The following is a 115,343-nucleotide window of genomic DNA, read 5'->3' on the forward strand; positions in this document are numbered from 1 at the left end:
TCGAACACAGAAGTTAAGCTTTTTAGCGCCGATCGTAGTGAGGGGTTGCCCCTTGTGAGAGTAGGACGTCGCCACGCAACTGACCATCTATTTATAGGTGGTTTTTTTATTTTCTAAAGTGTATATAAAAAATCGTCAAGTTTGTAGCTATTACACTATAGACTTGACGATTTTTTTAAATTGAGTTGTACATAAAATGAATTGTTTCAATTGTTTTTTGCCATTTCTGTTTTTCTAATGTATTTAAAGAAAGATCAAAGTCTTTTACAATACCACTACTTGAAATTTGTGCTGGATGGCCAACGTAAGCTTGATTAGTGTCATTATAGTTGCTAACTGGTGCAATCAATTGGCTATCATTTAAGATAGCTTCTACAATAGTTGAGGCAGCGTTCGCAATACCAAACGATGTGTAGCCTTTTCCACTGAAAGTAATCCAACCGCCTTTACGGGCCGCTACTTCTAATTCATCTAATTCTGTTTGGGAAAAACTTTCTTCAATTGGAATACCAGCTATTCGCACACTTGACCAGGCAACAAATTGCGATTCTCCATGTTCGCCGAGAACATACCCTTCGATTGAGGAAGGATGTACATTTAATTTTTGACTGACCGCATGACGCATTCTTGAAGTATCTAAAGTAGTTCCAGTGCCGAAGACTTGATTTTTAGGTAAACCAGTTATTTGTTGAAGATATTGAGTAATCACATCACAAGGATTAGTGATATTGACTAAGATACCTTTGAATCCTGATTCCTTAATTTTTTGTCCCCATTCTTTTGCTACTTTTTTGGTAAAATTAAGTTCGATAAAACGATCTGAGGTACCTTGTAATAAACTAATATCGCCAGCTGAAAAAATAATTATATCGCAATCAGTTAATTCTGCTAAAGAGGGTTCTATTAGTTTTGTTTGACTGGAGCGACCGATTTGCCCGTCAATTAAATCATTTATTTCTGCAAAAACAATTTTTTTATGTTGATCGAATAAAACCAACTCATCTACTAAATTTCTTTCAATTAAAGTATGTGCAGTAGTACTGCCAACATTTCCCACACCGATAATAGCTATTTTTCTCAAAAAAATCACTCCTCTATTAACTATTAAGGATGCCTTTTTTATGAGAAAATGTCAATAATATTATGAGGGAAAATCTAATTTTTTCTTTTGTTATTTAGTATAGTGTAGATTCTGGCTAAATCATCATTTGTACCGCGTAATTCGAAATCAGCTATAAATGGAAAATTAAATGCTTCACTATACTGTTTAGCAGTTAAACAATATTGATAGTTAAAGTTTTTATTGCCGCTACCGACTATTCCTAAGCAATAGCGACAATTATCACTATATTCTAAGTAGTCTCTTAAGTTTTCTGTCAGAATTTCTTGATCACCATTATCGAGACCGTTACCTCCCTCAAGGTAAGTTGGTACAAAGGCGAAAAATTCTGTATTTTCACTTTCATAAGGAGTGTTATCTGAGATTTCTTTTATTTCTTCAATTAAGAGATTGTCCTGTGAAATTTTGTTTTGTTCGCGGCTATAAGCCATTAATCTTTTTACAAATGAGCGTGTGTTACCAGATATTGATATATATATAATGCGCATAATTGCTTATCCTCCTTTATGTTGATAAGTATAACATTGTTTAAAAAAAAGATCTGTCAACTTTTATGATAGCGCTTGCAAAAACTTCGTAAATATGGTATAAAATAAGTGTAAGGGGTAGCATCCCTAAGAATTGCGAAGTTGGCAATTGTACAGTGTAACGTCTAAGATTTTGACAAATGCCGAGGGGCAGAAAGGACGTAGGGATATTTTGAGAACTCCTTACTCAAGAGTCAAAGTCTAACGAGGAAAGAGGCAAGTGGACAATAAAGAACCAACGACCTCTCACCAAATGGCTAAACTTAAACAAGAGACGGCAGAAAGATGGTTTAAGTTTGTAGAAAATGATTTCGTAAAGAAGGAATCGAAAGTTATCAGCCATTTAACTCGTTAGACTATTTTTGTGTCTAAAATTAGTAAAGAGGAGTAATCGTTAACTACGATTACTCCTCTTTTTAGTTATTGTAAATTCTAATATCGTGATCAATTCCACGAATTGCAAAGTGTGACTTATCATCAAAAAGATATTGTTTTCCATCAGTTGGAATTTTTTTGCTGAACATCTCTTCATACTCTGGTATAGATAGTTGTGTACGTTTGTCTAATAAGGCAGAATGTTCTTTTTTGACTAAGTGATTTTCAAAACCAGGCATTACTTCTGCAGAAAAGAATTCACTCACTGATCCCGAGCCATAGCTAAAAAGTCCTACTTGATCACCAGCTGTTAATGAACTATTTTCTAGTAGAGAGATAAGTCCCAAATATAAGGATCCGGTATATAAATTCCCTACTCGTCGACTGTAGGTAATCGCCTCATCATATTTTTGCTCCAAACGTTTGGCTTCTTCTTCAGAAATAGTCGGATAAAGCCCCCTTAAAGCTTTACGTCCCATCTTTGTATATGGTAAATGAAAGGTTAAGGCGGCGTAATCTTGGCTATTCTTTTTATTGACTTTTTTATTTTCTTCCCAAACTTTTAAAAAGGAGTCAATATAAATCTCATTAGATAAGTGTCCATCTACTAATGGATAGTCATGTCCAGATGGTCGCCAAAAGTCATAAACATCTTCAGAATAAAAGACGCTATCATTGTTTAATGCTAATATTTTAGGTTGGCTACTAACTAACATAGCTACTGCACCACAACCTTGTGTCGGTTCACCACCAGAGTTTAAGCCGTATTTTGCAATATCTGCAGCAATGACTAGCACTTTACGATCTGGATGTGCAGCTATATAATCTCTTGCCTGTTGTAAGGCTACCGTACCACTGTAGCAAGCCTGTTTAATCTCAAATGATCGTGCATAAGGTTGAATATTGAGTAAATGATGAATGATTACTGCTGCCGATTTAGAGAAATCATTACTTGATTCAGTTCCAACTATTACCATATCAATTTTGTTTTTATCTTCATCAGTAAGAATTTTCTCAGCAGCACAAGCACCTAATGTAATAATATCTTGAGTAAAAGGAAGCATTGCCATTTGATCTTGCCCCAGGCCAATATGAAATTTATTCGGATCAACACCTCTAGCCAGAGCTAAGTCAGTCATATCTAAATAGTAATTCGGTACATGAAAAGCTATTTTATCAATTCCAATTTTCATGATTTCCTCCTTGAAAAATAATACTATGTAATCTATATCCATTAGCCAATATAACATAGAAAAGGTAGTTTTCACCATCAATCATTCTTAAGAATAATTAAAGCTCTATGTGTTATACTGTTTCTGGTAAAAAGACAATTTATTTGGAGGTGCAACCTTGGAAGAAGTAGTGATTTTAAGTGCTGTACGGACACCAATTGGAAAATATAAAGGAACTTTAGCAACTGTTTCGTCTGTTGATTTAGCAGCTATTACAATTTCAGAAGCAGTCAAACGCAGCAATGTTAAAAATCAAGTGGATCAAGTAATTTTAGGCAATGTCTTACAAGCTGGCAGTGGGCAGAATGTTGCTCGGCAAGCAAGTATAAAAGCTGGATTAGGTAACCAAGTTCCAGCAATGACGATTAATGAAGTTTGCGGTTCGGGTCTGAAGTCAATTATTTTAGCGATGCAGCAAATACAATTGGGGAGAGCTCAGTTAGTTGTTGCAGGTGGTACAGAAAATATGTCACAAGCACCAAAGCTAACAAAATTCGACTTTGAGACTGAATCATATCAAGAACCTATTTCAAGTATGATTTACGATGGTTTAACGGATGCTTTTAGTGGTGAACATATGGGATTGACTGCTGAAAAGGTTTCTGAACGGTTTGGTGTTACAAGTCAGATGCAAGATAAATTTGCCTATGACTCTCAGAAAAAAGCCCATACAGCAAATATTTCTGGTAAATTTTCTGAAGAAATTGTACCTGTTCATTTAGCGGATGGAACCGTTATTGAAAAAGACGAAGGTATTAGAGAGAATGCTACACTAGAAAAAATGAGCAGTTTAAAACCGGCTTTTAAAGAAGAGGGGACGGTTACTGCAGCGAATGCGTCGACTTTGAATGATGGTGCATCTGCTTTAGTATTGGCAGCAAAAAGTTATGCGATTGCGAATCAATTGCCCTTTTTAGCAGAAATTGAAGATTATGCTGAAGTGGGCATTGATCCAAGTATTATGGGAGTTGCACCGATTGATGCGATAAACAAATTATTACAACAACGTCAAATGACAACAAAGCAAGTTGATTTATTTGAAATTAATGAAGCTTTTGCGGCTTCTTCAGTGGCTGTCGAAAGAGAGTTGGCGCTTCCTAGAAATAAAGTAAATATTTATGGCGGCGGAATTGCTTTAGGTCACCCGATTGGCGCTAGTGGTGCGCGGATCGTGACAACTTTATTATCAGCACTTAAAGACGAAAATAAAGAACGAGGAATTGCTAGCTTGTGTATTGGTGGTGGTTTAGGTTTAGCAATAATGTTAAAAAAAAAATCCCTTGTAAAAGAAGATAAGTTTTATCGCCTATCAACTGACGAAAGAATTAACCAGTTATTAACTGATAAAAAAATTCAAGCTAACGATGTTGCTGAACTAAAAAAAATGACCTTATCAGAAAAGATAGCCGATAATTTAATTGAGAACCAAATTAGCGAAGTTGAACTACCATTAGGCGTGGCTCAAAATTTTGTTGTGAATGGTGAAAAAAAACTTATTCCGATGGCGACTGAAGAACCATCAGTAATTGCTGCTGCTAGTAATGCTGCTAAGTTAGTCAGTCAAGCAGGCGGTTTCAAGACAAAAGTATTGAGTCGTAAAATGATTGGACAAATTGTCTTTAATCAATTAAGTGATTTTACAATTGTTGAAAAATGGCTTACTGAAAATCGATTAAAGATTTTTGATCTAGCTAATCAAGCTTATCCTTCAATTGTCACTCGAGGTGGCGGCTTAACTGATTTAAAATCACGTAGATTTAAAGAAAAATTTTTTTCAATTGATTTAACGGTAGATGTAAAAGATGCAATGGGTGCTAACATGGTTAATACGGTATTGGAGGCTGTAGCTAACGAGATTCAACAGGCTTTTCCTCAAGAAGAACTTTTGTTTAGCATTTTAAGCAACTATGGAACAGAAGCACTAGTTGAAGCAACCTGTCAAATTCCTTTTGAGGTAGTTTCAGAAGTAACTGCGAAAAAAATTGCTGCAGCAGGTCGTTTTGCGAAGTTAGATCCTTATCGGGCTGCAACCCATAACAAAGGAATAATGAACGGAATTGATGCTGTTGTTTTAGCGACTGGAAATGACACTCGGGCTGTAGCTGCAGCTTGTCATGCTTATGCTAGTCGAAATGGAAGTTATCAAGGATTGACTGATTGGTGGATTGAAGATGACACCCTCAATGGTCGATTGATTGTGCCAATGAATGTTGGCATTGTCGGAGGAGCGACCAAAGTATTGCCTAAAGCTGCTTTAAGCTTGAAATTGCTAGCTGTGGACAGTGCTCAGAACTTGTCAGAAAATATTGTGGCCGTTGGTTTAGCCCAAAATTTAGCTGCAGTTAAAGCTCTAGTAACTGATGGGATTCAAAAAGGCCATATGGCTTTACACAGTCGGACTTTGGCCATCAATGCGGGAGCAAAAGATCATGAAATTGATCGAGTAGTTCAGTTATTAAAGCAAACAAAAGTAAAAAATTTAGAACAAGCAAAAGCTATCCTTGCGAAATTGCGTGAATAAGCTTTTTAAAGTTAGAAGATTTGGTCAGTAATATTTTTAGGAGGTGAAATCAGTGATAAAAGATGAACGATATAAAGAAATTATGCAATTGTTGAGAAAAACTGGAACGGTGAAAGTCAATGATATCATGGATAAACTAGATGTTTCTGATATGACAGTCCGCAGAGATTTAGCCAGTTTGGAAAAGCAAGGATTGCTTAAAAGAGTCCATGGTGGTGCGAAAGTGAATACTTTCAATGAAGAACTGTCCCATAAAGAAAAACGGATTATTCACATTGACGAAAAACGAGCAATCGTTAAAAAAGCGATTGAGTACATTCAAACAGGGGATACAATATTTTTAGGACCTGGAACAACGATTGAATTATTGGCACAATTAATCGATGTAGCTGATGTTAGAATCGTAACCAATTGTTTACCGGTATTTGAAATATTAAATCAAAAAAAAGAGCATCAGAAAATCTATTTAGTTGGCGGAGAAATGCGAAACAATACTCAGTCTTTTTTTGGCGATTTAACCAATAAAATTATTACTGATTTAAAATTTAATAAAGCCTTTTTCAGCTGCAATGCTTTAGTTGGTCAGGAAATTATGACTAGTACATTAGAAGAAGGTCAGACCCAAACATTGGCGCTAAATAATAGTCAAGAACGTTTTTTATTAGCTGATAGTTCGAAGATTGGTAAGACTGATTTTTGTGTTTATTATCGTTTAGATGAAGTAACAGAACTGATAACTAACCAAGATGAAACACACAAATATAAGCAATTAGACAGTTCATCAATCATTTTAGTATAGAAAAATCCCGAAGTGCATCGTGTGCATTTCGGGATTTTTTTTTGATTAATTTTTGGCTGCTAAGTAAGCGGCATTTCTTTTTTTCATTTGACGAGCGTACCAGATGAAGATGAGTAAATAGGCAATTAATGCGATAGCTGCATATAAAACAAATTGAATTTGTCCTTGCGATGCATTACCGACCAAATAACCTAAGAATTTTTCAATCGGACCTTCCATTGTTGTATGAGAAATAAGTGCATTCGAGCTCAAACCAGCAGGAAAGGCTCCAACTTTTTTCGCTGTTTCAGTAACAAATGGCGCAATTAGTGTACCTGACCATAAGAATAATGGTAATTCAATCGCGCCAATAACAATCATTCGAATTAATTTACCGCGAGTGACAACTAATAAAGCTGGTGTAACACCCATGGCAATAATTCCGCCTAACGGTAATAATTTATTTCCTGGAAGTACCATAGCTTCTAATAACATGATTGGTGCTAGCACGTTTGCAGCTGCCCAAATTTCGGCACGACCTGCTAGGAAAGGCCAATCTAAACCAATGTTAATCGTACGACCTTTTAATTTAGCTGAAGCGAAATCAGTGATCCCTTGAGATAAAGGTTCAACCGCCGCAATAAACCATGCACCAATTAAAGAGAACAGTTCCAAACAGGTTGCAGCTGTAAAGGCTAAAGCAAAGATCTCAGTTGGGTTTTGTCCAGCCAATAAACCAACAAAAATTCCTAAATAAATACCAATGGCAAATTTTGATCCCCAAAAGCCAATTTTACTATTCAATTTGGCTGCATCGAAATCATATTTGTCCAACCACGGGAAGATCTTGTCAAAAATTTTATCAAAGACCATAATGATTGGATTCATCATATAGTTCATATGAGTTGTTGTCATTGGATTTGAATCTGGTGCATCTAATAAATCATTAAAGGTTGGTTTCATTAAATCAGAATTGATAATTTTTAAAATACCGATGAAAATAACTAATAATGTGGCAATAAATAAGTTTGCGCCACAGAAAATGGCAAATAAACCAACGATAGAAAGATGCCAGATATCGAAAATATCAACATCTAAAGTATCTGTCTTTTTCAAGATCAGCATTGCGACATTGACAATCACCATAATTAATAAGAAGTAAAGTGTATAAGGTGATCCCCAAGTAATTGTTGCTAAAGGTGCCCAACCAACATCAGTGATGTTTAAGCTTAGTCCTGTTCGTTCAACAAAGTCGGCCATCGCACCTGAAAAAGCGTTAGTTAAAATTCCAATAATTGCTCCGATCCCGGTTAAAGCAATCCCTAATTTTAAACCGCCTTCTAAAGCACGGCTAGGTTTTACTTTGAAGAAAAGTGCGATGATGGTTAAGACAATTGTCATCAATGGGGCAGCCCCTAAATTAATTAGAGGCTGAAATATGCTGTTGGCTAAATCAATAATTGTACTCATGATATCCGTCCTTTTCTATTTAACTGATTGATTTGATGGCTTCTTCCATTTGATCATAGACTGGTTGAGCCATAGCTGGAATACGATATAGAATTGCGCCTGCATCTACAACGGGAATATCAATTTTGAAGCCTAAGTTGGTATTGGCAATTTGGGCGAAAATATCATAATGTGATAACATATCTTCATTTACATCTTTGATCATGACAGCATCACAAGAAACTTGATATCCTCTAGCTTTCATTTCTTTTTCTAATGCATCTTTGATTTGGTGGCTTGAATTTACTCCGGCTCCACACGCTGCTAAAATTTTAATCATTTAAATTCTCTCCTTTGAAATTTTTTTTTAAAAATTGATAAATCATTTTTGGGTCTTCCTCATTAAAGAACTGAATTAATTCTGTTTGTTCAACTGAATTAATAAAATCCATGATATCCGCTAGCAATCCTGACTGTTCTTCGCCATTTTGATTCAAAATCATAAAAAGAAACCGTACATTCATTACTTCATCTGGTTGAATCATATTATGAAATGGAATATCTTTCTTTAATTTGATAGGAACGATTCGAGTCGTATTGACAAATTCACTCTCAGTATGAGGAATGGCAATATTTGGTAGCTCTTGACTGATTGGCGCAAGATCTAAACCTGTTGGATAATTTACTTCTCTTTCTATTAAATTATCTAGGAAATTTTCAGATACCAATTTTTTTGCTAATAAACTTTGATAGATTTCTTCAAAAACTGCTGTTTGAGAATTTTTTTCTGATACATAAATGGTATCCTCTGAAAAAAGTGACATTTCATAAGTACCTCCTTTTTTTGTTCGAAATAGTTTGTTTGTTGTTTATGACATAATAATAAGCGCTTTCTTAGGATAAGTCAACCAGAAATCGAAAAAAAATAAACTTATTGTTGTTGAAAAATGTTTGTTTTTGGTTTATGATGAATTTGTATCAAGGAAAGTGAACAAGGAGGTGAGCACAATTTGTTGAAAAATGAACGACAGAAAATCATTTTGGATTTATGCGAACGAGACGGGATTGTTACTGTAAAAACAATCCAAGCGACTATTCATGTTTCTGATATGACAATCAGACGGGATTTAACTGAAATGGATCATGAAAAAAAATTGATCCGTATTCATGGTGGGGCCCAAAGTATTGCGTTCAATCAAGAAGATTCAACGGTTGAAAAATCTAGCATAGAAACACCAAAAGAACTTTCACATTTTGAAAAGAAAATGATTAGTACCGATGAAAAAAAATATATTGCAAAAAATGCAGCACAATTAATTAATGATGAACGAGAAACAATTTTTTTGGGACCAGGTACTACTATTGAATTAATGACTGAACATATTACATTAGAACACGTTCGAATCGTAACCAATAGTTTGCCAGTCTTTAACTTATTGAAAGATAAAGGAAAGTACGATCTTTATTTAGTGGGTGGTTCTTATAGGGAACATACCGGAGCATTTGTTGGTTCGGTTGCTGATGAAGTGATTCAAAAAATAGGGATTACAAAAGCTTTTGTCGGTGTTAATGGAATTCAAGATGGTTGGGTGTCAACCTTTAATGTAGAAGAAGGCAAAATTCAACAATTGGCATTGGATAAAGCCAGCGAAAAATATCTGGTAGCTGATGCTCACAAGTTCAATCATCGTGATTTTTATAATTTTTATAATTTAAAAAAAATCGATGGTTTGTTCACAGACTATACAATTTCCAAGAGTGTAAAAGAGCAGTATGAACAATACACAAAAATTTTTAATTAAGAGGAGGATTTACAATGCGGGTAGTAATTGGATCAGATCTTGAAGGAATGACATTAAAAGAAACAATCAAAACTTATTTAATAGAAGAAGGTTTTGAGGTAGTTGATAAAAGTGAAGAAGCGGCTGTTGATTTTGTAGAATCAACTTTGGCTGTTGCTCAAGATGTAGTTGCTAATGAAGGCAGTTTAGGAATCACTTTTGATGGTTATGGCGCAGGCAGCTTTATGACAGCTACTAAAGTAAAAGGCATGGTAGCAGCTGAAGTTTCTGATGAACGTTCAGCTTATATGACGCGCGAACATAATAATTCACGGATGATTACTTTAGGGGCAAAAATCGTTGGTGATGAATTAGCTAAAAATATTGTCAAAGAATTTTTAAGTGCCAACTATGATGGTGGCAGACATCAAGTCAGAGTCGATATGTTAAATAAAATGGCCTAAGCAAATAGAAGGGAAGAAAGAACATGAAAATAGCAATTGGATGCGATCATATTGTAACAGATACTAAAATGGCGGTCTCAGATTTTTTGAAATCAAAAGGATATGAAGTATTAGATGTAGGAACGTATGATTTTACGCGCACACATTATCCAATTTTTGGGAAAAAAGTTGGTGAAGCTGTTGTTAGTGGTGAAGCAGATCTGGGTATCTGTCTTTGCGGTACAGGCGTCGGAATCAATAATGCGGTCAACAAGGTTCCAGGTGTGCGTAGTGCATTAGTACGAGACATGACGACTGCTGTTTATGCGAAAGAACAATTAAATGCGAATGTTGTTGGTTTTGGTGCACGAATTACAGGCGAGTTCTTGATTTGTGATATTGCAGAGGCTTTCATTGAAGCGCAATATCAACCAACAGAAGAAAACAAAAAATTAATTGCAAAGATTGATCATGTTGAAAAAAATCATCCTGAACAAATGGATCCTCACTTCTTTGATGAATTTATTGAAAAATGGGATCGGGGAGAATATCACGACTAAAAGGAGCGAATAATGCTTTTAACTATTACAATGAATCCTTCAATTGATATTTCTTATCCGCTAGAGAAATTTCAGTTGGATACAGTTAATCGGGTAACAGATACACGAAAAACTGCTGGTGGCAAAGGTTTAAATGTCACGAGAGTGTTGAAACAGTTGTCAACAGAGGTGACTGCTAGTGGATTGATCGGTGGTTTTTTAGGAAGACAAATCCAGAGTCAATTAGAAGCTGAAAAAATCAACCACGCTTTCTCTCAAATTGAAGGAGAAACTCGAAATTGTATTGCCATTTTACATGAAGGCAAACAAACAGAAATCTTAGAAAGCGGACCGACTATTTCTCAAGGAGAAGCCCAAAATTTTTTAAATAATTTTACTGAATTGGTTAAACGAAGTAGTATGATTTCATTTTCCGGTAGTTTGCCAGCTGGTTTGCCGACTGATTTTTATCATCAAATGCTGGAAATCTGTCAACAAAAAAATAAAAAAGTCGTTTTGGACTGTTCCGGAAAAGCTTTGGAAGCCGTTTTAGCTGGTTCTGCTAAACCATTTGTCATTAAACCAAATTTAGAAGAACTTGCTGCAATTTTAAATTGTTCAGTTGAAATAGATGATTTAAAAGAAGTTTTGCAAACTGAAAAGTTCTCAGGTGTCGAATGGATTGTTGTTTCATTAGGTAGCCAAGGGGCTTTTGCAAAACACGATGAAAAATTTTATCGAGTAAATATTCCAAAGATTGAAGTCGTTAATCCAGTTGGTTCTGGCGATGCTACGGTAGCCGGATTGCTTTACGCCTTGGATCAAGAAAAAGAGGATCAAGAAGTTTTAAAAATAGCCAATACTTTAGGGATGTTGAATGCACAAGAAAACCTAACAGGTCACGTAAATATGGATAACTTTGAAATGATTAAAAATCAAATAAATGTGGCACCAGTTTAAAACGAAGGGAAGAATTCAACTGATGGAATTAACAGAAAATAAAAGAAATTATTTAAAACAAATAACCAATGAAAAAGGAATCATTGGTGCTTTAGCGATTGATCAACGAGGAGCTTTAAAAAAGATGATCAATAAGTATCAGGAGACTGAAGCAACCGCTGAACAAATTGAACAGTTCAAAGAAATTGTTTCAACTGAATTAACACCATTTGCTTCAGCAATTTTATTAGATCCAGAATATGGTTTGCCTGCTGCTGCAGCGCGGGATAAATCAGCTGGTTTATTATTAGCTTACGAAAAAACTGGGTATGATGCTTCTACTCCAGGACGCTTGCCAGATTTACTATCGATTTGGTCAGTCAAACGCTTAAAAGAAGCTGGTGCAGATGCTTGTAAATTTTTACTATACTATGATGTTGATGAATCAGCAGAAATTAATCTACAAAAACAAGCCTTTATCGAACGAATTGGTTCTGAATGCCAAGCGGAAGATTTGCCATTCTTTTTAGAATTGGTTTCTTATGATGCAAATGATGCTGACAATAGTACAGCAGCTTATGCCAAAGAAAAACCTCATAAAGTAAATGATATGATGAAGGAATTTTCAAATAAACGTTATGGTGTAGATGTGTTGAAAGTAGAAGTTCCTGTTAATATGAAATTTGTGGAAGGCTTTAGTGAAGACGAAGTTGTTTATACGAAAGCTGAGGCAGCAAAATTCTTTAAAGAACAGTCAGAATCAACTGATTTACCATTTATATTTTTAAGTGCTGGTGTTTCGGCGGAGATGTTCCAAACGACTTTACATTTTGCAAAAGAAGCCGGATCAACTTTTAATGGTGTTCTTTGTGGTAGAGCTACTTGGGCAAACGGGGTGGAACCTTTCATTACTAAAGGCGAAAATTCAGCTGCCGAATGGTTAAAAACTGAAGGACGTAAAAACATTCAAGAACTGAATCAAGTCCTAAATGAAACTGCAACGTCAATTAAACTTTAAAAATAAAAAAATGACCCTATGAAAAATTGATTTCATAGGGTCATTTTTATGTTTAAAAGTTCAATTATTTTTTCGTAGTTTATATGAAACTAGGACAATGAATGACGCATGAAAAAATAAGTCAATTTTAATTATTTGTAACGACTTTTATTATAATATATGAAAAAATTATAATCAATTTAAACATAATAAAAATTTCAATTTTTTCAACAAAAAAGTTTTATTAAATAAGCGTTGGTAAATTAGGATTTTTTCCTATTGTTTTTTCAGCCGTCAAATGAGCCGTCAGAAATGGGGAGAACAAATTGAAACTTGGGGAAAATATTTACTTAAGAAAAGATGGGCGTTGGGAAGGTCGGTATCAAAAAGGACGAAACAAAAATAATAAAATTAAATATGGATATATTTATGGAAAAACTAAACAAGAAGTTCGCCAAAAACTATATCCTTTAAAAGAAAAGTATACTCAATTGCGTATGATTTATGGGGAAGCCACTATGATATTTAAAGACTGGGTAGAATTATGGTTAGCAAATATAAAAGGGAAAATTAAACCTGCAACTTTTGATAGTTATTCTTATAAGTTGAAGCGTTATGCTTTTCAAGTATTAGGAAATCTCGCATTAAATGAGCTAGACCATATTAAGATTCAAGAATTTATCAATCAAATGATGGATAAATTAAGCAGCGGTACGGTAAAGGTCATTTGTCAAATTATAAAAAGTTGTTTATCACAAGCAATTTTTGAGGGCTTAATTCAAACAAATCCGTTTGATAAAATAAAGATGCCTAAAAATCAGCGAAAAGTGCGGGCATTACAACAATCGGAGCAAAAAAAACTTGAAGCTGTTGCTAAATCTGAAAAGAAAAAAGGCTTACCAATCATGTTAGCTTTGTATGCGGGATTACGCATTGGAGAATTGTCTGCGCTTAAATGGTCAGATATAAATTTTATCGATAATTTAATGCACGTGGGAAATACACTACAGCGGGTTGCTTCTTATCAAGATGATTCAAAAACGCAAGTAATCAAGCATCAATCAAAGACACATTCTTCTATTAGGATCATTCCTTTTGGGGATAAAATTAAACAGTTATTGCTTCAACATCAACAAGAAGCCACAGGAGAATATGTGTTTTCAACAGGTGAGAAACCTAGTGAACCAAGATTATTAACCTATCATTTCCATAAAATTCGGGAAAAAGCAGATTTAAAAAATATCCATTTCCATCAACTAAGACACACTTTTGCTACTAGATGTTTAGAAAAACGAGCAGATATTTCATCTGTCAGTGCACTATTGGGGCATTCGTCAACTCAAATGACACTAGATATTTATGCCGATAATTTACTTGAACAACGTTGTAAAGTTATGGAAGTTTTAGATAGCTGTATTTAGTTTTTAAAAATTAATATTTTTAAACCAATAAATTTTTCAAGGAAATGTAAGCGAATTCTCAAAGTCTGAAAATAATTGTTCATTAAAATTAATAATTTTTCTAAAAATATCTTTAGCCGTCAAAAGCCGTCAATCCTTATCGTAAAGACTGATATCAAGCTATTATTTAGTACTTTTCATAGTTTCATATAGAACAAGAAAAAATTATAGCAAAAAAATCAGCTTTTTTCTATTTTAAAAATAATTTTTTTATAAACGAAAAATAAATACTAGAAAAGGTATGAGAGGTGATTCGGTGTTTTGTATTTTGATATTAACTAATAACATTTCCAACGAAAAAAATTTTTGTGAAAAAATTCAGCAATTAAACTATGAGGTTTTTTGTTCGACACTTATTCTAAATTATTGGCGAGAAAATAATTCTTTGGGAAAATGGGAGGATTATTTTCCAATAGTCATGCTGAGTGAAACAGTGTCTGATTTAGAAGCCAGTGAGTTAGTAAAATCGGTTGCTAGCAAAAGGACTGCTGTTTTCAGAATTGTGGATACATCAGTAGATGAACAAAAAGCCGAAATTTTAAAAAATGAAGGGTTTCAAGAATGGATTACTAAAAATGAATCCTTTAATGAGTTACGGGAATTATTGTTTATATATAGTGCAAAACAAATTAATCAAGAGAAAGAAAATAAAGAAAACAAATCTCCATCAATTTCATCTTGGAAATTATTAAAAATTAAGTTGTCGCCAGTGGAAGAGCGAATCTTAGATGTTTTAATTGAAGCTAAAGCTGCAACAGTTTCAAGAGAAGATTTAGTAAAAATAATCTGGAGGGAGGATCCTAATAATTCTAATTTAAGTCAAGTATCTTATCGAATCAAACGAATTAAGCATAGTATAGAAGAAGTTTTTGACATTCCTGATGGTGTAGTCACTGATTGGAGGAAAGGATATCGTTTAAATGACGAGTTTTATCAAAAAATTTATGAATCTTATGAATTAGCATAAATCTTGAGAATAAACATCCAATGGGATGTTTATTTTTTTGCTGAAAAAAAGTCAACTTACCAAAAAATATTTCGTATATATATTCACTTTTTAAGAAAATCTTTTGTTTGTTTTGAACAAAACTTAATGCACCCTTTAGCAAATTGCAACAATGTAAATTGTGTTAAAACCGCTTACAATTGTCTCAACAAGTAATTCAGATATAATTATTGGATTTTGTAATGACTAGTTGCCATGGCTGAGCATTTTAAGCATTCAATTTTTTTATACAGGAACGAATATTTTTACTACGAAAAGGAGAGTTAAAAACGTGAGTAATAATGACATTCAGTATTCTGAAGAAGAAGTAGCAAAGTTTAAAGCACGTGGGTATAATGATGATTTACTACCCAAGGGTCCTGACAAGAGAAATATGGGCATCAGTAATTATTTTACTTTATGGATGGGATCAATTCACAACATTCCTAATTATACTGCAGTAGGCGGATTTATTTTTCTCGGTCTATCACCTATTAATGTGATGTTGGCGGTTGCTATTAGCGCACTTTTCGTAGCAGCTTTTATGGTTTTCAATGGAATTGCCGGATCAAAATATGGGATTCCCTTCGCAATGCATTTGCGTTCGACTTACGGTGATCTGGGCGCAAAACTACCTGGATTTCTAAGAGGGTGTGTGGCGGCAATAGCGTGGTTTGGTTTACAAACTTATACAGGTGCATTGGCGTTAGTCATTTTAATTGGCAAGTTTTGGCCAGGATTTTTAGAAATTGGTGGTTCAACTCAAATTTTAGGTATTGGGATTCCCCAATTAATTGCATTCACTTTATTTTGGGTATTAAATGTGTTGATTGGATTTGGTGGCGGAGGTATCTTAAATAAATTTACTGGTATTCTAAGCCCGATGATTTATATAGTGATTATTGGTTTAACGATTTGGGCAATCAATGCTGCAGGTGGGATGGGCCCAATTCTTTCTTACAGTATTTCTGGCGCAACGCGTAATTTGAATCCGATTTTCGCTTACTTTTTAATTATTAATTCGGTCATCGCCGTTTGGGCAGCGCCAGGATCTAGTGTTTCTGACTTTACCCAAAATGCTAAATCCACTAAAGACCAAATGGTCGGACAAACTTTGAGCTTGGTTATTGGATATGCTATTTTTGCTTTTTCAAGTGTGGTTATCTTGATTGGTGGTTCAATTCACTTTGGTATTCAAGAATGGAATGTTTTGAATATTATAGACCGGCTAGATAGTCTACCAGTTGTCATCTTTTCAATGGCTGTTTTCTTATTAACAACGATTTCGACAAATGCCACTGGTAATATTATTCCGGCAGGATATCAATTGACTGCGTTATTTCCGAAGAAAATTAACTATCGACGAGGCGTTTTAATTGCTAGTATTATTAGTTTCTTGATTATGCCTTGGCGTTTAATGGCAAACTCAGATAGTATTTTTATGTTCTTAAATTCGATTGGGGCAGTTTTAGGACCAGTTGCTGGGGTCATGATTGCCAATTACTACTTTATTCGTAAACAAAATATTGATTTAAATGAGTTGTATATGGATAATACCCGTGATAATAAAAACAATATTTATCATGGTTTGAATCGTCAGGCTTATATTGCAACAATTATTGCCTTAATTATATCTTTAAGTGGTCAATTTATTCCGGCGCTAAGAATGATTTCTGATGTTTCTTGGTTCGTTGGGTTTATTACAGCATTTCTGATTTATCTTGTGTTAAAAAAAGCATCAATCAAAAACGAAGTAACACCAACTTATGAGGAGGAAGCGTAAATGAGTCACGAATTAGTTATTAAAAATGGTTTGGTTATTTTGGAAGATGGAGAAGTGAATACAGATGTTGCCGTTGATAAAGGTAAGATTACTGCGATTGGCAATGATTTAACTGGTGAAAAAGTAATTGATGCAGCAGGTTTAATTGTTAGTCCAGGAATGGTCGATGCTCATGTGCATATTACAGATCCTGGTGGTGGCTATCGTGATAATTGGGAAGGTTATGTGACTGGAACGGCTTCATGTGCCAAAGGTGGCGTAACTTCATTCATGGAAATGCCTTTGAACCAAGTTCCTGCTACAGTGGATAAAAAATCATTAGATATTAAATATGCAGCTGGTGAAGATAAATTAAAAGTTGACGTAGCTTCTTTTGGCGGCTTGGTACCATTTAATTTAGAAGGTGGTATTCAAGAATTAAATGATGGCGGCGTAGCAGCTTACAAATGTTTCTTAGGAACTTGTGGCGACCGTACTATTGATGGCGATTTTGAAAACGTTGATGATTACTCTTTATATGAAGGCATGAAACAAATTGCGAAAACTGGAAAAGTTTTAGCAATTCATGCGGAAAATGCAGAAATTACTGACCGTTTAGGTGAAATTGCCTATGCAAATGGCGAAACAACTTTAGAAGCTTACGTAAATACACGTCCGGTTTTCACCGAAGTTGAAGCGATCGAAAAAGCAATTCTAATGGCTAAAGAAACTGGCTGTCGGATTCATATTTGTCACGTTGCTTGTCAAGAAGGTGTCGAAGCAGTTATTAAAGCCCAACAAGAAGGTGTCGATGTAACTTGTGAGACTTGTACCCATTATTTATATTTTACAACTGATGAATTAGATGCGATTGGGCCAGTCGTGAAATGTTCACCACCAATTCGTGACAAAGCACAAAAAGCAGGTTTATGGGAGCATACTTTAGGCGAAGGCATTAGTTTCGTAACCAGTGACCATTCACCATGTACACCAGATTTGAAAGATAAAGAAAATGCTTTTGAAGCTTGGGGCGGTATCTCAGGTGTACAAAATAATGTAGATGTTTTGTTTGATGAAGGTGTCCAAAAACGTGGCATGTCATTGAAACATTTTGCTGATTTAATTGCGGCAAATCCAGCAGACCGCTACAACTTAGACCAAAAAGGTCGGATTACAATTGGAAAAGACGCTGACTTTGTTTTAATCAAACCAAATGCGCCATACACTTTAAAAGCTGAAGATTTAGAATACAAAAATCAAATCAGTCCTTATATTGGCCGTGAAATTGGTGCTCAAGTAGCTCAAACAATTTTACGCGGGCAAACAATTTATAGTCAAGCAGAGGGTGTAACAAGCGAATTTCCTGGAACATTTATCAAAAAATAAGCACGTGGCTAGAGCCAAAATAAGGGAACTTATTTTTGTTCTAGCCTTTTTAAAAGAAAAAAATCTTCAATTTACATAACGTAGCAATAGAATACGAAGAATCAGATGAATTTTGTCTTGCAAAATTGACTTGATATGAAAAGGAGTAGAGTGATGGAAACAAACGAAAATACTACCCAGTTTCCCTATTGGAAAAAAATTATTTTTATTCTAACTGCGGGATGGATTGTCATCTGGATTTACCGAACAGTATTGACCCCAATCTATCCAATTATCAGTGATTTTTTTGGTGGTGCGACTGATGCACAATTAGGAAATATTTCTAGTTTTTATTTTTTAGGTTATGTAATTATGCAAATTCCCTCGGGTTTATTGGTGGATCGTTTCGGAAAGAAAACTATCTTAATTCCCGGTTTCTTAATGTTTGGGGTAGGAACTTTGCTGGTTGCGACTGCACCAACTTTGAGTTTCCTGTTTGCTGGTAGTGTCTTAGCAGGTCTCGGTTGTGGAACTTTCTACGGAGTGGCTTACTCACTGACGACCGAATATGTACCTGCCGGGAAAAGAAGCTTAGCAACAGCAATTGTAAATAGCGGGACTGCGATTGGTAGTGGCTTAGGTTTGGTTTCTTCTAGCTATCTAGTAGGTGAAGGGATTTTACCTTGGCAAACATTGCTATTTGTCACAACTGTTTTAGTCATTTTAATGGTTTTCGTGTTTGCAAAATATATAAAAAAAGAACAACCAAAAGTCGTGACAGTTGAAAAAGTTCAACCAAAAGAAAAAGGCGGCGGTTTAAAAGCTTTATTTAAACCACAAATGATTGCCGCTTATGTGTTGTATTTCTCAACGTTATATACGTATTATTTAATTGATACTTGGTTACCTAATTTTTTGGAAACAGAAAGAGGGTTTCAAGGGACGGCAGTAGGTTTGGCTTCATCTTTAGTATTTTTTGCGGCAATTCCTGGAGCATTGTTTTTTAGTCGGATCGCCGATAAAATTCCTCATCGAAAAGTCGGGATTATCATTGCCTTAGAAATTGTTGCAGCAGGTATGTTGTTGTTTACTGTTCAAACTACGAATCAAATGTTTCTAGTCTTTGGGGTAGTTGGTTATGGCTTCTTTGGTAAATTAGCGGTTGAACCAATCATTATTTCTTGGTTAGGTCAGTTTGCACCTAAGAAAAGTATTGCAACTACCTATGGTGTATTTAACTTCTTCGGAATGTCTGCTTCAGTGATTGTTCCTTCGCTGACAGGTTTAATTTCTGATGCTATGGGTTCCAAAGTTTATGCGTTTTATTTAGCGATTGGAATTATTTTAATCGGTACTACTGTATTCTTTGTGATTAACAAGGTAACTTCTGCGAAAGAATATGCGTCAAAGTTAAAAAGTGAATCAACTCTCTCATAGAAAAAAAGCCGTTGGAATTTTCCAGCGGCTTTTTATATGGCATTGATGATTTGTTGATAAATCTCAAGGTTTCTTTTGGTTACACTGCGATCAAAGTCATGCTCATTTGCTTCAATCGTTATCAATTGATTATTCAAAATTTGTTGACTGGCTTCAACCGAAGACTGATAAGGAACATCAGGATCTTCTGAACAATGAACTAAAATTGTTTTTGGAAATCTTTCCAAGTCCGTTTTTGTTAATGAAAACTGATTTGCTTCTTGGTGATTATTAAGCAACATAGTCTGCCAAGTACCAAATTGGCGAGCTGATAGATAGATAGGAAAACGTTTATCCATTTGGCCAGAAGTTAAAGGTTGTTTTTCTAAGAGATTTTCTACATCTAAAGGTAAAACTCGCGGATATTTATTATAAAAAGCATTAGGATAGTGAAATTCTTGCCAGTCCAAACGATTGTAGCCATAAAAACTGATAAAGGCTTTTGGTTGTTCACCCGATTTTAAAAGAAGTGATGCAAGATAAGCGCCAGCAGATCTTCCTAGCAAAATATAATCGTTTCCTAGTTTTAAGGTTTGAATTGTCTCCTTTAAAGTACGAAATATTTGATCTAACTTTGTTTCCGGTGCTAATAGGTAATCAATAGTAATAAAGGAATGGCCAGCTTCAAGGAATAAATCAATGTAAGCTTTTGGTAAATCTTCTCGTTCACCAAACACCAAACCACCACCATGAAGATAAACAATTGGTTCTTTGATGGGTTTCTTTGCTTCGTAGATGGTACCTTTTATCAGTAAGTGATCAAAACTATTTAAAGTGATTGTTTTCGGCATAAGTTTCCTCCTTAGTGATTTTATTTTATAGTAATTGAATTATCTCAAGACATTATGTCATTTACGCACAAAATATGCACGGGTTTTGTCTAAAGTCACCAATGATTGCAAGTTGGCAATCGCTTACAATAAAGATGTAAAATTAGACAGGAGGATTTTAAACATGAACTTAGCTGACGTATTGAAAAAAAGAATTGATGATTTATCTTCGATTGGGAATGATCCAACTGGTGGTATGACTAGACTTTTATACACAGATAGTTGGTTACAAGCGCAAAAATACGTTGAACAACAAGCCAAAGATTTTGATTTAAAGACACATTTTGATGAAGTTGGGAATTTATTCGGTCGCGTAGAAGGATCAGAACTACCCGCTGAAACAATTATGTCAGGTTCTCATATTGATACAGTTGTTAATGGTGGGAATTTAGATGGACAATATGGTGTGATTGCAGCAATGACCGCGATTGAATATTTGTTAGCTGAACACGGACAACCAAAACGTAGTTTGGAATTTATTTCAATGGCGGAAGAAGAAGGTAGTCGTTTTCCAACCGTCTTTTGGGGGAGTAAAAATTTCGTAGGTGAAGCAGATGTGGATGCAGTAAAAGATATCGCTGATTCTGAAGGCGCAAAATTTGTTGATGAAATGCACCGTCAAGGTTTTGACTTTAAAAAAGAACAAACGCGTCGGGACGATATTAAAGCCTTTGTAGAAATTCATATTGAACAAGGAAATGTTTTAGAAAACCAAAAATTACAAGTAGGTGTGGTCAATAATATTGCTGGACAACGCCGTTACAATATTAATTTAAAAGGTGAGGCCAATCATGCTGGAACAACACCGATGAGCTATCGCCATGATACCGTTTATGCTTTTTCTAAAATTTGTTCAGAAGCGATTGATCGGGCGAATGAAGTGGGTGATCCACTAGTATTGACTTTTGGTAAAGTAATTCCAAAACCAAATACAGTCAATGTTGTCCCAGGGGAAGTAGATTTCACAATGGATTGTCGTCATACAGATGCCGAATTCTTAAAAAAATTCACTGGTGAATTAGAAGAACGAATGACTGAAATTGCTAAGAGCATGGGCATCGAAATTACTATTGATCGTTGGATGGATGAAGCACCAGTACCAATGAATACAGCGATTGTAGAAACGATTGAGAAAAAAGCTGATGAAGGCAATTATAAATATCGCGTAATGCACAGTGGCGCTGGTCACGATTCGCAAGTGATTGCGCCACATTATCCAACAGCAATGATTTTCGTACCAAGCATTAATGGTATTAGTCACAATCCGGCTGAAAAAACAGAATTTCCAGATTTATTAGAAGGCGTAAAACTATTAGCTGATACATTATACGAATTGGCTTACAAATAAAAAAGAAGAGGCGATTAATCAATGGGTTACAAAAACGAACGAATGGGCTATCAAAAAGACTTATTAAGCTCACGAGCTGTCATTAAAAAAAATAATTATGCGTTAATTCCACATGATGGATTAGTCAATAATGTTCTTCCAGGCTTTGAAAATTGTGACATGTCTATTTTGGGATCACCAAAATTAGGTGCCGGTTTTGTTGATTACATCATCACTTTCCAAAAAGATGGAAAAAACTTAGCTGGTGTTGGTGGCGATGGTATCCAAACGTTAGCTTATGTCATTGAAGGGGCATTGAAAGTTTCTGATGGAGAAAAAGAATATGAATTGACTGCTGGTGGTTATGCTTATTTTACATCCGACCAAAAAATGTATCTAGAAAACAACCAAGAGACTGCAACAGAAGTATTTTTATATAAAAAACGTTATGAAGCTATTGATGGTTACGCAGCACATACAGTTGTTGGTAATACAAAAGACATTACACCAATTGAGTACGAAGGAATGAAAGATGTTTTGCTGTGGGATTTATTACCAAAAGATTTAGGCTTTGACATGAATATGCACATTCTTTCTTTTGAACCTGGTGCTAGCCATGCGTATATTGAAACTCATTATCAAGAACACGGGGCCTATCTGATTAGTGGACAAGGCATGTATAACTTAGATAATAATTGGTACCCAGTTGAAAAAGGCGATTATATTTTTATGAGTGCATATGTACAACAAGCAGCTTATGCAGTGGGACGTAAAGATCCTTTAGCATATGTATATTCAAAAGATTGCAATCGTGAACCTAGAATTTAAGGATGAAAATGATGGAAGAAACTATAAAATTAAAAACTCCAGAATTATTTGTATTAATTGAAAGAAAATTTAAACAAGCTGGTTTACCAGATGAACAAGCTAAAGAAGCAGCGAACCAGTTAGTTTTTGCCGATGCCTGTGGGATTCATTCCCACGGGGTCGTGCGATTAGATTATTATGCTGAACAAATTGCCAAAGGCGGAATTACGTTACATCCCGAAACAAAATTTGAACAGACCGGCCCATCCACAGCAATTTTTCATGGCGACAATGGCATGGGACAATTTATTTGTCGGCAAGCTTTAGAACATGGTTTTAAAATGGTTGCTGAATCTGGATTAGCTTTAGTCGGCGTTTCAAAAATGAGTCATAGCGGTGCTTTAGGATATTACTTGAAAAAAGCTGCCGAAAAAGGCTACATTGCTTTATCTATGTGCCAATCAGATCCAATGGTAGTTCCTTTTGGTGGGAGCGAAATTTATTTTGGCACCAACCCAATTGGTATTGGCGCACCTTGTGCTGATCGGCCACCAGTCGTTTTTGATATGGCAACTTCCGTTCAAGCTTGGGGGAAAATTTTAGACGCTCGTTCTAAAAAGCAAAAAATTCCAACTACTTGGGCAGTCGATAAAGATGGTAAACCAACAGATGATCCAATGAAAGTTCAAGGTCTATTACCAATCGCTGGTCCTAAAGGTTACGGCTTGATGATGATGGTGGATATTTTGGCAGGTGTATTGTTAGGATTGCCTTTTGGAAAACATGTGTCATCGATGTACGATGATTTAACGACTGGCAGAAATCTGGGACAAATTTTCCTATTAATCGATCCTAAAAGATTTACTGATCCACATGAATTCAAAATAAAAATCAAACAAATGGTCGATGAATTACACGAAAATAAACCGGCTGATGGTTTTGATCAAGTGTATTACCCAGGCGAATTAAGTCAAATAAAATATGAAACAAGTATTGAAGGCGGTATCGAAATTCCAACTTCAATTTATGAATATTTACAAAGTGAAACTGTCCATTTCAATCAATACAATGGAAAAGATGCTTTTGCGGAATAAAATTTGAAAGAGAGTGATTAATCACATGCTCCATACAATTATTGAAAAAAATAGCTACCAAGATTCCATCGTATTAATGCTATTAACCAATCATTTAGAAGCCATTGACGGTGTTAACAGTGTCTCAGTAATGATGGGTACACCTGCTAATAAAGATATTTTTAAAACAGCGGGACTTTATACTGATGAAGTTGAAACAGCAACACCAAATGACATGGTAGTTGTTGTTGATTTAGAAGATGCCTCAAAAATTGATGAATTATTAGAAACAGCTAAAGACTATCTTGAGGAACAAGGGAAAAAATCTCAAAACGATACCTCTGAAGAACATGTAAAAACGTGGGACAAAGCATTAGAAGTTGGAGCGGATACATCAGTTGCCATCATTTCTGTTCCAGGTGTTCATGCAGCTGGTGAAATTAAAAAAGCATTAGAAGCTGACAAACATGTATTTTGTTTCAGTGATAATGTGGCGATTGAAGATGAAAAAAGACTAAAAGACCTAGCTCATGAAAAAGGATTACTATTGATGGGACCTGACTGTGGTACAGGGATTATCAACGGTATTCCGATTGCTTTTGCCAATGTTATTCGTAAGGGAAATATTGGTGTAGTTGGTGCGTCAGGTACTGGAATTCAAGAAGTAACGACAATTATTCATAAATTAGGTGCTGGTGTGACACAAGCCATCGGTACTGGCGGTCGTGACTTAAAATCAGCAATTGATGGTGTTACCTTTAAAGATAGCGTGGCATTGATGGAAAAAGATCCTGATGTAAAAGTAATTGTCGCCATTTCCAAACCACCAGCAAAAGAAGTGCGAGATGATGTTTTAGATTTATTACGGGCAACATCAAAACCAGTTGTTGCAATTTTCTTAGGTGAAAAACCGGAAGCTCATGAAGAAGGTTTGTATCGTGCCCATACCTTAGAAGAAACGGCAGAACTCGCTGTTGAATTATTAAAGGGGAACGAAATTCCAACTTATGAAAAAACAGTGGATGTACCAGAAATTAAATTAACTGATCAACAAAAATATATTAAAGGCTATTATTCTGGTGGTACTTTAGCTTATGAAGCAGCTATGTTAATCAATGAAAGCTTAGAATTAGGCGCTGAAAGTGGTGCTGAAGGTTTTATCATGAAAAAAGATGGCTATGAAGTCATTGATTTAGGTGATGATATCTATACACAAGGTCGTCCTCATCCAATGATTGATGCTACAAAACGCAAAGAATTAATGGTTGAAGCCGGTCAAGATGCTGAAACAGCAGCAATCTTATTAGATATTGTTTTAGGCTACGGATCTCATGATGATATGGCTTCAGAATTAGCGCCAGGAATTAAAAAAGTTTTGGCTGATGCGAAAGCGGACAATCGTGAAATCGCAGTGATTGGCACGATTGTTGGAACTAATGAAGATCCTCAAGATATTGAAAAACAAAAAGAAATTTTAACAGAAGCTGGAGCAATCATTTGTGATAGTAATGCCCAAGCTGTACGGACAGCCTTAGCATTAGTTGGCAAACCTGTTTCTGAAGAAGTGAAACCAGTTAAAGCCAAAGCTGATACAGCAAGAACAGTACCAGAAATTCCAAAACAACTAAGAGATTTATTGTCAGCTAGACAGTTCTTAAATATTGGTTTGGCAAGCTTTACTAAAGCAATTATGACTCATGGTGGAAAAGCAGTTCAATTTGACTGGCGTCCAGTTGCGGGTGGTAATCCTGAATTGCAAAAGGCATTAGACTTTTTACAAAAAGTTTCATTGAAAGTTGAGGTATAAAAATGGTTTACAAAAATATTGATGAAGCAAATCAAGCAGTTGTTACAAAAATTATCGCAGGAGCACCTTTTTTATTAGATGTTGTACCTGCTAAAAGTGTCATCGATGAATTTAACCATGGCAAAGTTTTATTACATGCTGGACCACCGATTACTTACGATAAAATGGTTGATCCAATTCAAGGTGCTTGTGTTGGAGCGGTTTTATTTGAAGGCTGGGTAGACAATGAAGAAGATGCCCGCAAATTAATGGAAAGCGGCGAAGTGAAATTAATTCCTTGTCATCATGTGGATGCTGTTGGACCAATGGGGGGAATTACTTCAGCAAACATGGCAGTTTTAGTAGTAGAAAATAAAACTGACGGTAATCGCGCCTACTGTACAATGAACGAAGGAATTGGTGCCGTTCTACGTTTTGGCGCTTATTCTAAAGAAGTTATCGATCGTTTGACTTGGATGAAAGATGTCTTGGCGCCAACTTTAAGTAAAGCATTAAAAGTTCGTGAACCATTAAATGTTAATGTTCTTGTCGCAAAAGCGATTGCTATGGGAGATGAATTTCATCAAAGAAACATTGCTGCTTCATTGGCTTTCTTAAAAGAAGTTGCTCCAAGTATTGTTTCTCTAACAAATGTTGATCAAAAAGAAAAAGAAGAAGTTATTCAGTTCTTAGCAGATACCGATCAATTTTTCTTGAATATAATGATGGCTTCCGCAAAATCTGTGATGGATGGCGCTCGAATGATCCAAGAAGGAACAGTCGTTACTGCAATGTGTCGAAATGGATATGAATTTGGTATTCGAATTGCCGGCATGGGAGACGAATGGTTTACTGGACCGGTGAATACGCCGCAAGGATTATATTTCTCTGGTTTTTCAGAAGCAGATGCAGCGCCTGATATGGGCGATAGCGCCATTACCGAAACTTTTGGTGTCGGTGGTATGGCGATGATTGCAGCACCAGCTGTGACGCGTTTTGTTGGCTCAGGTGGATTTGAAGATGCATTGAAAACTAGTGAAGAAATGACTGAAATTACTTTAGATCATAATCCTAACTTTGCAATCCCAACATGGGATTTTCAAGGAATTACTATCGGAATTGATGCTAGAAAAGTTGTTGAAACTGGAATTTTACCAGTGATTAATACTGGGATTGCCAATAAAAAAGCTGGAAAAGGACAAATTGGTGCCGGAACAGTAACACCGCCAATTGATTGTTTTGAAAAAGCAGTCTTGGCTTATGCAAAAAAATTAGGATTTGAGGCTTAAAAAATGAAACGGATAGCTGCAACCAGTGACCAAAGTTTTCCAAGGAAAGCAACAGACTGGGTAGTTCATAGTACTTTTGATAAAACTTTTAATTTAACGGATTTAAAGCAGCCAAAAATGTTGGCTTTAATGGCAACTGGTGAAAAAATTGTGCCTGGTGGTATCTATTTATCGCAAAAAGATTTCCGCGAAATTCGACAAGCTTTGCCAAAAGTTGAATCCATTAAAAGTACAGAAAATCAATTATTTATTGAAACAGTCGGTGCCGATTGGGAAATTGCTATTTCTCCGAGTGAACAAACCATCTTATCGGTGAAGGGAATAAAATCTGTGCAAGCTGAAAAATTGCTGGCAGCAGGTCAAAAAATTTCTGCAGTAACTGGCTTCAGTTATCCTTTAGCTTCATTTGGCGATCCACAAAACAATCCATATTTTCAAATGATGCGAGAATTTAATCAAGGAAATGAGCTTCAAAAAGTTGTAGATTATTTAATCGGTAGAGGTCGTGGACTAACACCGGCAGGCGATGATTTTTTATTGGGCTGGCTTTTTGTTGATTGGTTGAATAATCAATCAACTACCTTGACTAAAGCAGTTTATAACAGAGTAGAAAATAATCAATTTACCACAGATGTGAGCCGCAATTTTTTAACTAGAGCAATTAATGGTGAATTTAGTCAACCTTTGTTGGCGGTCGCTGATTTTTTAACAGAAACGGAAAATACATATGATCTTGCAGAACTTATTCAAGCGGTCGTCGACTATGGCAGCACGTCTGGTCTCGATACTTTAGCAGGAATATTATCAGGATTATTACTAATAAGAGGAGTGAAATAATGGCAAAAAGAGTCGTAATGGCAATTGGCGGAAATGCAATTTTACAGCCAGGTCAAACCCCAACTTTCGATAATCAATTAAAAAATACTCAAACTTGTGCCAATCAAATTGCACGAGTAGAATCTTTAGACTATGAAGTAGTTTTAACTCATGGAAATGGTCCACAAGTAGGAAATATCTTACGTCAAAATGAATTGGCTGAAGAAGTTGTCCCAGCAGCACCATTAGATGCTTGTAATGCTGAATCACAAGGATTTATCGGTTACATGCTAGAACAAAGCATTAAAAATGCTTTAGAACAAAAACATTCCACAGCTAATGTGGTGACTTTGTTGACACAAACAGAAGTTGATAAAAATGATGCAGCTTTTAAAGCACCAGATAAACCAATTGGTATTTTTTATTCTGAAGAAGATGCTAAAAAAATGACTGAAACAAAAGGCTGGGAAATGGTGGAAGATGCTGGCCGTGGTTATCGTCGAGTTGTACCTTCACCTTATCCACAATCAATTCATGGTGTAGAATCGATTACTCATTTGTTAAATCAAAATATCATCGTGATTGCTGGCGGTGGTGGGGGCATTCCTGTTCACCGAAATAATGCTGGCTTATTAGAGGGCATTGAAGCGGTTATTGATAAAGATCGTACTGGTAAAAAATTAGCGGAGCAGTTAGATGCGGATATCTTTATGATGTTAACTGACGTAAGCAACGTGTATATCAATTATGGTAAAGAAAATCAGCAAAAATTAACGGATATCAGTGTTTCAGAGGTTGAAAAACACATCGCTGATGGACAATTCGCCGCTGGTAGTATGGGGCCGAAAATTGAAGCTGCTGTAGATTTTGCTAAATCTGGACGAACAGCGATTATTTGTGCTTTAGATGAAGCTGATTTAGCGTTGCAAGGGAAAGCTGGAACAAGAATTTCTCTAGCAGCTGTTCCACAAGGCGCAGTTAGTTAATAAAAAGGAGTGCTGAAATTCAGCACTCCTTTTTTTAGTTCTCAGATAACTCTAAAGCAACTCGTAAAATAAGATTGCTTTCAGGATCGGTAATTGATAAATCTAATAATTCTTCACATTGATTGATGCGATATTTAATCGTATTACGGTGTAGAAACAAGACTTTGGCGGTTTTAGTGATTTCGCAGTTGAAATCCAAAAAGGTTTTTAAGGTTTTACGCAATTCTTGGAAAGTTGGTTCGACTGGATAAGCCAATTCTTTCAGATTTTTTTCACAGAAGTAATGAACATCCTTATCACCAATTTTTTTCAATAATCCTGCTAAGCCTTTTGGTTGAAAGTGCTGAACCAAAGGTGCATCGACTAACTGGTCACAGTTTTCCAAAGTTTGGGATGCTTCGATATAGGAATTGGTCAGCTCATCTAAAGTCTGGTAAGCATTTCCTAAAGCAAATTTAATTTGAATAGGTAAAAGTGTGTGTAATTCTTGTGAGAGATCCTCTAAGACTTGCGTGATGCCTTCATGTTCATTTTGAAAAATCAAGACACTTTCGTTACGGTTTTTTAATTTGAAAAGTGCGACATCCCGCATTTTTAGGGGAAGATTTTCTTTTAACCAATTTAAAATGATTTGAGCTTCTTCTTGTTGATAACGTTCACGAGTTTGAGTTGTTTGGTCAGTTGTAAAATAAACGATGGCAATCTGATAGTAATTATTGCCCACTAATCCATAGTTCTTACCTAAATCCAACCAGTTTTGTTGTTCGGTAGAGGTTCGTTGATAAGCATCCAACATTTGATTAAGAAAGTCGGTCTTGAGATTATCATAAGACTCCTCAACTTTTTGATTTTTATAGAGAATAAAAGTTAAGACTAACAAGGCTTGTTCTATAGCAAATTCAGAGATTGGATAGGGCATTTTTTCTGGCTCAAGAATGATTAAATAATAAGGAAAATAATTGTTAACATGAATCGGCATAGCCGAGATTTGCAACGGTTTGCCGTCAATGTCCTGAATGACTAGCGCCTGTTCTTCTTGATCAATTCGCTTGAAATTTTTTTGTGATAATTGGTCGACATAAAAGGATGCTGGTTTTTGTGTGCCGGAAAAATGTTTAGAATGAGCAATTACTTTGTGCCAAGGGTTCAGTAAAATAATGGGTGTATTTAAAATTTTACCGAACTCAGCGATAAAACGAGCATTATTAACATCATGGGTCAATAAGTAAGAAAATCTTTTTTGAACATCAAAGGCGAAGGCCATCTGCTGAGTTTTTGAATCCCATAAATAACTCAGCATTTGGTGAAGTAAGCCACCTAAAGGCTGTGTACTAGGAATCTTAATCAAAGGTAAATTGACTTCAGAAGCATAGGCAATAACTTCAGGATGAATTTCCTCAATAAAGCGACCGACTTTAATTCCTAAAGCAACACATTTAATTGGAATTAAAGAGTCGATTAATTTTTTTATTTTTAACTGATCATCACGATAGATCATGGCAGTTGTTAAAACAATGGCATTTTCAGGAATAAAATTGGCAACGTCTGGTGTTTCCGTAATTTCAACAGTTTCCAATGGACGATTCAAATCTTTATGGGTGGATAAAACTTCTAAATCTGAAAATCTAGGCAAAGTTAACAGATCATTAAGCGTTTTCAAAATAATAACCTCCATTCTATCTACTATTATATAGAATAATTCATCTTGACACAAAAATTATTTATACAAAACAGATAAAAAAAGCGTTTGAATAGTGCAAAGTGACTAATGAAAGTAAAACGATTTCATTGGATAATAAAGATGAAAAAAACGAAATGAGGGATATTAATATGTATCAACAACCAGTATTTACTAAAAGAACAATCATGACGCCTGGACCGGTCGAAGCACATCCGTCAGTTTTAAGACAAATGGGACAAACAATCTTAGGTCAATTTGATCCAGAATTTTTACAAATCATGGACGAAGTCAAAGAAATGCTAAGAGTACCTTTCCAAACGAAAAATGAACAAGCTTTCGCTATCGATGGAACTTCTCGTTCTGGATTAGAAACAGGCTTGTTTGCCTTAATCGAACCAGGAGACAAAGTATTGGTTCCTTGTTATGGTCGTTTTGCTTATCTATTAGGCGAAATTTGCGAACGGGCACATGCCGATGTTGTTTACTTAGAAAAAGATTGGGAAGCGCCTTTTGCTGAAGCAGATGTGATTGCTGCAATCAAAGAACATCAACCCAAAATTGTTGCCATGGTCCATGGAGAAACAGCCAATGCCCAAATGCAACCATTAGCTGAAATCGGTCAATTTTGCCGTGAAAATGATATTTTCTTCGTTGTTGATATGGTGGCAACATTCGGTGGTACTGAAACAAAAGTTGATGAATGGCAAATTGATTTAGCTGTAGCAGGCACACAAAAATGTTTGAGTGTTCCTTCTGGTTTATCTTTAATTACTTACAATGATCGTGTACAAAAATATGTAGCTGGCCGTTACCAAAAAGAATTGGGTTTAGGTGCTGATGCTAGAAATGACCGCCATATCCAAAGTAATTATTTAGATCTATCACAATTGGAAAAATATTGGGGACCTGAACGTTTAAACCATCATACAGAAGCAACTACTATGATTTATGGTTTACATGAAGGTTTACGTTTATTGTTACAAGAAGGTATCGAAAATGCTTATGCTCGCCATCAAGAAAATAACCGAATCTTAACTGAAGGTATGCAAAAAATGGGCTTGAAAATGTTTGGGAACGAAGGAACAAAAACACCAACTGTTATCCCAGTATTAATTCCTGAAGGTATTGATGGCGAAAAAGTTCGTGCTTTATTGTTAGATCACTATAAGATTGAAATTGCTTCATCTTTTGGTGATTTAAAAGGAAAAATCTGGCGTGTTGGTAACATGGGTTATAGCAGCCGTAAAGAAAACGTATTGTCATTCTTAAGTGCTTTTGAAACAGTTTTAAAAAATCAAGGTTATCAATTTGAAGTTGGGGCTGGCAGTAGCTATGCCTTGTCAGAATACGCAAAATAAATTTTTAAAGGATTGTTTCGTAAAAAAAAATTATGAGACAGTCCTGATTTTTAGGAAATGATTTATCCAAAATGAATGGTTTAAGTGTTGGATAATAATTTTCTTGCAGTGAAATTAGGAGGAAAAAGGAAATGGAAGAAAAGGCGACAACGAGTACGACTTTTGCTTATTGGAAAAAGATTGTTATTCTATTATGTTTAGGCTGGGTCACTATTTGGATTTACCGGTCAGCATTATCACCTGTTTACCCACAAATTCGTGAATCTTTAGGTGGAAATGTTTCAGATACAGCATTAGGCTCAATCTCAAGTTTTTATTTTTTAGGCTATGTCATTATGCAAATTCCCGCTGGTTTTTTAGTTGATAAAATTGGTAAGAAAAAAGTGTTACTGCCCGGCTTTATTGTTTTTGGGTTAGCGGCGTTATTAATTTCACAAGCCAGTTCAATTGCAGTTATTTATGCAGGTAGTTTGCTTGCTGGTTTAGGTTGTGGTTCATTTTACGGATCGGCCTATTCATTGACTTCTCAAAATATTCCAAAAGACAAAAAAAGTTTTTCTACGGCAATTGTTAACAGCGGATCAGCTGTAGGGTCTGGTTTAGGTTTAATTCTTTCTAGTTATTTAGTTGCGCAAAAAGGATTGCCTTGGCAAACAATGATGTATATTACAGCCTTTATGGTAGTTTGTATGCTGGTTGCTTTTACAGTTATCGTGCGGAACCATAAAGATGATATGCGGGCTCTTCAAATCGCTGAAGAAGCTGAAGCTAAAGCAGAAAAAGTTGAAAGTGAACCAGTTACTAAACAAAAAGTTTCATTTTCAAAATTATTCTCTTTAAAAATGATTAGTGTTTATATTTTATATTTTGCAACTTGTTATGGCTATTATATGACAGTTACTTGGTTACCAAATTTCTTAGGAACTGAACGTGGTTTCCAAGGTGCAGCAATTGGTTTTTCTGCTTCATTAGTAGCGTTTGCATCTATTCCAGGAGCATTATTCTTTAGCCGTTTAGCGGATAAATTTATGCACCGTAAAGTTCAGTTTATTATCGTATTAGAAGTTTTAGCTGCTTTAATGCTGTTATTTACAGTTCAAGCAACCAATGCGACTTTCCTATTGATTGCATTAATTTTATACGGATTTTTAGGGAAACTAGCTGTTGAACCAATTATCATTGCGTGGCTTGGGGAAAATGCGCCGCAAATTGGTATCGGTACAACCTTAGGCGTATTTAATTTCTTTGGCATGATGTCTTCAGTAATTGCTCCAGCATTGACTGGTGGGATTTCTGATGTCACTGGTTCAAAAGTAATGGGCTTTTACATCGCGGTCATTTTATTAGTCGTAGGGGCTGTTGCCTTCATGCTAGTGAACATTAAAAATAAAGCAAAAGCTTAAAATCTAAGAAATATGGAGTGCTTATTTGAGAAAAATTCTCGGATAAGCATTCTTTTTTTCATTCTAAAAATGATATTGTGATATTTATCACATTTGTACAAAAAGAAAAAGAGAATTGTTTAGTAGAGCTAAAGTAATCGTTTTCTTTATTGGTTATTCTATAGTCAAGCAATCAGTAATTAAAGGAGATGGATAAAAATGTCACAAGCAAAGCTAGAGGGAAGAATTTTTAAATTAGATGAAATTGCTCAGTTTGATGAAGCGGCTGCTAAAAAGAATTTTTTCTATGAGACAGAAAGGACAGCCGGAGCCATTTGGTGTTTACATCCGGGTCAAGAATTAGTTGAACATTCCCACAAGGCAGCTGATGATTTATGGATTTGTTTAAGAGGAAAAGGCACTTTTTATCCTGGTGATGATGCTGAAGTTGAGATTTCAGCCGGAGACATGATTATTTCAAAACCAGGTGATCATCATGGGGTGAAAAATACTGGTGATGAACCTTTTATGTTTATCGGCGTTGCAGGACCAAATCCTTTAGATTTTATCCCAAATAAACCACAATAATAAAATAATTGGAGGCATAAAAATGGAAAAAGATGTATTAGTAATGATCCCAGGACCAACACCGGTGGTTCGTTCAATTCAAAATGAAATGGCTAGAGATGTCCAAGCTTTTGGTGATCCTCGCTTTGTAAAAGACTATAAAGAATTAATTGATGATTTAGGTGAATTATTTAATTGCTCTGGTCAAACATTCCCCCTAGCAGGTACAGGGACTTTAGGAATGGAAATGGCGATTGCTAATGTAACGAAACCCGGTGATAATGTTTTAGTTGTTTCCAATGGATTCTTCGGAGATCGCTTTATTGAAATTTGCCAACGTCGCCAGTTAAATGTTGATGTATTAGCAGCTGATTGGGGCACTGTGATTACACCAGAACAAATTGATGCGCAATTAGCTAAAAAAGATTACACGGCTATCACTGTTAGTCATGTGGATACGTCAACTGCTGTGGTAGCACCAATTGCTGAAATCGGAGAAGTCCTAAAAAAATATCCAGAAACAATTTATATCGTTGATGGTGTGGCTGCAACAGGTGCAGAATATGCTGATGTAGATGGCATGAATATTGATATTATGTTTACTGGTTCGCAAAAAGCTTTTGGTGTTAGTCCTGGAATGTTTGTTTTATGGGCGAGTCAAAAAGCTTTAGTTAAACGTCAATCTTTAGGAACGATTCCAGATTATTATATTGATTTTGAAAAATGGTTGCCAATCATGCAAGACCCAGGAAAATACTTCGCAACTCCTGCTGTAAATTTAGTTTGGGCAATGAAAGAAGCGACGGCGATTATCAAAGAAGAAGGTGTCTTAGCACGCAGTAAACGTCACGAACAAAATGCTGCCGCTGTTCGAGCTGCGCTGACTTCGATTGGTTGTAGAATTTTAGCTACTGAAGGTCGCCAAGCTTCTAGTTTAAGTAATGTCATCTATCCTGAAGGAATGAATGATCTTGAATTTAGAAATACAATGTATGACAATGGCGTTATTGTAGCAGGTGCATTAGGTGCTTATGCTGGTAAAGCTTTTAGATTAGGTCATATGGGAAATATTACGGAGCAAGATATGGTGAAAGTTTTAGGCGTTTTAGAAAAATCTTTCAATGCTTGCGGCTTAAAGGTTCAACCAGGAGCAGCAGTTGGAAAATATATGGCAGAAATGTCTCACGCAGTTGTAGCTGTCTAAAAAAATAATTATCAAGAGAGGTAGAAAATAATTTCTATCTCTCTTTCTTTGCATTTTTCATTGAGAACGGTATCATAAATATATTAGAAAACAAAGGAGAATTGCGATGAAAAGCTTAAACAATGTGCGGGTTGAAACAAAGTATTTAGAAAATGCTGGCTTTACTTATGGGACGGCAACGGAATTAATGGATATAAAAATTGATGATGGGAAAATTATTGCCTTTGAAAAAGCAAAGAATCAACCTATCTCTGCAGAAGACATCGATGGTAACGGGCAATTATTGTTACCGAGTATACGTGAAATGCATTGTCATTTTGATAAAAGTAAACTAGGCGTCCCTTGGGAACCCATCAAGTCAGCAAATTCAATTGTTGAACGGTTTACGCAAGAATTGATTGATTTAGAAAATTTGGAGTTGTCGTTTGCTGAACGAATGGATAATTTAATCAAATTAGAATTAGCGAACGGGGTGACTTTTTTCCGTTCTCACATTGATGTCCATCCTAAAATTGGTCAAAAATATTTACAGCAGACACTAGAATCATTGGAAAAATATCATGGTAAGTTCGGTTATGAGTTGGTAGCTTTTCCGCAACATGGTCTATTATTATCTAATGCCTATGAAGAAATGAAGACAGCTTTACAAAACGGCGCTACAATCGTCGGCGGGGTCGACCCAGCTTCATTAGATGGAAATTTTGAAAAATCATTGCACCAGACTTTTGAATTGGCAACTCGTTTTGATGTGCCAATTGATATTCATATTCATGATCGTAATCAAGCAGGATATGATACCTTTAAAGAATTGTTGCGACTAACAAAACAAAGTGGTTGGCAAAATCGTGTGACAATCTCTCATGGTTTTGGTTTGCGAGATATACCAAAAGATCAAAAAACAGCATTTTTTACTGAACTTGCACAGACAGGTATTTCTGTTTTTTCTAGTGTACCTTTAGATGGTGTCATTCCACCATTAGCAGAATTACGGCAAGCAGGGGTCAATATTGCATTAGGCTGTGATAATGTTTACGACTCATGGTCTCCTTTTGGTGATGGCAATGTTTTAGAAAAATTGAATCGCTACAATGAAATCTTTAAACAAACGAGCCAACAACAATTAAGCGATAGTTTAGAATTAGTGACTGGCAAACAAACATTTGGTGAAAATAGTTGGTTAAAAGTTGGAGCCCCAGCAGATTTCGTATTAACTGATAGTAGCTGTAGTGCTGAATTTGTCGCTAGAAAAATACCGGTTAATTTGAGCTTGTATCGTGGAAATGTTACATTTAGCAAAGAATAGTTTTGTTTCGAGGGGGAAATCAAGTGGAAAAATACGTCATGGCAATCGACCAAGGAACCACCAGTTCGCGGGCAATTATTTTTAATCAACAAGGTAAGAATGTGGCTTCTTCTCAAAAAGAATTTACTCAATATTTTCCCGAAGATGGTTGGGTAGAGCACGATGCAAATGAAATTTGGAATTCAGTACAATCGGTGATTGCTGGCGCTTTTATCGAATCAGATATTAAACCTTTTCAGATTGTTAGTATTGGTATCACGAATCAGCGCGAGACGACAGTTGTATGGGAAAAAGACACTGGTCGTCCAATTTATAATGCGGTAGTTTGGCAGTCTCGACAGTCAGCAGAAATAGCCGATCAATTAAAAGTTGCAGGCTACGAAAAATATTTTCATCAAAAAACGGGGTTAGTGATTGATGCTTATTTTTCAGCGACAAAAATTCGTTGGATTTTAGATCATGTTCCTGGCGCCCAAGAAAGAGCTGAAAACGGAGATTTGTTGTTTGGTACAATCGATACTTGGTTGTTGTGGAAATTAACTGGCGGACAAGCCCATGTGACTGATTATTCAAATGCAAGCCGAACGATGTTGTTTAACATTAATCAATTACAATGGGACCAAGAAATTTTAGAATTGTTGAACATTCCTCAAATTATGCTACCTAGAGTGGCAACTAATTCAGAAGTATATGGAATGACTCAAAGTTATCATTTTTATGGTGGTGAAGTACCAATTGCTGGCATGGCAGGTGACCAGCAAGCCGCTTTATTTGGTCAATTAGCTTTTGATGCTGGTATGGTAAAAAATACTTACGGTACAGGCTCATTTATTGTCATGAATACTGGTGAAACACCACAGCTATCTAAAAATAATTTACTGACTACTATCGGTTACGGTATTAATGGAAAAGTCTATTATGCATTAGAAGGAAGTATTTTTGTGGCGGGTTCTTCCATCCAATGGCTGCGTGATGGTCTAAAAATGTTAGAAAAGGCCAGTGATTCAGAAAAATTTGCAGAGGCTTCCACGAATGACAATGAAGTGTATGTTGTTCCGGCCTTTGTAGGATTGGGTGCGCCTTATTGGGATCAAGAAGCTAGAGGTGCGATGTTTGGCTTAACCCGCAGTACAACCCGAGAAGATATTGTGAAAGCCACTTTACAATCCATTGCCTACCAAGTTCGAGATATCATAGACACGATGGAAGAAGATACGGGAATTGAAATTCCTGTATTAAAGGTTGATGGTGGAGCGGCTGATAATAAATATTTAATGCAATTTCAATCTGATATTTTAAATCTACCTATACGGCGGGCAAATAATTTAGAGACCACTGCTTTAGGTGCTGCATTATTAGCGGGATTAGCTGTTGGTTTTTGGCGGGATTTGAATGAAATTAAAAAATTGGATCAAGGTGGTAACATGTTTGAACCAAAGATGGCTGAGGTTACAAGAGAGAAACTTTATCTCGGCTGGAAAAAAGCCGTTTCAGCAACACAAGCCTTTGACTAATCCATTCAGCAAAAAAAGCGAATATTTTAACGATTTATGCTCCTCTTTGCTATAATTAAGTGAAAGGGGAGTTTTTAATGGGAAAAGAATTTAAGCTGTTTGAAAAAATAGTTAGCACGATTATTGATGTTGTGCTGGCAATATTAGTTCTCGTTGTCCTAGTAGTCATGGTGGAGGCAGTTTATACGATTGTGCGCCATGTTATTCCTTTAGAGTCTATTTCTGAATTATCAATCTTAATTGAAGAAGTAGCGACTTTATTTATTTTGTTAGAAATTATTTTAATGCTGATGCGTTACGTTAAAGAAGGACATCATATTCCAGTGCGCTATTTAATTTTAATTAGTATTACAGCAATTTTACGGGAATTATTATTAGCTCACGGTAGTGGTGTGGAAACTTTATTCTTATCCATGGCCATTTTAGTTTTAGTTTTAGTATTATTTGTTTTAGAAAAAGTCAAAGCTTTCCATTCTGCAGCAGACGATGGAGATACTTTTGACTAAAAATTTGGAGGTAAAAAATGTTATTACGATTAATTGTTGGAGCAATCATCGGTGCAATTGGTGGTGCAATTGCTGGTAGAGAAAATAAAGCTGGTTGTGTTTTTAATATTATTGCTGGCTTAGCTGGCTCTTATATTGGTGAAATGATTTTTGGCCATTGGGGTCCGCATATAGCTGGGATGGCTTTAGTTCCTTCCATTTTAGGAGCAGTAATTATTGTGGCAGTTGTATCATTTATAACGAGTCGTTACTGATAACAAATAAGTTATCAGTTTTTTTGTGAACTCTTAAGATTGTTTCCAATAACTTTGGTATAATGGTGAATGGGTGATGAAGATGATTAAAAGAACAGAAAAGCTAAGAGAATTAATGAAAAAAGAAGTCGTTGATAGTTATTTAGTAACCAGTCCAGCAAATCTTAGATATTTAACTAACTTTACTGGGACAGCTGGGATGGCATTAATTACTTTGGAAGAAGCTTATTTTATTACTGATTTTCGTTACATGGAACAAGCGGCTGAGCAAGTGGCAGATTTCACTATTTTACAGCATAGTGGAAATATTGTTGAGACAATTATAGACATTATTGAAAAAAATCAATTGCAAGTCCTAGCTTTTGAAGATACCCAAATGACCTTTGCTGATTACACCGTTTTTGAAGAAAGTTTAGCGATTGAATTATCTCCAGCTAGCGGTCTGATTGAAAGTTTGAGAGAAATTAAAGATGATGACGAAGTAGCTATTATAAAAAAAGCGTGCACGATTGCTGATGCAGCGTATGAATATATTTTAAAAACAATTCGACCTGGTATGACGGAGATTGAAGTTGCTAATCAAATAGATTTTTATATGCGGTCTTTAGGTGCAACAGGTGTTTCTTTTGATACAATCGTGGCTAGTGGCATTCGTTCTGCATTACCTCATGGTGTAGCGAGTGAAAAAGTTATTACGCCGGGAGATATGATTACTTTAGATTTTGGTTGTGTTTATCAAGGCTATGTTTCTGATATTACTCGCACTTTTGCAATTGATGATCCTGGTGAAGAACTAAGGAAAATTTATCAAATTGTACTTGATGCTCAGTTGGCGGTTTTAGATGCTGCACAGGCTGGTGTAAGTGGTGCACAATTAGATGGTGTAGCACGAGATATCATTACAACTGCTGGTTATGGTGAAAATTTTGGACATTCGACCGGTCACGGTATTGGACTAGAAATTCATGAAGGACCACTCTTATCTCGCCGAAATGACCAACTAGTAAAAGTGGGAAATGTTGTAACTAATGAACCAGGCATTTATATTCCAAATCTTGGTGGCGTTCGGATTGAAGATGACTTATTAATTCTGGCAGAAGGCAATCAAATTTTAACTGAGAGTTCAAAAGAGTTAATCATTCTCTAGTAGTAGCAAGAAAATAAAAGAAATGATAAACTAGGAAGATAGCAACACAGGGAGGAAACACGAAGAATGATTTCAGTAAATGATTTTAAAACAGGCTTAACAATTGAATTTGATGGAGATATATGGCGTGTCGTTGATTTTCAACACGTGAAACCTGGTAAAGGTGCGGCTTTTGTTCGTTCAAAATTAAAGAATTTACGCACTGGTGGGGTACAAGAAAAAACCTTTCGTGCCGGGGAAAAAGTTGCGAAAGCACAAATCGATAATCGTAAGATGCAATATCTTTATGACGATGGGACCAACCATGTGTTTATGGACGTAAATAGTTACGATCAAATTGAAATTCCTCATCAACAAATTGAAGCAGAAATGCAGTATGTTTTGGAAAACACTGAAGTCAATGTGATTATGTATGGTTCAGAAATTTTAGGTGTGGATTTACCAAACACCGTGATATTAACAGTTGCAGAAACAGAACCGAACATTAAAGGGGATACCTCATCAGGCGGTGGAAAACCAGCTGTTTTAGAAACTGGACTAACTGTAAACGTCCCATTTTTTATTAACCAAGGAGACAAATTAGTGATTAATACCACTGATGGCAGTTACGTCTCACGAGCTTAAAAATTTTGACAGATTATAGGAGCGATAAATATGGCAGAAGAAGAAAAATTAATTTTAGGTCAACCACAAGAACTTGGTGAAATTATTATTGCCCCAGAAGTGATTGAAGTAATCATAGGGATTGCTGCTGCAAAAGTTGAGGGTGTTTATGCAATGCGGGGCACTTTAGCTAGCAATGTGAATCAATTATTAGGTAAAAACACTCACGGTAAAGGCGTTTATTTAACTAATGATGAAGATGGCTTAAAAGTTGATTTATATACTTATTTAGAATATGGGACTTCTGTTCCTAAAGTTGCAATGGCTATGCAAGAACGAGTGAAACAACAAGTTTTATTCATGACTGATGTAGCTTTACAAGAAGTCAATATCCATGTTGTTGGCGTAGTTGCTGAAAAAATGGAGCAACCGACGTTACAAGAATTATTTAATGATGAAGAGGAAGAAAATGAGTAAAGAACTATCTCGCCACGAGATTCGGGAAAAAGCATTACAAGCTTTATTTCCTTTAGATTTTAATCAAGAACTAACTAAAAAAGATGCGATTAACCATGCTTTGAGTTTGGATCAAATGGATTTTGTTGCTGAGGATGAAGAAGATTTTATCCCAGTATATTTAGATGAATTAGTGGGTGGTGTTGTGGCCCATCAAACTGAAATTGATGAAATCATCAAAAAGCATTTACGTACCAACTGGTCAATCAATCGAATTGCCAAGATGGATTTAATTATTTTACGGTTGGCGATCTATGAGATGCTTTATAATGAGGCGGTTCCTAATAAAGTCGTACTAAATGAAGCGATTGAACTAGCAAAAACTTTCAGTGATGAGACTTCACGAAAATTTGTGAATGGTACATTATCAAAAATTATGAACGAGCTAGACAAATAAGCAATTACTGGAGCTGAGATGAGTCTTTTTTAAGAATTTATCTGAGCTCCATTGCTATAATTATGAGGAAGTGAAGGTATGTCAGTGTTAATTAACGGGAAAGAATTAGCAGATAAATTACAAGAACAAACAAAAAGAGAAGTACGTGAGCTGGAAAAACAAAAAATACGTCCAGGATTGGTTGTTTTAATTGTAGGGGACAATCCAGCAAGTCAAATTTACGTAAAAAATAAATCATTGGCAGCCGAACGAATTGGGATTTATTCAAAAGAGCAGCATTATTCAGCTGACATTACTGAAGATGAATTAATTAAAGAAATTCAAATTTTCAACCAAAACGATGATTTTCATGGGATTTTAGTTCAATTACCATTACCTGAGCATATTAATGCAGATCGAGTGTTATTAGAAATTAATCCGATTAAAGATGTTGATGGTTTTCACCCAATGAATTTAGGTCGATTATTGGCTGGGGTACCCCATACAATTCCTTGTACGCCTTATGGCATAATGAAGATGTTTGAAGCCTATAATATTGATTTAACGGGTAAACGTGCGGTTATTTTAGGACGTAGTAATATTGTTGGTAAACCAATGGGTATTTTGATGTTAGCAAAAGATGCCACAGTCACTTATGCCCACTCTAAAACAGAAAATTTGATTGAAGTTTGCCGGGAGGCAGATATTTTAGTTGTAGCCATTGGGCAGGGACATTTTGTGACTAAGGAATTTATTAAACCGGGTGCGGTTGTAATTGATGTAGGCATGAATCGAAATGAGTCTGGGAAATTGATTGGTGATGTAAAATTTGACGAAGTGGAACCTTTGACAAGTTATATTACTCCTGTTCCACGAGGGGTTGGTCCAATGACAATAACTATGCTGATGCAGCAAACAGTTGAAGCTTGTCGTCGTCAGAAATTTGGTGAGTAAATGGCACAAGAATATCTAACAGTAACTGCTTTAACAAAATATATTAAACGTAAATTTGATGCTGATCCTTATTTAGAACGGGTTTATTTAACTGGGGAAATTTCCAATTTTAGAAATCGTCCCAACAGCCATCAATATTTCAGTTTGAAAGATGATCGGGCTAAGATCTCAGCTATGATGTTTAAAGGCGCTTTTCAAAAATTGAAATTTGCCCCTAAAGAAGGAATGAAGGTTTTAGTCGTTGGACGGATTGCTTTATATGAAGCAAGTGGGGATTATCAAATCTATGTTGAACACATGGAACCAGATGGTGTGGGTGCACTATATCAAGCATTAGCAGAACTGCGAGAAAAATTAAGCAAGGAAGGCTTATTTAATTTGCCCAAAAAAACCTTGCCGCGTTTTCCTAAAAAAATTGCAGTTCTGACAAGTCCTAGTGGGGCAGTGATCCGGGATATTATTACGACTGTCAAACGACGTTATCCGATAGTACAGTTAATTTTGCTGCCAACTGTTGTACAAGGTGATCGAGCAGCTGCCGATATTGTTAAAAATATTCAGCGGGCTGAGCAGCTTGACGTAGATACCATGATTATTGGACGTGGTGGCGGCTCGATTGAGGATTTGTGGCCATTTAATGAAGAAATAGTTGCTCGAACAATTGCAGCAAGCCCTATTCCGATTATTTCGTCAGTTGGTCATGAAACTGATACAACTATTGCCGACTTAGTAGCAGATGTTCGTGCGGCTACACCAACAGCAGCTGCTGAATTAGCAGTGCCTGTTTTAAATGAAGAGGTCTTAAAAATCAAAGATAAGCAAACTCGTTTGGAACAAGCTTTTTTAAATCAGTTAGCACGCAAGAAAGAACGTTATGATCGGTTGATGGATTCTTATATATTCCGGCAGCCAAATCGCTTATATGAAAATCAAAGCATTCAGTTAGATCGGTTAAATCAAAGCTTAAAACAGAATATGCGTAATCTTTTAAATACTTCAGAAAAGGCCTGGTTGGAGCTACATAATCAATTAGAGAAAAATACGCCTATTAATCGCGTCAATCAAAATCAGCAAAACTTGCGCTTTTTGCAACAACGTTTAAATCAATCATTTAGCCAACTGATGAATCAAAAAGAACAAGCGCTGAAAAATGCAATGGTTGCATTAGATTTACTCAGTCCTTTAAAAACAATGAGTCGTGGATTTACTTATACAACTAAGGAAAATCAATTCATTAAATCTGTCAGTCAATTAACACTTCAAGACCAAATAAAGATTCATTTTAGCGATGGAGAAGTGTTAGCAGAAATCAAGGAAGTCAAGGAGGAAAAATAGTGGCGAAAGCAGCAGATAAAGAAGTCAGCTTTGAAGCATCATTAGCAGAACTAGAAACAATTGTAACAAAATTAGAGTCAGGTGACGTACCTTTAGAAGAGGCTCTAACAGTTTTTCAAAGAGGGATGGTTTTAAGTAAGCAGTGCCAAGATACTTTAACAAAAGCGGAAGAAACACTGACTAAAATGATGACCGAAAATGATCAACTGGTACCTTTTGAAGGTGAGGAACAATAAATGCTGATTGATTTTTCAGAAAAAAATCTTCCGCAAGTGGAAAAAGAGATGCTTGAATATATCGAAAAGAATACATTAAGCAATTCACTAAAAGAAAGTATGAGCTATTCTGTGACAGCAGGAGGAAAAAGACTGCGTCCACTAATTGTTTTAGCAGTAGCTGATGCTTTCCAGCAAAAATTAACCACTCCTTTTTATCAAGTTGCGGCGAGTTTGGAAATGGTTCACACATATTCATTGATTCATGATGATCTGCCGGCGATGGATAATGATGATTTGCGTCGCGGTAAGCCGACCAATCATAAAATTTATGGAGAAGCATTGGCAATTTTAGCCGGCGATGGTTTACTAACTCTAGCTTTCCAATTGTTAAGTGAAGTCAATTTAGCATCAACGGAAAAATTATTATTGCTACAATTATTAACTAAGGCTAGTGGTACAAGCGGTATGGTATCTGGACAAGTGGGTGATACTGAAGCTGAAGGTAAAGTTGTTTCATTAGCAGAATTGCAACAAATTCATAGTGAAAAAACCGGAGCTCTTTTAACCTATGCCTTTATGGCTGGTGGCATTTTAGCACAGCAAACTCCAGAAGTGTTAGATATTTTACAAAGACTAGGAGAACATATTGGTTTAGCCTTTCAAATTCGAGATGATTTGTTAGATGTGATTGGAACGACTGAAGATTTAGGCAAGAATGTTCATCAAGATCAGAAACTGGCGAAAAGTACATATCCAAATCTTTTAGGCTTAAATGGTGCAAAAGAGGCTTTGAAAAATGAACTAAAAACCGCTGAAAAAGTCATTCAAACATTAGCTAGTGAACCGAATTTTAATGGATCTGTTTTAAATGAAATTGTTGCTTTGTTGAAACTGGAGGAAGTCTAAATGAAAAAAGAACGAGTCGATGTTTTGGCTTTTAATCAAGGACTTTTTGAAACCCGCGAAAAAGCGAAACGAGGAGTAATGGCCGGTTTAGTTTACAATCAAAACAATGAACGCTTGGATAAAGCTGGAGAAAAAATTCCAGTGGATACTCTGCTACAACTTAAGGGGCAAAAGCTACCTTATGTTTCACGGGGTGGTTTAAAGCTAGAAAAAGCTTTAAAAGTTTTTGATCTTTCGATTGCTGCAAAAATCGTTTTGGATATTGGCGCTTCAACTGGTGGATTTACTGATGTTGCCTTGCAAAATGGGGCAAGAATGAGTTATGCACTAGATGTAGGTTATAATCAGTTGGCTTGGAAAATTCGCCAAGATGAACGAGTTGAAGTGATGGAACGAGTCAATTTTCGTTATTCAAAACCAGCTGACTTTACCAAGGGACAACCAGATTTTGCAACGATTGATGTCTCATTTATTTCGTTAAAATTAATTTTACCGCCTCTTCATGAAATTATAAAAAAAGGCGGAGACGTCGTCGCATTAATTAAGCCACAGTTTGAAGCTGGAAGAGACGCAGTCGGTAAAAAAGGGATCATTAAAGATCCGAAAATTCATCTACAAGTCGTTGAAGAAATTACCAATTTTGCATTAAATGCAGGTTATGATTTAACTGGCTTAACATATTCACCGATTACTGGTGGAGAAGGCAATATCGAATTTTTAGCGCATTTAGTTGCAAGTGAGACAACTGGTGAGATTGCAGCAGGAATTGACTTAACTGCAGTAGTAAATGATGCGCACCAACAATTGGATTAGAGGTGAAAAAATGCGAAAAAAAGACCGCCATCAAATGATTACACAATTATTAAATGATCACGACATCAAAAAACAAGAAGACTTTGTAGCTTTGTTAAATCAAAAAGGTGTTGAGGTGACGCAAGCAACTATTTCACGTGATATTAAAGAAATGAAATTAGTAAAAGTTCCTGCGCAAAATGGTGGATACCGTTATAGTATGCCACGAAAAGCCGATGAAAATATTAACGAAAAATTGTCAGACTTATTAAAAGAGGCGATTATTCAGGTTGATCAAATGGAAAAATTTGTTCATTTAAAAACCTACCCGGGAAACGCTTCAGCAGTAGCTAATTTATTGGAACGTCAATTCAGTAATGAGTTATTTGCTATTTTAGACGATGACGATAGTGTTTTGATGATTATGCGTACCGAGGCGTATGCCAATAAAATTCAGCAGGATATCACTATTCGCATTCAAAGAAATTAGGTGAAAAAATGTTACAAGAATTAACAATTGAAAATTTTGCCATCATTTCTAAACTTCACTTACCATTTTCAAAAGGAATGACCGCTTTAACTGGAGAAACAGGAGCAGGGAAATCCATTATTATTGATGCTGTAAGTTTATTGGCTGGTGCACGTTCTTCAATTGAGTTTATTCGTCAAGGTGCTGAGAAATGCTTATTGGAAGGACTATTTGATGTTCCTGAACAGCCAGAGTTTTTAAGTGTAGTTGATGAGTTGGGAATTGAAGTTTCTGATAATCAGTTGATCATTCAGCGTGATCTGAATATCTCTGGAAAAAGTGTTTGTCGGGTAAATGGTCGAATTGTTACTTTAGCTAATTTACGTCGGATTGGCCACTTTTTAGTGGATATCCAAGGGCAAAATGATCATCAAGAATTGATGAATCCAGAAGCCCATCTGAAATTGCTAGATGGTTTTGGTTTGGAAAAATTTCAAAGTAAAAAAAGAACCTATGAAGAAAAATATCAAGCGTATAAAACTTTGGCCAACCAAGTTAATAAATACAAAAAAAATGAGCAATCCTTTGCTCAGAGAATTGACATGTTAACCTTTCAACAAGAAGAAATTGGGCAAGCAGAATTAACGGTCGGAGAAGAAGAACGATTAGTTGAAGAGCGAGATAAATTGATGAACTACCAAAAAATTGTTGATAGTTTAAAAAATGGTTATCAAACATTATCAAATGAAGATTTTTCTGCAATTGATGCTGTTGGTGCAGCTAGTTCTGAAATTTTGAGTATTGCAAATTTGGATAGGGAATTCCAAACAATATCGGATAATATGCATTCGGCTTTATATTTATTGCAAGAAGCAGCTAGTGAAATTGGTCGGCAATTAGATAGTTTAGAATTGGATGAAGAACGTTTGGAGTTAGTCAATGAGCGTTTGGAATTAATTCATCAATTAAAACGTAAATACGGAGAATCGATTGAAGATGTTTTAACTTATTACCAAAAAATTAGTCAAGAATTATTGGATTCAGATTTTTCAGGTAGTAAGTTAGAAGATTTAGAAAAAGAATTGGCTAAACAAGAACTGGCTTTATTAAAACAAGCAGAAGAGCTTAGTCAATTAAGAAAAAAAATGGCTGAACAATTGGAAACGGAGATTCAACAGGAATTACAGCAATTGTATATGGAAAATGCTCGATTTAGTGTAGTTTTCTCAACCATCGATTTTCAACAAACTGGTATTGATGCCGTTGAGTTTTACATTACAACTAATTTAGGAGAACCACTAAAGCCTTTAGTAAAAGTTGCATCTGGTGGGGAAATTTCTCGAATTATGTTAGCTTTAAAAACGATCTTCTCAAAAACGCAAGGCTTAACTAGTATTGTATTTGATGAAGTTGATACCGGCGTTTCTGGACGAGTAGGACAAGCTATCGCCGATAAAATTTATCAAATTGGAGAAAATTCGCAAGTACTCTGTATTACTCATCTACCACAAGTGGCTGCACGTGCGGATCAACAATTATTTATTGTAAAAGAAGTTTCTGATGGTCGGACCATTACAAAAGTCGGAGAATTAACAGAGTCTGAAAGAATAGATGAGATTGCTCGAATGTTAGCTGGAACGGAGATTACTGAGTTAGCTTTAGAACATGCGAGAGAATTGTTACAATTAGCAAAAAAATAAAAAATGGACTGAAAGTCTCTGGAGATTTTCAGTCCATTTTTTTAATTCATTACACTAATTAAACTTCCTAAAACAAGTGAGCCGATCGTGAAGATCAACATCGTCCACACGACAATCTTTGTCACTTTAGAAAATGTACTGGTGGGTTTCTTTGCGTTCACCGTTGTCACCATCCTTATAGTATCTCAACAACATCATACTTGATTATTTTTCAAGATGCAATCGCTCATTTTTGAATAAAACGAATAATAAGAAAATTTTATCCTTTTCAAAGCAAAAAAGGTTTGTTAAATGTTCTTTAAACTAGTATATTTTTATAGAGATGAAACAAATTTGTAATAATTTTAAAGTATAGTGTCAAAGGATGATACTTTTTATAGAAAGGATGTCGTTTGTGAATTCATTTTCACCTATGCTACTTTTGTGGTATATTTTTCCAGTTATTGTTTTTTTTGCTTCGAATTATCTTTATACGACGTTACATTTAAGGGATCGTTTTAATATAAGAATTCCAGATATTACTGTTCCTTTTTTAATTATTGGGATGCACGAAATATCTAAACTGACTTATGGATTATCGATCTTACCATATATTTTATTAACGATTTTATGTATAGGTATTGCGGTGGTGATTTTTCAAGCAATTCGCTATCGAGAAATTTTGTATCGTCGCTTTTTCAAAATGTTTTGGCGCTTAGCATTTTTGGTTTCTTTTTTGATGTATTTTGTGGTGATTATCGCCAGTATCGTTAGTTTTTTTATCTAAAAAGTTTTTAAGAAAACTTTTTATTTTAACTGTTTTTACCTTAACACCAGTTTGGTTAGAAAAGATCAGACAAGTAGAAGTTGATATTTTAGAAAATGTGGTAGATTGTGGGGGATTGTGGTAGACTAAATTCAGATAGTGGGAGATAAAGGAGGAATCCTGATGTTTATGGGGGAATTCCAACACAATATAGATGCTAAAGGACGATTAATTGTCCCTTCAAAACTTCGTGAGCAACTGGGAGAAAAGTTTGTTGTGACTCGGGGAATGGACGGATGTTTATTTGGCTATCCTCTGGCTGAGTGGTCTCAATTAGAAGAAAAATTATCTTCTATGCCGTTATCTAAAAAAGATACACGCTCGTTTGTTCGGTTTTTTTATTCCGCTGCTACCGAGTGTGAAATCGATAAACAAGGTCGGATAAATATTCCTACCACTTTAAGAGATCATGCAGAACTTGTAAAAGCCTGTGTGGTTATTGGTGTCGCTAACCGAATAGAAATTTGGAGCGAAGAGAAATGGCGAGAATTTACCGCTGAGACTGAAGAGAATTTTGATGAAATAGCCGAAACAATGATTGATTTTGGTTTTTAGAAAAGAGGCGCGACCATGACAGAATTTCAACATACGACTGTTTTACTACATGAAACAGTGGATGGTTTAGCAATTAAACCAGATGGTATATATGTTGATTGTACTTTGGGAGGCGCTGGACATAGCGAGTACTTGCTAGGCCAACTAGGTCATCAAGGGCATTTATACGCTTTTGACCAAGACCAAATTGCAATTGACCATGCAAATGATTATTTAGCAAAATACGTTGAGAAAAATCAAGTAACATTTATTAAAGCAAACTTTCGAAATATAATGGAAGAATTAAATAATATCGGTATTATGAAAGTTGACGGCATCTTATATGATTTAGGTGTTTCGTCTCCACAATTAGATGAAGCAGTACGTGGTTTCAGCTATCATCAAGATGCACCTTTAGACATGCGGATGGATCAATCTGCTAGCCTTAGTGCTTATAATGTTGTGAATGAATATTCTTTTCAAGAATTAACAAAAATCTTCTATCGTTACGGGGAAGAAAAATTTTCAAAACAAATTGCTCGATTGATAGAAAAAAAGCGAGCGGACGCACCGATTGAAACAACCGGTGAATTAGTTGAGATTATTAAAGAAGCTATTCCAGCGCCAGCTAGAAGAAAAGGCGGTCACCCAGCAAAAAGAGTCTTCCAAGCGATTCGCATTGCAGTGAACGACGAACTAGGGGCTATTGAAGACTCTTTAGAGCAAGCAGTTCAATTAATTAAAGTCGGTGGAAGAGTGAGTGTCATTACTTTTCACTCATTAGAAGATCGAATTGTAAAATCCATCTTTAAAGAATACAGTTCACCTAAAGACTTGCCACCTGGATTGCCAATTGTACCAGATGAATTTCAACCGATATTAAAACTAGTAAATAAAAAACCAATCATCGCATCTGATGAAGAATTAACTGATAATAATCGTGCCAGAAGTGCGAAATTACGGATTGCGGAGAGAATGAGGGAAGGATAAAAGAGGATGGCTGAACCAAAAAAAGCTGAACAACCATTGATTGATAATCTCGAACAAACCAATCAAACACCAGATTCTTTTAAGGTCTTTGTCTCCCCTCTTGATCGTTTAAAAAGAACTAGCCGTTTTGAAAAAATAGCGGCAGTAGGCTTAATTACTTTATTAATCGTTCTTTCTATTGTAATGGTCAATTTAAGAAATGATATCAGCAAGATTCAAAATGATATTACTGAAACGCAAACAGAAATTGACAGCAAACAAAAAACTGCAAACCAATTGGAACAAGAAAAAAATGAACTCTCAAAATCTGATCGTTTAAAGAAAGCTGCTGAAGATGCAGGTTTAACTATTAATGACGATAATTTAAGGAAAGTGAAATAAATGAGCTTTAAACAATTAAAGCGCAAGATCCGCAAAAAGAATTTAACGCCAATGAACAACCGCAAGAAAGTAGGCATTATCTTATTTGCTACGAGTATTGTGTTGTTCTTTTTATTTGCCGTGCGATTGATCTATGTCGTGGCTGGTGGACATGTTGCTGGGACTTCGCTTGAAGAAAAAACCAACGAGTTATATAACGGTGAAGAAACTGTGAAAGCAAAACGAGGAACGATTTATGACCGAAATGGTGTGGCGATTGCAGAAGATGCCACATCTTATTCTGTTTATGCGGTTCTTTCTGAAAGCTATGTTTCTAACAATAAAAAGCTTTACGCTCAAGAAAAGAATTTTAACAAATTAGCAACTATCTTACATAATAACTTGGACATAAAAAAGAAAACGGCTGTGGATACACTAGAAAGTGGAATGAACAGTGATGGTTCCAGCAAGTATTACCAAGTTGAATTTGGTTCTAAAGGAAAAAATATTTCAGAAGAACAGAAACAAAATATTGAAGATGCAATGAAAAAAGCTAAAGTCAAAGGCTTGTACTTTTCTGAACATACAGATCGGATGTATCCTAATGGTTCTTTTGCCTCTTATTTTGTTGGCTATGCTTCAACGAATAAAAATGAAAAACTGGTTGGACGTATGGGATTAGAATCTGCTTATAACGATGTCTTAAGTGGAACTGATGGAAAAATCGTCTACGAAAAAGACAGTGCTCAAAGAGCAATTCCTGGTACAGTGGCTGATAAAAAAGAAGCAATTAATGGAGAAGATATTTATACGACGCTGGATGCTGGTTTACAAAGCTATTTAGAAACTTTAATGGATAAAGTCGATAGTGAAACGAATCCGTCTGAAATGTCAGCGATGTTGATGCAAGCAAAAACGGGAGATATCCTGGCGATGTCACAACGACCAACTTTCAATCCAGAAACAAAAGAAGGCTTAGATGACGAAGGAGCATGGCGAAACTTTTTAGTTCAAGATAATTTTGAACCAGGTTCTACCATGAAAATCTTTACTACGGCTGCAGCAGTCAACGAAGGGATTTTTGATCCTGATGAAACCTACACTTCAGGAAAGATTACTATTGGAGATACAACCATCAATGATCACGATTTTGGTGCCAAAGGTGTTTTAACTATGAGACAAGCTTTGTCTTGGTCAAGTAATGTCGGAATGGTTATGCAAGAGCAACGATTAGGAAGTACTTGGATTGATTATCTGAAACAATTTGGCTTTGGTCGTAGTACCTATTCAGGTTTACCAGGTGAAGTCTCAGGCTCTTTACCAACAAGTAATGTGGTCGATCGTGCCATGAGCTCATATGGACAAGCGATTGGCGTAACGAACTTTCAAATGATGCGCGGTTTTACAGCCATTGCAAATGATGGTAAAATGTTACAGCCTCACTACATTTCAAAAGTAGTGAATCCAAATAACAATACAGAAGTAACAACTGAACCAGAAGTAGTTGGGGAACCAATTACTGCAGAAACTGCTCAAACTGTCAGAACATATATGCGAGATGTAATTGAGAGTGAAAATTATGGTTCAGCCTATGGACAATACGAAGTGGGCGATTATAATATTTCTGGTAAAACTGGTACAGCACAAATCGCTGGTAGCAATGGCTATTTAACAGGTACAACGAATTATATTTATTCTATTGCTTTAATGTTGCCTTCTGAGGACCCTGAATACATTTTATATTTAACTATTAAACAACCAGAAAGTTATCCAGCTGATACATTGGGTCAAATAGCAAATCCATTATTAACAAGAGCAATGGATTTCGAGTCAACTGAAAGTTCAGAAACAACTGATGAAAGTGGAAATGAAAGTTCAAAAATAGCGGTTAAAGATTATCGGAATGTTGATCGTGATACAGCTGCTAGTGATGTAAACAAAGCTGGCTTAACAGCAGTAGTGGTTGGAACAGGAGATACGATTAAAAAACAATCTGCAAAAGCTGGAACCAAAATGATGTCAAATGGGCGCTTAATTTTAGCGACGAATGGAAAATTAACCATGCCAGACATTCGTGGATGGTCCAAATCAGATGTGAATAAGCTAGCCAATATTTTAGATATTGATGTAACCTTCAATGGTGAAGGTACCGTAACCAAGCAAAACATTGATCCTTATGAAACAATTGGAAAGAAAAAATTAAGAGTTACTTTAGGATAAGACGGGAGAGAAAAGAATGGATGCCCCACGTTTGTTTATAGTTTTTGTCAGTAGTTTTGCGATTACTGTCGCATGGATGCCCTTGTTGATTGGATATTTTAGAATGAAAAAACAAGGTCAAGAAATCCGTGAAGAAGGCCCTAAATGGCACAATACTAAAGCTGGTACACCTACAATGGGTGGTTTAGGATTTCTGACAGCTGCAGTCATTACTGGCGTGTGGGTGGGGATTTGGCAGGGGATGTTTTCTTCAGCCAATCTCTTCATTCTGTTGTTTGTTTTGTTAGTCTATGGAATCATTGGATTTTTAGATGATTATCTTAAATTAGTTAGAAAACAAAATGAAGGATTAACATCTCGTCAAAAATTTATTGGTCAAGTTGTTGGTGCATTAGTTTTTTACATCGTATATTTGATGGAAGGCTATCCTAATGTATTAAACTTATTTGGGATACAAGTTCCATTAAGTTTATTCTATGGCTTGTTTGTCATTATTTGGCTAGTAGGTTTTTCTAATGCTGTGAATTTAACTGACGGTATCGATGGGCTTGTTTCAGGTCTAGGAACTATTTCCTTTGCTACGTATGCATTAATTGCATGGAAGCAACAGCAGTATGAAGTATTAGTGATGTGTTTAAGTGTGATTGGTGGATTGGTTGGTTTCTTTCCTTATAATAAAAAACCAGCAAAAATCTTTATGGGAGATGTTGGTTCACTAGCTTTAGGTGGGTTATTAGCGGCAATTTCCATTATGCTCCATCAAGAATGGACACTCTTATTCGTAGGAATCATCTATGTTTTTGAGACGGCTAGTGTAATGTTACAAGTGACCTCTTTTAAATTAACCGGGAAACGAATATTTAAAATGTCCCCTTTGCACCATCATTTTGAGATGAGTGGTTGGTCAGAATGGAAAATTGATACTATTTTTTGGATTATCCAATTCATTGCTGCCGCTATCGTATTAGCAATCGTATTGTAGGAGAGGATTAGCATGAAAGAAATTACCAACTATCAAAATCAAAAAGTATTGGTTTTAGGATTAGCTAAAAGTGGACTTAGTGCGGCCAAGTTGTTACATCACTTGGGCGCGCTTGTTACTGTAAATGATGGTAAGCCATTTGAAAGTAATCCGGCTGCGCAAGAATTATTGGAAAATGGCATTCGAGTAATTACAGGTAGCCACCCAATTGAACTGTTGGATGAAGATTTTGCGTTGATGGTCAAAAATCCAGGGATACCTTATAGTAATCCGTTAGTTGAAAAAGCCCAGAGTTTGAATATTCCGATTGTGACTGAAGTTGAATTAGCTTATCAAATTTCGGAGGCTCCAATTATTGGCGTTACTGGTACAAATGGTAAGACAACAACTACTACTATGATTGGTCTATTGTTAAATCAAGATCGAAATAAAGGTAAAGCTTATCTGGCAGGGAATATTGGTTTTCCGGCAAGTGAGGTAGCCCAAAAAGTAGTTGCAAACGATGATATGGTAGTGGAATTATCTAGTTTCCAATTAATGGGGACCCAAGAGTTTAAACCGCACATTGCTGTGATTACAAATATCTATGAAGCTCATTTGGATTATCACGGTACTCGTGAAGAGTACGTTGAAGCAAAATGGAAAATTCAACAGAATATGGGCAGTGAGGACTATCTAGTCATTAACTGGCATACTGAAGAGTTACGCCAGTTGGCTTCAACTACCCAAGCATCGGTTATTCCTTTTTCCGTTGAAGAAAAACTAGAAAATGGCGCTTATTTTGAGGATGGTAAACTATTCTTTTTAGATGAAGAAATTATGTCGGCTGATGAATTAGGTGTACCGGGCCTACACAATATTGAAAATGCTTTGGCTGCAATAGCAGTGGCAAAAATAAAAGGTGTATCAACAGTCAGCATCCAGCAAGCCTTAAGTCATTTTAATGGCGTTCCTCACCGCACGCAGTTTGTTGGGAATATTGCTGGTAGAAAATTTTATAATGATTCGAAAGCAACCAATATTTTAGCGACAGAGATGGCATTAAGTGGTTTTGAAAATCAAAAAGTTGTTTTACTTGCTGGTGGGCTAGATCGCGGTAATAGCTTTGATGAATTAGTTCCAGCATTAAGCAATTTAAAAGCAGTTGTATTATTTGGCGAAACCAAAGACAAAATAGCTGAAGCAGCTAAAAAAGCAAATGTTAAGACAATTATTTTGACGGATAATGTTGAGACTGCAGTTCCACTTGCTTTTGCTGAAAGTTCGGAAGATGATAATATTTTATTGTCACCAGCAAATGCTAGTTGGGACCAATACTCAAGTTTTGAAATTCGTGGCGATAAATTTATGCAGGCTGTCAAACAGTTAGAAAAGTAGGGAAATATATGAGAATACTTGTTACTGGCGGAGGAACTGGTGGTCATATTTATCCGGCCCTGGCCTTTATCAGATACGTTCAAAAGATCCAACCGAATTCTGAATTTTTATATGTCGGTACGCATCAAGGATTGGAAAATAAAATAGTCCCTGAGACAGGGATTTCCTTTAAAACAATTAAAATTCAGGGATTCAAGCGTAGCTTATCGAAGGAGAATTTTAAGACGATCCGTTTGTTTATTGAAAGTATCAAACGATCGAAGGAGATCATTCGCGATTTCCGACCGGACGTAGTAATCGGCACTGGCGGATACGTTTCAGGCTCAGTTGTTTATGCTGCAGCGAGGATGAAAATTCCAACAATTGTGCATGAACAAAATAGTGTACCTGGGATGACAAACAAATTTTTGAGTCGTTTTGCTGATAAAATTGGGATTAGTTTTCCCGACGCAGCCCAGTACTTCCCAAAAGATAAAACAGTCTTAGTGGGAAATCCCCGCGCTCAAGAAGTTGCAACTAGTGGAAAGTCAGAGGCTTTGTCACAGTATGGTTTAATTAGTGACCAACCGACGGTATTAGTATTTGGAGGTAGTCAAGGCGCCCTTAAAATTAATCAAGCAATGATTAGTGCTTTACCGCAATTCGCTACGAAAAATTATCAAGTATTGTATGCATCAGGTGACCGATATTTCGAAGAATTAAGTGAAAAATTTGATCTTAAAACTTTAAACAAGAATGTTTCTTTACAACCTTATATTAAGAACATGACAGATGTGATGGCGAATGTCGATTTGTTAGTGGGAAGAGCAGGTGCGACATCAATTGCTGAGTTTACAGCTTTGGGATTGCCAGCAATTTTAATTCCAAGTCCTTATGTTACAAACGATCATCAAACAAAGAATGCACAAAGTTTAGTGAACGTGGGCGCAGTGAAAATGATCACAGATTCTGAGTTAACTGGCGCCAGTTTATTAACATCAATTGATGAAATCATGGACAATCCAGAAATTAAGAAAAATATGGCAGCTGCCTCTCGAAAAGAAGGTATTCCCGATGCAGCCGAAAGACTATGGCGTTTGGTAAATGAAATCGTAAGATAGGAGGTGAGTATCATCAGTCGAAAGAAAAAAAATGAACAAGAAAATTCTACTGAAGAAGTGAACCCTGAGGAATCTGTGGAAGAAGAAATTAAGACACCCCAATATCCACCTCTGACTCCTTGGCAACAAGCCAATTTAGAATATCTAAAACAAAAAGCGATAGAAGATGGCGTTCCTTTCGTAGATCCTTATGCTATTAAAGAAGAGGAAAATACAGAAGAGGATGAGGCAACAACAGAAACAGAAGAGGATTCTAAAGATTTAGAAGCGGCTGATGATACAACAACTTCAACCGATGATGAACCAGAGGCCACTGATACAGAAATAGTAGACGAAGAACAAGAATCTGATAATGATCAAGATGTCGAAGAAGAAATCCTTGAAAAAGGTCCAGCTAATGGTTCATTTCTAGATCGTTTACCTAATCTTAAACAAATGCGACAGTCTAGATTATATCGTCGTTCTACTCTATTGATCACGATTTTTATGATACCAACTCTCTTTTTATTATATTATATTTCACCACTGAGTTCACTTTCAGGGATTAGTGTGACAGGAAATGAACACATTCCGTCTGAGAAAGTCTTAAGCGACATGAATTTTTCAGTCGGTCAAAATTTGTGGAACCAGTTTTTTAATCGAGATCAATACATAAAACGGTTAAAAAACAACGAAGAGCGAGTACAAAGTGCGAGCGTTTCTTTTAATGGTGTCAATCATTTTAAGGTTCAAGTAAAAGAATTTGAAGAGGTTGCTTACTTAGAAAGAGACAGTCAGTATTTTCCAATCATCAGCAATGGAAAAATTATCGATGATGCTAATGCAAGGGCAGCAGATACCCTCCCTATTTTGAAAAACTTTAAAAGTTCCAAAAGAATATTAAAAGTGTTAAAACAATACGATGAATTAAACGCTGAGGTTCGAACAGGAATATCGCAAATTGATTACGCACCAAAAAAAAACAATAGTCAATTGTTAGAAATTTACATGAATGACGGCAATAAAGTCATGGTAAATATTCCTCAGATGCAAAATCGGATGCAATACTATCCTCAAATTGCCTCAGATATGGCTGAAGCAGGTATTACAGGAATTGTTGATATGGAAGCTGGGGTTTACGCTTATGCGCCATCAGAGTCCTCAGATGAAAATCCAACTGGAACAACAACGACTGAATCTGCAAATTCAATGGAAAATGAATAAAAATTTCATCAAAATGGTGGAATCTTCTTTTTCATTCCTCTAAAAGTATGTTAAAATTGGTGGCAGTGAATATATTTTCAAATTAGGCGTAGTTTGTCTAAATAAATACTCGAAATTAATAGATGAAAAAATTAAATAGGAGGGAATCCCATTCATGGCAAAAGCAGGAATGTATGTAGGCCTTGATATCGGGACGACATCTGTCAAAGTTGTTGTTGCCGAATACATCGACAGCCAAATGAATATCATTGGTGTAGGAAATGCAAAATCAGAGGGAATTAGTCGTGGAATCATTGTGGATATTGATAAAACAGTCCGCGCAATCCAACGAGCAGTAAAACAGGCCGAGGAAAAAGCCGGGATTCAAATTAAAAGTGTAAGTGTAGGATTACCTGCCAATCTTTTGGAAGTAGAACCTTGCCAAGGGATGATTGCTGTTAATAATGAATCTAAAGAAATCTCAGATGAAGATGTTAGAAATGTTGCGTCAGCTGCGATGGTTCGTTCAATTCCACCGGAAAGACAGATTGTTGCATTGTTACCGCAAGAATTCACAGTAGATGGTTTTGAAGGCATCAAAGATCCTCGAGGGATGATTGGTGTACGTCTGGAAATGTTTGGTTTAGTTTTCACTGGACCAAAAACGATTATTCATAATATAAAAAAATGTGTCGAAAAAGCTGGTTTAATTGTTGCTGAAACGGTTATCACTGCACTAGCTTTAACAGAATCTATTTTATCTGATGGTGAAAAAGATTTTGGTACAATTGTTATCGACATGGGCGGCGGTCAAACAACAACTGCTGTCATGCATGACAAACAACTTAAATATACCCATGTTGATCAAGAAGGTGGCGAATTTGTCACTAAGGATGTTTCTATTGTTTTAAATACATCCTTTAATAATGCCGAAGCATTAAAAATTAATTATGGTGATGCTTACCCAGGTCGCACATCTGAAGACGAAGAATTTCCAGTTGATGTGATTGGCAAAACAGAACCGATCAAAGTTGATGAACGTTACTTATCTGAAGTAATCGAAGCACGAGTGGAACAAATTTTCCGCAAAGCTAAAGATGCATTAGATGAGATTGAAGCATTAGAGTTACCTGGAGGAATTATTCTAACTGGTGGCGCTGCTAGTCTTCCTGGCATTGTCGATTTGGCTGAAGATATTTTTGGTACAAGTGTAAAATTACATGTACCTAATCAAATGGGCTTAAGAAATCCAGTCTTTACAAATGTAATTAGCATTGTAAATTATTCGGCTGAGTTAAATGATGTTTATCATTTAGCAAAACTAGCTGTGACAGGTGAAAGAGTAAATGTAGCACCTCAGCAAGTAACTACTGTTGCTGCTCAAGCACCGGTTTACGATGATTATGAAGTAGCTGATGAGTACCCAGAAGAACCAAAACAACCCAAAAAGAAAAACGATGAAAAAGTGACCGGGAAGATCAAAGATTTCTTCTCAAATATCTTTGATTAATTCGTAGGAGGAATAATAAAATGGAATTCTCTTTAGATAACAATATTAACGAAGGCGCAGTTATTAAAGTTATCGGTGTCGGCGGCGGCGGTGGCAATGCCATCAACCGTATGATCGAAGAAAACGTCAAAGGCGTTGAATTCATCGCGGCAAACACTGATGTTCAAGCTTTAAGAAACTCTAAAGCTGAAACAGTTATTCAATTAGGCCCTAAATACACTCGTGGATTGGGTGCAGGTTCTCAACCAGAAGTAGGACAAAAAGCTGCAGAAGAAAGTGAACAATTAATTTCTGATGCTTTAGAAGGCTCTGATATGGTCTTCATCACCGCTGGTATGGGTGGTGGAACAGGTACTGGAGCGGCACCAATCGTTGCGAGAATTGCTCGTGAACTTGGCGCACTAACAGTCGGTGTAGTCACTCGTCCATTTAGTTTTGAAGGACCAAAACGCGGTCGTTTTGCAGCAGAAGGAATTGCTGCCTTAAAAGAACATGTTGACACATTATTAATCATTTCAAACAATCGCTTACTAGAAGTTGTAGATAAGAAAACTCCAATGTTGGAAGCTTTCCGTGAAGCAGATAATGTTTTACGCCAAGGAGTGCAAGGGATTTCTGATCTAATCACAGCTCCTGGTTATGTTAACTTGGATTTTGCAGATGTGAAAACAATCATGGAAAATCAAGGAACTGCATTAATGGGTATCGGTGTTGCTTCTGGTGAAGAAAGAGTCATTGAAGCGACAAAACGTGCTATTTCTTCTCCATTGTTGGAAACATCAATTGATGGAGCCGAACAAGTACTATTGAATATCACTGGTGGTTTGGACATGACGTTATTTGAAGCGCAAGATGCTTCTGATATTGTGACAAGTGCTGCTACTGGCGATGTAAATATTATTTTAGGTACATCAATCAATGAAGATATGGGCGATGAAATCCGAGTAACTGTGATTGCAACAGGCATTGATCCAACAAAAAAAGAACGTAAGACTAGTCGTAGTAACCAACGACCTAGTCAAGTTCAAGCTACATCACAACAAAAAAATGACTTAGATCGTGCTTCCGATAACCAATCAGCTTTCGGTGAATGGGATATCCGAAAAGATGAAACGAATATTCGGCAAAATGTTGCAGATTCACAATTCGATAATGTTGAAAAGAAAGAGTTTGAAACATTTAATCGTGAAGAAGCAAAACCAGAAAAAGACGAAGAATTAGACACACCACCGTTCTTTCGCCGTAGAAAATAGGGGGAGGGCGCATGATCGCTGAAAACTTGCAAAAGATAAAGCAAGAAATTCGTGAGTCGTGTGCTCTTGTTTCTCGTTCGCCAGAAGAAGTCAAGTTGGTGGCAGTGACAAAGAGCGTAGGCTCTGAAGAAGCAGCTGAATTAGTAGATTTAGGTGTATATGATTTAGCTGAAAATCGTGTAGATAAACTATTAGAGAAAAAAGCTGCGTTAGGAGATAACGCAAATATAAAATGGCACCTAATCGGCAATCTTCAAAGACGTAAAGTAAAAAATATAATTAATGAGATTGATTACTTTCACGCTTTAGAGAATGAAAAACTAGCAGCAGAAATAAATAAACGTGCAGAGAAAGTAGTAAAATGTTTCATAGAAATAAATATTTCTGGTGAAGAATCAAAATATGGAATTAAAGCAGAAAATTTGGTCGAATTTGTTGCATTATTAGCTAACTATGAGAAAATTGAAGTAGTTGGGTTAATGACCATGGCTCCACTAGAATCAAGCGAAATTGAAGTTCGCGAAATATTTAGCAAATTAAAAAAATTACAAGAAAAAATTGAACAACAAGAAATCCCTTATGCACCTTGTCATGAATTAAGTATGGGGATGAGCCAAGATTTCCAAATTGCAATTGAATCAGGGACAACTTTTGTCCGAATTGGAACGGCCTTGTTTAGAAAGGATTAGTCGATGGCACTTAGTTTAGCGAGAATTACTGACTTTTTTGGTCTATCAGATGATGAAGAACTTTATGATGAACCAGTCAATCAACCTCAAGCTCCAGTTATGAATCAAAAACCAGTCGTTAATGAAACGCCTCAACCAGTTGAGAATAGACGGGTGGAACCAACTAAACCAGTCGAACAGGCTATGGCAAATAAAGAAAGAATTTCATCAGCAACTAACCAAACAAGAAATAATCAATCAAGAATCAATCGTCCAGCAGCTGTTCAACGACCTGTTGAAAAAGTTGTTGCGATGCCAACAACTAATCAGACTGCGGCAATCAGACGCCGTGAAGAAAGTAATCCAAAAAATAGAATCTCTGTCGTTGAGCCTCGAGCATATTCTGAAGCAATCACGATTGCTAAAAGAATTAGTGGAGGAGAAACGGTCTTGATTAATTTCCAATCTTTGGATGAAGCAAGAGCACGCCGAGTGGTTGATTTCTTAACAGGCGCTGTTTTCATGATTGATGGTGATATTAAGCGTGTGGGTAATGAAATGTTTTTATGTACACCACAAAATGTTGAAATCGAAAACTCATCGTTGAGTTCAATCGCAAATGATGATATTTTCGGTTTAGAAATGTAGTAGAGGAGTTTTAAATAATGATAATTTTTCTACTAACTATATTGATTCGTTTGGTAGAAGTTTATACCATATTATTAGTAGTATATGCATTAATGTCTTGGTTCCCCGGAGCATACAACACTGGGCTAGGACGATTTTTATCAAGGATTTGTGAACCGTTTTTAAATTTATTTAGAAGGTTACCTTTACAATTTGGAGGAATCGATTTTTCAATTATGGCGGCAGTTATTGTATTAAACTTTGCCGTTAGAATTATCGTTCGAATTGCTAATCAATTATTGTTTTATTAAGGGAGTGAATGGCAGTGAATACAAATGTGTATCAACATTTTAGGCCAGAAGAACGCCCATTTATTGATGAAGTTGGTGATTGGTTGGAACAAGTAGAAAGCCAATATGCGCCATACTTAACCAGTTTTTTAGATCCGCGACAAACATATATTTTAGAAACTTTAATTAAAGAAAATAGTGAATTAAAATATTCATTTTATGGTGGCTATGAAACGGCAGAACGTTTAAGAGCCATGATTTACCCTGAATATTATGAACCAACAATAGATGATTTTGAAATAATGATGGTAGAAGTAAAATATCCAGTGAAATTTACCCAATTATCTCATGGCAAGATTTTGGGGACTTTAATGAGTAGCGGTATTAAACGTGATTATTTTGGTGATATCATTTCCGATGGTGAGCGTTGGCAAGTTTTCTTATCAAAAGAAACAGCTAATTATGTCGAAACCCAAGTTACTAAAATTGGTAAAGTGACTGTTCACTTGGAAGAACGCCCGTACACAGATATTATCTTACCAAAAGATAGTTGGACAGAAGAAACTGATACAACTTCGTCTTTAAGACTTGATACAATCATCTCAACTGTTTATAATATTTCTCGACAACGTTCTAAGCAATTAGTTGAAAGTGGTAAAGTAAAAGTAAACTGGACGGTGAATGAACGACCAGATTATGTATTAGACTTGTTGGATGTTATTTCAGTTCGTGGCTTTGGACGTATTCAAATTCAAGGACTGGAAGGTAAAACTAAAAAAGAAAAAATCCGTTTGCGCTTAGGTGTCTTACGAAAATAAACTGATGAGGTGAAACAGATGGCATTAACACCATTAGATATTCAAAATAAGAGTTTTTCTACTAAAATGCGTGGATATAACCAAGATGAAGTAGATGATTTCTTAGACATGGTGGTTCGCGACTATGAAGAAAGTATCAACAAAAATCGTGAATTGGAAAAGGCATTAAAACATGCTGAAGAAAAACTAGAATACTTTAACGAACTAAAAGAAGCGTTGAATCAAAGTATTGTTGTGGCACAAGATACTGCTGATAAAGTAAAATCATCTGCTAGTAAAGAATCTGAAGTAATGATTACTTCAGCTCAAAACCGTTCAGATGAGTTGTTAGCTAATGCTGAGAAAAAAGCACATCTATTGACAACTACAGCAGAAGAAAAAGCCAAAGAAATTTTATCTGATGCAACCAATCAAGCAAGACAATTGGCTGCTGAAACAAATGATTTGAAAAAAAGCACACGAACTTTCCATCAGCAACTATTATTATTATTGGAAACACAATTGGATCAAGCCAAAAGTGGTGATTGGGATGAAATTTTAAAACCAATGGCGGCTTATGTCGATGATAGTCACGATGTTTTAAAAGCAATTGTGAATGATGAAGCACTTGACAGTACAGAAGAGTTTACGTTAAACTCAGAGCCAGAAGTTTATGATATGCCAGAAGTTGAATATCATGAAGAAGATGACTTAGGTTTAACCATTGATATTCCACAATTAATTTCAGACGAAGAAGATTACTAGAATAGAAAAGCAAAACAATATTCTTTTAGCGAGTCACAGATAGTGAGAGTGTGATAGACCCTATGTTTTGAAAGATCCTCTGGTTAAATTGACAGAGAAATAAGTAACTGTCAACGGTTCATCTCGTTAGCGATGTTTAAGGAAATCATTGTGATTTCAAATTTGGGTGGTACCACGACCAGTTCGTCCCTTGCGATGAACTGGTCTTTTTTTATATTCTTTTAAGGAGACGATGACTAGTGAAAATGAAAGAAACCTTACAATTAGGAAAAACTGCTTTTCCCATGCGTGGTAATTTACCAAATCGCGAAGGCCAATGGCAAAAAGATTGGGAAGAAGATAAAGTATATGAAGAACGTCAAGCATTAAATGAAGGTAAACCAACTTTTGTCTTACATGATGGCCCGCCATATGCCAATGGCAATATTCATATTGGTCATGCATTAAATAAAATTAGTAAAGATATTATTATTCGTTCAAAATCGATGTCAGGCTTTAGAGCACCTTATGTTCCTGGTTGGGATACTCATGGTTTACCAATCGAGCAAGTTTTAACAAATAAAGGCATTAAACGTAAAGAAATGTCGATGAGTGAATACTTAGAAAAATGTCGTGAATATGCATTATCTCAAGTTGATAAACAACGAACCGACTTTAAACGGTTAGGCGTGGCTGGTGATTGGGATCACCCATACTTAACATTGTCACCGGATTTTGAAGCAGCGGAAATTCGCGTTTTTGGAAAAATGGCCGAAAAAGGCTATATTTACAAAGGATTAAAACCAATCTATTGGTCTCCATCAAGTGAATCTTCTTTAGCTGAAGCGGAAATCGAATATAAGGATGTAAAATCTCCTTCGATTTATGTTGCTTTTAAAGTAAAAGACAGCAAAGGTTTATTAGATGATGATGCTAACTTTATTATTTGGACTACTACACCTTGGACATTGCCTGCTAATTTGGCAATTGCTGTAAATCCTGAATATACTTATGTAGAAGTAGCAGTTGAAGGGAAAAAATTTGTTGTAGCCAAAGATTTATTAGAAACTGTTGGCACCGAACTTGAATGGGAAAATCCAGAAGTTGTAAAAGAATTAAAAGGTTCAGAATTAGAATATATGAAAGCTCAGCATCCATTTTATGATCGTGACTCCTTAGTTATTTTAGGGGATCATGTAACTTTAGATGCGGGGACCGGATTGGTTCATACGGCACCAGGTCATGGTGAAGATGACTATTTTGCTGCTCGTAAATATGACCTTGATGTATTATCACCAGTTGATGATCGTGGGGTATTTACTGATGAAGCGCCTGGATTTGAAGGAATCTTTTATGATAAAGCTAATAAGATGATCACTGATTTATTAGCTGAAAAAGGTGCTTTACTCAAATTAGAATTCTTTACTCATAGTTACCCTCATGACTGGCGGACTAAAAAACCAGTAATTTATCGGGCGACACCGCAGTGGTTTGCTTCAATTGATAAATTCCGCCAAAATTTATTAGATGAAGTTGAAAAGGTTAATTGGGTTATTCCTTGGGGGAAAACACGTCTATATAATATGGTTCGTGACCGTGGGGATTGGGTAATCTCTCGTCAACGAGCTTGGGGTGTACCGTTACCAATCTTTTATGCAGAGAATGGCGAGCCAATCATTACGCCAGAAACAATTGAACATGTAGCACAATTATTTGAAAAACATGGATCAACAATCTGGTTTGAAAAAGAAGCCAAAGAATTATTACCTGAAGGCTTTACTCATCCAAGTTCTCCAAATGGTGAATTTTCTAAAGAAAAAGATATCATGGATGTTTGGTTTGATTCGGGTTCTTCCCATGAGGCTGTACTTCGCCAACGTCCTGAGTTAACCTTCCCAGCTGATATGTATTTAGAAGGTTCTGATCAATACCGTGGCTGGTTTAACTCAAGTATTACCACAAGTGTTGCGATTAATAGTGTGGCACCTTATAAAACAGTCTTGTCACAAGGTTTTGCTTTAGATGGTGAAGGTCGTAAAATGTCTAAATCATTGGGCAATACAATTTTACCAGAAAAAGTAATCAATCAAATGGGTGCGGATATTTTACGCTTGTGGGTAAGCAGTGTTGATTACGAATCCGATGTACGAGTATCAATGGATATTTTAAATCAAGTATCTGAAGTTTATCGTAAAATTCGTAATACGATGCGTTTCCTATTAGCCAATACAACTGATTTTGATCCTAGAAAAAGTGGTATTAGCTACGAAGAATTACGCTCAGTTGATAAATACATGATTGTTCGTTTGAATGAAGTGATTAAAAGTGTTCGGGAAGAAGGATATGATAAATATCACTTTATCCACATTTATAAAACAGTGATGAATTTCTTAACGACAGATTTGTCTTCTTTCTACTTGGATTTTGCAAAAGATGTAGTGTACATCCAAGGTGAGGATGATTATGAACGTCGGGCGATGCAAACTGTTTTTTATGAAATTGCGAATTCGGTAACTAAATTATTGACACCAATTATTCCTCATACTGCCGAAGAAATTTGGTCATTCTTGAAAGAAGAAGCAGAGTATGTACAATTGACTGATTTACCAAGCTACCAAGAATATCCTAATCAAACAGAATTGATGGATACTTGGCAAGCCTTTATGGATTTCCGAGAAAAAGTCTTGAAGGCATTGGAAGAAGCACGGAATGTTAAAGTAATTGGTAAATCGATGGAAGCAAAATTAACAATTTATCCAAATGAACAAGTTGCTGCTATGTTAAAAGCTGTTGATTCTGATCTTGCTCAGTTATTGATTGTTTCTGAAGACTATTTCAGCGTAGCTAACGGTGAAGTACCAGAAAATGCTATGAAATTTGATGATGTAGCTGTATTAGTGGAAAAAGCAGATGGTGAAGTCTGCGAACGTTGCCGTCAAGTGAGAACAACAGTTGGTGAAGATTCTGAATTATCAACATTATGTCACTCATGTTCAGAAATTGTTCACAAACATTATCCAGAAGCTGTGGCTGAAGGTTTTGAAAATTAACATTTTTAGTCGAGAATTAATTTTCTCGGCTTTTTTTGCATTTAGTTAAAAATAATTGGTATAATCTTGATGAAAAGAGATTATGGGAGTGGAATATATGGGATTTATTGTTGGAATAGTAATTATCGGTTTAGCTATTTGGGGAGGAAATCGATTTTATAGTAGTTATAAAACTAAAAAAGTATTTAATGATCGGCAAAAAAAATACAAAGAGACCCATCAATTATCAGACAAAGATTTAGAATTATTCAAAAAAACAATGGGTGAAATGAAAAATCAAATTCTAGGGATTGAAGAGGCAACAAACAAAAATAAGGATTTAAAAAAGATTGAGAATTCGGAGGCTGGAATAAAATCTGCTAAAGAAATTTTTCAGGAATTAATGGCAGAACCTAATGAGTTAACTAAATATGGTGATTTTATTTATAAAAAATTACCTAGTATGCTAGATGCGTGTATTCGCTTAAATAAAATTGAGGGAACAAAACTGAATTCAAAAGAAATCCGAGAGTCGGTTGATAGTATTTTGGAAACAGTGACGTTTATTTCAGCTAGTATTACCGATGAATATGAAAGGATTGTAAAAGAAGATTCTGAAGAGATTGCTTTGTCGAAAAAAGTGATTGGGAAATAGCCGACAACAAGTTTAATTATTTTCAGAAGTTAACCAAGCTATTGTTATGGATATTAGAGTAAAAAACAAGGAGTAGATAGGGAGATTTTATGGGGAAAAAGAAAAAATTTTTTGATGAATACGATGAGTTGTTTGTTCGTGCTGAGGGCGGAGACAAAAATTCTTTAAAACCGAAAAAGAAGGTAGCTGAGTCAAAACCAAAAATAAAGCCTGCACTAAAACCAAATAAAAAAGCAAAATCAACGAAGAATAGAAAAAAAGTTAGTAATAAATTTAAAACCATAGGAATTGGGATTGTCTGCTTAGTTATTTTCTTGGGGTATTATGGACTGAAAAAAATTGATAGTCCTTTACTTGGTTCAGACACCTCTTTTGAATCAAAGAGTATCAAGCCACTAAAAATTGCAGGTATAAAAGCGACTGAAGAAATCGACTACAGTTTACCGTTGGCAGTTACTGAAGAAGAAAATGGTTTTACTTTTAACCGTGGTTATCAACTTGAAATTAAAGGCGACTGGGATAATGAAGATCCAGAAGGCGACAAAGCTGTTTTGCCATCAAAAGAGGACTACGTTTATTCAAAGGAAGTAGCCAACTTAAAGTTCTATGATGGACGAGACTTTTCTCGCTCTGCTCAAATTGAAATTTCAGGAAATATAACAAAATCATTTTCATCATGGTTAAGTGATCGACGAGATTTCACGAAAGTGTATCCTCAAGAAAAGATTGATGGGATCATGACTGGTTATATTATTGAGTGTGAATATTACGAAAATTCTTCATATGGAAATATTTACCGTTATTTTGTATTCCCAGATGGTACAGGTATTCAAATTAGGACTAGCGTAGGATACGATGTAAAACTTGATCTGACTCCTGATAGTACCTTTTCTGAATTTAAAAAGGTCTTGGCGATCGACTATAAATTTTTGAGTGAAGATTTTGTTTTTAGTAAAATAGCCAATGAGTCAACTGATGTGTCTAATATTGCTGAATAGATATATGTATTTTTTTCAATAGAATTAAGAAACAAAAAAAGATGAACTGCCCAGGTTTGGGAAGTTCATCTTTTTTTTTAATAATCTAATTTATTTCGTTGTTTGTACCATTGTTCTGGTCGCCAAATCCAGCGAGCACCATCAGCTTTCAACAAATCAAAAGCTTCATTTGGTCCCATTGTTCCTGCAGTATAATTAGGGAAACTTGGAATGAAATGTTCCCAAGCTACTCGAATGCGGTCAACAATCTCCCAAGAGTTACGAACTTCATCCCAATGAGAAAAGTTTGTTCCATCACCATGTAAGGCGTCTAACAATAATTTTTCATACGCTTCAGGACTATTTACTGTGATTTCTTCGCTTTGACGGAAATCTAGTTTTACGGGTTCTGTTGCAAAACCTTGACCGATTTGTTTGCCGTTTAACATCAATGAGAAGCCTTCAGTTGGTTGAATGTAAATTGTTAAAACATTTTGCTCAGCCAATTGGACATTGTTGTCACTCTCATTATTAAAGTTAAAAACATTAACTGGTACTTGTTTGAAGACGATATTAATTCGTGTACCTTTTTCAGTCATTCGTTTACCCGTTCTGATATAAAATGGAACACCTGACCAACGGAAATTATCAATTAAGAATTTTCCAGCGACAAATGTTTCTACGTTGGAGTCTGATGCGACATTTGGTTCATCACGGTAAGCAATAAATTCTTTATCATCAAGAGAACCAGCAGCATATTGACCACGAGTGAAATTTTTCATAACTTCTGTCTTATCATATCGTCTGATGGCTTCTAAAACTTTAATTTTTTCTTGGCGAATGCTTTTATCAGAAAAAGAAGTAGGGACTTCCATTGCTAATAAGGCAACCACTTGTAAAATATGGTTTTGGACCATATCTCTTAAAGCACCACTATTTTCATAATAACCACCACGATCTTCTACACCTAAGCTCTCAGCAAAAGTAACTTGGACATTTTCGATGTAGCGATTATTCCAAAGAGATTCAAAAATATTATTGGCAAAACGGATAACTGCAATGTTTTGCACCATTTCTTTACCCAAATAATGATCAATTCTGAAAATATCTTCTTCTGCAAAAGCAGTTGTAATTTGTTCATTCAGAATAGTTGCCGTTTTTAAATCAGAGCCAAAAGGTTTTTCAATTACCAGACGGTTAAATCCAGTGTCTGTTAAGACCGATTGATCTTTTAAATGACTAACAATTGTGCCAAAGAATTGAGGTGACATCGCTAGGTAATATAAACGATTGCCCTTTAATTTATATTTTTCATCTAATGTATTAGATAGTTCACGCAATTCATTGTAGTGAGCAGCATCATTTACATCATGCGATAAATAATAGAAATGACTAGCAAAGGCAAAGGCTTCATCACTGGTAGGATTTAATTCTTGGATGGATTCTTTCACAACTTCTCTATAATAATCATCCGTCCATTCTCTGCGAGCCGTACCAATCACGGCAAAACGATAATCTAAACTACCTTTTTTAAATAAACGAAACAAAGAAGGATATAACTTTCTCTTAGCTAGATCACCGGTTCCCCCAAAAATAGTAAATAGTGCTGTCTGTTCCATAGAATTCCACTCCTTAAAGTTGGTCGACAAAGATAGTTGTAGCAGCTTTGTAGCTAATGGCAACTTCTCTATCTTGATTTTTTAGTGTGATTGGTCCTTCGTAAGCTGCGATATTCGTAATGGTATATCGGTCATGGATTTTAACATTTAATGAAACCAAGTAATCCAATAATTCTTTTTCATCTAAAACCCGAGCAATTTCAATTTCTGTATTGATTGGATAGTCAATCAAAGTTGCGCGTTTTTTTTCATGGATTGCCTCGCCATGTTTCGGAATCATGCCGCCATGGGGACATAATTTTGGATATTTTAGGTAACTATCTAATTTTTCTTCTAACATTTCAGAGGTTACATGTTCTAAAACTTCCGCGTCATCATGCACTTCATTCCATGAAAAAGACAAATGGTCCACTAGAAAAACTTCCCAAAGACGATGTTTGCGGACTAAGGCGCTAGCCTTTTGTAAACCTAGTTCTGTTAGTTGTACACCTTGATAGGGGGAATGGTCAACTAATCCCTCTTTTACCAGTTTTGAAATCATCTCGCTAACTGAAGCACCAGAAATGGCTAAACCAGCGACAATTTTTTTGTTGCTGACTTTTTCAACATCTCCGCCTAATTCTAATATTAATTTTAAATAATCTTCACGATTGGGTGTCATAAGCTAGTCATCCTTTCAAACCTTTAGAATATCATATAAATTCTATCAAAAAAAGGGTTTTATTTCCAAAAATCAGAACTAAAATAGTAATTAAGGTACTTGTCGATTAAAATATTTTACGATCAAGTATTGCCTAAATATTATAAAACAGGTAGTATATTAAAAAGAAATGAGAATTTTCAAAAAATAATAAGGATTGGTGTCTAATGTTAAGTCAGCAAATTGCTAAAACACAAACCATGTATGATCCATCTTTTGAAAAAGATGCCTGTGGAATGGGTTTTATTGCCCAAATCGAGGGGAAAGCCTCTCATGAATTAGTCGAACACGCATTAACGATGTTGAAACGAATGAACCATCGTGGTGGGACAGGCGCTGAGCCAGATACTGGTGATGGTGCTGGGATCTTGTCAACAATTCCTGACAGATTTTTCCGCAGAGTAGCAAATGATGCTGGCGTATCTCTTCCAAAAATTGGCGATTACGCCGTGGGAATGTTCTTTTTACCTCAAGAGCCTAAACAAAAAGATGGTTTACTACAAGCTCTTGTAAAAGACATTCAAGAAGCTGGTTATCCAGTAATCTGGCAGAGAGATGTCCCTTTTCAGTATGAAAATTGCGGTCCTGGCGCGCAAAAAGTAATGCCTAGCTTTGTGGAAGTCTTCATTAAAAGACCGTTAGATGTTCCTGCAGGACGAATCTTTGAAGATAAACTATACACGATTCGTCGCCAGCTAGAAAAAACTTTTAATCATGATGAATTAGCAATCTGTTCATTATCTGCTAAAACAATCGTTCATAAAGGAATGCTACATGCTTATCAAGTAGGTATTTTTTACAATGATTTAAAAGAAGCTGATTATGAAGCAAGTATAGCAGTTGTTCATTCACGATTTTCAACCAATACTTTTCCCAGCTGGGATCGGGCACAGCCTTTCCGCTTCTTAGCTCATAACGGAGAAATCAATACCTTACGAGGCGCAGAAAATTGGATGAAGAGCCACGGAATAGAAGTATATAATGAAGAAGATTCTGACTCAGCGAAGTTAGAAAACTGTATGGAATATTTGTACCGTAATGGTCGTGATATTCCTCAAGCGTTATTAATGATGGTTCCAGAAGCGTGGTCAAAAGAAGCAAATTTAAGTGAAGAATTAACAGCCTTTAATGAATATAATGCGAGTTTCATGGCACCATGGGATGGTCCAGCTGCTTTATGTTTTACTGATGGAGAAACTGTGGGTGCCTTTTTAGATAGAAATGGTTTAAGACCTTCTCGTTATTTGTTTACTAAAGATGGGTATGTCCAAGTGGCTTCAGAATCTGGCGTAATTGATTTTGAACCTTCAAACATAATTGAAAAAGGTGTTTTAGGACCAGCAAACATGATTCTAGTGGATACCGTTAACGGAAAATTTTTGCGTAACGACGAGATAAAAGCCCACTATGCTGAAAAAAATGATTATAGCACTTGGTTGACAGAAAATCGTTTAGAAATTTCTGATCTTTCGACAGATGAAGTCCCAACAAATCAAATGGATGAAAAAGAATTACAAAGACTATGGAAATTAAATGGCTACACTGACGATATTATTCGCGGTTTAATTGTGCCGATGGCTGAGAATGGTGAAGAGCCAGTTATTTCAATGGGCTTTGATTCTCCATTAGCCATTTTAAGTGAAAAGCCTCAATCCTTATTTACTTATTTTAAACAACAATTTGCTCAAGTAACAAATCCACCGATTGATGCGATTCGTGAACAACTGGTTATCGGAACTGAAATGTTTCTTGGTTGTGATAGCGATGTGAAAATTGATACAGCTGCAAATTGCCGTAAATTAAAAATTGAAAGTCCCGTTTTATCAACAGAAGATTTCCAAAAAATAACCACTTTAAATGAAGATGGTCAACGAACAGTGACTGTCTCCACCACTTATTCGATTAAGGAAAGTGATCTAGAAGATGCGTTAGACCAAATGTTTAAAAAAGCGGAAGCTGCGGTGGATGATGGTGCTACAATTATTGTGTTAAGTGATCGAGAAACTGCACCAGAAAAAATGGCAATACCGATCTTATTAGCTGTTTCAGGCTTACACAATCATTTAGTTCGGCGTGGTAAAGGATCACAAACAAGTCTAGTTGTCGATGCGGCAGAAGTTAGTGAAGTCCATCATTTCGCTACATTGATTGGTTATGGTGCTTCGGCAGTTCATCCGTATGGGGCTTATGCTACTTTACACGATTTTGATTTAGCACAAAATGCAGAAAAATATCGTAAGGCCTGCGAAAAAGGTATCGTAAAAGTGATGTCTCGGATGGGAATCTCAACGATTGCTGGTTACCATGGCGCACAGTTATTTGAAGCAGTAGGTATTTCAACGTCAGTGACAGATGTTTATTTCACTGGAACAGCTAGCCGTCTGGGTGGCTTATCATTAAATCAAATTGAAGCTGAATATCTAAAACGCCATGAAGCAGCATATGGTGTGAAGCAAGCTGATTTTTTACCTTCTGGCGGATCATTCCAATATAAAGCAGATGGCGAGCATCATTTATACAATCCAACAACAATTTATAATTTCCAAAAAGCAGTTCGTGCAGGAGATTATCAATTATTTAAAGAGTATACGAAAGAAATGGATGATACTAGTATTGAAACACCTACGACATTACGTTCAATGTGGGAATTCAACTCTACTCGTCCAGCCGTAAAATTATCTGAGGTTGAACCAGCGAAAAATATTGTGAAACGTTTTAAAGTTGGTGCGATGTCGTATGGTTCATTAAGTGAAGAAGCCCATAAATGTTTAGCTGAAGCGATGAACGCGATTGGCGCAAAATCAAACAGTGGTGAAGGTGGCGAAAATCGCAATCGTTTTAAACCAACAGCCGATGGTCGCAATTTTAATTCAAAAATTAAACAAGTTGCTTCTGGACGTTTTGGTGTGAATGCAGAATATTTAATGAGTGCCGAAGAATTACAGATAAAAATGGCCCAAGGTGCAAAACCCGGTGAGGGTGGTCAATTACCAGGGAATAAAGTCTTTCCTTGGGTAGCTGAAATCCGCGGATCAACGCCAGGAGTACGTTTAATTTCACCACCACCTCATCACGATATTTATTCAATTGAGGATTTAGCACAGTTGATTCATGATTTAAAAACAATTAATCCTTACGCAAAAATTAATGTGAAATTGGTTTCTAGCACTGGTGTCGGCACAATTGCTACTGGTGTGGTGAAAGCTGGCGCAGATATCGTAGTTATTTCTGGTTATGATGGTGGAACCGGTGCTTCTCCAAGAAATTCTGTTCGTGATGCAGGCCTGCCTTGGGAAATGGGCTTGGCGGAAGCGCATCAGACGTTAGCTATGAATAATTTACGTCAAAGAATGACTTTAGAAACTGATGGCAAGTTGATGACTGGCCGCGATATTGCGATGGCAATTTTGTTAGGAGCAGAAGAATATAGTTTTGCCTCTTTGGCATTGGTTTCAATTGGTTGCGTCATGATGAGGGTTTGTTCATTAAATACTTGTCCTGTCGGGGTGGCTACCCAAAATCCGGCATTACGAAAATTCTTTGTTGGTAAGCCAGAACATGTTATCAATATGATGATGTTTTTAGCAGAAGATTTAAGAGAAATCATGGCAGAATTAGGCTTCAGAAGTATTGATGAAATGATTGGTCATACAGAAGTATTGCAACCACGTTTTGTTGCTAAGGGTAAAGCAAAATCACTTGATTTTTCTCGGATGCTATCGACATCTGTTGGGATTGAACGGAAAGTTGAAGATCCTTTTAAAGAAAAACGTCAATGGAAAGAATTGGATAGCTTTGCAACAGCGGCAATTGAAAATGGTGAGGTTGTTGAAGTTGAACAAGCAATTAATAATGTCAGTCGGACAGTCGGAGCAAGAATGGGTGGCTGGATTGCTGAACGATTTGGTAATTATGAATTAACACCGGGACAATTAAAATATACTTATCATGGCATTGCCGGTCAAAGTTTCGCTTCATTTATTACACAAGGAATGGAGCTGAAATTAATTGGTGAAGCTAATGATTATGTTGCTAAAGGATTGAGTGGAGGACGTTTAATTATTGTTCCACCAGCTGATGCCGGTTATGATGTAGAGCATTCTCAAATCGTTGGAAATGTGGCTTGTTTTGGTGCCAATCGTGGAGAAGCTTTTTTCCGTGGTCGTGCCGGAGAACGTTTCTGTGTTAGAAATTCTGGTGCAAATGTTGTGGTTGAAGGTGTTGGCGAACATGGGTGTGAATATATGACTGGCGGAGTCGCGGTGATATTAGGCTCAACTGGACGTAATTTTGCCGCAGGTATGTCTGGTGGCGTAGCTTACATTTATGATCCAGATAATGTGTTCCCTGGTAAATGTAATATGGAAATGGTGGATTTATACAAATTAGATGAATCTGGCGATGATAGTATCTTAAAAGAAATAATTCAAAATCATTTGGCCTATACTGATTCCTTGAAAGCGGCAGAATTATTAAATGATTGGGATAATCAAAAACAACATTTTGTGAAAGTTTATCCTCGAGAATATCATGAAATGATCGATGTAACAGAACAATTAGCAAAAACAGGCTTAAGTGGTGATGAGTTACTAGAAAAAGCCTTCGTGGAAGTTGTCGGTGAGCAAACAGCACCGGCTGGAAAGGGGCAATAATTATGGCAGATCCATTTGGCTTTTTAAAGTATCCAAGAAAAGATAATCCTTATCGCCCAGTAGATGAACGAATTACTGATTGGGAAGAATTACAAGTCCCTCTTAGCACTGAAGAGCGAAAAGAACAAGCAGCTCGTTGTATGAATTGCGGTATTCCATTTTGTCATACCGGTGTGTTTTATGGCGGTAAACGTGCAGTTTCAGGTTGCCCCAATGATAATTTAATTCCTGAGTGGAATGATTTGGTTTTCCGCGGTGAGTTTAAAAAAGCATTTGAACGTTTAGTAGCAACCAATCCTATTCCAGAAATGACTGGGCGTGTCTGTCCAGCTCCTTGTGAAAAATCTTGTACTGAAGGTTTAAATGGTTCAGGTGTGGCAATTCATGACAATGAACGATTTATTATTGATACCGCTTTTGAAAATGGTTGGGTAGAAGCGACTGGAAAACCAGAAAATCGTACTAATTTTAAAGTGGCTATCGTAGGCTCTGGGCCAGCAGGATTATCAGCGGCTTGGCGTTTAAACCAATTGGGTCATCAAGTGACTGTTTTTGAAAGAAATGATCGACCTGGCGGATTATTAATGTATGGGATTCCTAATATGAAATTGGATAAAGACGTTGTGAATAGACGGATCCAAGTAATGGAAGATTGCGGTATTAAATTTGAGGTAAATACTGAAGTGGGTGTCGACATTAGCCCAGAGGATTTACAAACAGCTTTTGATCGTGTCATTATAACTAGTGGTGCAACAGTTCCTCGAGACTTACCAGCAGACGGTCGTCAATTAAAAGGGATTGAATTTGCTGTAGATTACTTATCAGAAGTGACAAAAGATGTTTTAAAATATGGCAAAGATGCAACCAGTAAAAAATTGGCAGGTAAACACGTAATTGTTATTGGTGGTGGTGATACCGGAAATGACTGTATCGCCTCAGCCATTCGTCAAGGGGCAGCTTCTGTTAAACAATTGGAAATCACCCCCAAATTACCAGCTGAAAGAGTGGATAATAACCCTTGGCCAGAGTATCCAATGACCGATCGAACAGGTTACGGTCAAGAAGAAGCTTTGGCTACAGGAGAAGGTCAATTAACTTATTATGCGACTTCAACTACTGCTTTTATTGGCGCTGAACGCGGTCAAGTCATTGCGATTGAAACAACTGAAGTAGATAATCGATTCCAACCAATTGCTGGTACTGAACAAGTGATGAAAGCAGATTTAGTTTTATTAGCAATGGGCTTTACTGGACCAGAACAACGATTATTAGAAGGTTTTGATGTTCATGAAGTATACGAAGATTATACAACCGATAATGAACGAGTATATGTTGCCGGCGATGCTAAACGAGGTCCAAGCCTAGTTATCTGGGCCATTCGTGAAGGTCGTAAAGCAGCTGAACAAGTAGATCAAATGTTACGCACATTAGTTTATCAATAAAAAAAAGCCGAAACGAAAAGTAAAAATTCGTTTCGGCTTTTTTGCCTTTAGTTTTCTTTTAAGGGTATAATAGGTAAGGTAATGTCATCGGCCTCATCATAAATGGCAGCGGGTTGACCATCATTAGTTGAAATAACGAGGTGGTAGCCTAAAGGATCCTGCATCGCAAATTTTTCCGCAGTTAACTCAATCATTTGATATTTTAAGTCTCGCCCATCAATTTTGATAGAGAAGTCAGGATAAATTGTCAGCTCGTGTTGGGTCTGTTCTTTTGGATTGGAAAATTGCCAAGTGCCGGTATAAGTACCGGAAATATCGCTTAGATTAGGTGCACTTTGCGGTTCTTTTTTTAAAACTTTTTTTCCTAAAAAAAAAGCAGCCAAAGAAGCCGAGAGAAATAATGGCCAACGGTTACGCATGTCAGGAACTCCTTTCAAAAATCTTTATCAATACTATACCGCAAAATAAAAAAAATGACTATCAGACTTAAGCAGGAGTTTGTTGTTAAAGGAATGAGAAAGCTTGCAATATTCAAATATCCAATTAGCATACTTTATTGATCGCCCCAATCGTTTCATTGCTCATTGTCGCTTAAGTGAAACTGGAGAAATCGTCGTTGCCCATGTAAAAAATACTGGACGTGGCAAGGAAGTTTTCTTAGTAGATGCGCTGGTAGCTTTAAACTATCAACCAGCGGCAACTCGGAAAACTGATTATGACTTAGTTGCGGTAAAGAAAGAGGAAATGTGGATTAATATTGATTCGCAAATTCCTAATGCATTAGCAGCTGAAGCGATTTTGAATAGGCAAATAAAATTACCCGGTTTAAAAGGAAATATTACTTTATTAAAACGAGAGTATCGTTACCAACAAAGTAAATTCGATATTTATTTTGAAACTGATCATGCTGAAAAAGGCTTTGTGGAAGTTAAAGGAATGACCTTGGAAAATCAAGGAATCGGTGCCTTTCCAGATGCACCAACGATACGAGGGCTAAAACATGTCAATGAATTGATACATGCAAAAGTCGCAGGTTACTTCAGTTATCTACTTTTTATTGTCCAATTTCCAAAAGTAACAGTTGCAACAATTCATCGTGAGATGCAGCCGGCATTAGCGGAAACGATGGCTCAAGCACAAGAAAATGGGGTAGTTGTTTTGGCGTATAATTGCCAAGTAAGTCCTGATACAATTGAGGTTGATCACGAAGTTCCATTTAATTTATATCAGAATTTTAATGATCCCAATTAATGAAAGGCGGATGAATATGATTAAACTAGGTATTATTGGTACGAATTGGATTACAGATCAATTTGTAGAGGCAGCTTTGGAATCAAAAAAATATCACTTAAAAGCAGTGTATTCAAGAGAATTAGAAACAGCAAAAAAATTTGGCGAAAAATATGCTGGAAAGATTGAATATGCTGATGATCTGACCACGTTCTTTAATTTAGCTATTGATACTGTTTATATTGCTTCACCGAATAGTTTACATTTTCCCCAAGCAAAGCAAGCAGTTTTGGCGGGGAAAAATGTCATTGTCGAAAAGCCCGCTTTTTCCAATCCAACCGAATTTGAAGAATTGGTTCATTTAGCTAATCAAAAGCGCGTCTTCTTTTTTGAAGCAGCAAGAAATATTCATGAAGAATCCTTCAAAGCTATTACCAACCGATTGCCTGATAATGACCACATAATCGGGGCTGATTTAAGTTTTATGAAATACTCTTCTCGCTATGATTTAGTCTTAGCTGGAGAAGAACCAAATATTTTCTCACCTCATTTTTCTGGTGGTGCAGTTATGGATTTGGGTGTTTATCCGATTTATGCAGCTATTGCATGGTTTGGTATGCCGAGAGAAAGTCATTATTTTAGTCAAAAGATTGCTACTGATGTGGATGGAATTGGTTTTGCAATTTTACGTTATGAGACGTTTGATGTATCGATTCGAACTGGAAAAATTAGTGATAGCTATCAAAAATCAGAAATTTATTTGGATGAGGGAACACTGGTCTTAAATGCAATTAATTCAATTAATCAAGCAGCCTTCCATCGTCACGATAAATCTGTTGAAGAAATTTCGCTCCAATCACTGGAAAATCCAATGATTGAAGAAGCGTTAGATTTTGCCAAAATTATGAATCATCCTAAAGATGTTGAATTGGGTGAATTGTATCAAGAATGGGTTGAACTAGCTCGAAATGTTAACCAAGTATTATACGATTTACGAAAAAGTGCCGGCATCGTCTTTGATGCTGATCAGAAATAGAGGGAATTATGGAATTAAAAGATTTTTTACAAACAAATTGGGAACAAGCTGGTTTTGATCAACCAGTAAAGATTCAAGCAGCTGTGTTTGAACCAATCACAAGTGGTGAAAATATTATTGGCATTGCACCAACTGGCAGCGGAAAAACCTTAGCTTATTTATTGCCGTTAATGAACCAATTAGAAAATGGCAAAATGGGGCGAATATTAATTCTGACTTCATCTCAAGAATTGGCGATGCAAGTTGTCAATGTTGCCCGAGAATGGTTAGTTGGTTCAGGTATGAAAGTCCAAAGCTTAATTGGTGGCGCCAATGTTAAACGTCAGCAAGAAGCGTTGAAGAAAAAACCTGAATTACTGGTTGGGACGCCCGGTCGTGTCTATGAATTAATTCAGAGCCGTAAACTCAAAGCCCAAAATTTTAAAACTATCGTCTTTGATGAAGTCGATCAATTATTAACGGGACAAAGCTTACAATTGATTAAAAATATTCTGAAAGCTAGTGACAACCAAGTGCAACGTCTTTATTTTTCAGCCACGGCACAAGCGGTTGTTGAAGAAATTCAACAGCTTGATGATGAAGTAAAGATTATTGACGTAACTAAAATAGATGATAGTCAAGGTGAAGTTGCTCATTACTTTATTACAACCAATCAACGAAAAAAAGTTGATGTCTTAAGACGTTTATTAAATATGCCTGAATTTTGGGGCTTGATTTTCTTTAATCAAGTCAGTGAGTTAGGCGTTGCTGAAGAAAAATTGTTGTTCCACAAATTACCAATTGCTAGTTTAGCTTCTGATCAATTTAAGACCGCCAGAAAAGATGCTTTGGCGGCTTTTAAAAAACATCAAATAAATGGCTTGTTAACTACCGATGTCGGTAGTCGTGGATTGGATATTTCCGGATTACCAATTGTTGTTAATGCCGATTTCCCAATCACTAAGGAAAGTTATTTACATCGTTCAGGTCGTGTGGGTCGAATGGGTCAAAGCGGCATGGTCATTTCTTTAATCGCTTCCCATGAAGAAAGTGATTTGCGAAAAATAAAAAAACAATTGGGATTGGACTTCACAGAGGTTTTCGTTCATGGTGGTGGTCTTGTTTTAGAAAGACCTGAAAAAATTGAAAAAACTAAAAAAAAGAAAAAAGGTCAAAAATAATTGTTAACCAACTTGCTTTAATTAGTTGAAATGGCTAAAATAAAAAGCAGTTGTTCTCGTAGCTCAGCAGGATAGAGCAATCGCCTCCTAAGCGATAGGTCGCCGGTTCAATTCCGGCCGAGGACGTAAAAAGAGTTGAATTGAGTGAGAAAACTCAATTCAACTCTTTTTTTATTTATAGAAACTAATTCCAATAGGTGTATCTTCAATTAAACTCCCTTTTGGTGCTTTTAAAATCAAAACAATATAATAAAAATCACCGATACAGCCGCTACCATGGATGGTGGCTAAAAACAGAAAGACAAATAAAGATAGCATATTTAAAGCAAAGGCAACTACCAATAAAAGAGAAACAATAATAAATGGAGAGATGGCAATAATAAAAAATTGTTTTCGTGAATAAAAAGAGCCAGGACTGGTAGCATAAGCCATCCCATTTTTAAAACCGAAATTGACTTTTCCTTGTGGCTGAAACATTTTAAAAAACAAACCGTGAATCGCTTCATGGAGGACTAAACAAAGAAAAAGCAACACTAGAGCAAACAAAAGCATCGGAAAAGAAATCTCGCTAGATAGACTTTGTCGTTGACTGATAAAGCTTGTAAGGATCAAAAAAAGTGTACCTACAATAAAAGATAAAAGAATAGAGCCGATATTCAACAGAATAATGGCTTTTTTATTGTTTAATATATCAACTTCTCGATATAACTTCATCCAAAACCTCCATTTTTTTTTATTACTATAACATAAGTAATCTTTAAAGTGACAAAGCTGTAAGTAAAAATTGAGACTTAAGACGGAATAATTAATGATTCAACTCAGGTAAATTATTCTTATCGGAGGAGGAAAATAAATGAAATTTATTAAAGGTATATTGTCACTGGTCGTTATAATGTTTTTAGTTTGTGTAGGTGGTGTTTTTTTTACTAAAGGAAGTTCAAACGAAGCAGCGGCTATCTTTGACCAATTAAATCCATTAGTTCAAAAAGGAGAAGTTTATGTTAGAACTAAAGCTCCAGATACTGTGAATGAATATGGAACGGCCAGTTATCAACAATTAGCTGCTGACTCAAATGGAAAAACCAGACAGATTTCCTTTAACGGCTTGTCGACACTAAAAGAAAATCGTTATTTAAAATTAACCAACAAAGGCGCTCACGTGGAGACTTATCAAGAAGTCAATCAAGCAGAAGTCCCTGCCGCTGCTTTAGAGCAAATCAATTAAAAAGCTGATCAATGTAAAATTAATTACATTGATCAGCTTTTCTTATTGATAAAAACTAGTATCGACGGAGCTACTTTGAACAACATTTCCAATATTTTTAATAATTAAGCCCAGTCGCCGTTTCTAAAAATTGGGACAAATGAGCCGTCTTCGCGAATGCCGTCAATTGACATTTCTGCTGAGCCAACCATAAAGTCTACATGGGTTTGACTACTATTTAAACCAGCTTGATTTAATTCTTCTTCAGACATTTCAGTACCATCTTTGACACTAAATGGATAAGCAGCACCTAGTGCTAAATGGTTTGAAGCATTTTCATCAAATAAAGTATTGTAGAATGTAATACCAGATTGAGAAATTGGTGACGGATCTGGGACTAAGGCAACCTCACCTAGAGAATCGGCTCCTTCAATTTCTAGTAACGATTTAAGAACTTCTTCACCACTTTCAGCTGAAAAATCAACAACTTTACCAGCTTTGAAAGTAAATTTCATATTGTTTAAAGTGTTACCAGCATAGCTTAATGGTTTTGTACTAGTGATGTAACCATCAATTCGATTTTTATCTGGAGCGGTAAAGACTTCTTCCGTTGGCATATTCGCCATAAATTCTTTACCATCTGCCGCAAACGAACCGGCTCCTTCCCAGATATGATTTTTCGGTAAACCAATCACAATATCCGTTCCTGGTGCTGTGTAGTGAAGGGCAGAAAATTGCTCTTTGTTTAATTTTTCTGCTTGGTTTCGCATTGTTTGGTCGTGTTCTTGCCACGCTGCAACAGGATCGTCACTGTAAATCCAAGTTGTTTTGAAAATTTCATCCCATAATGCGTCCACTTGCGCTTCTTGACCCTCAATATTTGGAAAGACTTTTTTTGCCCATGCAGGACTTGCCGCAGCAACAACCGTCCAGCGTAATTTATTCGATTGTGTTGCTTGCATGACTGCTTGTAGGGCTTTCCCACGTGCCGCTTGATAAGTTGCGACTCTACTATTATCTACTCCAGCTAACGCATCGGGATCTTGAGAGATGATACTGATTCGTGTGACACGTTTTTCGGCAAAATCATCTGCTTCAGCCTTTTTGTAATCTGGAATCGTCGCAATTTTTTCAGCACTAGCATGGGTTAAAAATTCTCTCTGGATGGTGTCATCGTTCCATTGAACTTGGACTTCATCGGCACCAAGTGCATAGGCATTTTTTGTGACTAGTCGGGCTAAGGGTGCCTGGTCAACACTAGCATAAACAATCACTGTATCTCCTTTCTGAACATTTACGCCGACTTTTGTAATTAAACGTGCGTATTTTTTTAGCAATTCATCAAAATAAGATAAAACCATTGTTAATTCCTCCAATTTTATAGATTAATTCGCCACTGCGGCAATTTTTTTGGCAAAAGCTTCTAGGTTTTGAATATCTTCTTCTTCGGCGTTTGTATCGACTTTAACAAAATCAGCACCCTTGATTGCACCAGTTTTTTCAAAAGCCTCTTCAAAACGGTTCACACTAGTAGCAAAATTTTTATAAAAAGTATCGCCAGAACCCACGACACCATATATTTTTCCAGTTAAATCTAATTCTTGCAATTCCTCATAAAAGTCTTTCATTTCTTCTGGCAAGTCGCCTTCGCTGTAAGTGTAAGTGGCGACGATACAGATGTCAGCGGATTCAAAGTCTTCGGCCTCGACAGCGCCGACCTCTTCCATTTCAACCTCAATCGCAAGGTCTTCAAGGGTTTCGGCAACAACATCAGCAATTTCTTCAGTATTCCCTGTTAAACTAGCAAAAACAATTTTTGCAACGGTCATATGATAACTTCCTCCTTAAGGAACGATCTATTAAAATTATAGCAAGCAGAAAGGGTGGTGTAAATAAAAGATAACTTTTGTTGTGGGAATTTCTTTCGGTTTGTCCCGCTTTATTGGTTATGTTAAAATGAGACAGTGAAAAAGGAGACGAGACAGTAATGATTACATTAAAATCAGCAAGAGAAATTGAAATGATGGACGAATCGGGCGAAATTTTAGCCGATGTTCATCGTCACTTAAGAAATTTTATTAAACCAGGTATTAGTAGCTGGGATATTGAAGTATTTGTAAAAAAATTTATTGAAGATCGAGGTGCAATTGCTGCTCAGATCGGATTTGAAGGTTATGAATATGCCACTTGTATTAGTATTAATGATGAAATTTGCCATGGATTTCCACGTAAAAAAACTTTAAAAACTGGTGATCTATTAAAAGTTGATATGTGTGTTGAATATAAAGGGGCTATGTCTGATTCATGCTGGTCTTACGTTGTGGGTGAAGCAAATCCTGTGATTCAAAAATTAATGGATGTTACTAAAAAATCTTTGTATTTAGGTATCGAACAAGCTCAAGTTGGTAATCGAATCGGTGATATCGGTCATGCTATTCAAACTTACGCAGAAGGCGAAGGTTTTTCTGTTGTTAGAGATTTTGTTGGTCACGGTATTGGTCCAACGATCCATGAAGAACCAGCGATTCCTCATTATGGCGAAGCTGGGAAAGGTTTGCGCTTAAAAGAAGGTATGGTTATTACAATCGAACCAATGATTAACGTTGGTGAATGGCAAATGAAAATGGATCCGAATGGTTGGACTGCCTATACAAGAGATGGTTCTTGGAGTTGTCAGTATGAGCATACTTTAGCGATTACTAAACAAGGACCAAGAATACTAACTTCTCAAGGAGAAGAAGGTACTTATTAATAATAACGAGGATATAACATGGCGTTAGATGAAAATGAAAAAAAGAATGAGTTGAAAAAATTTATTACTTCTTTCCAAAAGCATGTAGCAGATGCTGAAATAGGCGATCGATCAGTTGTGGTCGCCTATTATTTGTTGCTGTCTTTTTTTCCACTTTTAATTGTGGTAGGCAATTTATTACCTTATTTAAATATCACTCCTAGTACTGTGTTACCTTATTTAAAAGAAGTTATCCCATTGACAATTTATCAGTTTTTACGACCAGCAATCGAAGGTTTGTTGTCTAATAATTCTGGAGGTTTGTTATCTATTTCCGTTATAGCTGCATTATGGTCTTCATCAAAAGGAATTAATGCAATGCAGACAGCCTTGAATCGTGCCTATGGTGTAGAAGATCGTGGGAATTTTGTAATTAGTCGGATTGTTTCTGTCGGAATGGTTGGTATATTGATGATGGCGATTATTGCCGTAGCCTTGTTTTTCAGTGTCGGACAGGTGCTACTAGATTTATTACAACCGCTTTTACAATTTCCAAAAGAGTATATTGAAACCTTCTTGACGTTACGATGGCCAATTACATCATTAGGATTGCTTGTAATTATTAGTGTAATCTACAGTGTCATTCCCAATGCAAAAGTGAGAATTCGCTATACGATTCCAGGAACCATTTTTGCAACCGTTGGATGGCTTATTTTAGCTCAGGGGTTTGGATTATATGCTAGAACTTTTGCCCGCAGTGTTTCTGGGTATCAAATCATTGGGTCCTTCATCGTGTTAATGCTCTGGTTAAATTTAGCTGCAGCAATTGTCATTTTGGGTGGCATCTTAAACGTCACATTTGAAGAACTACACACTGGAAAACAAGTTCAAAAGGGCAGTAATCGTTTTAAGAAGTTTTTAGATTATCTAAAAAATAAAAACAAATAATAAAAACTTCCTTGTATTGACTTATTATTGAGATATAATGATTTTTGAGAAAAAAGGTAGGTGGCAAAATGTTCATTTCATTGGGAATTATTATTCGTTATTTTTTAACTTTTTTAATTGCACTAATACTGACTCCGATTTTTAAAATTATTTCGGTACAGACAGGTATGGTGGATAAACCAAATGCTCGAAGGATTAATAAAGTCCCAATGCCTAGTGGGGGCGGCTTGCCGATTTTTATTACCTTTATGATTTCAACTTTAGTTTTATTTAAAAATTTTATACCAGCGTCCTATATTGTACCGATTTTACTAGGTGGCTTAATTATTGTCATCACTGGACTGTTGGATGACCGCTTTGAATTGTCACCACGGCAAAAAAGTCTGGGCATTTTATTGGCGGCGTTAGTGATTTATTTTGTAGCAGATATTCGTTTTAATTTTTTTACCGTACCTATTTTAGGTCATATTAATTTGGGCTGGCTCAGCCTACCCGTCACTATTTTCTGGATATTTGGTATTACTAATGCAGTGAATTTAATTGATGGTTTAGACGGATTGGCATCAGGTGTTTCAATTATTGGTTTGACGACAATTGGTGTCATTGGTTATTTCTTTTTACATGAATCGACAACTTTTATTTCGTTAGCTATATTTTGTTTAGTAGCTAGCATCATAGGTTTTTTTCCTTATAATTTTCATCCTGCAAAGATTTATCTAGGTGATACGGGAGCGCTTTTTTTAGGTTTTATGATTGCTGTTTTATCACTAGAAGGTCTAAAAAATGTTACGTTCATTACTTTGGTTACACCATTAATGATTTTAGGTGTGCCAGTAACCGATACATTTTTTGCAATGGTTCGCAGAAAAGCCAAAAACATGCCAATTTCAGCTGCTGATAAACAGCATTTGCATCATCGCTTATTAGACTTAGGTTTTACACATCGGGGTGCAGTACTGACAATTTATGCAATTGCAGTTCTGTTTTCTTTTACTGCACTTTTGATTAATTATATGAGTGGTGTAGGTACTGTTGTTTTAATTGTTGTGATGGGGTTTGCGATTGCTTTCTTATTGGAACTAATTGGTCTAATCAGTCCTAAATACAGTTTTATTACAAAGACCTTTCATTTTTTTGGTAACAAAGATTATCGTGTAAAAGTCATCAATAAATATTTTAAAAAATAAGCAGAGGAATACAAATGAAGATGTATGACCAACCCTTGGCGACTGTGAGCATCGTCACCCATAACAGTGATAAAATATTTCTAAGTTTAGACTCCTTAATAGAAAAGATGGGCTCTACAAATTTACACATTAAAATTTTCGATAATGGATCTAATGAAGAATACAAAAAAAAATTAAGCAAGTATTTAACCTATCCTTTTATTTCAATTGATTTTTATCCGGAAAACAAAGGCTTTGGCTTTGGGCATAACCGCAATTTGATGACAGAAAATGGTACAGCAATTATTTTTAATCCAGACATTATTATTGAAGAAAATAATCTGTCAGCTTTAGTGGATCTGTTAAAAAGTGAAAAAGAATTAGCTATGGTAGCGCCAAAAATATTGAATCAAGATGGTACTACGCAATATTTAATACGCAATCGTCTCGATGTTTTTGATTTTATGCTACGCTTTATTCCTTTCAAATTTATCAAAAAAATCTTTCAGAGGCGTTTACATCGTTTTGAATGTCGCGATTTGCCTGATGATCATGATAGCTATGTGCGGATGATCTCAGGTAGTTTTATGGTGGTTGATTTAACCAAGTTTCAAGAGGTATCAGGTTTCGATGAGCGTTATTTCATGTATTTTGAAGACAATGATCTATGCCGAAAAATGGAGGCAATGAATTATAAAATATTATATACCCCTCGCTATACTGTCACGCATCTCTATGAAAGAGGAGCTGTCAAAAGTCGGAAATTATTTCGTATTTTTATGTCCTCCATGGGAAAATACTTTGGCAAGTGGGGCTGGAAATTTTTTTAAAGGAGATACCACATGAACAAAAAAGATTTTTCAATTTCTGTTTGTATGGCAACCTATAATGGCATTCACTTTATAGAAGCACAATTAAATAGTATTCTTCCTCAATTAGCCGAAACTGACGAGTTAATTATTTCTGATGATCATTCAACAGATGGTACTTGGGATTATTTAACAAAGCGACAACAAGAAGACACGAGAATTCAGCTTCATTTGAACCCACAAAAAGGATTGACTAAAAATTTTGAGAATGCTATCTCTCGCAGCCAAAATGAACTGATCTTTTTATCTGATCAAGATGATGTTTGGGCAACTGAAAAAGTTGCAGTTACAAAGGAGTACTTCGCAAAAGCACCAGACAAGACAGTCATTATTTCAGATTTAATGATTGTCGATAATGATTTTAACGAGGTAATCAGTAGTTATCAAAAAATGCGTCATACCAAAAATGGCTTTTGGGCAAATCTGATTCGAAGCAGCTATATTGGTGCGGGGATGGCTTTTCGTAAAAGCTTAACCCAATTGATTTTACCAATACCTACGGATGTCCCAATGCATGACATGTGGATCGGTTTATTAGCAGATAGTCAAAAAGGGGTTCAATTTATTCCAGAAAAATTGGTTTATTATCGTCGCCATGATTTTAATGTTTCTGAAATTAAAACGACAGCGAATAAAAAGCAACAATTTATCTGGCGTTGGCAAGCACTAAAATTAGTTAGACAAAGAATAAGAGAATTTAAAAAAAATCATTAATATATCTGTTTCGATAAGGAAATCGTGTATAATTGCAGAGTATGTATTACAGAAAAAAGTTAGGAGCGTTTCGATGAAAGGAATTATTTTAGCAGGCGGAAGCGGTACACGCTTGTATCCATTAACTAAAGCAACTTCAAAACAACTAATGCCGGTTTATGATAAACCAATGATTTATTATCCAATGTCCACTTTAATGTTAGCAGGAATAAAAGATATTTTGATTATCTCAACGCCACAAGATACACCGAGATTTGAAGATTTATTCGGTGATGGCAATGAATTAGGAATCAATCTTTCATATGCTGTTCAAGAAAGCCCAGATGGTTTGGCACAAGCCTTCATTATTGGTGAAGAGTTCATCGGTGATGACAGTGTTTGTCTAGTTCTAGGAGACAATATTTATTATGGTGATGGCTTATCTAGAATGTTACAACGGTCAGCTGAGCTGACTGAAGGTGCTACTGTTTTTGGTTATCATGTGAACGATCCAGAACGTTTTGGAGTAGTTGAATTTGATGCTGATATGCAGGCAATCTCAATTGAAGAGAAACCTGAAGAACCCAAATCAAATTATGCAGTGACTGGTTTATATTTTTATGACAATGATGTCGTAGAAATTGCAAAAAATATTAAACCATCTCCTCGTGGTGAATTAGAAATTACTGATGTGAATAAGGAATATTTAAAACGCAACAAATTATCTGTCGAGGTGATGAGTCGTGGTTTTGCTTGGTTAGATACTGGAACCCATGAATCATTATTAGAGGCATCTACTTTTATTTCAACCATTGAAAAACGACAAAATTTAAAAGTGGCTTGTTTGGAAGAAATTTCTTACCGGATGGGTTATATCAGTCGTGAACAATTAATTAAATTAGCACAACCATTGAAAAAAAATCAATATGGACAATATATGTTACGTTTAGCAGAAGAGGGTTAATCATGGGAAAAATTAAAGTAACAAAAACTAATTTAACAGACGTTTTAATCGTTGAACCAGCTGTGTTTGGTGATCATCGTGGTTTCTTTACCGAAAGTTACTCAGCTGAAGATTTCAAGGCAGCAGGTATTGATTTTGATTTTATTCAAGATAATCACTCTTTATCAACAGAAGCGGGAGTGGTTCGCGGATTGCATTTTCAAAAAGGACAATCTGCTCAAACCAAATTAATTCGAGTTGTTACTGGTGCTGTTCTAGATGTTATTGTGGACATTCGTAAAGGGAGTCCAACTTACGGTAAATCAGAAGGGTATATTTTATCTGAACATAATCATCGTCAATTGTTAGTTCCTCGTGGCTTTGCCCATGGATTTGCTACCTTGACGCCGAATGTGAATTTCTTGTATAAATGTGATAATTATTATGATGCAGCAGCCGATGGTGGAATCGCTTTTAATGATCCTGAATTAGGAATTGACTGGCCGATTGATATTGATAAAGCAATCACTTCAGAAAAAGATCAAAAACACCCAACATTGAAAGAATTTGAATCAGAAAATCCTTTCATCTATGGTGAAATTTAAGGAGAAAATTATGAAAAACATTATTGTTACTGGTGGTGCTGGTTTTATTGGCTCAAACTTTGTACATTATGTGGTAAAAAATCATCCAGATGTTCACGTGACTGTTTTGGATAAATTGACTTATGCAGGTAATGAAGCCAATTTGGCTGGCTTACCGAAAGATCGTGTTGAATTAGTTGTTGGTGATATTGCTGACTTTGAGTTGGTAGATCAATTGGTGGCTAAAACTGATGCAGTTGTCCATTACGCAGCGGAATCTCACAATGATAATTCATTAAAAGATCCATTTCCTTTTGTGCAAACCAATTTAATTGGGACGTATGTATTATTAGAAGCTTGCCGGAAATACAAGGTTCGCTACCATCACGTATCAACAGATGAAGTTTATGGAGATTTACCATTAAGAGAAGATTTACCAGGACATGGTGAAGGTGAGGGTGAAAAATTCACTGATAAAACGCCATATAATCCATCTAGTCCGTATTCATCAACTAAAGCTGGCTCAGACTTATTAGTACGCGCATGGGTTCGCTCGTTTGGATTACAAGCAACGATTTCAAATTGTTCAAATAATTATGGTCCTTACCAACATATTGAGAAGTTTATTCCTCGTCAAATTACCAATGTTTTAATGGGAATTAAACCCAAACTTTATGGTGAAGGTAAAAATGTTCGTGATTGGATCCATACAAACGACCACTCTTCAGCTGTTTGGACAATCCTGACAAAAGGAGAAATTGGTGAGACTTATTTAATCGGTGCTGATGGCGAAGAGGATAATAAAACAGTGATGGAAATGATTTTGACTGCAATGAGTCAACCAAAAGATGCTTATGATCACGTTACAGATCGTGCGGGACATGATTTACGTTATGCGATTGATTCAACAAAATTAAGAGAAGAATTAGGCTGGCAACCAGAATTTACGAATTTTGAGAGTGGCCTAAAAGATACGATTCAATGGTACACAGACAATAAAGACTGGTGGATTGCAGAAAAAGAAGCTGTTGAAAACAGTTATGCAAAAAATGGTCAATAATAAATGAACGTTTTGCTGAGGGCGGGATTTCCTGCCTTTTTTTGAGAGGAGAATTGAAAATGATTTTAATTACTGGAGGCCATGGCCAATTAGGTACTGAATTAAGAAAATTATTGGATGAAAAAAATGTTGATTACATTTCTACGGATGCTCATGATTTAGATATTACAGACAAAGAGGGCACTTTAAAATATATCAGCGATTTAAAACCTGAATTAATTTATCATTGTGCTGCCTACACAGCAGTGGATAAAGCTGAAGAAGAAGGCAAAGAACTAGATGAAAAAATTAATGTCGAGGGTACCCGTAATGTAGCTGAAGCAGCAAAAGCTGTAGATGCAACATTGGTCTATATTTCAACGGACTACGTTTTTGATGGTAAGAAAAAAGATGGTATGTATAAAGAAGATGATGCCAAAAATCCACTAAGCGAATATGGTCGAACAAAATTATTAGGTGAACAAGCTGTTCAAGAAATTATGGATAAATATTACATTATTCGAACTTCTTGGGTGTTTGGTTTATATGGACACAATTTTATTTTCACCATGCAAAAATTAGCTGAAACCCATGACAAATTAACGGTTGTGAATGATCAATTCGGCCGTCCGACGTGGACTAGAACATTGGCTGAATTCATGCATTTTGTTATTGAAAAACATGCTGATTACGGTATTTATCATTTATCTAACGAAAATAGCTGTTCATGGTATGAATTTGCGAAAGAAATTTTAAAAGATACTGACGTAGATGTACAACCAGTCACATCGGCAGAATATCCTCAAAAAGCGACTCGTCCACAATATTCTGTTATGGATTTAAGTAAAGCTGAAGCGTTAGGTTTTAAGATTCCGACTTGGCAAGAAGCTCTGTCACAGTTCATTGCTTTAGAAGGAAATAATAAGTAAAAAAGAGGTGAGAAGATGTTTAATATTGTAGTTGTTTTATATGGTGTTACTTATCAAGAATCAACTACGGTTAATAGTTTAAAACATCTTCTCTCAAAAAAATCCTATCCTGAGTTAGCGGAAATTATTTTATTTGATAATAGTCCAAAAACTTATTGTCCTAATGATTTACCGGCTCAATTTACATACATGCATAGCGAAGAGAATGTTGGGCTGGCAAAAGCTTATAATTATGCTCTGAATTTTTCCAAAGATAAAATTGATTGGCTGATAACTTTTGATCAAGATACCGTAGTGACTGCAGAATATTTAGCTTTAATGATTGAAAATCAAAAGCAAGTATCTGATACGATTGTCGCGATAGCTCCAATTATTCAGAATGGAGAGCAACAAATTTCACCGGTAAGCAGTAATACTTTAAGACCATTAAAGGAAAAAAAAATTGCACCAAATCAAATTTATCTTCAAAATATTATGGTAATAAATTCTGGTACGGCAGTTAAAGTGGAATTTTTAAAAGAGATTAATGGTTATAATGAAGAATTTCCTCTAGATTATTTAGATCACTGGTTATCATGGGAAATTTTTGCAGAAGGAAAAGAAATAGAAATTATTGATACCGATTTGCAACATGACTTATCTGTTCTTAATTATCAGCAAGTCTCGCTTGTTCGTTATCAGAGTATTCTTAACGCAGAAACTAAATATTTTTCTAAATATCAAACAAAGCTTGCTAAAACTTATTCCAAGCAGTTATTATTACGTGTAATGAAACATCTAATTAAAGGACGCTTTTCTTTTGCAAAGTTAACATTTCGTTATTTTTTAATTTTTTTGGAGGAAGTCAATGGAAGCAGAAGTACAGCATCGATCGAGACGAAAAAGTCGAAAAAAAAATAAAATCAGAACAAATAACTTTACCAATATTGGTAATATTTTAATTAAAGGACGATTTGTCATTGGTCTATTACTGCTCATTTTGATTGTTTCTTTAAATTTAAATGGTAGTTCCATCAATGAATGGAATAAAATTTTGTCTGAAGATTCCAATGAAAAAACAAGTGATATTATTTTTGGTAAAAGTCGCGGCGCGCGTTCAGATGAATGGATGGTTCAAACACCTTTCTACTTATCTCAGGCGGAAGCGGATTATCCGTTAAATAATGATAATTATGGACTTAGTGGCCAAAATATGGTGATTGCTTATAATTCACCGGTTAAAGATATTACAGCAATTGGTAAACCATTTAACTGGGGCTTCTTTTTTTTAGGAAGGGATAGAGGATTATCATTTTATTGGGGTTTTAAATTAATTGCGCTATTTTTGCTGAGTTTCGAATTATTAATGATTTTAACGAAAAGAAAAAAAGGTCTGTCTGCTTTAGGTAGTTTTATGATCACCTTTGCACCAGCTGTTCAATGGTGGTTTATGCAACATGTAGGCGATTTGGTTTTCTTTACTATAGCAATTATGGTGGCAGTCTATTACTTTTTTGCGCCATGGACCAAACGTTGGCTAAAATTATTAATGGTTCTATTGGGTAGTATTTGTGCTATCGGATTTGTCCTAGTAATTTTTCCAGCGCATCAAGTAATTTTCGCGTATATGTTGATTTTTTGGTTAGTTGCTGTCATTTTACAGTTTAAAAAGGAACTAAGAGATCCAATTTTTATAGCTATCAGTGTAGCTCTTTTTATAACTATCGTTGGTGGTGTACTGCTGTACTTTTATAGCACGTCAAAAGAAGCGTTGGAAGCAACACTTAACACAACATATCCAGGCCACCGTGTTTCTACTGGCGGCAATTTAGATTTCTTCCAATTATTTATGTTTCTAACCAATTGGAAACTCCCTTTCAAAACGATTAATTTCGGAAATCAAGTTGAAGCAGCGCGGTTCTATAATTTATTTTTTGTTGCAATCTTTTTACTACCGATATTTTATCGTAAAAAAAGATTTAGACGGGAAAACTATTTAGGAACCAGTTTAGTTGTTACAGCTCTCTTTATTCTTTTTTGGATATCTGTAGGCTTGCCAAAGGGTTTAGCGGAACTAACTTTGTTGTCATACGTACCGGTCAATCGCGCATTGTTAACTTTTTCTTTTGTATCAATGCTAATAACTTTTTGGTTTATTAGTGTGATTTTAGATAGTCGGCAGTTAAATATTTATCTTCGATCATTGACAGTTCTTTTATTAGTGTTGTTAAGCTTTGCTACAATTTATCCTTCTTATATCAATTGGTATTTAAGTATTCCGGAAATGATTATATCCGTTTTAGTTTTTGGACTCGTTACTTGGTTGATTTTAAGTAAAAATATGAAAGTGTTAGCTCCTATACTAATTGCTGTGACCGTAGCTTCTGGTTTTTTTGTAAACCCAATAGTAAAAGGCACCGATACTATCTATGAGAGTAAATTGGCTAAGGCAATTTTAAAAATTAAACAAGAAGATCCCAATGCTTTGTGGTTATCAGAAGGATCAATTTACAATTTTGTTCCAGCGTTGGGCGTCCACACCTTAAATAGTGTACGCTTTTATCCAGATATGGAAATGTGGGATATCGTGGATTCTAAAGGGAAAAATGAAAAAATCTATAACCGATATGCACATGTTAGTGCGTATCTTACTGCTGAAAAAACTTCTTATAAATTAACCAATCGAGATTCTTTGACAGTTAATATAAATTATAAAACTGTAAAAAAATTGAATGTAAAATATATTGTTAGCCGTCGCTTGTTGGAACAATATGAACCTTTTGGTTTTGCCAAGTTTGAAAAAATGTACGGGGGCTCTAGTAAAAAAAGTTGGAAAGTCTATCGTGTAGTTTTTAATGAAGAAGAACCTGCAGCACCTGAAACACCACCAGTAAGCAACACTATTCCAGAAATTAACATGAATGAGAATCAATATAACTACTATAGTTATTAAAGTAGGAGCGTTTTATGAGAAATAAATTTACAAAAGAGATGAATACAATTTCAATTGTTCTATTATTTGGAATGATAATCCTGTGTTATTCACTTTGGACTTTTGGTATCCGTAATCAGTTTATGTTTGGATTATATAGTTCGATGCAACAAATCATGTTTATTATGGCCAGTATTGGTATTTTTATCAATCTCGCAAAAATGAAAAGTGTTGATATTATATGGATTTTATTAGCTATTTTTTCAATTGTCTTTTTTGTATTTTTTAATAACTTTAGAGAATCTAATTTCTTCCGAGATACAGCTCTGGCACTGATTATTTTTACAGTTTTAAATGTAAAATATACGGAGTTTGATAAATCAGCGCGAATTTTTTTATTAGGAATTGTTGGTATCTTTTTATTGATTACAGTTTATCGGATATTTACTGAGATACCTGTAACAGAAGGGGTTTCAATCTGGTCTGGAAAAAACAAGCCCCAAGAAATTTGGATCAATACAAATACAATTGGTGCCTCAGTGATGACACAAGTTTTAATTATGGTCCCGTTATTGCATTCTCTGAAAATAAAATGGACGCAAACCATTGTATATTTACTATACGTAATTGGACTATCAAGTCTTTGGGTTGTTCAATCTCAGGCAGCTTTCTTTGCATTAACAGTTTTCGTTTTAGTTGATATCTGCCCAAAAGAGATAATCGTCAAGAAAAAAAATATTTTAAAAGATATTTATACAGGATTTTTAGTTTTGATTTTTCCTGTTTCTCTTTGTTTGGCATATTCAGAAAAAATTGATTTATTTACTGGTAGAGAGGAAATTTGGCAGTCTTTTTATCATAAACTTTTCGAATCTGCTGAAAGTTTTTTGGTTGGACCCAAACCATTTGTCTTTATCCGTCGTGGTGTAATTCTAGGTCATCATAATAGCTATAATGCTACTTTGGGACAATATGGCCTAATTGGTTTCATTTTGTTAATAAGCTTTATTGTATATAATGTTTGGACGGTTGTTTCCAAAAAAACTTTTTCTAGCTTACAAGCAGGCTTTCTAATCGCATTTTTTAGTGTATTGCTACAATCAACGATGGAAGACGGATTAATGGCGGCTTTTTGGATTCCAGTTACATTTATATTGTTAGGTTTTGCCTTAAAAACAGATAACAAAAAAGGTGATATATCTAGTCTACCTAGGAATAGAGCATCTCGTCGAAATCGCAGAAGAAAATAAAAAAGTTGTACTTTTACATTTTGTAAAAGTACAACTTTTTTTAAATGGTTAAAAATAAGTAACCATAACAAATCATGCCCACTAAAAAAATCATTCCGGTTAAAAAATCATTTGTTTTCTTCGGAAGTTTTAAGGATGCAAACAAGGATAAAGTAACTAAAATAAAAATCCCAAAGGTAAAAATATAGGTGCGAGTCGCCGAGGCCCAAATAGTTGGCGAAAAGCCCATCATCATTCTGGAAGCCAATCCAGCTAACAGCAGAATGATGGAGAATCCTCCTTGAATAGTTAGTCTTTGTAAATAAAGTATCGAAATTAAAACAGCCATAAAAGTGATAGCTAAGATAATATCTGCTATCCAAGTTTCAGGATTAGCTAAATTAAAAGCAGTACCATATCCATTGAACAGCGCCAAAATTTTCTTTACAAAAGAAAAATTCCATAGATCATTAAAACTAAAAATAATTGAGACAATTAATGGAATAAATCCCAAAAGACTTATAACTAGCGGTTTTTTCTTTAACTTTAGATAATAACCGACTAAGATTGCTAAGAGTATTGTGAATAAAAAAATTGTTATTTGTTTATCAAAAAACAAATGTCTAACAGTTGAAGAGAAGCCTAACTCTAATTTTCTAAATAATGTGAGTTTTTCAAAGTCTGGAAACCAATTAGCTACTTCCTGCTCATAACGGATATCATTTCCATTTGCTGAGAGCACGTAGAACAAACTTAAAAAGTTAATCACAAAAAAAGGCAACAGTATTTTAATCCGACGTTTCTTTATTAGCAGGTAACCTAAAAAGACTAGGTAAAAACCTAATAATAATGCGCACATTTGCTCCTGATTACAAGCATATAAGGCCGCCAGCCAGCTAATCAAATAAGTTGGCTGATTGACTTTTTCATCGTGTAGATACTTGGCAATTGGATATAGGGAAACCAGTCCTAAACTGTATACCCACAAATAGTTAGTAGTTGTAGCAATCCAACCAGTTTCATTGAAAAAAGTTAGCGGCATAGTAAAGAATAAACCACCAGAAATTAATATGTCTGATGTTTTAACTGCATTATTTTTTTTCAAAAGAAAGGGTGGTAGGCTGATTGCCAAAAACATGATTATACTATTACAAATTCGCCAAAATATATGGTACTTGACACTTAGAAGCGTGAAGATCTCGATGACAGTTCTGGAACTCCAGGTTTGATAGCGATTGACTAAAAAAGCCAAAATATCACCGTTGAATTTATTCATTAAGGGATCATAGAATAAGAAATCATCGTCACCAAAACCTGTTAACTGAATTTTAAGATTTAAGATAAAGCAAGCAATTAAAAAAGCTGTTAATGTAATAAACAGCCATTGTGGTTTGTTTAAATTTCTTAGTTTTCTTTGCACAGAATCACTCCTTACAGGCAACCAAATTATACCATAAAAAAACTTTTAGCTAACTATTTCTAAAAATTCATTTAAAATGCTTTATTTGTATTGATGGTTTACCTGAGGTTTGCTTGCTTTTGAAGAGGTGTTTCTGTAGAATGGGACTGTTAATCATTGCTAGAAAATAGATAAAAACAGTGAACGAGAGGAAATAAAATGTTTAAAGATGTATTTGATTTTTTCAAGGATATTTATCAAAATCGGGTGTTGCTAAAACAGTTTTCAATGAATGATTTCAAAGCCCGTTATGCAGGTTCGGTATTAGGGATTTTTTGGGCTTTTGCCAATCCATTGGTTATGGTATTGACCTACTGGTTTGTATTTAGTTTTGGATTCAGATCAGGTGACAAGGAAGGATTACCCTTCATTTTGTTTTTAATTTCAGGTTTGGTTCCTTGGTTGTATTTCTCAGAAAATCTTGGAGCAGCAACCAATGTATTTCGTGAATATAGTTATTTAGTAAAAAAGGTAGTGTTTAATATTCGCATCTTACCGACTGTTAAACTAGCTTCGAATATTTTTATCCATGTATTCTTTATTGCTATTACTTTTATTGTAGCAGCGGTTAATGGGATATTTCCGAGCTTACAAAGCATTCAACTGATTTATTACTTGTTTGCTATGATGATGTTCTTGACGGGGTTAACTTGGATTACGTCATCAATTCAACCATTCTTCCCAGATATCAATCAATTTATTGTTGTAATTATGCAAGCTTTAATGTGGGGAACTCCGGTTTTATGGAGTGTGAATGATTTTGCAGGACACCCAACTATTCAATTTATTTTAAGACTAAATCCGATGTTTTATGTCGTCCAAGGCTATCGAGATGCTTTTTTTGGTCGGGCATGGTTCTGGGAAAGCCCACAATTAACTATTTATTTCTGGGTAGTGACAATCGTAATGTTATTACTCGGCGCAGTAATCTTTAAACGTTTGAGACCACATTTTTCTGATGTGTTATAAGGAGAAAATTCATGACTGAAGCAGTAATTGAAATTAATCACTTAACGAAAAAATATGATATGTATAAAAAACCGGTGGATCGTCTGAAAGAGGCTTTAAGTATTCGCCATAAGTCTTATCATGAGGTTTTTTATGCTTTAAATGATGTCAATGTTAAAGTCGATCAAGGAGAAATGATTGGTTTTATTGGCGAAAATGGCTCTGGCAAATCAACTATTTTAAAAATTATTACAGGCGTATTGACACCGACAGATGGTGAAATCAATATTAGAGGAAATATCGCCGCTCTTTTAGAATTAGGTTCTGGTTTTAATCAAGAATACACAGGTTATGAAAATATCTTCTTAAATGGGATGGTATTAGGTTATTCCAGAGAAGAAATGGCTGATAAAGTTGATGATATTATTAACTTCGCGGACATTGGTGATCATTTATATCAACCAGTAAAAACTTATTCTTCAGGGATGATGGTCCGCCTTGCGTTTGCAGTAGCTATCAATGTTGACCCAGATATTTTAATTGTTGATGAAGCATTGGCGGTAGGGGATTTAGAATTCCAATTGAAATGTATGGAAAAATTTACTGAATTTCGAAATGCTGGTAAAACAATTCTTTTTGTTTCCCACGATGTGAATGCCGTTCGTCGTTTTTGTGACCGGGTTTATTGGTTAAAAAATGGTGTGGTAGAAGCAGAAGGTGAAACGATGGAAATCACCGAAGAATATGAAAACTTCCTAAAGAAAAAATCTTTGAAAACTGTTGATCGTGACAGCTCCGTGATGGAAGAATTTTCTGCTTACGATATTGTTGAAGTTACCAAAGCTGAACTTTTGGATGGTGAGTTGAATCCGTTAGAAATTATCGAGCAAGATAGTCGTGTTGTAGTAAAGGTTAATTACACAGTTAAAGATGATTCAATCAAGAAACCAGTTCTTGGTGTTGCTATTCGAACGGTTGATAATCAGTATGTTTGTGGGCTGAATACATTATTAGATGAAGAATCGATTCCTTGGGAAAAAGGCGAAAATGTCTTTTATTTAGATTATCAAAAAATGGCCTTACTAGGTGGCGAATATTATTTTGATGTGGCTATCTTTGAAGAAAATGCAACTGTTCCATTGGTTTACAAAACACGCTATTTAACAATGTTCATTACTGGTAAATATGTAGGCGAAGGAATCGTCGTATTAGATCACAAATGGAAGGATAAAATTTAAATGATGAAATATGACTTTGATTTATCGTTGGATCAACATACAAGCGTTGGCAAAATCATTGCTGAAATCAAAAAAGGTAGCAAAGTCTTAGAATTTGGTCCTGGAAATGGTCGAATGACGAATTATTTAGTCAATGAACTAAAATGTGATGTTTCTATTGTAGAATTTGATCCAGTATTATTTGAACATGTAATGAATACGGCGCAAAATGGCTATTTAGGAAATATTGAAGAATATAAATGGGTGGATTATTTCGCTGGTCAAAAGTTTGATTTTATAATTTTTGCTGACGTTTTAGAACATCTAACCAATTCGGAAGAAGCATTGAGAAGATGCCGCGATTTTCTTAGTCGTGAAGGTGAAATATTAGTTACTTTTCCCAATATTACCCACAATTCTGTGTTGATTAATCTTTTTAACGAAAAATTAGATTGGAATCAGTACGGTCTATTAGATCGTACCCATAACAGCTTTTATACCCAAAGTGGTTTTGAGGATTTGTTTTCGCGGATTGATTTACACATTCGCAAAGAAGATTTTACTTATGCCCAAGTAGGCCAAAATGAGATTGAGTCAAACTATGAGGATTTACCTGCAATTATTCGCTATTCATTTAAACAACGTCCGTTTAGTGAAGTTTATCAGTATTTCTACGCTTTAAGGAAAGAACCTGTAGCAGAGCCTGAGAGAACGATTCCGGTAAATTCTAATAATAATACACAAATTCAGTTGGCTTATCGAATTGATGGTAAATATGAGATTGAACCTTACTTAGTAAACCATAAGACCAAAGAAAACTTAGTAACTGAACATCATGCACCAGTTGAAACAGAGCGCTTGCGAATTGTTGTGGGACATTTTCCATCAACTGTTCGAATCTCAGTTGTTTCAAATAATCAGTTGTTGCCAATTAGAAACACCAATGCTGACTGGTATCAAGAAGATTTATTTGTTTTTGATCAGATTGAAGAGGAGCCATTTATTACGGTTTCCGGTCGTCACGTAGCAGATAAAGATTTTACTGTGACAATTGAAGTCTTGAATGAAGAAGAATTTTTACCTATCAATCAACTGATATTCAAAGATCTTGCTGACAATAAAAAAATCGAACGATTATTACGTGCTAAGATGGATTTTTATGACAAGTATCATTATGAATTAAGCAAAATCCCTTTTAAAAACCCAGATGAGTATGGTGATAATGAAGATCCAAACATAAATGACCAAATCAAAATAACGGTGGAGTCCCTTGAAAATAATGAAGTAGATAACGAACTGATTGTTAAAGGTTGGGCCTATAAAATTGCTACGGAAGAACCAGTTGATTTTTTATTGGCAGAAGGTAGCAATGATTTGCACGTAAATCATCTTTATCGTCCGGATGTAAATGAAGTGTTTGATTTGATGGACGATGTAAAATATGGTTTTATTTTAACCATTAAAGATTATCAGATTACTGATAGTTTTAGATTTTTAGCGATCACTAGAGAGAGTCAAGTTTTCCCTATTACTGTCTCGTTACCTGAGAAAAAAGTTGTTTCGACGGCCAGTAGAATTCGCCGTGTCTTAGGAGTGATTAGACGAGAAGGATTGAGCCAAGCTTATAAAAAATTCCAATTGCGTAAACAACAAAGCGCAGATTACGAAGATTGGATGGAAAAAATTGAAATACCTAAGAGAGTAGCTTTGATAGAAGAAGCCAAAAGCTTAGAATTTCAGCCTAAAATATCATTGGTGGTTCCAGTTTATAATGTAGATGAAAAATGGTTACGGGCATGTGTGGGTTCTTTAACAATGCAAATTTATCAAAACTGGGAACTATGTTTAGCCGATGATAATTCACCAAAACCTCATATTAAACCATTATTACAAGAATTGGCAGCAGAAGATGACCGTATTAAGGTAGTTTTCCGATCTGAAAATGGACACATTTCTGAGGCAACTAATTCTGCTTTAGAAGTTGCAACCGGAGAATATATCGGATTTTTAGACAATGATGATATTTTAGCTGATACAGCTTTGTTAGAAGTGGTTAAAGCATTAAATGAAAATCCTGAAATCGAGTTTATTTATACAGATGAAGATAAGTTATCAATGTCAGCTAAACGATTTGATCCATTTTTCAAACCTAACTGGAACGAAACCTTGTTATTAGGGCATAATTATATCACTCATTTTGTGGTGGTGAAAAAAAATGTTATCGATCAAATCGGTGGTTTGAGAACGGAATTTAATGGCAGTCAGGATTACGATTTTGTTTTACGTGCGACTGAAACTGCTAAAGAAATTAAACATATTTCTAGTATGGCTTATCATTGGCGGACGATTGAAACATCAGTTGCGATGGATCCTCAAAGTAAAGAGTATGCTTATGTTGCTGGTCAAAACGCAGTTGCTGCAGCTTTAGAACGTCGTAAAATCAAAGGGAAAGTTAGCATGACTAAAAATTATGGTGCTTATAAAGTTGATTTTACTTATGCTAAAGAACCAAAAGTTTCAATTATTTTTGCTAAGGATTTAACTGATGCAACCGTTATTGAAAAAATGATTGAACTAACAAATTGGGAAAACTTTGAAGTGATTGTACCAACTAAGATAGCTGAAAAAATTGATATAGCTAAGGTTATAGGTGCTGAAAATACTACTAAAGCTGTTGAGCAAGCAACTGGAGAATATTTAGTTTTTCTATCTGCAGATTTATCACCCACACGAGCGAATTGGTTACACGAGGGAATGAACTTTGCTCAATTACCTGATACAGGAATTGTAACCGGAAAAATTATCAGTGACTATGACGCAATCTTAAATATCGGCGTGGTGATTGATCAAAGAAATGAGACTCTCGTTTATGAACAACAGGGCCTATCTAATAAAACGATTGGCAATTATTTTAGACCCACATTGCCACGGGAAATTTATTCTGCGACAGAAGACTGTATTATTATCAGAAAAAGTGATTATTTAGCGGTAAATGGTTTTGATCTTAATTTACCTAAAGAAATAATGGGCGTTGACTTTAGTATTCGAGTTTATCGCGAATTAAATAAAAATATTATTTTCGATCCGTATTTTGAAATGATCGCGGAACAAGATCAACGATTTAATGTTAGAAGAGAAGAATTTCAAAAACTCTCAGAGAAACATTCAGTGGAAAACTTAAAAGATCCTTACATTAATTTTTATCAATTTAACATTGGAGGATAGCTTCGTGACAAAAAACAACTTAACAATTGCAATTGATAATAGTCAGTATCTTCCTGAAACCCAAGAATTTATTGTAACTGGCTGGGCACTTGATACCGGGACAAAAGCAGTACCCAAAATTGAAATTGTAGGTACGGGGATAAACGAGTCAAAGATTACTTATCAAGGACGTCACGATGTGGCTGCATTACACAAGACTAGTGCTACTTTACAAATGGGCTTTCAAATTGTCTTGAAAGTTAATAATCCGGAAGATAAAGTTGTGATTTCGTTTGTTTTGGCAGATCAAATCATAGAAAAAATTTTTATTCCTAACAATCAAATAATTACTCCAGAAAAAATGCCTTCAAAAACCCAGCAGTATTATACAAAAATCCGTAAAGGACTGGGTTATTTAAAGCGTAATGGTTTAAAAAGTACTTTGCGGCGCATTTCATTGGAGCAGGATAAACAAAGTGATGAAACCTATCAAACATGGATTGCTCAAAATGAAAATTGGGACCGTAATTCAATAGAAAAAGAAATTAAGGATTTTTCTTATCAGCCTAAAATTTCTATTTTAATGCCCACTTATAATGTTGAAGAAAAATGGTTGACCAAGTGTATTGAATCAGTAATAGGGCAGTTTTATGGGAACTGGGAACTGTGTATTGCTGATGACCATTCTACTGATGATAGTGTGCGACCACTATTAGAAAAATTTGCGGCTGAAGATGACCGCATCAAACTGTTTTTCCGTCCAGAAAATGGTCATATTTCTCGAGCAACGAATTCTGCTTTAAAAATAGCAACAGGGGAATTCGTAGCACTATTAGATAACGATGATGAGCTAGCGCCAATTGCGTTATATGAAGTTGCAAAGCTTTTAAACCGTCAAACAGATTTGGATCTTATTTATAGTGATGAAGATAAGATCGATATGGAGGGGCGACGATTTGATCCGGCTTTTAAACCAGATTGGTCACCAGATTTATTATTAGGAACAAACTATATTTCCCATTTAGGTGTTTATCGAAAAACAATTATGGATAAAATTGGTGGTTTTAGAGTTGGGTTGGAAGGCTCACAAGATTATGATTTAGTTTTACGGTTTACTGAACAAACGACAGCAGATAAAATTGGACATATTCCCCAAATTTTATATTATTGGCGTATCTTACCGAGCTCTACAGCAGCAGACCAATCGACTAAGAGCTATGCTTTTGATGCCGGATTAACTGCTGTTCAAGATGCAATCCAAAGACGTGGCATTAAAGCAACGGTCACACATGCTGCAGGAAATGGCCTTTATGATGTTAATTACGATATTCTTTCAGAAGATTTGGTCAGTGTAATCATTCCAACAAAAAATGGATATGATGATGTAAAACGCTGTATTGATTCAATTATTGCATTGACGACTTATTCTAATTACGAAATTATTTTAGCGGATAATGGCAGTGATGATCCTAAGATGACTACTTTATATCAAGACTATCAAGAACAACTTGGTGAAAGGTTTGTTGTTGAGGTGATTGATATTCCATTTAATTATTCACGTATTAATAATCTAGCTGCCAAAAAGGCAAAAGGTAAATATTTATTGTTTTTGAATAATGATACAGAGGTTATCACGCCAGAGTGGATGAGTAAAATGGTTTCTTTTGCACAATTTTCGAGAGTGGGTTGTGTTGGAGCGAAGTTATATTATCCTAACCAAACGATTCAGCATGCCGGAGTTGTTTTAGGCTTAGGCGGCGCTGCTGGACATGTACATCATACATTTCCAAGAGGAGATTTTGGTTATTTTGGGAAATTAGAAATTAATGTAAATTATTTAGCTGTTACAGCAGCTTGTATGATGATGCGTGCAAAAGATTTTTCTGAATTAGGTGGTTTTAACGAGGAATTAACCGTTGCCTTTAATGATGTAGATTTATGTTTACGAGAATATGAAGCTGGACATGACAATGTGTGGCTCCATGGTGCTGAATTGTATCATTTTGAATCTCAGTCTCGTGGTTATGAGAATACACCAGAAAAATTGGAGCGTTTCGAAGCAGAAACAGCCTATATGGAAGAAAAATATCATGAATATATTGAAAATGATCCTTACTATAATCCCAATTTGACTCGCCAAGGCGGGAATTTAGCAGTAAGAATTGATTAGTTGAACTCAGAGGATTTTCTCTGGGTTTTTTTGAAGAATGACTTTTTGATTTCTTTAACAATTATGATCAATCCTACTTTTTTCAAGCTAATTATGGTATTATCATAAATGGATTATTTTATCAGTTAGGAGTGTCATGATGAATAATAATGAATGGGGCGGGGCAAGAAGAGCAATCATTATTCTTTTTGATGTGATTTGTTTTAATTTTTCCATTTATTTAAGTTTTTTAATAAAATTTCATGGAAATATTCCAGCACGAAATTTTGAATCCTTTCAGAATTCAGCGATTTTTATTTCCCTTTTTTTTATTGCGTTAAACATTTTATTAGGATCTTATGTTTTTTATAATCGAATTATCAGTGATATTGTTTTTGTAACAGTGATTGGGCAGTTTTTAATGTCATTAGGAATTATGATTATCACTTTTGCAGGTCGCTGGTTTGCCTTTCCAAGGAGTGTAATTCTGTGGTCTTTTTTAATTGGGACAATTTTATTGATTATTTATCGGATCATTGTTTATCGTATTTATTTAAAACTGAGTAAAAATAAACAAGTCTTAATTATAGGCTTTGAAAAAGATGTAGCACCAGCTGTTCAAAATTTTAATTCTCAAAAAAATAATAAACATAAAGTTTATGGTATTGTTGTTGATCATTTTTTTGATCATCTAAAAGAATTAATTGACAATGTCGATATTGTTTATTTAGCTTCTGAAATCAATGAAAGTGAAAAAATAAATATATACCAACTGGTTACGAAAAAAGAAAAAAAACTTTTTTTGAATACCACATTTGAAAATTTAATGACAATTAATTCAAATATTATGAATTTTGAAGATGAAAGTATTATTGAGTCAACAGGTTTTAAAATTCCGACCGAGGATGCATTATTTAAACGTTTGTTTGATATAGTTATCTCAATCGTATTATTAATAATTGCTTCACCTTTTATGCTGTTTACGGCGATTTTAGTCAAAGTAACTTCGCCAGGACCAGTTATTTATAAACAAATTCGAATTACCAAAAATCAAAAAGAGTTTCCAATTTATAAATTCAGGTCAATGACTGCAACAGCAGAAGCGAAATCCGGACCTGTCTTGGCTAAGAGTAATGATGCTAGAGTGACACCAGTCGGTAAATTCATTCGAGCAGTTCGTTTTGATGAACTACCACAATTAGTTAATGTATTAAAAGGTGATATGTCGATTATTGGTCCAAGACCAGAGAGACCTTTCTTTGTTGATCAATTTAATCGAGAAAATCCATATTACTATTTGCGACACAATGTCCGAGCCGGAATCACAGGATATGCGCAAGTATATGGAAAATATGTTTCAGACTATAATAGTAAATTAAGATTTGATTTGTTATATATAAAAAAATATTCTCTTATGTTGGATTTAAAGATTTTACTGCAAACCATTAAAATTCTTTTTGATAAAGTATCATCTCAAGGAATAGAAGAAGCGGCAGTGACAAAATTATGCGATATTGATTTTCCTAAAGAGAGTATTTATTCATAAGGAGCGAAAATTTGTGAAAGTTGCGGAGATTAGTGTATTGATGTCTGTGTATCAGAAAGAAAAGCCTAAATATTTTGCTGCAGCCATCAAAAGTACCTTGGATCAAAGCTTGCTACCGCAAGAATTAGTTCTTGTATTAGACGGACCAATTACAAATGAGTTGCAAACAATAATTGATGCAAATAAAGATAATGGCAAAGTGTTAATTAGAGTTGTTCCTTTGAAAACCAATCAAGGCTTGGGTATTGCTTTAGCAAAAGGGGTTACAGCCTGTCAAAATGAATTGATTGCTCGGATGGATACTGATGATATTATGCGAGAAGACCGTTTAGAAAAACAGTATCAAGCTTTTTTAGATAATAAAAACTTAACTATTGTTGGATCTGATATCGATGAATTTACTGGTGATCCTTCCAACGTCATTGGTAAAAGAGTAGTACCCGAAACAAACAAAGATATTAGACAATTTTCAAAAAAAAGAAATCCTTTTAATCACATGACAGTAATGTTTAAAAAATCTGATGTCTTAGCAGTTGGAAATTATCAAGCTCTAAATGGTTTTGAAGATTATTATTTATGGGTTCGTCTATTAAAAGCGGGTTACCAGGGAATGAATATTAAAGAGTCGTTGGTATACGCTCGTGGTGGAGAAGATATGTACGCTCGGCGTGGCGGGATGAACTATTTTATTTATGGATTGAATGCACGAAAAGTTATTTATCAAAATGGACTAGGAAGTCTAAATGACTACTTTGTATCGATTAGTGCGCATATAGTAACTAGTATTTTACCTAATCGTGTGAGAGGTTTTGTATATAAAAAACTACTAAGACAGCGAGGAAAGCTTAATGAAGATTAAAGTGAATATTACTGGTTATAAAAGATTTCTAAAAAAATATAGTTTATTCATTGTTTTGTCGACTATCATTTGTGGTGCAGCTATTTCAGGAGCTGCTTACTTTTTAACAGGGAGAGAATACGTCTCTGAGTCCCAGTTATTAGTGAACTTGCCTCAAAATGAGGCTACAACAAATGCTGATGCTATCGTTGCAAATGAAGGAATGATCAACACTTACAAGCAAATTATTAAAAGTGATGAATTTTTAGATCTAATTGCAAAAGATAATAAAATAGATACTTCTGATTTAAAAGACAACATTCAAATTGAGCAAGTAGAGAATTCTTATGCATTTAGTGTTAATGTAACAGATAAATCTAGAAAAACTGTGGCGGCATTAAGCAAGCAAATTTCTACCCAATTTAAAAATACAATTAATCAATATGTAGAAGTTGAAAATGTCCAAATTTTATCTTCAAATATAGTGTCCAGTGATAAAAGCCGCTTAATTAATTTACTACGTTTTGCAGCTATTGGATTATTAACTGGATTTTGTTTATCAATGGGATTCGCTTTGATTAAAGAAAATGTCATATTTGAGTAGGCAAAATTATGAGTATAATTTTTTGGTTCTTTTTAGCTCAACCTATCTTAGGAATGTTCTTAGTTCCTAAATTTATTTTCACTGAAAAAAATAAAGTGATAGCTTACGCATTATTATTAGGTGCTTTTTTCGGCTATTTAGCTTATTTTATTGATCCATCTCCAACAATTGATTTGGCTCGTTACTTTGAGAAAATGGAAATGTTATCACATTTTTCTCTAAATAGATTTCTTAATTATTATGATTTGAGTGCACAATTAGACTTATCCAATTGGTTCTTTTTTGGTATTTCAAAATTAAATGATGTAAATTTAATGCCATTGATAGTCATGTTTTTTGTTTATTCTTCGGTGTTTTACATGATTTTAGATAATAGAAAGAGAAATGATGTTAGTAACAAACTTCTTTTTGTTCAAATGTTTATCGTCGTTTCTTTTTTGTCTTTTCCAGGAATTGCTAGTAACATTCGAAACATTTCAGCCTTTGTCTTTTTTATGTTGGGTTTTTATCTAGAAGTGTACCATGAAAAGAATTGGAAAAGAGTTATTTGGTTATATTTAGTGGCAATTTTAATTCATAAAACGGCTGTCATTTTGATTCTTTTGAGAGTACTAGCCTATTTCATTAATAAGTGGAAAAGTAAAAAAATCTTAATCACTATATGTTTAATTTTTCTATTGTGTTCTGTTTCAATTATTGTAGTTTATAAAATTATACATGTATTACCCATAGCGATACCATTTAGTTCTTTAGTTGATAAGGCCTATTCGTATGCAACTGGTTTTGGAAGTACTGATGATTATATGGTTTATATTGAAGGTAGCTTATTCATGCGTCTTCAAAAAATGTTCTTTTTGATTGTTAATCTGTTATTTTTAAGCTTTTTCATCATAACAAAACAATACAAAAAGATTTCTCAATTTTCAAATGAAAATAAAACCAATCAATTTTCAATTTTTATTTTTCTGGTTTTAATACTTACAATTGGAACAATCCCAATTACGTTACCTGTTTATTGGCGTTTTTCTTTGGTTACAGTAATATATTCCTGGTCGTTTATAACTAAAGATATCTTAAAAAGACAGAATTTTTTAATCATCATAATGTGTGTTTGCATTGGGGGGCTTTTATATCAAAGTCTTCTTTTGGCTCAATTTACTGATATAACTCAATTTATATTCCACATTTTTACAAACAATTATTTTTCGATATTTTTCGGTAAATGATTGTTTTACTAAGATACACTATATTTGAAAGCTAGGATGTTTGTATGGAGAAAAAAATCAGCGTCATTGTTCCTGTATTTAACGTGGAGGACTACTTAAAGGCTTGTTTATTATCAATTTCAAATCAAACTGTTCAAAATATTGAAATTATTGTTGTTGATGATGGTGCGACTGATAATAGCGGTGATATTGCTGATCAATATGCTAAAGAAGATCAAAGAGTAAAAGTCCTTCATCAATTAAATGGAGGGCTAAGTGCTGCTAGAAATACAGGATTGGATTACGCTTCCGGCGAATACGTATGCTTTATTGACAGTGATGACTGGATAGAACCTGATTATCTGGAAATATTATTAGAAGCATTATTAAAATTTGAAGCAGATATCGCTGTTTTAAAAATGAAAAAAATTCAAGATTATCATCAAATCACTAACTTAACAGAAAATAAAAATCAATGGGAATTGATGGATCGACAAGTCGCAATGAAAAATTTATTTATGAATAACAAAATTGGTTATTCCTCCAACAATAAATTGTTTAGAAGCGAATTGTTTTTGAATTTAAGATTTCCTGTTGGAAGGTTAATGGAAGACATGGCAACAACTTATCTGTTAATTGACCGTTCTCAACTTGTTGTTGTTAATCAATCTGAGAAGTACCACTATTTTCAAAGTCCTAATAGCATTTTACGAGGAAGTTTCAATCCAAAGAGATTAGAACTATTCGATATTCAAAATGAAATCATCCAATTTATTGATGAAAAATATCCAGATGTGTCAGTTAAAGTTAGAACTAGAACTGTTTACGCGGCTATCAGGATGATTATGGCTATGATTGAAAATCAATATAGCAATCGAAAGAATTTTGACTATGTGCTGGCATTTATTGAAAAATATCAGGATTGTTTAAACGAAGATCCTGATTTTTCTAAGAAGTTAAAGTATTTAGCAAAGTTTATTGCCAATCATCCAAACATGATTTTTTCATTTACTAGAAAGAAAATCATAGGCAATTTTTTATCAAAAATAGAAATGATGAGGTAAAAATGAAAAATATAAAAAAGTTCTTTTTTCGCAATATCTTACCACTTCTTTTTAGGCTATTTCCAATAAAATCTGACACGATTGTTTTTTCAAGTTTTGGAGGTAGAAATTATTCTGGAAACCCCAAAGTAATTTGTGAGAAAATGATTCAACAAGGCATTGATTTAAAGTATGTTTGGCTAATTAAACCTGAAGTAGAAGTGGATCTCCCAAAAGAAATACAGAGAGTGGCATATGATTCTTGGCGAGCAGCGTATTATTTATATACTGCTAAATTTTGGATAGATGATAGCCGAAAGACCATTGCTATAAAAAAAAGAGAGCCACAGATATATTTTCAGACTTGGCATGGTACGCCGCTTAAATTAATAGAATTTGATGCAAAAGATAAATTAAGTAATCATTATTTAAATTACTCTGCTCGTGATAGTGAATCTATTACTTATTTACTTTCGGGAAATCGATATTCCTCTGAAATTTATCCTCGTGCTTTTAAAATCTCTAAAGAAAAAATATTGAATATCGGTACGCCTAGAAACGATCAGTTGGCAATATATCCAAAGAAAGATATTTCTTTTTTTGAAAAAAAACAGTTAAATATTTTATTTGCACCAACTTTTCGCGACAACCTTTCAGAGAATGGAATTCCTCAATTGGAAAAGCTAAATATTCTTGAAATTAAAAAGTACTTTGCTACGCAAAATGTAGATATTATTTTCATGGTTAAATTTCATCCTAATGTAAACCGTAATTTATCAAATGATCAAACTAGTTTGAATTATATGAAAAAAAATCAGTTTAATTTATTACCAGATGGTCAATCATTAGAAGAATTATTTGAAGAAATTGATTTATTAATTACTGACTACTCCTCTATATTTTTTGATTATGCACTTTTAGGAAAGCCATTAATTCTTTTTAATTATGACGAAGCGGAATATAAACAAGAACGGGGTTTCTATTTAACTTTGACTGATTTGCCAGTTCCCACTGCAAAAAACGGTTTAGCATTGATTGATGTTTTTAAAAATCAAAAAGATAAATTAGAATATAGTAGTCAAAGATTACTAGATTTTATTGGCAATTTTGAGACTGGAAAAAGTACTGATTATATTATCGAGTTAATTTTGAAAGAAGTTTAGTATGAAAAAAACTATTAAAGATATTATGTATAATGCGGTCTACCAAGTATTTTTAATTATTTTACCCTTGCTTACAACACCTATTTTAAGTCGTAGAATTGGTTCTGAAGGGCTTGGGATTTACGGATATGTTTTTTCAATTGCCCAGTTTTTAATTACTGTTATTGCAATCGGCATGAGTCCGTTTAGAATAAGGAATATTGCAAAAGTTAAAAATGATCGAGAAAAGCTAACAAGTCAATTTTGGAATTTATACGCTATGCAATTTTTAATTGGCTTGATTTCTATTTTGTTTTATGTAGCGGTTATTTGGATTTTTCAAGTTAAGTATGCTTCTTTGTATTTGATTCAATTGCTCTTTATTATTGGGGTCACACTGGACATATCTTGGTTTTTTCAAGGCATTGAAGAATTTGCTAAGGTTGTTGTTCGTAATACTTTAATTAAAATTACTTCTGTCGTTTTGATTATTTTATTGATTAATAATCAAGAGGACCTTTGGTTATATATATTTATAACTTCAGCAGTTAATTTGGTTGGTAGTTTAGTTTTTTGGGTTGGTATTCATAAAAAAGTTGGAAAAATACAATTTGATCGAAAAATATTTGCGAGCATGTGGAAACCAGGTCTCTTTATTTTAATTCCGCAATTGTTTATGCAAGTCTATACAACTTTGGATAAAACTGTGGTGGGTCAGTTTGTAGATCCAACAGAATTATCATATTACGACCAATCACAAAAAATTGCTCGCATAATTTTGGCCTTGTTAACTTCTGTAACGATTGTCATGTTACCTAAGATGTCAAAAGCACAAGCAGAAGGAGATCGTCAAAAGATTGTCAGATACACCAAAAAATCATTTGATTACACCTTGATTTTTAGTATCATGTTTTTTAATATTATTTTTGCTAATACAATCACTTTTGTCCCTTGGTTCTTTGGCAATGACTTTATTAAAATGACCAGTAATATGTTGTTGGTGTCATTGATCATTATTTTGAGTCCACTTGGTGGAATTTTTTCAAATCAGTTTTCAATTGCAATTGAAAATGATCGTGCCTTTGCTTATCCTTTGATTACAGGTGCATTCATCAGCGTGATAGGGAATGTCTTGATTGTTCCAAAGTATGGAGCGATTGGCGGCACAATTGTACTGGTGTTTGTAGAATTTTCGATTTTTTTGATGAAAGTATTTTTAGTCAGGAAAGAACTAGATTTAAAACTTATTTTTGATAAATCAGTTGTGGTATTTACTGTTATTTCAATTTTTATTTCTTTGATCAGTTTCTTTTTATTACCAAATCACCTAGGACCACCGTTTGTCAATATGGTTTGGAAATCACTGTTAATTTTCTTAGTATACTTGATTGTGGCATGTGTAACATTTCCTGATTTACGACAGCTTTTGGGAAAATTTTTTAAGAGAGGTGCTTAATTAATTGGATGCTTTTTTAATCATGGCCCATGAAAAGCCAGAAAACTTAAAATTATTACTGCAACAACTAGATTATACTGAGCACGCCTTTTTTATTCACATAGATAAAAAAAGTAAGCTAACGAAAGAACTGATTAATTCTTGGAAGATGAAGAGTCCAATTACTTTTGTTGAAAATAGAAATGTTATTTGGGGAGCGTATTCTCAGATTGAGGCGGAGATACTACTTTTAGAAGAGGCGGTAAAAGGAAACTTTAATTATTATCATTTGTTATCAGGGATTGATTTTCCGATAAAAAGTAATGAAGCAATGCAAGCTTTTTTGAAGAAAAATGATGGTAAAGAATTTGTCCAATTCCAAAAAGAAATAATTAACGAGAAAAATTTAAAACGTGTAAAATACTACTATTTTTTACAGGAATATACTGGTAAAAAAAAGAATTTTTTTTGGGCAGTTCAAAAAATCAGCATTATTTTACAAAAAATAATTGCTATTGATCGCACAAAAAAAAGTACGTACTTTAAAGAATTTCAAATGGGTGCTAATTGGTTTTCTATTACAAATGAATTAGCTCATTATGTAGTGCAAAAAAAATCAGAAATTGAACAGACCTTCAAATTTACTCAGAATGGTGATGAGCTATTTTTACAAACGATTATTTTAAATTCACCTTTTCGAAAAAGTTTATATCACTTGGAATTTGATAATTCAACAGATTCCAATTTACGGTATGTATCTTGGGAAAATGATACACCAAAAGTTTTAACCGAAATTGATTTTCAACGATTAAAATCGGGTAACGAATTTTTTGCTAGAAAATTTGATGATCAAATAAGTAAAGCTTTGTTAAATAAAATAAAAAAATTAATAAATTAGACTAAGTACAATCTATAAACTGGTAAATAAAAAATTCTAACGACAAAAATCGTTAGAATTTTTTGTTAGATAAATTTAAGTTACTTTACAAAAGTTACCTATTTAAATCATTTTTGATTTGAGTTGTTGATATTTCAGGTGTTCGTGGTAGGTAAATTACTTTTGCATTCGATTCTTCTTGAACAAAATCAAATTTTCCAGTCCAATCATCGCCCATGACAAAATAATCCACGTGGAATTCATTTACGTCAGAAACCTTTTGTTCCCAATTTTCTTCAGGAATAACTAAGTCAACATAGCGGATGGATTCTAATAATTGTTTTCTCTTCTCATATGAAAAATACGTTTTTTTATGTTTTTCATTCCAATTAAACTCATCAGTCGATAGCCCGACAATTAGATAGTCACCATATTGCTTTGCTCTTTTTAAAAGATTGATGTGTCCATAGTGCAATAAGTCAAATGTTCCATAAGTAATTACTCTTTTCATGTTTTTCTCCCTCGATTAAAGTATAAATGATTGGCTTATACTTTAAATGTCTTATTAAAAAATTCTACTTCAAATGTATATTTAAAACAAATAATTATTATTTATGTTGAAAAAACGTCATTTTAAAATTGATTATATCACTTGGATCAAGCGATAAATCAAATAAAAAATTCAAAAAATGAAAAACGCTGTAATTTATTCCTATCAATTTTAGCATTTATTTGCTAAAATTGATAGGAATTCTTAATGTGAAGAGAGGAAGTTATCGTTGGTTGATAATAAAAAGATTCTGATTACTGGTGGCGCTGGTTTTATAGGCTCCACGTTAGCCAATTTTTTAAATGAAAACAATACTGTAACTGTTATTGATGATCTATCGATGGGTAAAAAAGAGAATATAGATCAAACGATTAATTTCATTGAAGGATCGGTAACAGACCAAAGAGTGATGAAAAATATTCTATCAAAAGAGCAATTTGATTATATATTTCACTTAGCTGCTATTGCTAGTGTCGCTGATTCAGTTGAACGGCCGATTGAAACTCATAAAGTAAATTTTGATAGTGTATTATTATTATTAGAATTGATTAGAGAGTATCAACATAATTTAAAAAGATTGGTTTTTAGTTCATCTGCAGCAGTCTATGGAAACGAGCCAACACTACCTAAAAAGGAAGAATCGATTATTCGTCCGCTGACGCCATATGCGGTTGATAAATTTGCAGCAGAGCAATATGTTTTAAATTACCAACATTTATACAATGTGCCCACAAGTGCGGTTAGATTTTTTAATGTTTACGGTCCAAATCAGAATCCTGATTCGCCTTATAGTGGTGTCATTTCGATTGTAGTTGATTGTTATAAAAAAATGTTGGCAAATGAACCAGCTGAGTTTACATTATTTGGTGATGGACAACAGTCGAGAGATTTTATTTATGTTGATGATGTTGTTCAAGCATTATTATTAGTTGCCGAATCAGCTGAGGCTTTAGGAACACAATTTAATGTTGGTTTAGGCAAAGAAATATCACTAAATAAATTGATTACAGTCATGGATGGGCTATTAAAATTGCAATTACCAGTTAAAAATCTATCAGAACGTGAAGGAGACATTAAAGTTTCGGTTGCTGATAATTCAAAACTAAAAGATTTAGGTTTTAAAGAAAAATACGATGTTCAAACTGGTTTAAAAAAATATTTAACGTACGAAAAACTACTTTAAGTCAGTTAAAAAGCTGGCTTTTTTGATTTAGGGTAGTATTTTTTTGGGGTTTCTTGTATTCTAGATAGTGGTTTTTTAAAAGAGGAGAAGCAGATGAATAAAGATAAAGTAGCCGTTTTAATTCCTTGTTATAATGAAGCATTAACGATAAAAAAAGTAATCAATGATTTTCAGTTAGTATTGCCTGAAGCAGAAATTTACGTTTATGATAATAATTCAACCGATAATACATTCGATATTGCTGTGGTAGAAGGGGTAAATGTGAAAAAAGAACCTCGTCAAGGAAAAGGCAATGTGATTCGCCAAATGTTTTTTGACATTGACGCAGATTATTATTTAATGGTGGATGGAGACGATACTTATCCTGCTGAAGCAAGTCAATTATTATTAGAAGAATTACGATCGGGAAAAGCTGATATGGTTATCGGCGATCGCTTATCAAATGGGACTTATTTTGAAGAAAATAAACGATCATTCCATGATTTTGGCAATAATTTAGTAAAGGGTACTATAAACTTTTTATATAAATCTAAAGTTAGTGATGTGATGACTGGTTATCGTGGCTTCAATCGCATTTTTGTCAAAAGTTTTCCTGTAATGAGTGCAGGTTTTCAAATTGAGACGGAGTTTACGATTCACGCACTAGACAAACGCTTTAAGTTGGTGGAAATTCCAATTGATTATCGTGATCGACCTGAAGGAAGTGAATCAAAATTAAATACCATTACTGATGGTACAAAAGTAATCTTTACTATTTTTAAAATGTGTAAAGATTATAAACCGATGTTTTTCTTTTCAATTTTTGCATCCATTTTTTTTATTTTGGCTTTAATTGTAGGAATTCCAGTCATTATTGAGTTTTTTACAACTGGTTTTATTACAAAATTACCCTCAGCGGTGTTGGCTTCAGGTTTAATGACGTTTGTGTTATTGCTATTAACAACTGGTTTTATTTTAGATACGGTTGTTACAGATGATAAAAAGCAATATGAGTTAAATTTATATAGAGTTTATAATGAGGAAAAAAATGATGAAAAATAAAATGAGAGGAATTATTATATTTGTTGGGTTAATTGCTATTTTTTTTAGTAGCCTTTTGTTAGTATACACTATCCCCAACTCAGCTGTTGAGAAAAACATTGAGAAAAGTAGTGTAGTTTTTGAAGCTGAGGGTAATTATCCGGTTTTAAATTTTGGCGATAAAAGTGCATCGCAACTTGACAATTTTACCGATAGTCTGATGATAAAAGGAGCTTCTAAAGGGAATAAGGGTGTCGTGTATGAGAGTATGGATAATTCGGATTATCCTA

The 115,343-nt window shown here is 35.1% G+C and carries 107 protein-coding genes, 1 tRNA gene, 1 rRNA gene and 1 other annotated feature (1 of these 110 running past the window's edge); of the genes, 92 read left to right on the forward strand and 17 right to left on the reverse strand.

The window, feature by feature from the left end:
• Nucleotides 1–77: ribosomal RNA gene (gene rrf / locus KUA55_RS18695) — 5S ribosomal RNA — on the forward strand; the annotation flags it as partial.
• A gap of 98 nt (nucleotides 78–175) precedes the next feature.
• Here rrf and KUA55_RS03655 read toward each other — a convergent pair.
• From KUA55_RS03655 to KUA55_RS03665, 3 genes are all read right to left on the reverse strand, one after another.
• Entirely contained in the window at nucleotides 176–1,081 is a 906-nt protein-coding gene (locus tag KUA55_RS03655; protein ID WP_218324832.1) for a lactate/malate family dehydrogenase, read from the reverse strand.
• Nucleotides 1,082–1,155: 74 nt separating this feature from the next.
• Nucleotides 1,156–1,608, reverse strand: coding sequence for a class Ib ribonucleoside-diphosphate reductase assembly flavoprotein NrdI (gene nrdI, locus KUA55_RS03660; RefSeq protein WP_218324833.1), 453 nt, complete (start codon nucleotides 1,606–1,608; stop codon nucleotides 1,156–1,158).
• A gap of 455 nt (nucleotides 1,609–2,063) precedes the next feature.
• The gene (locus KUA55_RS03665; protein ID WP_218324834.1) at nucleotides 2,064–3,215 is read right to left on the reverse strand and encodes a hydroxymethylglutaryl-CoA synthase; all 1,152 of its coding nucleotides are present in this window, start codon (nucleotides 3,213–3,215) and stop codon (nucleotides 2,064–2,066) included.
• 157 nt (nucleotides 3,216–3,372) lie between these two features.
• Between KUA55_RS03665 and KUA55_RS03670 the strand changes: the two genes are divergently transcribed.
• Together KUA55_RS03670 and KUA55_RS03675 are read left to right on the forward strand one after the other, a co-directional pair.
• Nucleotides 3,373–5,775: a hydroxymethylglutaryl-CoA reductase, degradative gene (locus KUA55_RS03670; RefSeq protein WP_218324835.1), complete on the forward strand. Its 2,403-nt coding sequence runs from the start codon at nucleotides 3,373–3,375 to the stop codon at nucleotides 5,773–5,775.
• A gap of 52 nt (nucleotides 5,776–5,827) precedes the next feature.
• A complete protein-coding gene (locus KUA55_RS03675) occupies nucleotides 5,828–6,574 on the forward strand; it encodes a DeoR/GlpR family DNA-binding transcription regulator (protein WP_218324836.1) in 747 nt (248 codons plus the stop codon).
• Nucleotides 6,575–6,619: 45 nt separating this feature from the next.
• Here the strand turns inward: KUA55_RS03675 and KUA55_RS03680 are convergent, their stop codons facing one another.
• The 3 genes from KUA55_RS03680 to KUA55_RS03690 are packed head-to-tail and all read right to left on the reverse strand — an operon-like array spanning nucleotide 6,620 to nucleotide 8,826.
• Complete coding sequence (locus KUA55_RS03680) at nucleotides 6,620–8,023, reverse strand: PTS galactitol transporter subunit IIC (protein WP_218324837.1); 1,404 nt, start codon at nucleotides 8,021–8,023, stop codon at nucleotides 6,620–6,622.
• A gap of 19 nt (nucleotides 8,024–8,042) precedes the next feature.
• The gene (locus tag KUA55_RS03685; protein WP_218324838.1) at nucleotides 8,043–8,342 is read right to left on the reverse strand and encodes a PTS sugar transporter subunit IIB; all 300 of its coding nucleotides are present in this window, start codon (nucleotides 8,340–8,342) and stop codon (nucleotides 8,043–8,045) included.
• On the reverse strand, nucleotides 8,335–8,826 hold the full coding sequence (locus tag KUA55_RS03690; RefSeq protein WP_218324839.1) for a PTS sugar transporter subunit IIA: 492 nt from the start codon (nucleotides 8,824–8,826) through the stop codon (nucleotides 8,335–8,337). The genes KUA55_RS03685 and KUA55_RS03690 overlap by 8 nt, the downstream gene beginning before the upstream one ends.
• Before the next feature lie 186 nt (nucleotides 8,827–9,012).
• On the opposite strand from KUA55_RS03690, the gene KUA55_RS03695 reads away from it, so the two are divergent.
• From KUA55_RS03695 to KUA55_RS03740, 10 genes are all read left to right on the forward strand, one after another.
• The gene (locus tag KUA55_RS03695) at nucleotides 9,013–9,804 is read left to right on the forward strand and encodes a DeoR/GlpR family DNA-binding transcription regulator (RefSeq protein WP_218324840.1); all 792 of its coding nucleotides are present in this window, start codon (nucleotides 9,013–9,015) and stop codon (nucleotides 9,802–9,804) included.
• A 14-nt stretch (nucleotides 9,805–9,818) separates the two neighbouring features.
• A complete protein-coding gene (lacA, locus tag KUA55_RS03700) occupies nucleotides 9,819–10,247 on the forward strand; it encodes a galactose-6-phosphate isomerase subunit LacA (RefSeq protein WP_218324841.1) in 429 nt (142 codons plus the stop codon).
• 23 nt (nucleotides 10,248–10,270) lie between these two features.
• Complete coding sequence (gene lacB / locus KUA55_RS03705) at nucleotides 10,271–10,786, forward strand: galactose-6-phosphate isomerase subunit LacB (protein ID WP_218324842.1); 516 nt, start codon at nucleotides 10,271–10,273, stop codon at nucleotides 10,784–10,786.
• A gap of 12 nt (nucleotides 10,787–10,798) precedes the next feature.
• Nucleotides 10,799–11,725: a tagatose-6-phosphate kinase gene (lacC, locus tag KUA55_RS03710; protein ID WP_218324843.1), complete on the forward strand. Its 927-nt coding sequence runs from the start codon at nucleotides 10,799–10,801 to the stop codon at nucleotides 11,723–11,725.
• A gap of 22 nt (nucleotides 11,726–11,747) precedes the next feature.
• Nucleotides 11,748–12,722, forward strand: a complete 975-nt coding sequence (gene lacD / locus KUA55_RS03715) for a tagatose-bisphosphate aldolase (RefSeq protein ID WP_218324844.1) — start codon at nucleotides 11,748–11,750, stop codon at nucleotides 12,720–12,722.
• Nucleotides 12,723–13,027: 305 nt separating this feature from the next.
• Nucleotides 13,028–14,122 (forward strand): tyrosine-type recombinase/integrase, encoded by a 1,095-nt coding sequence (locus KUA55_RS03720; RefSeq protein ID WP_218324845.1) that lies wholly within the window; start codon nucleotides 13,028–13,030, stop codon nucleotides 14,120–14,122.
• A 472-nt stretch (nucleotides 14,123–14,594) separates the two neighbouring features.
• Nucleotides 14,595–15,128, forward strand: a complete 534-nt coding sequence (locus KUA55_RS03725) for a helix-turn-helix domain-containing protein (protein ID WP_218324846.1) — start codon at nucleotides 14,595–14,597, stop codon at nucleotides 15,126–15,128.
• Between the two features lie 310 nt (nucleotides 15,129–15,438).
• The gene (gene allW / locus KUA55_RS03730; protein WP_218324847.1) at nucleotides 15,439–16,929 is read left to right on the forward strand and encodes an allantoin permease; all 1,491 of its coding nucleotides are present in this window, start codon (nucleotides 15,439–15,441) and stop codon (nucleotides 16,927–16,929) included.
• Nucleotides 16,930–18,294: an allantoinase AllB gene (gene allB / locus KUA55_RS03735; RefSeq protein ID WP_218324848.1), complete on the forward strand. Its 1,365-nt coding sequence runs from the start codon at nucleotides 16,930–16,932 to the stop codon at nucleotides 18,292–18,294.
• A gap of 153 nt (nucleotides 18,295–18,447) precedes the next feature.
• Complete coding sequence (locus KUA55_RS03740) at nucleotides 18,448–19,710, forward strand: MFS transporter (RefSeq protein ID WP_218324849.1); 1,263 nt, start codon at nucleotides 18,448–18,450, stop codon at nucleotides 19,708–19,710.
• A gap of 32 nt (nucleotides 19,711–19,742) precedes the next feature.
• Here the strand turns inward: KUA55_RS03740 and KUA55_RS03745 are convergent, their stop codons facing one another.
• A complete protein-coding gene (locus KUA55_RS03745) occupies nucleotides 19,743–20,540 on the reverse strand; it encodes an alpha/beta hydrolase (RefSeq protein ID WP_218324850.1) in 798 nt (265 codons plus the stop codon).
• Between the two features lie 163 nt (nucleotides 20,541–20,703).
• Here KUA55_RS03745 and allC point away from each other — a divergent pair, with 163 nt between their 5' ends.
• Genes allC through arcC form a run of 7 tightly spaced genes read left to right on the forward strand, consistent with a single transcriptional unit; the run spans nucleotide 20,704 to nucleotide 28,663 of the window.
• Nucleotides 20,704–21,927, forward strand: a complete 1,224-nt coding sequence (gene allC / locus KUA55_RS03750) for an allantoate deiminase (RefSeq protein WP_218324851.1) — start codon at nucleotides 20,704–20,706, stop codon at nucleotides 21,925–21,927.
• A gap of 21 nt (nucleotides 21,928–21,948) precedes the next feature.
• Nucleotides 21,949–22,734 (forward strand): (S)-ureidoglycine aminohydrolase, encoded by a 786-nt coding sequence (gene allE / locus KUA55_RS03755; protein ID WP_218324852.1) that lies wholly within the window; start codon nucleotides 21,949–21,951, stop codon nucleotides 22,732–22,734.
• An 11-nt stretch (nucleotides 22,735–22,745) separates the two neighbouring features.
• Nucleotides 22,746–23,807 (forward strand): ureidoglycolate dehydrogenase, encoded by a 1,062-nt coding sequence (allD, locus tag KUA55_RS03760; protein ID WP_218324853.1) that lies wholly within the window; start codon nucleotides 22,746–22,748, stop codon nucleotides 23,805–23,807.
• 25 nt (nucleotides 23,808–23,832) lie between these two features.
• Complete coding sequence (gene fdrA / locus KUA55_RS03765) at nucleotides 23,833–25,593, forward strand: acyl-CoA synthetase FdrA (RefSeq protein WP_218324854.1); 1,761 nt, start codon at nucleotides 23,833–23,835, stop codon at nucleotides 25,591–25,593.
• Between the two features lie 2 nt (nucleotides 25,594–25,595).
• The gene (locus KUA55_RS03770) at nucleotides 25,596–26,861 is read left to right on the forward strand and encodes a YlbE family protein (protein ID WP_218324855.1); all 1,266 of its coding nucleotides are present in this window, start codon (nucleotides 25,596–25,598) and stop codon (nucleotides 26,859–26,861) included.
• Between the two features lie 3 nt (nucleotides 26,862–26,864).
• The gene (locus KUA55_RS03775) at nucleotides 26,865–27,698 is read left to right on the forward strand and encodes an oxamate carbamoyltransferase subunit AllH family protein (RefSeq protein WP_218324856.1); all 834 of its coding nucleotides are present in this window, start codon (nucleotides 26,865–26,867) and stop codon (nucleotides 27,696–27,698) included.
• Complete coding sequence (gene arcC, locus KUA55_RS03780) at nucleotides 27,698–28,663, forward strand: carbamate kinase (RefSeq protein ID WP_218324857.1); 966 nt, start codon at nucleotides 27,698–27,700, stop codon at nucleotides 28,661–28,663. Before KUA55_RS03775 ends, arcC begins: the two co-directional genes overlap by 1 nt.
• Nucleotides 28,664–28,697: 34 nt before the next feature.
• Here the strand turns inward: arcC and KUA55_RS03785 are convergent, their stop codons facing one another.
• Nucleotides 28,698–30,323: a PucR family transcriptional regulator gene (locus tag KUA55_RS03785; RefSeq protein ID WP_218324858.1), complete on the reverse strand. Its 1,626-nt coding sequence runs from the start codon at nucleotides 30,321–30,323 to the stop codon at nucleotides 28,698–28,700.
• 170 nt (nucleotides 30,324–30,493) lie between these two features.
• Here KUA55_RS03785 and KUA55_RS03790 point away from each other — a divergent pair, with 170 nt between their 5' ends.
• The 19 genes from KUA55_RS03790 (at nucleotide 30,494) to recN (ending at nucleotide 47,448) form a co-directional block, all read left to right on the forward strand.
• Complete coding sequence (locus KUA55_RS03790) at nucleotides 30,494–31,702, forward strand: pyridoxal-phosphate-dependent aminotransferase family protein (RefSeq protein ID WP_218324859.1); 1,209 nt, start codon at nucleotides 30,494–30,496, stop codon at nucleotides 31,700–31,702.
• A 131-nt stretch (nucleotides 31,703–31,833) separates the two neighbouring features.
• Nucleotides 31,834–33,105 (forward strand): MFS transporter, encoded by a 1,272-nt coding sequence (locus KUA55_RS03795; protein ID WP_218324860.1) that lies wholly within the window; start codon nucleotides 31,834–31,836, stop codon nucleotides 33,103–33,105.
• A 198-nt stretch (nucleotides 33,106–33,303) separates the two neighbouring features.
• A complete protein-coding gene (locus KUA55_RS03800) occupies nucleotides 33,304–33,672 on the forward strand; it encodes a cupin domain-containing protein (RefSeq protein WP_218324861.1) in 369 nt (122 codons plus the stop codon).
• 22 nt (nucleotides 33,673–33,694) lie between these two features.
• Nucleotides 33,695–34,855, forward strand: a complete 1,161-nt coding sequence (locus KUA55_RS03805) for a pyridoxal-phosphate-dependent aminotransferase family protein (protein WP_218324862.1) — start codon at nucleotides 33,695–33,697, stop codon at nucleotides 34,853–34,855.
• 106 nt (nucleotides 34,856–34,961) lie between these two features.
• Nucleotides 34,962–36,158 carry an amidohydrolase gene (locus KUA55_RS03810; protein WP_218324863.1) on the forward strand — a complete coding sequence of 399 codons (1,197 nt, stop codon included), beginning with the start codon at nucleotides 34,962–34,964 and terminating at the stop codon, nucleotides 36,156–36,158.
• Between the two features lie 23 nt (nucleotides 36,159–36,181).
• Nucleotides 36,182–37,672, forward strand: coding sequence for a glycerol kinase GlpK (gene glpK, locus KUA55_RS03815; RefSeq protein WP_343214702.1), 1,491 nt, complete (start codon nucleotides 36,182–36,184; stop codon nucleotides 37,670–37,672).
• A gap of 77 nt (nucleotides 37,673–37,749) precedes the next feature.
• The gene (locus KUA55_RS03820) at nucleotides 37,750–38,178 is read left to right on the forward strand and encodes a phosphate-starvation-inducible PsiE family protein (RefSeq protein WP_218324864.1); all 429 of its coding nucleotides are present in this window, start codon (nucleotides 37,750–37,752) and stop codon (nucleotides 38,176–38,178) included.
• A 17-nt stretch (nucleotides 38,179–38,195) separates the two neighbouring features.
• The gene (locus tag KUA55_RS03825; protein WP_218324865.1) at nucleotides 38,196–38,432 is read left to right on the forward strand and encodes a GlsB/YeaQ/YmgE family stress response membrane protein; all 237 of its coding nucleotides are present in this window, start codon (nucleotides 38,196–38,198) and stop codon (nucleotides 38,430–38,432) included.
• An 82-nt stretch (nucleotides 38,433–38,514) separates the two neighbouring features.
• Entirely contained in the window at nucleotides 38,515–39,579 is a 1,065-nt protein-coding gene (locus tag KUA55_RS03830) for a M24 family metallopeptidase (protein WP_218324866.1), read from the forward strand.
• A 66-nt stretch (nucleotides 39,580–39,645) separates the two neighbouring features.
• Nucleotides 39,646–40,203, forward strand: coding sequence for an elongation factor P (gene efp / locus KUA55_RS03835; RefSeq protein WP_218324867.1), 558 nt, complete (start codon nucleotides 39,646–39,648; stop codon nucleotides 40,201–40,203).
• A gap of 30 nt (nucleotides 40,204–40,233) precedes the next feature.
• A complete protein-coding gene (locus KUA55_RS03840; protein WP_218324868.1) occupies nucleotides 40,234–40,659 on the forward strand; it encodes an Asp23/Gls24 family envelope stress response protein in 426 nt (141 codons plus the stop codon).
• The gene (gene nusB, locus KUA55_RS03845; protein ID WP_218324869.1) at nucleotides 40,652–41,095 is read left to right on the forward strand and encodes a transcription antitermination factor NusB; all 444 of its coding nucleotides are present in this window, start codon (nucleotides 40,652–40,654) and stop codon (nucleotides 41,093–41,095) included. The genes KUA55_RS03840 and nusB overlap by 8 nt, the downstream gene beginning before the upstream one ends.
• Nucleotides 41,096–41,173: 78 nt before the next feature.
• Nucleotides 41,174–42,028 carry a bifunctional methylenetetrahydrofolate dehydrogenase/methenyltetrahydrofolate cyclohydrolase FolD gene (gene folD / locus KUA55_RS03850; RefSeq protein ID WP_218324870.1) on the forward strand — a complete coding sequence of 285 codons (855 nt, stop codon included), beginning with the start codon at nucleotides 41,174–41,176 and terminating at the stop codon, nucleotides 42,026–42,028.
• Nucleotides 42,029–43,363 (forward strand): exodeoxyribonuclease VII large subunit, encoded by a 1,335-nt coding sequence (gene xseA / locus KUA55_RS03855; RefSeq protein ID WP_218324871.1) that lies wholly within the window; start codon nucleotides 42,029–42,031, stop codon nucleotides 43,361–43,363.
• Nucleotides 43,363–43,599, forward strand: a complete 237-nt coding sequence (locus tag KUA55_RS03860) for an exodeoxyribonuclease VII small subunit (RefSeq protein ID WP_218324872.1) — start codon at nucleotides 43,363–43,365, stop codon at nucleotides 43,597–43,599. Before xseA ends, KUA55_RS03860 begins: the two co-directional genes overlap by 1 nt.
• Nucleotides 43,600–44,487: a polyprenyl synthetase family protein gene (locus tag KUA55_RS03865; protein ID WP_218324873.1), complete on the forward strand. Its 888-nt coding sequence runs from the start codon at nucleotides 43,600–43,602 to the stop codon at nucleotides 44,485–44,487.
• Nucleotides 44,488–45,300 (forward strand): TlyA family RNA methyltransferase, encoded by an 813-nt coding sequence (locus KUA55_RS03870; protein ID WP_218324874.1) that lies wholly within the window; start codon nucleotides 44,488–44,490, stop codon nucleotides 45,298–45,300.
• A 10-nt stretch (nucleotides 45,301–45,310) separates the two neighbouring features.
• Nucleotides 45,311–45,769: an arginine repressor gene (locus tag KUA55_RS03875; RefSeq protein WP_218324875.1), complete on the forward strand. Its 459-nt coding sequence runs from the start codon at nucleotides 45,311–45,313 to the stop codon at nucleotides 45,767–45,769.
• A gap of 8 nt (nucleotides 45,770–45,777) precedes the next feature.
• Complete coding sequence (recN, locus tag KUA55_RS03880; RefSeq protein WP_218324876.1) at nucleotides 45,778–47,448, forward strand: DNA repair protein RecN; 1,671 nt, start codon at nucleotides 45,778–45,780, stop codon at nucleotides 47,446–47,448.
• A gap of 41 nt (nucleotides 47,449–47,489) precedes the next feature.
• Here the strand turns inward: recN and KUA55_RS03885 are convergent, their stop codons facing one another.
• Complete coding sequence (locus KUA55_RS03885; RefSeq protein WP_218324877.1) at nucleotides 47,490–47,609, reverse strand: DUF4044 domain-containing protein; 120 nt, start codon at nucleotides 47,607–47,609, stop codon at nucleotides 47,490–47,492.
• A 224-nt stretch (nucleotides 47,610–47,833) separates the two neighbouring features.
• Between KUA55_RS03885 and KUA55_RS03890 the strand changes: the two genes are divergently transcribed.
• The 19 genes from KUA55_RS03890 (at nucleotide 47,834) to KUA55_RS03980 (ending at nucleotide 67,569) form a co-directional block, all read left to right on the forward strand.
• Nucleotides 47,834–48,214 (forward strand): DUF3397 domain-containing protein, encoded by a 381-nt coding sequence (locus tag KUA55_RS03890; protein ID WP_425514594.1) that lies wholly within the window; start codon nucleotides 47,834–47,836, stop codon nucleotides 48,212–48,214.
• A gap of 162 nt (nucleotides 48,215–48,376) precedes the next feature.
• A complete protein-coding gene (gene mraZ, locus KUA55_RS03895) occupies nucleotides 48,377–48,808 on the forward strand; it encodes a division/cell wall cluster transcriptional repressor MraZ (protein WP_218324879.1) in 432 nt (143 codons plus the stop codon).
• A gap of 15 nt (nucleotides 48,809–48,823) precedes the next feature.
• Nucleotides 48,824–49,777 carry a 16S rRNA (cytosine(1402)-N(4))-methyltransferase RsmH gene (rsmH, locus tag KUA55_RS03900; protein ID WP_218324880.1) on the forward strand — a complete coding sequence of 318 codons (954 nt, stop codon included), beginning with the start codon at nucleotides 48,824–48,826 and terminating at the stop codon, nucleotides 49,775–49,777.
• 6 nt (nucleotides 49,778–49,783) lie between these two features.
• A complete protein-coding gene (ftsL, locus tag KUA55_RS03905; RefSeq protein WP_218324881.1) occupies nucleotides 49,784–50,158 on the forward strand; it encodes a cell division protein FtsL in 375 nt (124 codons plus the stop codon).
• Entirely contained in the window at nucleotides 50,159–52,357 is a 2,199-nt protein-coding gene (locus tag KUA55_RS03910) for a penicillin-binding protein (RefSeq protein ID WP_218324882.1), read from the forward strand.
• A gap of 16 nt (nucleotides 52,358–52,373) precedes the next feature.
• Nucleotides 52,374–53,339: a phospho-N-acetylmuramoyl-pentapeptide-transferase gene (mraY, locus tag KUA55_RS03915; RefSeq protein WP_218324883.1), complete on the forward strand. Its 966-nt coding sequence runs from the start codon at nucleotides 52,374–52,376 to the stop codon at nucleotides 53,337–53,339.
• A 12-nt stretch (nucleotides 53,340–53,351) separates the two neighbouring features.
• Nucleotides 53,352–54,716, forward strand: a complete 1,365-nt coding sequence (murD, locus tag KUA55_RS03920) for a UDP-N-acetylmuramoyl-L-alanine--D-glutamate ligase (protein ID WP_218324884.1) — start codon at nucleotides 53,352–53,354, stop codon at nucleotides 54,714–54,716.
• 8 nt (nucleotides 54,717–54,724) lie between these two features.
• On the forward strand, nucleotides 54,725–55,816 hold the full coding sequence (gene murG / locus KUA55_RS03925) for an undecaprenyldiphospho-muramoylpentapeptide beta-N-acetylglucosaminyltransferase (protein ID WP_218324885.1): 1,092 nt from the start codon (nucleotides 54,725–54,727) through the stop codon (nucleotides 55,814–55,816).
• A gap of 3 nt (nucleotides 55,817–55,819) precedes the next feature.
• Nucleotides 55,820–57,019, forward strand: coding sequence for a cell division protein FtsQ/DivIB (locus KUA55_RS18635; RefSeq protein ID WP_343214703.1), 1,200 nt, complete (start codon nucleotides 55,820–55,822; stop codon nucleotides 57,017–57,019).
• A 154-nt stretch (nucleotides 57,020–57,173) separates the two neighbouring features.
• Nucleotides 57,174–58,508: a cell division protein FtsA gene (gene ftsA, locus KUA55_RS03935; RefSeq protein WP_218324886.1), complete on the forward strand. Its 1,335-nt coding sequence runs from the start codon at nucleotides 57,174–57,176 to the stop codon at nucleotides 58,506–58,508.
• Between the two features lie 20 nt (nucleotides 58,509–58,528).
• Nucleotides 58,529–59,761 (forward strand): cell division protein FtsZ, encoded by a 1,233-nt coding sequence (gene ftsZ, locus KUA55_RS03940; protein WP_218324887.1) that lies wholly within the window; start codon nucleotides 58,529–58,531, stop codon nucleotides 59,759–59,761.
• Between the two features lie 11 nt (nucleotides 59,762–59,772).
• A complete protein-coding gene (locus tag KUA55_RS03945) occupies nucleotides 59,773–60,450 on the forward strand; it encodes a YggS family pyridoxal phosphate-dependent enzyme (protein WP_218324888.1) in 678 nt (225 codons plus the stop codon).
• Between the two features lie 3 nt (nucleotides 60,451–60,453).
• Entirely contained in the window at nucleotides 60,454–61,077 is a 624-nt protein-coding gene (locus tag KUA55_RS03950; RefSeq protein WP_218324889.1) for a cell division protein SepF, read from the forward strand.
• 20 nt (nucleotides 61,078–61,097) lie between these two features.
• Entirely contained in the window at nucleotides 61,098–61,367 is a 270-nt protein-coding gene (locus KUA55_RS03955) for a YggT family protein (protein ID WP_343214708.1), read from the forward strand.
• 14 nt (nucleotides 61,368–61,381) lie between these two features.
• Entirely contained in the window at nucleotides 61,382–62,164 is a 783-nt protein-coding gene (locus tag KUA55_RS03960; protein ID WP_218324891.1) for a YlmH family RNA-binding protein, read from the forward strand.
• 18 nt (nucleotides 62,165–62,182) lie between these two features.
• Nucleotides 62,183–62,908 carry a DivIVA domain-containing protein gene (locus tag KUA55_RS03965; protein ID WP_218324892.1) on the forward strand — a complete coding sequence of 242 codons (726 nt, stop codon included), beginning with the start codon at nucleotides 62,183–62,185 and terminating at the stop codon, nucleotides 62,906–62,908.
• Nucleotides 62,896–63,102 (forward strand) — a binding site (T-box leader). It overlaps the preceding gene by 13 nt.
• A gap of 45 nt (nucleotides 63,103–63,147) precedes the next feature.
• The gene (gene ileS, locus KUA55_RS03970; RefSeq protein ID WP_218324893.1) at nucleotides 63,148–65,937 is read left to right on the forward strand and encodes an isoleucine--tRNA ligase; all 2,790 of its coding nucleotides are present in this window, start codon (nucleotides 63,148–63,150) and stop codon (nucleotides 65,935–65,937) included.
• Between the two features lie 97 nt (nucleotides 65,938–66,034).
• On the forward strand, nucleotides 66,035–66,571 hold the full coding sequence (locus KUA55_RS03975; protein WP_218324894.1) for a 5-bromo-4-chloroindolyl phosphate hydrolysis family protein: 537 nt from the start codon (nucleotides 66,035–66,037) through the stop codon (nucleotides 66,569–66,571).
• Nucleotides 66,572–66,660: 89 nt separating this feature from the next.
• Entirely contained in the window at nucleotides 66,661–67,569 is a 909-nt protein-coding gene (locus KUA55_RS03980) for a hypothetical protein (RefSeq protein ID WP_218324895.1), read from the forward strand.
• Between the two features lie 77 nt (nucleotides 67,570–67,646).
• Here KUA55_RS03980 and zwf read toward each other — a convergent pair whose 3' ends face one another.
• Both zwf and KUA55_RS03990 read right to left on the reverse strand, forming a co-directional pair.
• The gene (gene zwf, locus KUA55_RS03985; RefSeq protein WP_218324896.1) at nucleotides 67,647–69,167 is read right to left on the reverse strand and encodes a glucose-6-phosphate dehydrogenase; all 1,521 of its coding nucleotides are present in this window, start codon (nucleotides 69,165–69,167) and stop codon (nucleotides 67,647–67,649) included.
• 13 nt (nucleotides 69,168–69,180) lie between these two features.
• On the reverse strand, nucleotides 69,181–69,828 hold the full coding sequence (locus tag KUA55_RS03990; RefSeq protein ID WP_218324897.1) for a metal-dependent transcriptional regulator: 648 nt from the start codon (nucleotides 69,826–69,828) through the stop codon (nucleotides 69,181–69,183).
• A 206-nt stretch (nucleotides 69,829–70,034) separates the two neighbouring features.
• Here KUA55_RS03990 and gltB point away from each other — a divergent pair, with 206 nt between their 5' ends.
• Together gltB and KUA55_RS04000 are read left to right on the forward strand one after the other, a co-directional pair.
• Nucleotides 70,035–74,519, forward strand: coding sequence for a glutamate synthase large subunit (gltB, locus tag KUA55_RS03995; RefSeq protein ID WP_218324898.1), 4,485 nt, complete (start codon nucleotides 70,035–70,037; stop codon nucleotides 74,517–74,519).
• A gap of 2 nt (nucleotides 74,520–74,521) precedes the next feature.
• The gene (locus KUA55_RS04000) at nucleotides 74,522–75,961 is read left to right on the forward strand and encodes a glutamate synthase subunit beta (RefSeq protein ID WP_218324899.1); all 1,440 of its coding nucleotides are present in this window, start codon (nucleotides 74,522–74,524) and stop codon (nucleotides 75,959–75,961) included.
• 47 nt (nucleotides 75,962–76,008) lie between these two features.
• On the opposite strand, the gene KUA55_RS04005 is transcribed toward KUA55_RS04000, so the two are convergent.
• Nucleotides 76,009–76,380: a DUF4828 domain-containing protein gene (locus tag KUA55_RS04005; RefSeq protein WP_218324900.1), complete on the reverse strand. Its 372-nt coding sequence runs from the start codon at nucleotides 76,378–76,380 to the stop codon at nucleotides 76,009–76,011.
• Nucleotides 76,381–76,483: 103 nt separating this feature from the next.
• Here KUA55_RS04005 and sfsA point away from each other — a divergent pair, with 103 nt between their 5' ends.
• The 4 genes from sfsA to KUA55_RS04025 all read left to right on the forward strand — a co-directional run bounded on the left by sfsA (nucleotide 76,484) and on the right by KUA55_RS04025 (nucleotide 79,513).
• Nucleotides 76,484–77,212 (forward strand): DNA/RNA nuclease SfsA, encoded by a 729-nt coding sequence (sfsA, locus tag KUA55_RS04010; RefSeq protein WP_218324901.1) that lies wholly within the window; start codon nucleotides 76,484–76,486, stop codon nucleotides 77,210–77,212.
• A gap of 16 nt (nucleotides 77,213–77,228) precedes the next feature.
• Complete coding sequence (locus KUA55_RS04015) at nucleotides 77,229–78,227, forward strand: Gfo/Idh/MocA family protein (protein ID WP_218324902.1); 999 nt, start codon at nucleotides 77,229–77,231, stop codon at nucleotides 78,225–78,227.
• A gap of 8 nt (nucleotides 78,228–78,235) precedes the next feature.
• Entirely contained in the window at nucleotides 78,236–79,387 is a 1,152-nt protein-coding gene (locus tag KUA55_RS04020) for a DEAD/DEAH box helicase (RefSeq protein ID WP_218324903.1), read from the forward strand.
• 52 nt (nucleotides 79,388–79,439) lie between these two features.
• Nucleotides 79,440–79,513, forward strand: a tRNA-Arg gene (locus KUA55_RS04025).
• Nucleotides 79,514–79,558: 45 nt separating this feature from the next.
• Here KUA55_RS04025 and KUA55_RS04030 read toward each other — a convergent pair.
• Complete coding sequence (locus KUA55_RS04030) at nucleotides 79,559–80,101, reverse strand: DUF3267 domain-containing protein (RefSeq protein WP_218324904.1); 543 nt, start codon at nucleotides 80,099–80,101, stop codon at nucleotides 79,559–79,561.
• 139 nt (nucleotides 80,102–80,240) lie between these two features.
• Here KUA55_RS04030 and KUA55_RS04035 point away from each other — a divergent pair, with 139 nt between their 5' ends.
• Nucleotides 80,241–80,612: a YxeA family protein gene (locus KUA55_RS04035; RefSeq protein WP_218324905.1), complete on the forward strand. Its 372-nt coding sequence runs from the start codon at nucleotides 80,241–80,243 to the stop codon at nucleotides 80,610–80,612.
• A gap of 104 nt (nucleotides 80,613–80,716) precedes the next feature.
• Here KUA55_RS04035 and KUA55_RS04040 read toward each other — a convergent pair whose 3' ends face one another.
• Together KUA55_RS04040 and KUA55_RS04045 are read right to left on the reverse strand one after the other, a co-directional pair.
• Entirely contained in the window at nucleotides 80,717–81,952 is a 1,236-nt protein-coding gene (locus tag KUA55_RS04040; RefSeq protein WP_218324906.1) for an aminopeptidase, read from the reverse strand.
• A 24-nt stretch (nucleotides 81,953–81,976) separates the two neighbouring features.
• The gene (locus KUA55_RS04045) at nucleotides 81,977–82,420 is read right to left on the reverse strand and encodes a flavodoxin (protein WP_218324907.1); all 444 of its coding nucleotides are present in this window, start codon (nucleotides 82,418–82,420) and stop codon (nucleotides 81,977–81,979) included.
• Nucleotides 82,421–82,578: 158 nt separating this feature from the next.
• Between KUA55_RS04045 and map the strand changes: the two genes are divergently transcribed.
• From map to KUA55_RS04105, 12 genes are all read left to right on the forward strand, one after another.
• Nucleotides 82,579–83,343: a type I methionyl aminopeptidase gene (map, locus tag KUA55_RS04050; protein ID WP_218324908.1), complete on the forward strand. Its 765-nt coding sequence runs from the start codon at nucleotides 82,579–82,581 to the stop codon at nucleotides 83,341–83,343.
• 18 nt (nucleotides 83,344–83,361) lie between these two features.
• Entirely contained in the window at nucleotides 83,362–84,270 is a 909-nt protein-coding gene (locus tag KUA55_RS04055) for a YihY/virulence factor BrkB family protein (protein ID WP_218324909.1), read from the forward strand.
• A gap of 68 nt (nucleotides 84,271–84,338) precedes the next feature.
• Nucleotides 84,339–85,457 (forward strand): glycosyltransferase family 4 protein, encoded by a 1,119-nt coding sequence (locus KUA55_RS04060; RefSeq protein ID WP_218324910.1) that lies wholly within the window; start codon nucleotides 84,339–84,341, stop codon nucleotides 85,455–85,457.
• Between the two features lie 14 nt (nucleotides 85,458–85,471).
• On the forward strand, nucleotides 85,472–86,266 hold the full coding sequence (locus KUA55_RS04065) for a glycosyltransferase family protein (protein ID WP_218324911.1): 795 nt from the start codon (nucleotides 85,472–85,474) through the stop codon (nucleotides 86,264–86,266).
• A gap of 12 nt (nucleotides 86,267–86,278) precedes the next feature.
• Nucleotides 86,279–87,019, forward strand: a complete 741-nt coding sequence (locus tag KUA55_RS04070; protein WP_218324912.1) for a glycosyltransferase — start codon at nucleotides 86,279–86,281, stop codon at nucleotides 87,017–87,019.
• A 73-nt stretch (nucleotides 87,020–87,092) separates the two neighbouring features.
• Nucleotides 87,093–87,962 (forward strand): glucose-1-phosphate thymidylyltransferase RfbA, encoded by an 870-nt coding sequence (gene rfbA, locus KUA55_RS04075; RefSeq protein ID WP_218324913.1) that lies wholly within the window; start codon nucleotides 87,093–87,095, stop codon nucleotides 87,960–87,962.
• Between the two features lie 11 nt (nucleotides 87,963–87,973).
• Entirely contained in the window at nucleotides 87,974–88,546 is a 573-nt protein-coding gene (gene rfbC, locus KUA55_RS04080; protein WP_218325433.1) for a dTDP-4-dehydrorhamnose 3,5-epimerase, read from the forward strand.
• A 10-nt stretch (nucleotides 88,547–88,556) separates the two neighbouring features.
• Entirely contained in the window at nucleotides 88,557–89,585 is a 1,029-nt protein-coding gene (gene rfbB, locus KUA55_RS04085; protein ID WP_218324914.1) for a dTDP-glucose 4,6-dehydratase, read from the forward strand.
• 59 nt (nucleotides 89,586–89,644) lie between these two features.
• Entirely contained in the window at nucleotides 89,645–90,493 is an 849-nt protein-coding gene (gene rfbD, locus KUA55_RS04090) for a dTDP-4-dehydrorhamnose reductase (protein ID WP_218324915.1), read from the forward strand.
• A 15-nt stretch (nucleotides 90,494–90,508) separates the two neighbouring features.
• On the forward strand, nucleotides 90,509–91,393 hold the full coding sequence (locus KUA55_RS04095; protein ID WP_218324916.1) for a glycosyltransferase: 885 nt from the start codon (nucleotides 90,509–90,511) through the stop codon (nucleotides 91,391–91,393).
• A complete protein-coding gene (locus tag KUA55_RS04100; RefSeq protein ID WP_218324917.1) occupies nucleotides 91,341–93,425 on the forward strand; it encodes a DUF7657 domain-containing protein in 2,085 nt (694 codons plus the stop codon). The genes KUA55_RS04095 and KUA55_RS04100 overlap by 53 nt, the downstream gene beginning before the upstream one ends.
• 14 nt (nucleotides 93,426–93,439) lie before the next feature.
• Nucleotides 93,440–94,654 (forward strand): EpaQ family protein, encoded by a 1,215-nt coding sequence (locus KUA55_RS04105; protein WP_218324918.1) that lies wholly within the window; start codon nucleotides 93,440–93,442, stop codon nucleotides 94,652–94,654.
• A gap of 40 nt (nucleotides 94,655–94,694) precedes the next feature.
• On the opposite strand, the gene KUA55_RS04110 is transcribed toward KUA55_RS04105, so the two are convergent.
• Nucleotides 94,695–96,053, reverse strand: coding sequence for a DUF6056 family protein (locus KUA55_RS04110; RefSeq protein WP_218324919.1), 1,359 nt, complete (start codon nucleotides 96,051–96,053; stop codon nucleotides 94,695–94,697).
• A 198-nt stretch (nucleotides 96,054–96,251) separates the two neighbouring features.
• On the opposite strand from KUA55_RS04110, the gene KUA55_RS04115 reads away from it, so the two are divergent.
• The 12 genes from KUA55_RS04115 to KUA55_RS04170 all read left to right on the forward strand — a co-directional run bounded on the left by KUA55_RS04115 (nucleotide 96,252) and on the right by KUA55_RS04170 (nucleotide 112,321).
• On the forward strand, nucleotides 96,252–97,061 hold the full coding sequence (locus tag KUA55_RS04115) for an ABC transporter permease (RefSeq protein ID WP_218324920.1): 810 nt from the start codon (nucleotides 96,252–96,254) through the stop codon (nucleotides 97,059–97,061).
• An 11-nt stretch (nucleotides 97,062–97,072) separates the two neighbouring features.
• Entirely contained in the window at nucleotides 97,073–98,278 is a 1,206-nt protein-coding gene (locus KUA55_RS04120) for an ABC transporter ATP-binding protein (RefSeq protein WP_218324921.1), read from the forward strand.
• Nucleotides 98,279–101,482 (forward strand): glycosyltransferase, encoded by a 3,204-nt coding sequence (locus KUA55_RS04125; RefSeq protein ID WP_246601394.1) that lies wholly within the window; start codon nucleotides 98,279–98,281, stop codon nucleotides 101,480–101,482.
• Between the two features lie 4 nt (nucleotides 101,483–101,486).
• Nucleotides 101,487–103,631: a glycosyltransferase family 2 protein gene (locus KUA55_RS04130; protein WP_218324922.1), complete on the forward strand. Its 2,145-nt coding sequence runs from the start codon at nucleotides 101,487–101,489 to the stop codon at nucleotides 103,629–103,631.
• A 136-nt stretch (nucleotides 103,632–103,767) separates the two neighbouring features.
• Nucleotides 103,768–105,156, forward strand: a complete 1,389-nt coding sequence (locus KUA55_RS04135; RefSeq protein ID WP_218324923.1) for a sugar transferase — start codon at nucleotides 103,768–103,770, stop codon at nucleotides 105,154–105,156.
• A 13-nt stretch (nucleotides 105,157–105,169) separates the two neighbouring features.
• Nucleotides 105,170–106,015, forward strand: coding sequence for a glycosyltransferase (locus KUA55_RS04140; RefSeq protein ID WP_218324924.1), 846 nt, complete (start codon nucleotides 105,170–105,172; stop codon nucleotides 106,013–106,015).
• The gene (locus KUA55_RS04145; RefSeq protein ID WP_218324925.1) at nucleotides 106,005–106,598 is read left to right on the forward strand and encodes a YveK family protein; all 594 of its coding nucleotides are present in this window, start codon (nucleotides 106,005–106,007) and stop codon (nucleotides 106,596–106,598) included. The genes KUA55_RS04140 and KUA55_RS04145 overlap by 11 nt, the downstream gene beginning before the upstream one ends.
• An 8-nt stretch (nucleotides 106,599–106,606) precedes the next feature.
• On the forward strand, nucleotides 106,607–107,824 hold the full coding sequence (locus KUA55_RS04150) for an EpsG family protein (protein WP_218324926.1): 1,218 nt from the start codon (nucleotides 106,607–106,609) through the stop codon (nucleotides 107,822–107,824).
• Between the two features lie 44 nt (nucleotides 107,825–107,868).
• Nucleotides 107,869–108,867: a glycosyltransferase family 2 protein gene (locus KUA55_RS04155; RefSeq protein WP_218324927.1), complete on the forward strand. Its 999-nt coding sequence runs from the start codon at nucleotides 107,869–107,871 to the stop codon at nucleotides 108,865–108,867.
• A gap of 2 nt (nucleotides 108,868–108,869) precedes the next feature.
• Entirely contained in the window at nucleotides 108,870–110,009 is a 1,140-nt protein-coding gene (locus KUA55_RS04160; protein WP_218324928.1) for a CDP-glycerol glycerophosphotransferase family protein, read from the forward strand.
• Nucleotide 110,010: 1 nt separating this feature from the next.
• Nucleotides 110,011–111,444, forward strand: a complete 1,434-nt coding sequence (locus KUA55_RS04165) for an oligosaccharide flippase family protein (protein ID WP_218324929.1) — start codon at nucleotides 110,011–110,013, stop codon at nucleotides 111,442–111,444.
• A gap of 4 nt (nucleotides 111,445–111,448) precedes the next feature.
• Nucleotides 111,449–112,321 (forward strand): beta-1,6-N-acetylglucosaminyltransferase, encoded by an 873-nt coding sequence (locus tag KUA55_RS04170; protein WP_246601395.1) that lies wholly within the window; start codon nucleotides 111,449–111,451, stop codon nucleotides 112,319–112,321.
• Between the two features lie 94 nt (nucleotides 112,322–112,415).
• Here the strand turns inward: KUA55_RS04170 and tagD are convergent, their stop codons facing one another.
• On the reverse strand, nucleotides 112,416–112,811 hold the full coding sequence (gene tagD, locus KUA55_RS04175; protein WP_218324930.1) for a glycerol-3-phosphate cytidylyltransferase: 396 nt from the start codon (nucleotides 112,809–112,811) through the stop codon (nucleotides 112,416–112,418).
• A gap of 268 nt (nucleotides 112,812–113,079) precedes the next feature.
• Between tagD and KUA55_RS04180 the strand changes: the two genes are divergently transcribed.
• The 3 genes from KUA55_RS04180 to KUA55_RS04190 all read left to right on the forward strand — a co-directional run.
• Nucleotides 113,080–114,033, forward strand: coding sequence for an NAD-dependent epimerase/dehydratase family protein (locus tag KUA55_RS04180; protein WP_246601396.1), 954 nt, complete (start codon nucleotides 113,080–113,082; stop codon nucleotides 114,031–114,033).
• Nucleotides 114,034–114,126: 93 nt separating this feature from the next.
• Complete coding sequence (locus KUA55_RS04185) at nucleotides 114,127–115,074, forward strand: glycosyltransferase family 2 protein (protein ID WP_218324931.1); 948 nt, start codon at nucleotides 114,127–114,129, stop codon at nucleotides 115,072–115,074.
• Nucleotides 115,061–115,343 carry the start of a hypothetical protein gene (locus KUA55_RS04190; protein WP_218324932.1) on the forward strand. The gene runs 902 nt beyond the window's last position, so 283 of the gene's 1,185 nt are visible here — the first part of the coding sequence; its start codon is at nucleotides 115,061–115,063; its stop codon lies off the right edge, out of view. The genes KUA55_RS04185 and KUA55_RS04190 overlap by 14 nt, the downstream gene beginning before the upstream one ends.

The sequence above is a fragment of the Enterococcus alishanensis genome (assembly GCF_019218635.1).
Lineage (GTDB): Bacteria > Bacillota > Bacilli > Lactobacillales > Enterococcaceae > Enterococcus_A > Enterococcus_A alishanensis.

Excerpts from the sequence above, each read along its gene's own strand:
- KUA55_RS04150 (WP_218324926.1), top strand. The coding sequence starts at position 106,607 with ATGAGTATAATTTTTTGGTTCTTTTTAGCTCAACCTATCTTAGGAATG.
- map (WP_218324908.1), top strand. The coding sequence starts at position 82,579 with ATGATTACATTAAAATCAGCAAGAGAAATTGAAATGATGGACGAATCG.
- KUA55_RS04065 (WP_218324911.1), top strand. The coding sequence starts at position 85,472 with ATGAAGATGTATGACCAACCCTTGGCGACTGTGAGCATCGTCACCCAT.
- xseA (WP_218324871.1), top strand. The coding sequence starts at position 42,029 with ATGGCACAAGAATATCTAACAGTAACTGCTTTAACAAAATATATTAAA.
- KUA55_RS04145 (WP_218324925.1), top strand. The coding sequence starts at position 106,005 with ATGAAGATTAAAGTGAATATTACTGGTTATAAAAGATTTCTAAAAAAA.
- allC (WP_218324851.1), top strand. The coding sequence starts at position 20,704 with ATGAACTTAGCTGACGTATTGAAAAAAAGAATTGATGATTTATCTTCG.
- KUA55_RS03975 (WP_218324894.1), top strand. The coding sequence starts at position 66,035 with ATGGGATTTATTGTTGGAATAGTAATTATCGGTTTAGCTATTTGGGGA.
- KUA55_RS03810 (WP_218324863.1), top strand. The coding sequence starts at position 34,962 with ATGAAAAGCTTAAACAATGTGCGGGTTGAAACAAAGTATTTAGAAAAT.
- gltB (WP_218324898.1), top strand. The coding sequence starts at position 70,035 with ATGTTAAGTCAGCAAATTGCTAAAACACAAACCATGTATGATCCATCT.
- murD (WP_218324884.1), top strand. The coding sequence starts at position 53,352 with ATGAAAGAAATTACCAACTATCAAAATCAAAAAGTATTGGTTTTAGGA.
- KUA55_RS03945 (WP_218324888.1), top strand. The coding sequence starts at position 59,773 with ATGATCGCTGAAAACTTGCAAAAGATAAAGCAAGAAATTCGTGAGTCG.
- mraZ (WP_218324879.1), top strand. The coding sequence starts at position 48,377 with ATGTTTATGGGGGAATTCCAACACAATATAGATGCTAAAGGACGATTA.
- allD (WP_218324853.1), top strand. The coding sequence starts at position 22,746 with ATGGAAGAAACTATAAAATTAAAAACTCCAGAATTATTTGTATTAATT.
- KUA55_RS04015 (WP_218324902.1), top strand. The coding sequence starts at position 77,229 with ATGATTAAACTAGGTATTATTGGTACGAATTGGATTACAGATCAATTT.
- KUA55_RS04125 (WP_246601394.1), top strand. The coding sequence starts at position 98,279 with ATGATGAAATATGACTTTGATTTATCGTTGGATCAACATACAAGCGTT.
- zwf (WP_218324896.1), bottom strand. The coding sequence starts at position 69,167 with ATGGAACAGACAGCACTATTTACTATTTTTGGGGGAACCGGTGATCTA.
- rfbA (WP_218324913.1), top strand. The coding sequence starts at position 87,093 with ATGAAAGGAATTATTTTAGCAGGCGGAAGCGGTACACGCTTGTATCCA.
- KUA55_RS03745 (WP_218324850.1), bottom strand. The coding sequence starts at position 20,540 with ATGCCGAAAACAATCACTTTAAATAGTTTTGATCACTTACTGATAAAA.
- KUA55_RS03870 (WP_218324874.1), top strand. The coding sequence starts at position 44,488 with ATGAAAAAAGAACGAGTCGATGTTTTGGCTTTTAATCAAGGACTTTTT.
- allE (WP_218324852.1), top strand. The coding sequence starts at position 21,949 with ATGGGTTACAAAAACGAACGAATGGGCTATCAAAAAGACTTATTAAGC.
- KUA55_RS03805 (WP_218324862.1), top strand. The coding sequence starts at position 33,695 with ATGGAAAAAGATGTATTAGTAATGATCCCAGGACCAACACCGGTGGTT.
- KUA55_RS03890 (WP_425514594.1), top strand. The coding sequence starts at position 47,834 with ATGTCGTTTGTGAATTCATTTTCACCTATGCTACTTTTGTGGTATATT.
- murG (WP_218324885.1), top strand. The coding sequence starts at position 54,725 with ATGAGAATACTTGTTACTGGCGGAGGAACTGGTGGTCATATTTATCCG.
- KUA55_RS03990 (WP_218324897.1), bottom strand. The coding sequence starts at position 69,828 with ATGACACCCAATCGTGAAGATTATTTAAAATTAATATTAGAATTAGGC.
- KUA55_RS04035 (WP_218324905.1), top strand. The coding sequence starts at position 80,241 with ATGAAATTTATTAAAGGTATATTGTCACTGGTCGTTATAATGTTTTTA.
- KUA55_RS04165 (WP_218324929.1), top strand. The coding sequence starts at position 110,011 with ATGAAAAAAACTATTAAAGATATTATGTATAATGCGGTCTACCAAGTA.
- KUA55_RS03980 (WP_218324895.1), top strand. The coding sequence starts at position 66,661 with ATGGGGAAAAAGAAAAAATTTTTTGATGAATACGATGAGTTGTTTGTT.
- KUA55_RS03740 (WP_218324849.1), top strand. The coding sequence starts at position 18,448 with ATGGAAACAAACGAAAATACTACCCAGTTTCCCTATTGGAAAAAAATT.
- allB (WP_218324848.1), top strand. The coding sequence starts at position 16,930 with ATGAGTCACGAATTAGTTATTAAAAATGGTTTGGTTATTTTGGAAGAT.
- nusB (WP_218324869.1), top strand. The coding sequence starts at position 40,652 with ATGAGTAAAGAACTATCTCGCCACGAGATTCGGGAAAAAGCATTACAA.
- KUA55_RS03910 (WP_218324882.1), top strand. The coding sequence starts at position 50,159 with ATGAGCTTTAAACAATTAAAGCGCAAGATCCGCAAAAAGAATTTAACG.
- ftsA (WP_218324886.1), top strand. The coding sequence starts at position 57,174 with ATGGCAAAAGCAGGAATGTATGTAGGCCTTGATATCGGGACGACATCT.
- folD (WP_218324870.1), top strand. The coding sequence starts at position 41,174 with ATGTCAGTGTTAATTAACGGGAAAGAATTAGCAGATAAATTACAAGAA.
- KUA55_RS03665 (WP_218324834.1), bottom strand. The coding sequence starts at position 3,215 with ATGAAAATTGGAATTGATAAAATAGCTTTTCATGTACCGAATTACTAT.
- KUA55_RS03685 (WP_218324838.1), bottom strand. The coding sequence starts at position 8,342 with ATGATTAAAATTTTAGCAGCGTGTGGAGCCGGAGTAAATTCAAGCCAC.
- ftsZ (WP_218324887.1), top strand. The coding sequence starts at position 58,529 with ATGGAATTCTCTTTAGATAACAATATTAACGAAGGCGCAGTTATTAAA.
- KUA55_RS03875 (WP_218324875.1), top strand. The coding sequence starts at position 45,311 with ATGCGAAAAAAAGACCGCCATCAAATGATTACACAATTATTAAATGAT.
- lacB (WP_218324842.1), top strand. The coding sequence starts at position 10,271 with ATGAAAATAGCAATTGGATGCGATCATATTGTAACAGATACTAAAATG.
- KUA55_RS04040 (WP_218324906.1), bottom strand. The coding sequence starts at position 81,952 with ATGGTTTTATCTTATTTTGATGAATTGCTAAAAAAATACGCACGTTTA.
- KUA55_RS03965 (WP_218324892.1), top strand. The coding sequence starts at position 62,183 with ATGGCATTAACACCATTAGATATTCAAAATAAGAGTTTTTCTACTAAA.
- KUA55_RS03690 (WP_218324839.1), bottom strand. The coding sequence starts at position 8,826 with ATGTCACTTTTTTCAGAGGATACCATTTATGTATCAGAAAAAAATTCT.
- lacC (WP_218324843.1), top strand. The coding sequence starts at position 10,799 with ATGCTTTTAACTATTACAATGAATCCTTCAATTGATATTTCTTATCCG.
- KUA55_RS03795 (WP_218324860.1), top strand. The coding sequence starts at position 31,834 with ATGGAAGAAAAGGCGACAACGAGTACGACTTTTGCTTATTGGAAAAAG.
- KUA55_RS04115 (WP_218324920.1), top strand. The coding sequence starts at position 96,252 with ATGTTTAAAGATGTATTTGATTTTTTCAAGGATATTTATCAAAATCGG.
- KUA55_RS04155 (WP_218324927.1), top strand. The coding sequence starts at position 107,869 with ATGGAGAAAAAAATCAGCGTCATTGTTCCTGTATTTAACGTGGAGGAC.
- recN (WP_218324876.1), top strand. The coding sequence starts at position 45,778 with ATGTTACAAGAATTAACAATTGAAAATTTTGCCATCATTTCTAAACTT.
- lacD (WP_218324844.1), top strand. The coding sequence starts at position 11,748 with ATGGAATTAACAGAAAATAAAAGAAATTATTTAAAACAAATAACCAAT.
- KUA55_RS03950 (WP_218324889.1), top strand. The coding sequence starts at position 60,454 with ATGGCACTTAGTTTAGCGAGAATTACTGACTTTTTTGGTCTATCAGAT.
- KUA55_RS04045 (WP_218324907.1), bottom strand. The coding sequence starts at position 82,420 with ATGACCGTTGCAAAAATTGTTTTTGCTAGTTTAACAGGGAATACTGAA.
- KUA55_RS03775 (WP_218324856.1), top strand. The coding sequence starts at position 26,865 with ATGAAACGGATAGCTGCAACCAGTGACCAAAGTTTTCCAAGGAAAGCA.
- KUA55_RS04020 (WP_218324903.1), top strand. The coding sequence starts at position 78,236 with ATGGAATTAAAAGATTTTTTACAAACAAATTGGGAACAAGCTGGTTTT.
- KUA55_RS04060 (WP_218324910.1), top strand. The coding sequence starts at position 84,339 with ATGTTCATTTCATTGGGAATTATTATTCGTTATTTTTTAACTTTTTTA.
- KUA55_RS03830 (WP_218324866.1), top strand. The coding sequence starts at position 38,515 with ATGATTAAAAGAACAGAAAAGCTAAGAGAATTAATGAAAAAAGAAGTC.
- KUA55_RS03770 (WP_218324855.1), top strand. The coding sequence starts at position 25,596 with ATGGTTTACAAAAATATTGATGAAGCAAATCAAGCAGTTGTTACAAAA.
- nrdI (WP_218324833.1), bottom strand. The coding sequence starts at position 1,608 with ATGCGCATTATATATATATCAATATCTGGTAACACACGCTCATTTGTA.
- KUA55_RS04000 (WP_218324899.1), top strand. The coding sequence starts at position 74,522 with ATGGCAGATCCATTTGGCTTTTTAAAGTATCCAAGAAAAGATAATCCT.
- KUA55_RS03790 (WP_218324859.1), top strand. The coding sequence starts at position 30,494 with ATGTATCAACAACCAGTATTTACTAAAAGAACAATCATGACGCCTGGA.
- KUA55_RS04070 (WP_218324912.1), top strand. The coding sequence starts at position 86,279 with ATGAACAAAAAAGATTTTTCAATTTCTGTTTGTATGGCAACCTATAAT.
- KUA55_RS04105 (WP_218324918.1), top strand. The coding sequence starts at position 93,440 with ATGAGAAATAAATTTACAAAAGAGATGAATACAATTTCAATTGTTCTA.
- rfbD (WP_218324915.1), top strand. The coding sequence starts at position 89,645 with ATGATTTTAATTACTGGAGGCCATGGCCAATTAGGTACTGAATTAAGA.
- fdrA (WP_218324854.1), top strand. The coding sequence starts at position 23,833 with ATGCTCCATACAATTATTGAAAAAAATAGCTACCAAGATTCCATCGTA.
- KUA55_RS04120 (WP_218324921.1), top strand. The coding sequence starts at position 97,073 with ATGACTGAAGCAGTAATTGAAATTAATCACTTAACGAAAAAATATGAT.
- tagD (WP_218324930.1), bottom strand. The coding sequence starts at position 112,811 with ATGAAAAGAGTAATTACTTATGGAACATTTGACTTATTGCACTATGGA.
- KUA55_RS04030 (WP_218324904.1), bottom strand. The coding sequence starts at position 80,101 with ATGAAGTTATATCGAGAAGTTGATATATTAAACAATAAAAAAGCCATT.
- KUA55_RS04005 (WP_218324900.1), bottom strand. The coding sequence starts at position 76,380 with ATGCGTAACCGTTGGCCATTATTTCTCTCGGCTTCTTTGGCTGCTTTT.
- KUA55_RS04095 (WP_218324916.1), top strand. The coding sequence starts at position 90,509 with ATGTTTAATATTGTAGTTGTTTTATATGGTGTTACTTATCAAGAATCA.
- mraY (WP_218324883.1), top strand. The coding sequence starts at position 52,374 with ATGGATGCCCCACGTTTGTTTATAGTTTTTGTCAGTAGTTTTGCGATT.
- KUA55_RS03820 (WP_218324864.1), top strand. The coding sequence starts at position 37,750 with ATGGGAAAAGAATTTAAGCTGTTTGAAAAAATAGTTAGCACGATTATT.
- KUA55_RS03865 (WP_218324873.1), top strand. The coding sequence starts at position 43,600 with ATGCTGATTGATTTTTCAGAAAAAAATCTTCCGCAAGTGGAAAAAGAG.
- ftsL (WP_218324881.1), top strand. The coding sequence starts at position 49,784 with ATGGCTGAACCAAAAAAAGCTGAACAACCATTGATTGATAATCTCGAA.
- KUA55_RS03800 (WP_218324861.1), top strand. The coding sequence starts at position 33,304 with ATGTCACAAGCAAAGCTAGAGGGAAGAATTTTTAAATTAGATGAAATT.
- KUA55_RS03825 (WP_218324865.1), top strand. The coding sequence starts at position 38,196 with ATGTTATTACGATTAATTGTTGGAGCAATCATCGGTGCAATTGGTGGT.
- KUA55_RS04100 (WP_218324917.1), top strand. The coding sequence starts at position 91,341 with ATGGAAGCAGAAGTACAGCATCGATCGAGACGAAAAAGTCGAAAAAAA.
- KUA55_RS04055 (WP_218324909.1), top strand. The coding sequence starts at position 83,362 with ATGGCGTTAGATGAAAATGAAAAAAAGAATGAGTTGAAAAAATTTATT.
- KUA55_RS04135 (WP_218324923.1), top strand. The coding sequence starts at position 103,768 with ATGATGAATAATAATGAATGGGGCGGGGCAAGAAGAGCAATCATTATT.
- lacA (WP_218324841.1), top strand. The coding sequence starts at position 9,819 with ATGCGGGTAGTAATTGGATCAGATCTTGAAGGAATGACATTAAAAGAA.
- rfbB (WP_218324914.1), top strand. The coding sequence starts at position 88,557 with ATGAAAAACATTATTGTTACTGGTGGTGCTGGTTTTATTGGCTCAAAC.
- KUA55_RS04160 (WP_218324928.1), top strand. The coding sequence starts at position 108,870 with ATGAAAAATATAAAAAAGTTCTTTTTTCGCAATATCTTACCACTTCTT.
- KUA55_RS03840 (WP_218324868.1), top strand. The coding sequence starts at position 40,234 with ATGGCAGAAGAAGAAAAATTAATTTTAGGTCAACCACAAGAACTTGGT.
- rsmH (WP_218324880.1), top strand. The coding sequence starts at position 48,824 with ATGACAGAATTTCAACATACGACTGTTTTACTACATGAAACAGTGGAT.
- arcC (WP_218324857.1), top strand. The coding sequence starts at position 27,698 with ATGGCAAAAAGAGTCGTAATGGCAATTGGCGGAAATGCAATTTTACAG.
- efp (WP_218324867.1), top strand. The coding sequence starts at position 39,646 with ATGATTTCAGTAAATGATTTTAAAACAGGCTTAACAATTGAATTTGAT.
- KUA55_RS04185 (WP_218324931.1), top strand. The coding sequence starts at position 114,127 with ATGAATAAAGATAAAGTAGCCGTTTTAATTCCTTGTTATAATGAAGCA.
- KUA55_RS03680 (WP_218324837.1), bottom strand. The coding sequence starts at position 8,023 with ATGAGTACAATTATTGATTTAGCCAACAGCATATTTCAGCCTCTAATT.